The sequence below is a fragment of the Pseudomonas sp. Marseille-Q5117 genome, assembly GCF_946901175.1.
Lineage (GTDB): Bacteria > Pseudomonadota > Gammaproteobacteria > Pseudomonadales > Pseudomonadaceae > Aquipseudomonas > Aquipseudomonas iranensis.
Genome location: NZ_CAMPPP010000005.1, coordinates 57,672 through 173,014, shown reverse-complemented (window position 1 = coordinate 173,014; position 115,343 = coordinate 57,672). Strand labels below are relative to the sequence as shown.

At 59.5% G+C, this 115,343-nt stretch carries 74 protein-coding genes and 4 pseudogenes (2 of these 78 cut by a window edge); 49 read left to right on the top strand and 29 right to left on the bottom strand.

The annotated features are described in order from the left end of the window. The 4 genes from OC605_RS10870 to OC605_RS10855 form a co-directional block, all read right to left on the bottom strand. A protein-coding gene (locus OC605_RS10870) for an efflux transporter outer membrane subunit (RefSeq protein ID WP_016774854.1) crosses the window boundary here: on the bottom strand, window positions 1-260 show its beginning. The gene continues 1,162 nt to the left of window position 1, outside the view; the window shows 260 of its 1,422 coding nt (coding positions 1-260); its start codon is at window positions 258-260; its stop codon lies beyond the left edge, outside the window. Next, window positions 257-3,448, bottom strand: a complete 3,192-nt coding sequence (locus tag OC605_RS10865; RefSeq protein ID WP_262137043.1) for an efflux RND transporter permease subunit — start codon at window positions 3,446-3,448, stop codon at window positions 257-259. The genes OC605_RS10870 and OC605_RS10865 overlap by 4 nt, the downstream gene beginning before the upstream one ends. A gap of 15 nt (window positions 3,449-3,463) precedes the next feature. Then, window positions 3,464-4,717, bottom strand: a complete 1,254-nt coding sequence (gene mexE / locus OC605_RS10860; RefSeq protein WP_039761553.1) for a multidrug efflux RND transporter periplasmic adaptor subunit MexE — start codon at window positions 4,715-4,717, stop codon at window positions 3,464-3,466. 274 nt (window positions 4,718-4,991) lie between these two features. Further along, window positions 4,992-5,444, bottom strand: coding sequence for a DUF805 domain-containing protein (locus tag OC605_RS10855; protein ID WP_071172551.1), 453 nt, complete (start codon window positions 5,442-5,444; stop codon window positions 4,992-4,994). 309 nt (window positions 5,445-5,753) lie between these two features. On the opposite strand from OC605_RS10855, the gene gcvA reads away from it, so the two are divergent. The 3 genes from gcvA to OC605_RS10840 all read left to right on the top strand — a co-directional run bounded on the left by gcvA (window position 5,754) and on the right by OC605_RS10840 (window position 8,353). Beyond that, window positions 5,754-6,659 (top strand): transcriptional regulator GcvA, encoded by a 906-nt coding sequence (gene gcvA / locus OC605_RS10850; RefSeq protein ID WP_262137039.1) that lies wholly within the window; start codon window positions 5,754-5,756, stop codon window positions 6,657-6,659. Between the two features lie 75 nt (window positions 6,660-6,734). Continuing rightward, window positions 6,735-7,562 carry a DMT family transporter gene (locus OC605_RS10845; RefSeq protein WP_262137037.1) on the top strand — a complete coding sequence of 276 codons (828 nt, stop codon included), beginning with the start codon at window positions 6,735-6,737 and terminating at the stop codon, window positions 7,560-7,562. A gap of 29 nt (window positions 7,563-7,591) precedes the next feature. After that, window positions 7,592-8,353 (top strand): SDR family oxidoreductase, encoded by a 762-nt coding sequence (locus OC605_RS10840; RefSeq protein ID WP_262137035.1) that lies wholly within the window; start codon window positions 7,592-7,594, stop codon window positions 8,351-8,353. Window positions 8,354-8,603: 250 nt separating this feature from the next. Here OC605_RS10840 and OC605_RS10835 read toward each other — a convergent pair whose 3' ends face one another. Both OC605_RS10835 and OC605_RS10830 read right to left on the bottom strand, forming a co-directional pair. Continuing rightward, window positions 8,604-8,978, bottom strand: coding sequence for a hypothetical protein (locus OC605_RS10835; RefSeq protein WP_262137034.1), 375 nt, complete (start codon window positions 8,976-8,978; stop codon window positions 8,604-8,606). Between the two features lie 99 nt (window positions 8,979-9,077). Next, window positions 9,078-10,046 (bottom strand): toll/interleukin-1 receptor domain-containing protein, encoded by a 969-nt coding sequence (locus OC605_RS10830; RefSeq protein ID WP_156858411.1) that lies wholly within the window; start codon window positions 10,044-10,046, stop codon window positions 9,078-9,080. Window positions 10,047-11,319: 1,273 nt separating this feature from the next. Here OC605_RS10830 and OC605_RS10825 point away from each other — a divergent pair. Genes OC605_RS10825 through OC605_RS10815 form a run of 3 tightly spaced genes read left to right on the top strand, consistent with a single transcriptional unit; the run spans window position 11,320 to window position 18,214 of the window. Further along, window positions 11,320-13,149 (top strand): trypsin-like peptidase domain-containing protein, encoded by a 1,830-nt coding sequence (locus OC605_RS10825; RefSeq protein ID WP_262137032.1) that lies wholly within the window; start codon window positions 11,320-11,322, stop codon window positions 13,147-13,149. Further along, window positions 13,146-16,208 carry an ATP-binding protein gene (locus OC605_RS10820; RefSeq protein ID WP_262137031.1) on the top strand — a complete coding sequence of 1,021 codons (3,063 nt, stop codon included), beginning with the start codon at window positions 13,146-13,148 and terminating at the stop codon, window positions 16,206-16,208. Before OC605_RS10825 ends, OC605_RS10820 begins: the two co-directional genes overlap by 4 nt. A 14-nt stretch (window positions 16,209-16,222) precedes the next feature. Continuing rightward, window positions 16,223-18,214, top strand: a complete 1,992-nt coding sequence (locus OC605_RS10815) for a DNA/RNA non-specific endonuclease (protein WP_262137030.1) — start codon at window positions 16,223-16,225, stop codon at window positions 18,212-18,214. 120 nt (window positions 18,215-18,334) lie between these two features. On the opposite strand, the gene OC605_RS10810 is transcribed toward OC605_RS10815, so the two are convergent. After that, window positions 18,335-18,466: a hypothetical protein gene (locus OC605_RS10810; RefSeq protein WP_262137028.1), complete on the bottom strand. Its 132-nt coding sequence runs from the start codon at window positions 18,464-18,466 to the stop codon at window positions 18,335-18,337. Window positions 18,467-19,447: 981 nt separating this feature from the next. Here OC605_RS10810 and OC605_RS10805 point away from each other — a divergent pair. Continuing rightward, window positions 19,448-19,570, top strand: a pseudogene (locus OC605_RS10805) (DUF4113 domain-containing protein); the annotation flags it as partial. 161 nt (window positions 19,571-19,731) lie between these two features. On the opposite strand, the gene OC605_RS10800 reads toward OC605_RS10805, so the two are convergent. Further along, the gene (locus OC605_RS10800; RefSeq protein WP_262137026.1) at window positions 19,732-20,952 is read right to left on the bottom strand and encodes a HEAT repeat domain-containing protein; all 1,221 of its coding nucleotides are present in this window, start codon (window positions 20,950-20,952) and stop codon (window positions 19,732-19,734) included. 490 nt (window positions 20,953-21,442) lie between these two features. Here OC605_RS10800 and OC605_RS10795 point away from each other — a divergent pair, with 490 nt between their 5' ends. The 4 genes from OC605_RS10795 to OC605_RS10780 all read left to right on the top strand — a co-directional run bounded on the left by OC605_RS10795 (window position 21,443) and on the right by OC605_RS10780 (window position 29,028). Beyond that, the gene (locus tag OC605_RS10795) at window positions 21,443-22,567 is read left to right on the top strand and encodes a DUF4062 domain-containing protein (protein ID WP_262137025.1); all 1,125 of its coding nucleotides are present in this window, start codon (window positions 21,443-21,445) and stop codon (window positions 22,565-22,567) included. Between the two features lie 5 nt (window positions 22,568-22,572). Continuing rightward, the gene (locus OC605_RS10790; protein WP_262137023.1) at window positions 22,573-24,342 is read left to right on the top strand and encodes an alkaline phosphatase family protein; all 1,770 of its coding nucleotides are present in this window, start codon (window positions 22,573-22,575) and stop codon (window positions 24,340-24,342) included. Window positions 24,343-24,802: 460 nt separating this feature from the next. After that, the gene (locus OC605_RS10785; RefSeq protein ID WP_262137021.1) at window positions 24,803-27,124 is read left to right on the top strand and encodes an ATP-dependent nuclease; all 2,322 of its coding nucleotides are present in this window, start codon (window positions 24,803-24,805) and stop codon (window positions 27,122-27,124) included. Further along, on the top strand, window positions 27,121-29,028 hold the full coding sequence (locus tag OC605_RS10780; protein WP_262137020.1) for a UvrD-helicase domain-containing protein: 1,908 nt from the start codon (window positions 27,121-27,123) through the stop codon (window positions 29,026-29,028). The genes OC605_RS10785 and OC605_RS10780 overlap by 4 nt, the downstream gene beginning before the upstream one ends. Before the next feature lie 348 nt (window positions 29,029-29,376). Here OC605_RS10780 and OC605_RS10775 read toward each other — a convergent pair whose 3' ends face one another. Beyond that, window positions 29,377-29,709, bottom strand: coding sequence for a hypothetical protein (locus OC605_RS10775; RefSeq protein WP_262137018.1), 333 nt, complete (start codon window positions 29,707-29,709; stop codon window positions 29,377-29,379). Window positions 29,710-30,584: 875 nt separating this feature from the next. Between OC605_RS10775 and OC605_RS10770 the strand changes: the two are divergent. Continuing rightward, window positions 30,585-30,803 (top strand): annotated as a pseudogene (locus tag OC605_RS10770) (hypothetical protein); the annotation flags it as partial. After that, window positions 30,803-31,396, top strand: a complete 594-nt coding sequence (locus tag OC605_RS10765) for a hypothetical protein (RefSeq protein WP_262137016.1) — start codon at window positions 30,803-30,805, stop codon at window positions 31,394-31,396. The pseudogene OC605_RS10770 and the gene OC605_RS10765, both read left to right, overlap by 1 nt. On the opposite strand, the gene OC605_RS10760 is transcribed toward OC605_RS10765, so the two are convergent. The 3 genes and pseudogenes from OC605_RS10760 to OC605_RS10750 form a co-directional block, all read right to left on the bottom strand. Then, the gene (locus OC605_RS10760; RefSeq protein ID WP_071488379.1) at window positions 31,386-31,988 is read right to left on the bottom strand and encodes a cysteine hydrolase; all 603 of its coding nucleotides are present in this window, start codon (window positions 31,986-31,988) and stop codon (window positions 31,386-31,388) included. The genes OC605_RS10765 and OC605_RS10760 overlap by 11 nt on opposite strands. Window positions 31,989-32,488: 500 nt before the next feature. Continuing rightward, window positions 32,489-33,591, bottom strand: a pseudogene (locus OC605_RS10755) (IS110 family transposase). A 296-nt stretch (window positions 33,592-33,887) separates the two neighbouring features. Next, window positions 33,888-34,205, bottom strand: a complete 318-nt coding sequence (locus OC605_RS10750) for a hypothetical protein (protein WP_057010989.1) — start codon at window positions 34,203-34,205, stop codon at window positions 33,888-33,890. Between the two features lie 233 nt (window positions 34,206-34,438). Here OC605_RS10750 and OC605_RS10745 point away from each other — a divergent pair, with 233 nt between their 5' ends. The 3 genes from OC605_RS10745 to OC605_RS10735 are packed head-to-tail and all read left to right on the top strand — an operon-like array spanning window position 34,439 to window position 41,629. Next, a complete protein-coding gene (locus tag OC605_RS10745) occupies window positions 34,439-39,595 on the top strand; it encodes an AAA domain-containing protein (protein WP_262137012.1) in 5,157 nt (1,718 codons plus the stop codon). Further along, window positions 39,588-40,610 carry a hypothetical protein gene (locus OC605_RS10740; protein ID WP_262137010.1) on the top strand — a complete coding sequence of 341 codons (1,023 nt, stop codon included), beginning with the start codon at window positions 39,588-39,590 and terminating at the stop codon, window positions 40,608-40,610. The genes OC605_RS10745 and OC605_RS10740 overlap by 8 nt, the downstream gene beginning before the upstream one ends. Further along, entirely contained in the window at window positions 40,607-41,629 is a 1,023-nt protein-coding gene (locus tag OC605_RS10735) for a hypothetical protein (protein ID WP_262137008.1), read from the top strand. The genes OC605_RS10740 and OC605_RS10735 overlap by 4 nt, the downstream gene beginning before the upstream one ends. An 86-nt stretch (window positions 41,630-41,715) precedes the next feature. Here OC605_RS10735 and OC605_RS10730 read toward each other — a convergent pair whose 3' ends face one another. Next, window positions 41,716-41,922 carry a sigma-70 region 4 domain-containing protein gene (locus OC605_RS10730; protein WP_057010985.1) on the bottom strand — a complete coding sequence of 69 codons (207 nt, stop codon included), beginning with the start codon at window positions 41,920-41,922 and terminating at the stop codon, window positions 41,716-41,718. A 191-nt stretch (window positions 41,923-42,113) separates the two neighbouring features. On the opposite strand from OC605_RS10730, the gene OC605_RS10725 reads away from it, so the two are divergent. After that, entirely contained in the window at window positions 42,114-43,202 is a 1,089-nt protein-coding gene (locus tag OC605_RS10725; RefSeq protein WP_262137006.1) for a hypothetical protein, read from the top strand. Window positions 43,203-43,234: 32 nt separating this feature from the next. Here the strand turns inward: OC605_RS10725 and OC605_RS10720 are convergent, their stop codons facing one another. The 4 genes from OC605_RS10720 to OC605_RS10705 are packed head-to-tail and all read right to left on the bottom strand — an operon-like array spanning window position 43,235 to window position 45,022. Then, window positions 43,235-43,645 (bottom strand): GntR family transcriptional regulator, encoded by a 411-nt coding sequence (locus OC605_RS10720; protein WP_262137004.1) that lies wholly within the window; start codon window positions 43,643-43,645, stop codon window positions 43,235-43,237. 33 nt (window positions 43,646-43,678) lie between these two features. Continuing rightward, on the bottom strand, window positions 43,679-44,593 hold the full coding sequence (locus OC605_RS10715) for a thioesterase domain-containing protein (protein ID WP_262137002.1): 915 nt from the start codon (window positions 44,591-44,593) through the stop codon (window positions 43,679-43,681). Further along, entirely contained in the window at window positions 44,593-44,745 is a 153-nt protein-coding gene (locus OC605_RS10710; protein WP_262137000.1) for a hypothetical protein, read from the bottom strand. Before OC605_RS10710 ends, OC605_RS10715 begins: the two co-directional genes overlap by 1 nt. After that, the gene (locus OC605_RS10705) at window positions 44,729-45,022 is read right to left on the bottom strand and encodes a GPW/gp25 family protein (RefSeq protein WP_262136998.1); all 294 of its coding nucleotides are present in this window, start codon (window positions 45,020-45,022) and stop codon (window positions 44,729-44,731) included. The genes OC605_RS10710 and OC605_RS10705 overlap by 17 nt, the downstream gene beginning before the upstream one ends. Window positions 45,023-45,196: 174 nt before the next feature. Here OC605_RS10705 and OC605_RS10700 point away from each other — a divergent pair, with 174 nt between their 5' ends. Further along, window positions 45,197-45,901, top strand: coding sequence for a lytic transglycosylase domain-containing protein (locus OC605_RS10700; RefSeq protein ID WP_262136996.1), 705 nt, complete (start codon window positions 45,197-45,199; stop codon window positions 45,899-45,901). Window positions 45,902-45,936: 35 nt separating this feature from the next. On the opposite strand, the gene OC605_RS10695 is transcribed toward OC605_RS10700, so the two are convergent. Further along, complete coding sequence (locus OC605_RS10695; protein ID WP_262136994.1) at window positions 45,937-48,786, bottom strand: hypothetical protein; 2,850 nt, start codon at window positions 48,784-48,786, stop codon at window positions 45,937-45,939. Window positions 48,787-49,047: 261 nt separating this feature from the next. Between OC605_RS10695 and OC605_RS10690 the strand changes: the two genes are divergently transcribed. From OC605_RS10690 to OC605_RS10675, 4 genes are all read left to right on the top strand, one after another. Then, window positions 49,048-50,022, top strand: coding sequence for a hypothetical protein (locus OC605_RS10690; protein ID WP_262136992.1), 975 nt, complete (start codon window positions 49,048-49,050; stop codon window positions 50,020-50,022). A 49-nt stretch (window positions 50,023-50,071) separates the two neighbouring features. Then, on the top strand, window positions 50,072-55,342 hold the full coding sequence (locus tag OC605_RS10685) for a hypothetical protein (RefSeq protein ID WP_262136991.1): 5,271 nt from the start codon (window positions 50,072-50,074) through the stop codon (window positions 55,340-55,342). Between the two features lie 12 nt (window positions 55,343-55,354). Continuing rightward, a complete protein-coding gene (locus OC605_RS10680) occupies window positions 55,355-60,874 on the top strand; it encodes a hypothetical protein (RefSeq protein ID WP_262136989.1) in 5,520 nt (1,839 codons plus the stop codon). 67 nt (window positions 60,875-60,941) lie between these two features. Then, complete coding sequence (locus OC605_RS10675) at window positions 60,942-61,265, top strand: hypothetical protein (protein WP_262136987.1); 324 nt, start codon at window positions 60,942-60,944, stop codon at window positions 61,263-61,265. Here OC605_RS10675 and OC605_RS10670 read toward each other — a convergent pair. The 3 genes and pseudogenes from OC605_RS10670 to OC605_RS10660 form a co-directional block, all read right to left on the bottom strand. After that, window positions 61,256-62,182 (bottom strand): annotated as a pseudogene (locus OC605_RS10670) (IS3 family transposase); the annotation flags it as partial. The gene OC605_RS10675 and the pseudogene OC605_RS10670 sit on opposite strands and share 10 nt — an antisense overlap. A gap of 42 nt (window positions 62,183-62,224) precedes the next feature. After that, window positions 62,225-62,557, bottom strand: a complete 333-nt coding sequence (locus tag OC605_RS10665; protein WP_262136984.1) for a transposase — start codon at window positions 62,555-62,557, stop codon at window positions 62,225-62,227. Between the two features lie 490 nt (window positions 62,558-63,047). Beyond that, complete coding sequence (locus OC605_RS10660) at window positions 63,048-63,962, bottom strand: LysR family transcriptional regulator (RefSeq protein ID WP_262136982.1); 915 nt, start codon at window positions 63,960-63,962, stop codon at window positions 63,048-63,050. A 270-nt stretch (window positions 63,963-64,232) separates the two neighbouring features. Between OC605_RS10660 and OC605_RS10655 the strand changes: the two genes are divergently transcribed. From OC605_RS10655 to pgm, 4 genes are all read left to right on the top strand, one after another. Continuing rightward, window positions 64,233-65,255, top strand: coding sequence for a zinc-dependent alcohol dehydrogenase family protein (locus OC605_RS10655; protein WP_041480274.1), 1,023 nt, complete (start codon window positions 64,233-64,235; stop codon window positions 65,253-65,255). Window positions 65,256-65,805: 550 nt separating this feature from the next. Continuing rightward, window positions 65,806-67,272, top strand: a complete 1,467-nt coding sequence (locus OC605_RS10650) for a hypothetical protein (protein WP_262136979.1) — start codon at window positions 65,806-65,808, stop codon at window positions 67,270-67,272. A 49-nt stretch (window positions 67,273-67,321) separates the two neighbouring features. Next, a complete protein-coding gene (locus tag OC605_RS10645; RefSeq protein ID WP_056789812.1) occupies window positions 67,322-68,722 on the top strand; it encodes a PLP-dependent aminotransferase family protein in 1,401 nt (466 codons plus the stop codon). A 108-nt stretch (window positions 68,723-68,830) separates the two neighbouring features. Then, window positions 68,831-70,477, top strand: coding sequence for a phosphoglucomutase (alpha-D-glucose-1,6-bisphosphate-dependent) (gene pgm / locus OC605_RS10640; RefSeq protein ID WP_262136977.1), 1,647 nt, complete (start codon window positions 68,831-68,833; stop codon window positions 70,475-70,477). Between the two features lie 54 nt (window positions 70,478-70,531). On the opposite strand, the gene OC605_RS10635 is transcribed toward pgm, so the two are convergent. Further along, the gene (locus tag OC605_RS10635; protein WP_186569074.1) at window positions 70,532-71,227 is read right to left on the bottom strand and encodes a pirin family protein; all 696 of its coding nucleotides are present in this window, start codon (window positions 71,225-71,227) and stop codon (window positions 70,532-70,534) included. Between the two features lie 257 nt (window positions 71,228-71,484). On the opposite strand from OC605_RS10635, the gene OC605_RS10630 reads away from it, so the two are divergent. Continuing rightward, window positions 71,485-73,959, top strand: a complete 2,475-nt coding sequence (locus OC605_RS10630) for a UvrD-helicase domain-containing protein (protein ID WP_262136976.1) — start codon at window positions 71,485-71,487, stop codon at window positions 73,957-73,959. Between the two features lie 49 nt (window positions 73,960-74,008). Here OC605_RS10630 and OC605_RS10625 read toward each other — a convergent pair whose 3' ends face one another. Continuing rightward, on the bottom strand, window positions 74,009-74,281 hold the full coding sequence (locus OC605_RS10625) for a DUF1652 domain-containing protein (RefSeq protein WP_039761582.1): 273 nt from the start codon (window positions 74,279-74,281) through the stop codon (window positions 74,009-74,011). A gap of 265 nt (window positions 74,282-74,546) precedes the next feature. Here OC605_RS10625 and OC605_RS10620 point away from each other — a divergent pair, with 265 nt between their 5' ends. The 12 genes from OC605_RS10620 to OC605_RS10565 all read left to right on the top strand — a co-directional run bounded on the left by OC605_RS10620 (window position 74,547) and on the right by OC605_RS10565 (window position 94,183). Then, window positions 74,547-75,362 carry a helix-turn-helix domain-containing protein gene (locus tag OC605_RS10620; RefSeq protein WP_262136974.1) on the top strand — a complete coding sequence of 272 codons (816 nt, stop codon included), beginning with the start codon at window positions 74,547-74,549 and terminating at the stop codon, window positions 75,360-75,362. Between the two features lie 52 nt (window positions 75,363-75,414). Further along, window positions 75,415-76,821, top strand: a complete 1,407-nt coding sequence (locus tag OC605_RS10615; RefSeq protein ID WP_262136972.1) for an NAD(P)/FAD-dependent oxidoreductase — start codon at window positions 75,415-75,417, stop codon at window positions 76,819-76,821. 31 nt (window positions 76,822-76,852) lie between these two features. Beyond that, on the top strand, window positions 76,853-77,197 hold the full coding sequence (locus tag OC605_RS10610) for a cupin domain-containing protein (RefSeq protein ID WP_262136970.1): 345 nt from the start codon (window positions 76,853-76,855) through the stop codon (window positions 77,195-77,197). A 55-nt stretch (window positions 77,198-77,252) separates the two neighbouring features. Continuing rightward, entirely contained in the window at window positions 77,253-78,338 is a 1,086-nt protein-coding gene (locus OC605_RS10605) for a polyamine ABC transporter substrate-binding protein (RefSeq protein WP_262136968.1), read from the top strand. Window positions 78,339-78,801: 463 nt separating this feature from the next. After that, a complete protein-coding gene (locus tag OC605_RS10600) occupies window positions 78,802-80,247 on the top strand; it encodes a serralysin family metalloprotease (RefSeq protein WP_122746144.1) in 1,446 nt (481 codons plus the stop codon). Between the two features lie 91 nt (window positions 80,248-80,338). Next, window positions 80,339-80,767, top strand: coding sequence for an AprI/Inh family metalloprotease inhibitor (locus OC605_RS10595; RefSeq protein ID WP_186569070.1), 429 nt, complete (start codon window positions 80,339-80,341; stop codon window positions 80,765-80,767). 201 nt (window positions 80,768-80,968) lie between these two features. After that, the gene (locus OC605_RS10590) at window positions 80,969-82,744 is read left to right on the top strand and encodes a type I secretion system permease/ATPase (RefSeq protein ID WP_133336196.1); all 1,776 of its coding nucleotides are present in this window, start codon (window positions 80,969-80,971) and stop codon (window positions 82,742-82,744) included. Then, the gene (locus OC605_RS10585) at window positions 82,741-84,090 is read left to right on the top strand and encodes an HlyD family type I secretion periplasmic adaptor subunit (RefSeq protein WP_262136964.1); all 1,350 of its coding nucleotides are present in this window, start codon (window positions 82,741-82,743) and stop codon (window positions 84,088-84,090) included. Before OC605_RS10590 ends, OC605_RS10585 begins: the two co-directional genes overlap by 4 nt. A 2-nt stretch (window positions 84,091-84,092) precedes the next feature. Continuing rightward, window positions 84,093-85,463, top strand: a complete 1,371-nt coding sequence (locus OC605_RS10580) for a TolC family outer membrane protein (RefSeq protein WP_262136962.1) — start codon at window positions 84,093-84,095, stop codon at window positions 85,461-85,463. A gap of 222 nt (window positions 85,464-85,685) precedes the next feature. Further along, the gene (locus OC605_RS10575) at window positions 85,686-88,637 is read left to right on the top strand and encodes an autotransporter serine protease (RefSeq protein WP_262136961.1); all 2,952 of its coding nucleotides are present in this window, start codon (window positions 85,686-85,688) and stop codon (window positions 88,635-88,637) included. Window positions 88,638-88,869: 232 nt separating this feature from the next. Then, window positions 88,870-91,947, top strand: coding sequence for an autotransporter serine protease (locus OC605_RS10570; protein WP_262136959.1), 3,078 nt, complete (start codon window positions 88,870-88,872; stop codon window positions 91,945-91,947). 382 nt (window positions 91,948-92,329) lie between these two features. Next, window positions 92,330-94,183 carry a polyurethanase gene (locus OC605_RS10565; RefSeq protein ID WP_262137234.1) on the top strand — a complete coding sequence of 618 codons (1,854 nt, stop codon included), beginning with the start codon at window positions 92,330-92,332 and terminating at the stop codon, window positions 94,181-94,183. Between the two features lie 121 nt (window positions 94,184-94,304). Here OC605_RS10565 and OC605_RS10560 read toward each other — a convergent pair whose 3' ends face one another. Then, window positions 94,305-94,529, bottom strand: coding sequence for a YgdI/YgdR family lipoprotein (locus tag OC605_RS10560; protein ID WP_016774830.1), 225 nt, complete (start codon window positions 94,527-94,529; stop codon window positions 94,305-94,307). A 195-nt stretch (window positions 94,530-94,724) separates the two neighbouring features. On the opposite strand from OC605_RS10560, the gene OC605_RS10555 reads away from it, so the two are divergent. The 4 genes from OC605_RS10555 (at window position 94,725) to OC605_RS10540 (ending at window position 101,228) form a co-directional block, all read left to right on the top strand. Continuing rightward, window positions 94,725-96,377: a VRR-NUC domain-containing protein gene (locus OC605_RS10555; protein ID WP_262136957.1), complete on the top strand. Its 1,653-nt coding sequence runs from the start codon at window positions 94,725-94,727 to the stop codon at window positions 96,375-96,377. Then, a complete protein-coding gene (locus OC605_RS10550) occupies window positions 96,374-98,704 on the top strand; it encodes an ATP-dependent DNA helicase (RefSeq protein WP_262136956.1) in 2,331 nt (776 codons plus the stop codon). Before OC605_RS10555 ends, OC605_RS10550 begins: the two co-directional genes overlap by 4 nt. Next, on the top strand, window positions 98,697-100,616 hold the full coding sequence (locus tag OC605_RS10545; protein ID WP_262136955.1) for a PAS domain-containing sensor histidine kinase: 1,920 nt from the start codon (window positions 98,697-98,699) through the stop codon (window positions 100,614-100,616). Before OC605_RS10550 ends, OC605_RS10545 begins: the two co-directional genes overlap by 8 nt. A 78-nt stretch (window positions 100,617-100,694) precedes the next feature. Next, the gene (locus tag OC605_RS10540) at window positions 100,695-101,228 is read left to right on the top strand and encodes a hypothetical protein (protein ID WP_016774826.1); all 534 of its coding nucleotides are present in this window, start codon (window positions 100,695-100,697) and stop codon (window positions 101,226-101,228) included. A 248-nt stretch (window positions 101,229-101,476) separates the two neighbouring features. Here the strand turns inward: OC605_RS10540 and OC605_RS10535 are convergent, their stop codons facing one another. From OC605_RS10535 to OC605_RS10515, 5 genes are all read right to left on the bottom strand, one after another. Continuing rightward, on the bottom strand, window positions 101,477-101,770 hold the full coding sequence (locus OC605_RS10535; RefSeq protein WP_016774825.1) for a hypothetical protein: 294 nt from the start codon (window positions 101,768-101,770) through the stop codon (window positions 101,477-101,479). Window positions 101,771-101,954: 184 nt separating this feature from the next. Continuing rightward, window positions 101,955-103,298 carry a cation:proton antiporter gene (locus OC605_RS10530; protein ID WP_262136952.1) on the bottom strand — a complete coding sequence of 448 codons (1,344 nt, stop codon included), beginning with the start codon at window positions 103,296-103,298 and terminating at the stop codon, window positions 101,955-101,957. Between the two features lie 42 nt (window positions 103,299-103,340). After that, window positions 103,341-103,952: a Yip1 family protein gene (locus tag OC605_RS10525; protein WP_262136950.1), complete on the bottom strand. Its 612-nt coding sequence runs from the start codon at window positions 103,950-103,952 to the stop codon at window positions 103,341-103,343. A gap of 87 nt (window positions 103,953-104,039) precedes the next feature. Continuing rightward, window positions 104,040-104,897 (bottom strand): glucose 1-dehydrogenase, encoded by an 858-nt coding sequence (locus tag OC605_RS10520; protein WP_016774822.1) that lies wholly within the window; start codon window positions 104,895-104,897, stop codon window positions 104,040-104,042. A gap of 207 nt (window positions 104,898-105,104) precedes the next feature. Next, complete coding sequence (locus OC605_RS10515; RefSeq protein ID WP_262136948.1) at window positions 105,105-106,259, bottom strand: MalY/PatB family protein; 1,155 nt, start codon at window positions 106,257-106,259, stop codon at window positions 105,105-105,107. 320 nt (window positions 106,260-106,579) lie between these two features. Here OC605_RS10515 and fdnG point away from each other — a divergent pair, with 320 nt between their 5' ends. From fdnG to selB, 6 genes are all read left to right on the top strand, one after another. Then, the gene (gene fdnG, locus OC605_RS10510; protein ID WP_262136946.1) at window positions 106,580-109,645 is read left to right on the top strand and encodes a formate dehydrogenase-N subunit alpha; all 3,066 of its coding nucleotides are present in this window, start codon (window positions 106,580-106,582) and stop codon (window positions 109,643-109,645) included. Beyond that, a complete protein-coding gene (gene fdxH, locus OC605_RS10505; protein WP_137213660.1) occupies window positions 109,646-110,581 on the top strand; it encodes a formate dehydrogenase subunit beta in 936 nt (311 codons plus the stop codon). Then, a complete protein-coding gene (locus tag OC605_RS10500; protein WP_122706304.1) occupies window positions 110,578-111,243 on the top strand; it encodes a formate dehydrogenase subunit gamma in 666 nt (221 codons plus the stop codon). The genes fdxH and OC605_RS10500 overlap by 4 nt, the downstream gene beginning before the upstream one ends. Before the next feature lie 3 nt (window positions 111,244-111,246). Further along, a complete protein-coding gene (gene fdhE / locus OC605_RS10495; RefSeq protein WP_262136941.1) occupies window positions 111,247-112,173 on the top strand; it encodes a formate dehydrogenase accessory protein FdhE in 927 nt (308 codons plus the stop codon). A 385-nt stretch (window positions 112,174-112,558) separates the two neighbouring features. Then, window positions 112,559-113,971 (top strand): L-seryl-tRNA(Sec) selenium transferase, encoded by a 1,413-nt coding sequence (gene selA / locus OC605_RS10490; RefSeq protein ID WP_262136939.1) that lies wholly within the window; start codon window positions 112,559-112,561, stop codon window positions 113,969-113,971. Continuing rightward, window positions 113,968-115,343: the 5' portion of a selenocysteine-specific translation elongation factor gene (gene selB, locus OC605_RS10485; RefSeq protein ID WP_262137232.1), read on the top strand. It continues 541 nt past the right edge of the window; the window shows 1,376 of its 1,917 coding nt (coding positions 1-1,376); it begins with the start codon at window positions 113,968-113,970; its stop codon lies beyond the right edge, outside the window. Before selA ends, selB begins: the two co-directional genes overlap by 4 nt.

Sequence of the window (115,343 nt, the reverse complement as noted above, 5' to 3'; positions counted from 1 at the left end):
TTCCAGCGGGCGAACGCCACGCGCAGTTCACGGTTGCCTTGCAGCGACTGGCTCACCAACTGGTTCAGGGTCGGATCGTCGAATTGCTGCCACCAGATGCCCTCGAATTTCGAACGGTCGAAGTTCTTTTGCCCGGCGGCGCCATCGGTGGCGGTCGTGATGTTGGCCGCCTCCGTGGCCGGGGTCTTGTAGTCGGGGCCGACGGCGCAGGCGCTGAGGGCCAGCACCAGCAGACTCGGCAGGAAGACTTTCAGACTCATTGTTGCGCCTCCAGTGGCTTTTGAAGAGTGTGCGCCTTGGCTGCTTTGCGCTGCTCGCCGCGTTCGACAAAGTTACGGATCAGTACGTAGAACACTGGCGTCAGCAGCAGACCGAAGAAGGTCACCCCGAGCATCCCGGAGAACACCGCCACACCCATGGCGTGACGCATTTCGGCACCGGCGCCGCTGGAGAACACCAGTGGCACCACACCCATGATGAACGCGAACGAGGTCATCAGGATCGGCCGCAGACGCAGGCGGCAGGCTTCCAGCACCGCTGCGAGCGGGTCGAGGCCTTCTTCCTGTTTATCCTTGGCGAACTCGACGATCAGAATCGCGTTTTTACAGGCAAGTCCCACCAGTACGATCAAGCCGATCTGGGTGAAGATGTTGTTGTCACCGCCGGAGATGATCACACCGGTAATGGCCGACAGCAGGGTCATCGGTACGATCAGGATCACCGCCAGTGGCAGGCTCCAGCTTTCGTATTGTGCGGCGAGCACCAGGAACGCCAGCAGTACGCAGAGCGGGAACACGAACAGCGCGGTGTTGCCGGACAGAATCTGCTGGTAGGTCAGGTCGGTCCACTCGTAGGTCATGCCGTTCGGAAGTTCTTCCTTGAGCAGTTTCTCGATGGCTTTTTCTGCCTGGCCAGAGCTGTAGCCCGGGGCTGCGGCACCGTTGATTTCAGCGGTGATGAAGCCGTTGTAGTGCATCACGCGGTCCGGCCCCGAGGTGTCGCTGACCTTGATGAAGGTCGCCAGCGGGATCATTTCGCCTTTGTTGTTGCGTACTTTCAGCTGACCGATCTGATCGGATTCAAGGCGGAACTGCTGTTCGGCCTGAACGTTGACCTGATAGGTGCGCCCGAAGCGGTTGAAGTCGTTGGCATACAGCGAACCCAGATAGATCTGCAGGGTGTCGAAGATGTCGCTGACGGCCACGCCATGGGTCTTGGCTTTTTCGCGGTCGATGGCGGCATCGACCTGCGGCACGTTCACCGTGTAGCTGGTGAACAGGCCGGCCAGTTCCGGCACGTTGTGGCTCTTGTTGATGATGTTCATGGTTTCTTTGTACAGCTCGTCGTAGCCGAGGTTGCCCCGGTCTTCGATCTGCAGGCGGAAACCACCAATGGTGCCCAGGCCTTGTACCGGCGGTGGCGGGGAGATCGCCATGTACGCTTCCTGAATGTTCGCGTACTGGCCGTTCAAGGCGCCGGCAATCGCACCGGCGGACATGCTCGGGTCTTTACGCTCGTCGAACGGTTTCAGCGTCACGAAGACGATGCCGGCGTTCGGGCTGTTGGTGAAACCGTTGATCGACAGGCCCGGGAACGCTACGGCGCTTTCCACGCCCGGCTGTTTCAGCGCGAGGTCGGACATGCGCTTGATCACGTCTTCGGTGCGATCCAGGCTCGCGGCGTCCGGCAATTGCGCGAAGGCCACCAGGTATTGCTTGTCCTGGCCGGGTACGAAACCGGTCGGCGTGCTGGAGAAACCGAAGAAGGTCAGCACCATCAGGCCTGCATACACCAGCAGGGCAATGCCGCTGCTACGGATGACCCGGCGCACGGTGCCGACGTAGCCATGACTGGCACGGTCGAAGAAACGGTTGAACGGACGGAACAGCCAGCCACCGAAGATTCTGTCGAGCACTTTCGAGAAGCGGTCTTTCGGCGCGTCGTGACTTTTCAGCAGCACAGCAGCCAGCGCTGGCGACAGGGTCAGCGAGTTGAACGCCGAGATCACTGTAGAGATCGCGATAGTCAGTGCGAACTGTTTGTAGAACTGCCCGGTGAGGCCGGAAATGAATGCCGCCGGAATGAACACGGCACACAGCACCAGTGCCGTGGCCACGATCGGCCCGGTCACTTCACGCATGGCGCGCTTGGTCGCTTCGACCGGCGTCAGTCCGAGTTCGATGTTCCGTTCGACGTTCTCCACCACGACGATGGCGTCGTCCACCACGATACCGATGGCCAGCACCAGGCCGAACAGCGATAGGGCGTTGAGCGAGAAGCCGAACAGGTGCATGACCGCAAACGTACCGATCAATGATACCGGTACCGCCACCAACGGAATGATCGAGGCGCGCCAGGTCTGCAGGAACAGAATCACCACCAGCACCACGAGGATCAGCGCTTCGAACAGGGTGTGCACCACCGCCTCGATCGAGCCACGAACGAAGATCGTCGGGTCATACACGATGCTGTAATCCATGCCCTGCGGGAAGCCTTTCTTCAGCTCTTCCATCTTGCCGCGCACTTCGTTGGAAATGTCGATGGCGTTGGAGCCGGGACGCTGGAAGATCGGGATTGCCACCGCCGGCTGATTGTTCAGCAGCGAGCGCAAGGCGTATTGGCTGGAACCCAGTTCAATGCGCGCGATGTCCTTCAGGCGAGTGATCTCACCGTCGTCGCCTGCACGAATGACGATGTTCTCGAACTCTTCCTCGGAAACCAGACGGCCTTGGGTGTTGACCGACAGCTGGAAGCTTTGCGCGGTCGGGGCAGGGGGCGCACCCAGTTGACCGGCGGCGACCTGACGGTTCTGCTCGCGAATCGCGGTCACCACATCGGTGGCGGTCAGATTGCGCGAAGCGGTCTTGTTCGGGTCGAGCCAGACACGCAACGAGTAGTCGCCCATACCGAACAACTGCACGTCACCGACACCACCCAGGCGAGCCAGCTCATCCTTGATATTGAGGATCGCGTAGTTGGACAGGTAGAGCATGTCGTAGCGCTTGTCCGGTGAGGTCAAGTGCACAACCATGGTCAGGTCTGGCGAAGCCTTGTCGACGGTGATACCGATGCGCGTCACTTCCTCGGGAAGCTTCGGCTCGGTCCGGGTCACCCGGTTCTGCACCTGCACCTGCGCGTTGTCCAGGTCAGTGCCCAGGGCGAAGGTGATGGTCAGGGTGATCTTGCCGTCAGCGGTCGACTGCGAGGACATGTACAGCATGTTCTCGACGCCAGTGATGGCCTGCTCCAGCGGAGCGGCCACGGTTTCACCGATGACTTTGGGGTTGGCGCCGGGGAAGTTGGCGCGCACGACCACGGTCGGCGGCACGACTTCCGGGTATTCGCTGATCGGCAACTGGAACAGCGAGATCGCACCGGCGATCAGGATCAACAGCGACAGCACCGCTGCGAAGATCGGCCGGGAAATGAAGAATTGGGAAAAATTCATCGGAGTTGTCGTCCCTTAACCGCGTGGGGTCGTAGCAGCCAGCTTCGCAGCCGAACCCGATGCGCCCTTGGCAGGGGCAACTTTGGGCAGGTTGCTGGCTTCCAGCGCTTGACGTTGTTGAGCGAGGGCGGCGAGGGTCTGCTCGCTGGCCATCGGAATCACTTCAGGGGTGACCGGTGAGCCAGGACGAACCCGTTGCAGACCCTTGACGATGATGGTGTCGTCCTTGTTCAGACCGTTGCGGACGATGCGCAGGCCTTCGATTTTCGGACCGAGTTCAACGGCGCGGTAGGCGGTCTTGTTGTCGCCATCCATCACCAGCACGAACTTCTTGCCCAAGTCAGTGCCCACGGCTTCGTCATTGATCAGCATGGCGTTGTAGGTGCCGCTGCCGACCAGTTTCAAGCGAGCGTAGAGGCCAGGGGTGTAGGTGCCGTCAGCGTTGTCGAAGACTGCGCGACCACGGATGGTGCCGGTTTTCGGATTGACCTGGTTGTCGACGAAGTTCATCTGGCCGAGGTGCGGGTTGCCGTCTTCGTTGGACAGGCCCATGTACACCGGCGTGGTGGCGCCGCGCTGGCCGTTGCGGGCCAGTTGGGTGTATTTGAGGAACACGCGTTCGTCGGCGTCGAAGTAGGCGTAGACCTTGTCGGTGGAGACGACGCTGGTCAGCGCGGTGGTGTCGGCGGTCACCAGGTTGCCGGCAGTGATTTCGGCGCGGCTGACGCGGCCGCTGATCGGTGCGGTCACGCGGGTGAAGCTCAGGTTCAGTTTGGCCAGGTCCAGTTGTGCCTGCAGGGCACCAACCGCGGCGCGGGCCTCTTGGGCAGCGCTGGTGCGCGAGTCGGCCAGTTCAGCGGAAATGGCGTTGCTGGTACGCAGGCGTTCGCCGCGAGCGGCTTCGTTTTCGCTGCGAGTGGCGGTGGCGCGGGCTTGAGCAACCAGAGCTTCGAGGCGGCGCACCTCGGCCTGGAACGGACGCGGGTCGATCTGGAACAGCAGGTCGCCTTTCTTGACCAGCGCGCCTTCGGTGAACGCGACCTGATCGATCTGGCCCGAAACCCGTGGGCGGATTTCAACGGTTTCCGGCGCTTCGAGGCGCCCGGTAAATTCGTCCCACTCGTTGACCGGTTGTTCCAGCACCTTGGCTACGCTGACTTTGGCAGCGGGCGGGGCGCCGGCAGTCTCCGGAGTTTTGCCGCAGGCGCTCATCACCAGTACGGCCAGCATGGCCAACGGGAAGCGCAAATGTTTGAGTGATTGTTCCATGGATGCAATCCGCCGAAGTATTGAAGATGGGCGGATGATGCTCGGCGCGGGTGTGATGGCACGAATCGAATGAAGCAAAGGTAACTATCATTCGGAATGATATAAGCGCCGAGGCAGCCCTCTAGGATGCACCTTTCGTTAGGGGGCTAACAATGTGTTTTCTTGCAAATCTGTCTTGCGTGACGAGCAATGATCGAGCAAGGCTTTTACGAGAGGGAAGTCCTGTAAAGAAACGGCCATGAAGGCCGTTTCGATCCGCGATTGCGGCTATTGATCAGTTGAAGCCTTTGCGGTTGGCACCGAAGCGATTCGGGCCAGGCTGGCTGTCTTGCGCCAGAAACACGATGTTGACGATGGGCAGCAGAATCCACCAGCCGCTGCGGTCAGTGTCGTGCATGCGCCGTACGCCAACAGCGAGGCTCGGCAACAGCATTGCCAGGTTGTACAGGCTCTGCAAGGCGCCACCGGTTTTGAGCATGGCGTCAAAAACGCTCATGACAATAGCGATGCCCATGTTGATCAGAAAGAACATCCAGTATTCACGGCGCGTGGCGCGTCCGGTGAACACGGCATATTTCTTCAGTGCTTCCACGTATGGGTTGCCGCTCGCCATGACGGGGCCACTGGCAATGGAATGCAGTGGCGCTTGAGGTGCGCCGCACTGGGGGCATGCCAATGCCAGAGTACTTATTTCCTTGGCGCAACCACGGCAGAAAACCAGGCTCATGTTTTTTTCCCTAAAAAATGGTCAGTCGAAAGACGGGACAGATACATCCCGGTGTTTTCGTTGGTGCAGATGTCGTCGCCAACGAGAGCAGAGACTGAATACCCGACTCTCCATTGGCGGGGCGGCGGTAATCTAATCGTTACCATAAGGTTTGTCATCGGCTCTCGGCTTTCGATTTGTGGGTCTGCGGCTAAACCCCAACCCGATCGTCACCATATCCACTTGGTGCGAGAGGCATGCCAAAGCATTTCGCTCTAACATGAGCTGATATTCATGCCGTCAGCTCTGCCAATCCCGGAACTTTCATATATGCGCGACCTGCCCCCGACCGCGACCCTGCGGGCTTTCGAAGTGGCCACTCGGCACCCGACGTTCACGGCTGCCGCTCAAGAACTGCACGTGACCCAAAGCGCCGTCAGTCATCAGCTCCGGCACCTGGAAGAACTTTGGGGATTGCAATTGTTCGAGCGCGGCAAGGCGTTACGCCTTACAACAGCGGGGGCGACGCTGGCGCCGATCGTGCGCGAGTTTTTCATGAGCCTTGAAGCAACGCTGGAGGATCTGCGCGAGCAAAAGGACAGGGTTCGCCTGACCGTCAGCACCACTTATTCGTTTGCCTTGAAGTGGCTGCTCCCGCGCTTGCCGAATCTGTCGCGCCTGCACCCGGAGCTGTTGGTGTCGCTGGATACCACGGACACGATCATCCATTTCTCCAGCGGCGAAGCTGATGTCGCCATTCGTTTGGGCAAGGGCAATTATCCCGGTCTGTATTCGGAGTTCCTGTTCGGTGAGCAGGTGTTTCCCGTGGCCAGTCCCGAGATGCTGCAGCGTGTCGGCATGCCGGGCAGTCCCGCCGATTTGCTGCAGTTGCCGTTGCTGATTCGCGACGGCGCCGAGCTGGCGCCAAAATGGGAAGCGTGGTTTGAGTCCGTCGGGCTGGCATTTTCGCCGCTGCGCGAAAGCGTAAGGTTTGGCGACACCAACATGACTGTCGAAGCTGCATTGCTCGGCCAGGGTGTGGCGCTGGTGCGCAGCGGCCATGTCGAAAATGAAATCGGCGACGGCCGCTTGGTAAGGCTGTTCGATGTGCCGTTCACATCGCCGCTTGCCTATTATTTCGTCTGTCCCAAAGGTATCGAAGCCCAGCCGCATATCCTCAACTTTCGCGAGTGGTTGCTCAGTGAGGCGTTGAAAGTGCAGGGCGCGCAGCACTGAGTCATGAGGTATTGCTCATGACTGGATGAAGAGACTTCTCTGTAATGTGGGCTGCGGCGATGACTAAAATGCCGCATGCCAATCCATCTCGTACTCCTCGTTCTGTTCGCCGCGCTCCTGCACGCCAGCTGGAACGCGCTGCTGCGCGGCGGTGCCGATCGGCTCTGGTCGATGACGATAATGTGCGTGGCCATCGCCATCGTCTGCCTCATCGCCACCTTTTTCATGGCCGCGCCTGCACCTGAGAGCTGGGGGTATGCGCTGCTCTCGGCACTGGTGCATGTCGGCTACAACCTGTTTCTGGTGCGCAGCTATCGGGTCGGCGATCTAGGGCAGATCTATCCGATTTCCCGCGGCTCGTCACCGGCGCTGATCACCCTCGGCGCCGCGCTGTTTGCCGGCGAAACCATTACTCCCGCTGAGCTGCTCGGCATCGGTCTGGTATCCGGCGGAATCATTTCCCTGGCCTTTCGCGGGCGCAGCCTGTCGGTGCCGAGCCTGCCGTATGCGCTGGGCACCGGTTGTTTCATCGCTGCCTACAGCGTGGTCGATGGCATTGGCGCCAGACTGTCGGGGGCGCCGCTGGCTTACACGGTGTGGATGAGCGCCCTGTGGGGCGTGCTGATGCCGCTGGTGTATATCGGCCTGCGCGATGCTCGCAGTCTGTTTTCCGTGCGGCCCGGCATGCTCGCCGCAGTGGGCGGCGGACTGGTCTCGTTGCTGGCCTACGCAATCGTTATCTACGCCATGAACGAAGCGCCACTGGGCGCGGTGTCGGCCTTGCGCGAAACCAGCGTGTTGTTTGCCGCATTGCTCGGCTATTTGTTCCTCGGTGAAAAGCTCACCGTCCGCAGGATGCTGGCCTGCGTGGTCATCGCCAGCGGCGCCATCATCATCGGCTGACATAGGCCACCTGCTCAGGAGAACGTCGCATGGATAAAGTCTCGCAGGCCCCGCTGATTCTGATCACCGGCGGCAGTCGCGGAGTCGGCGCCGCCACCGCCCGATTCGCTGCCGCGCAAGGCTACGACGTTGCCATCAGCTACGTTGCCAACGAGTCCGCCGCTCTTGAGGTGGTGGCGGATATCGAAGCGTTGGGGCGCAAGGGCCTCGCGCTGCGTGCTGACAGTGCTGACCCCGAGCAGGTTGCTGAATTGTTCTTGGCTATCGATCGTTTATTCGGGCGTATCGACGTTCTGGTCAATAACGCTGGCGTTCTGGCGAAACAGTCGCGCATGGAAGACCTTGGCTTTGCACGCATGCAGCGCATCTTCGCGGTCAATTCGATTGGGCCGATCCTGTGCGCGCAGCAGGCGGTGAAGCGCATGTCTCTGCGCCACGGCGGAACGGGTGGCGTGGTGATCAATATTTCGTCTGCCTCGGCGCGCTTGGGCAGCCCGAATGAATACGTCGACTACGCAGCGTCGAAAGGCGCGCTGGAAACCTTCACCATCGGCTTTGCCAAGGAAGTCGCGCGCGAGGGTATTCGGGTCAACTGCATTCGCCCGGGGCACATCTATACCGACATGCACGCCAGCGGCGGCGAGCCGGGGCGGGTGGATCGCGTGAAGGAGTCGATCCCGATGGGCCGGGGCGGTCAGCCGGAAGAGGTGGCGCGGGCCATCTTGTGGCTGGCCAGCGCGGAGGCCTCCTTTGTCACGGGTACTTTTCTGGATGTGACGGGTGGCAAGTAGGTCCGGCTACAGACTATCCGGATCGCCGAAAAACATTTTGACTTGGCTCTAGGGCAGTAGTTACAGCCTGAAAAAATAGAATTGTGCCCCCAGTTTTGCCCCCATTTGCACCGGGTGTGCGAGTGATCGCGAATGGCGATTTCTGAAGCGGGGCGGGGTGGACGTGACTGGTATTCAGTGCGCCTCCGTATACTGAATGACCAACCAGAATCCGGCAAATCCCTGGTGGTTCGATGAGTCGATATGCGAACTACTTAGCCCGCCGAGATGAGACATATGGTGTGACGTCTCTGTCTTCTACCGCCTGAAGCTTGAAGTACTGCCCTTTGGCTTTCAGCGCATGGATGATGCGACATTGGGCATAAGCGGTGCCGTATGAGGTGCTCGGGCCTTGGATGTTGAGTACCAATTCCCCTCCGTAGCTTCGCTCGTACCTCAATTCTCTCAAGGCTCCCGCCGCTTCACCATTTGCCTCGGCGATCTCGATCACCAATTCCCTTAAGGCCGATTGGTCGGTGTCTGGTAGCTCAGCGGAAAACTTGACCTGGCGTTGGCTTTGAAAGCCTCCGCCACTGGCCGAGCCTATTCGGTTAAGTGTGATGTGGGCGAGCAGGACTACTTCCATGGTCTGAACCTTCTATGTGAGTCTTACTCCTTTGTCGTAGGGGGCAGCGTCAAGGCCAAGTGTCCCCTGGGTTCTTTTTAATTCGCACCCAACAATGATTTACCGATTGCGTTGTAGCGGTGCGATGAGAAGGCCCCAAAGCGTCTCGGCGCCGCCTTCTTGGGAAAGCTTCTGGTCTTGCCGAGTCTGGAACGCCATGCCGAAGGTCTTCAGGTACATGGATTGGTCGTCCGTATTTACGGTGAGCGCCTCGTTGTACGAGCCGCCGCCAAACGAGTCTCCATGGCTGTAGTAGATACCGGCGCCCATCTGGCCGCCGGTGAACACTGCCGCTTTTGCAACGTCGTGGCCGTCCTTGTAGATATTCGCAGAAAAGCGATTTGCATCTATCCGACGGAAGACCCCTTCATACCCTGAGTTGCGCGCTTGGAGCTCCAGCAACGAGTTCTCAAAATAGCGGGCGATGTACTCGAAGCTGTCGAGCAAGAAGCGGTCTTTGTCCAGCTGGGTGAAGCTCTTAGCCATTCGAAGGTTACTCGACCTAGGGCCAGCCGGGGCGATAAGGGAGGGCGCTGAACCTCCATTGAAATCGTTGCGTTCGGCTCGCGGAGCAGTGTTCGGTTGGCCACGGCTGCGTCGCTCGGCGGCCTTCCGAACCTCCTTCGCAACCTGCAAGAATGCTTCGTCCCGATCAGGCCAAAGGGTCACTGGCTTACCATCTTGGGGCGTACCAAGCAGCTTGCCGAAGGGGGCATGATGCCAATCGCATGGGCGAAGAATCACAGGAATGACAGTCGCTTCTTTAGCGGCATGGCGCTCCATCGCGCGAGCCATCTCGATGTTGTAGCAATAGTCGGAAGCGATGAAATCCGGGCTTACCAGCAACAGGATAATTTCGTCGCTGTTGATGTGATCATCAATGGCAGCATCGATCTCTTGGCCTGCTCCGATTCTGCGGTCGTGCCAAGTCTCAATGACGCCTTGGCGCTTGAGCATCGAAAGCTGCTTTTCCAACTGGTCGCGCAGCGCCTCGTCAGCATGGCAATAAGAAAAGAACACGTTCGGCAAAAGGGTCACTCCTACTCGGATAGGTGCGATGTCGATCTTACGGGCAGCTTGGCTGCGAAGTACAGACGTGGGCTGGCTTGACTGCTGATTGGATCCCCTTCAGTTGAACCTGTCAGCCAAAAAACAACGGTGCTCGAGTCGTAACATGGTGGTAGATCATTTGGGCTCGCTCGTAATGAATGATGTGCTTGCCGTGAGGCGTTGGCCACACGAACTGACGGATCTCAAGTGGCGCAAATGTAAAGGAAGGTGGAAGGCCTAGGCGTCTCTTAACCGCGCCGTCAGCACTGTTGCATTGCTCGCAGATGATAGCGGGAGCAAATGTGGTGATCCGATGAGGTTCTCCAAGAAGCGTTTTTCGTACGTAAAGGTCGGTTCCATGGTCATGGTGAGTATGGAGACCTACAGCCCACCCTTCTCGCCTATGCGGTTTGTTCGGGTGAAGCATCGTCCAACGTAGCAATTGGTATCGTGTCCGTTCGCAGCACGGGCATCGCCAATGATCATCAAGCTTCGCCCATAGCTGGTGGCAATGGGCGCCATCAAAGCTCAAGTATTCCTCCCAGCTAGGAATGCGCCGGAGCAGATTGCTATTCAGCGTTTTCTCTCTGTTAGCATTCTTGATTTTGGTACCGTCGCAGGCCAAACAGTAGCCATTGTCCGAAAACTCGGGCTTGCAGGGACAGAGGTTTTTGGTCATCAGAGCTTCTCAGTCTGTCGTTGGGTTAACCCCCGTGATGACCGCGCGCCAGGCATTTGTGCCGGAGTTGCTGGCAGCCACCATCATTTGTAGCTGCTAACGGTATGCGGGTCTCTGAGGGTCTCATCTGTCCACGCAAGGCCAATGCAGAACTTCAGAGTCAAGGAGGCGTAGCTGATCACTCGCCCCGCATTATCCACGCCCACCGTCTCGCGGAACCATCCGGCAAGCATTTCGCCGTCGGTGGTCAGGCGCTGAACAGCAACTCGATGCCGTCCGGCCCCGGTTACCCGGCCTACCTAGTTGTCGATACGAATCCGGACGCCGTAGTCGAGGCTGAGTTTGAGTCTGGGCAGCTCAGGGCCTGAACACTTTGTGTGCAGGCCAATGGCTGGCGGTATTTAGCGTGCGTTTAATTGCATTATGCTATTAGCTTGTGGCTTCATCTATGGGGCCCACGATCACCGGGCTTCGCTGATGCTCTATTAATGGGGAAACACTTTGTGGATTGCGGCGAACGTCGCGCTCCGCACTGTCGCGATAACGGCCGTAAAGCAGGAGGCTTGGCGTTAGATGCCTGATACAGGTGATGTCGTCGTACAGACGATGCCTACCGACGATGAGATAGTGAGCGTGCTTCGCGAACCGCAGGGTTTCTCCCATGCGGTCGAGGTGTTCACTCAACTGCGGGTCGGTCGGGAACAGGAACTCCCCAGCGCCATTGGCCTGAATATAGAAGCCCAGACCCAAATGCGGGAGCGCGCCAGTCACTGGCTGGAAAAGCTCAAGGCGTATGGTTGCCTGGAAACTTTCATCTACGGCATGCGTACACGCAATCTGCTGCTCCAACCCAGCCCTCTGCCCGCAGCCGAAGCAAGCGGTAACCTGGGCACTTTCGACGATAAGCAACTGAGAGACTTCATGTCGCGGCAGGAAGCGTTCCGCTGTGTGATTCAGGTCGCGGGGGAAGCCAAGGGCTCGGGCATTCTGGTCGGCCCTAACTCGGTATTGACGGCGTGGCATGTCATCGCTACGGGCGGACCGGAGGTCGAGCCCGAGGAGCTGCCGGACATCCATGTCGTGCTGGCCGACGGTCGCAGAATCGGAGTCGTCAAGCTAGCGGTCTCGTCGCCCTGCGCTGACGTCGAGTGGCCACCTCACGGTGGGCGCGTGCCGAACAACGACCATGAAGCCCTGGACCGCCACGACATAGCGCTGTTGCATCTGTACAAGCCTGCCGGCATCCATCTGGGTTATGCGGCGCTGGCCTCCCGGCCTGGCTACTTCGCCGATCAGGCGAGCACCGTGTTGGTCAGTTACCCCGCAGGCGCGTGGTGTGGCGTGGAGTTCGCCAGGATGCAGCGCTTGCAGCAACTCACTGCCCGCTGGTGTTCCACCGTCACCGACAATCGTCCGGGGTCCTCGGGGGGCGGTTATTTCGACAACAGCTTTTCCTTGGTGGGTATTCATCAAGGGCGCTGGCAGGACTTCGGCCGGCTGGTACCCCTGGTCCGCTTCTACGATCAGATACGTCAGGCCATCAACGACGACGAAGTCCCGCCGCTGCTGTGGTCGCTCGATGGCTCCCCAGACAGCGAACTGATCGTTGCCCGCGATAAATTCTTCATCGGTTACCAAGCGGCCATGAGTGGCCCTGCACGTGCCCGCGGACTCTGGGTCTGGCGGCTCGACCCGGGCAACGATGTGGCCGGCTTGCCGTTTTCGTACCAGATACTTGCCCGACTGGTAGCGCGCAGCCCTAACACCCGCCTGATGCGGGTCAGCTTCGACACCATCGTCCATGACCTGCCACAGGAGATCGCCCGCCGCGCGGGCGAGGTCGATCTGCCAGTGGCGGTCCTGCAGGACATGGCTGGGGCGGGCCTCGACCAGACCGAGCCGGAAGCGAGGATCGCCGACCGTGCCCGGCGCATCGCCCTCTCGCTCAACGAGCAGGCCCATGCGCAGGGTGTCCGGCTTTGGGTGTTTTTCGATCATCCAGCCGCCGCATTCGGCGATGAACCGCGCTGGGCGCTGAGCGCTTTCGTCGAGCAGGCGCTGAAGCTGGACAATTTGCGCATCGCCCTGGCCGGCTTTGAACTCGTGCAGATGCCTTGCGCGCGCTTCAATGACCCCGGCGATGCCTTCGACTCGGGCCCTCCGGGACTGATGGTCGAATATCTGGGCGATCTCGAGGAAGAGGATGTGCGTCGCTTCATCAGAACCGCGTCCGACGACTTGAAACGCCCGGTCAGCCCGGAGCGGGTCGATGAGTGGACCGAGGAAGCCTTGGACGATCTGGCTCGCGTCAATGGTCGCTACGACAGTAGGGTGCGCAGCACGGTCGCCGAGCGGCTGCAAAAAAACCTGCAGAAGTTGTGCAAGAAGAAGGTGACGGTATGAACGACCGGAAAATCGGAGACGCTACGCTATTTGCCGCGCTGTCCGGTCCGTTCGAGCCAGGTCAGGCGCTGTCCGCCTTGAGCGTGGCGCCCGACACCATCGATCTGGCAATGGTAGCCACCCGCCTGGCCGACTTGTGCGATGTCCGTCCGGCCGATGCCGAGAACCTGTGGTTGCTTCGTACCTCGGTGCGCCACAGCGTGCTGGCCGCCCTCAAGGAGCAGAATCGGCTCGACACCGAGGTGGCAAGGCGGTTACGTCTCAATCCCGATGCGGCTACCCGTGACTTGCTCGCGGTGCTGGTCGACGAGGCGCCGTTGAGCCGCGCACATATTAGCCGAAACCTGGACGAAGCCTCCGGACGGGCCGAACTGGAGCGCATCATTCTGGCGCTCGATCGGGCCGGCGAGTCCGCGCCGAGTTACGACCTTTTGCCCCGTGCCCGCGCGGCCCTGGCCCGGTTCCACCGTGCGGAAAAAATGGCGCGACTGGCCGAACGCGGCTTTTTCGGTCGCGAATCAGAATGGGCGCGGATCTCCGAATGGCTGGAAAAACCGGACATGTCCTCGCCGGTGGGCTGCTTGTTCCTTAGCGGTGTGCCAGGTATCGGCAAGTCGACCCTGTTGGGGGAGGCGGTCCGGCGTATTACCGAGGTGGATCAGCCCTTGATCCTGCGCCTGGATTTCGACCGTGCCGGCCTCGATGTGCAGGATCAGCTAGGGCTGACCATGGAAGCCGCGCGGCAATTGGCGGAACAACTGGAGGGCAGCCTCATGGAACTGCTGGAGGCCCGGGTCGCGGCGGGGTTTGTCGACAAGCGGGTGAAGGACACGCGGGGTTCACGGCAGAGGTTGCCAGAGGCGCTGGCAAGCAGCCTGGGACGCGCCGTGGAACGTTCGGGGCGGCTGTTGCTGGTGGTGCTCGATACCCTCGAAGTGCTGCGCGGCCGCGGCGAAAGCCAGCCAGGCCAATTGCTGCAATGGCTCGATCGCCTGGTCGAGGTGGGTGTAGTCCCCATCCGTGTGCTGGCCGCCGGACGTGGTGATGCGCTCGACAGCCTGAGCGTGCGCTCTAGACGCCGCCTGAAGCAGCCGGCACGGCATATCGAGCGGATCGACTTGGGTGGACTGGAGGACCCCGCAGCTATTGATCTGCTGAACAGGCTTGGCGCGCCAGCGCGATATCACCGTGACCTGCTCGAACTGGCCCAGGGTAATCCGCTCAAGCTGCGTCTGGGCGCGGAACTCGCCAAGAACGGCGCGCCCTTGCCGAAGGGGCAGCGCAGCAAGGAGGTCAGTTCGGCTTTTCTCTACCGCCTGCTGCTGTCGCGGATCGACGATCCGTTGCTGAAGACGCTGGCTCATCCGGGCTTGATCGTCCGGCGTATCAATACCGAGGTGATTCGCCAGGTGCTGGGGCCGGTCCTCGGCCTGGCGCCCTTGAGCGTCGAGCGGGCCGAGGAACTACGCACCCAGTTGGCGAGCCATCACTGGCTGGTCGAGGCCGATCCCGATGCCCCGGGGTATCTCAAGCACCGCAGCGATATGCGCGCCTTGCTTCTGCCATTGTTGTACAGCGGCGATGCGGCAACGGCGGCGCGGGTGGACAGGGCGGCCATGCGCTGGTTCGCCAGCCTGGAGCCATGGTGGGCTCGCCTGGAGTCGCTGTATCACCGCTTGCAATTGAGTCGCCGGGGTGTCGAGTTGCCGGACCTGACTAGCCAGGACGCCGCGCAGTTCGATAACGAGACGCTAGAGGAACTGCCCGTCAGGGTCGCGGATCACTTGCGCAGCCTGCGTGGCGAACGCAGCAGCGAACTGCGTGGCGACTGGGCACGCAACAATGCGGCGCAGGACGCGTCGATCGTGAATGAGTGCCTGACGGTGCTCGGGCGCCAGGACTGGGTCGAGGCCGGCTATCTGGTGCGTAGCATCATTGACGGGCGCAGGCTTCGCATGCACTCGACAGCGGCGGATGCCGTACGCATGCTGCTCTGGCGTTCCGGGCAGTGGGCCGAGGCGCGGCGCTGGTTGCGCGAGCGTGATCGCTTCAACGACAGCGACGATGACCTGGCCGGGCTGCCCGAAAAGGTGGCGTTGGTTCGCCTGGAAATGCGTGCCGAGTTCAGTCCTGACCGACTGCGCCGCCAGTGGTGGGCATGGCGTCCGCAGATAGATCGCCTGGAGCGTACGGCGGGCAACGCCAGCGACGATTGTGCTCGCTACGGCGCGTTGGGGTTGTTGCTCGGCAGCTTGCCGGAGCCGTACCGCTTCCCTCTGGTCCGTGACGGTGATAGGGATTTTGTCGAGGCGGCGCATGACCTCTGGCTCGGCGAAACAGGCAACGAGGCTTGGCACGTTCTCGAAGCCGGTCGTCGTCAACTGGCCCATTACAGGGCAAGCGCTCAGGCTCAACAAGATGTCGAACCCGGACGGTTGCTGGCGATGTTCACACCCTACACGAACGTTGTCCGCCACTTGCTGCTGCTACCGGAGAACCGTGCCCTGAACGCGTCGGTCGAGCGCTTCCTCGGTGCCGTTGTGGCGGCGGGCGGGTTGTTCGGGACTGAGCGTTCGCTGCCGATGCGACTGTCTCGGGAGGACCCGCTGACGGTACTGAGCGATCTCGGGCTGTTCGCCGATTGGGCGCAGTCCTGTGCCTTCATCGAGGGCAACCAGGACCTGTCGCGGATCGGCCGTAGCGCCGAGCGCTGGCGTAGAACCATGGCCGGCAACTGGTCGATTGGTCGACGCCTGGGGCGCTGGGCGCAGCAGCCACCTCTCGACCAGACCAGCGAGAACCGACTGAGCACGTTGTTGATGGCGTCGAATGGCGTGCAGCAGGCGCAGTGGCAGTTGCAGGTGTGGGGCGAGGCCGTAGCCGATGGAGAGCTGCGCTCAACCCTGCGCCGACGTCTGAAACATGTCGCTCACACGACGCCGAACGGACTATCGAAACTCGATGTCCCGCGCAGCCTTACCCGCCAACTGCTGATCCGCGGAGTTCCCGCCGTATTCGCACCAGCGGTGGCTTTATTGATCATGAACGCTGAACTGTAAACAGGGGAATCGAGATGGCAGGCCTATCCAGAGAAGAGCGTATCAGCGGTCTGAAGCGGCGGTTGACGCCGGAAATGGAAAAGGCGGTGCAGGACGCACTGTTAAAGCACCGTCTGCCGGTATCGGCACTGACCGCGTTGTCCGTCGCGTCTATTGAAGCGCTCAAAAATGGCTCCGGCCTTGAGTCCATGCTCAACGACAGCACCTTGTCTGGCTTTGAGGCGATCGTCCAACTGACCGGCCGTCCTCCCTTGTTGATCGATAACGACCAAGTGGTGATGGAGCCGCTGCCGGACTTTCCGCCGGAGACCCAGGGGCTGATCCTCAAGTCGCAGAAGTGGATTCCTTCCGTCGGTCGCATTGAGTTTCGCAACCACCAGATGGAGTGGGCCGGAACAGGCTGGGTGGTGCAGCACGCCGGCAAGGGGGCGCTGGTAGTCACCAACCGTCATGTGGCGAATATCGTGGCGACCCGCAAGGCTGATGGCAGTGCGGTGTTCGGCCGTTCTCATGCTGGGGCGCGCTACGGTGCCGTCATCGACTTTCGCGAAGAGTTGCATAGCAAACCGGGCGATACCGTTCGTACCGCCGAACTGACCAGGGTGAAATACCTGGCCGACGATGCTGGTGCCGACGTGGCCTTGCTACTGATCGAAACCGCAGGCTTCGAGTTGCCGACGCCGATGGAACTGATCGGCGACAAGGAATTGCCGGGTAGGGGCGATCTAGTTGCCCTGATCGGCTATCCCGCCTATGACTCGCGAAACGATGCCGACGCCCAGGCGAAGTACTTCCGCGATTTCTACGATGTCAAACGCTTCGCGCCGGGCCGGGTCCTGCAGGCTGCCGACAACGGTCAGTACCTGACGTACGATTGCACCAGCTTGGGCGGCAACTCCGGTTCGCCGGTGATCCGCCTGAGTGACGGCAAGGTCGTCGGACTTCATTTCCAGGGCTCTCCCCTGAAGGCCAACGTCGCCGTGCCGGCGCTGACCCTCAGCCAGTTGATCAAGGGCGAGCTTCCCGTGTCGTCACGACTGGCCGGTGTTGGCGAGGAGGCCAAGGACGGCCGGCATGGAGCGGCGTGGTTCTCAGGCCGACAGGGCTTTGACCGCGAATTCCTGAAGGCCACCCACACTGCACAGGTCCTGAAAACGCCCTGGCCCGGTCTTCCCCCTGAACTCGCGGGCACCCTGGCCACGCCAAGCGATGCGCCCGTCGAACCCGATGAACTGCGCTATACCCACTTCGGCGTGAAGTATTCGAAAGAACTGAAGTTGCCGTTGATTACCGCAGTCAATATCGACGGACAGGCTGCCGTGCGGATCAAGCGCGGCACCGACCGCTGGTTCGTCGACGAGCGAATTCCGGCGTCGATCCAGTTGGGTGAGTCCAACTTCAAGGATCCGGAAATTGATCGCGGGCATATGGTACGCCGCGAAGACCCGAATTGGGGGACCGCGCAAGAGGCCGAACAGGCCAACTTCGACACCTTCCACTATGTCAACGCTTCCGCCCAGCATTCGACCCTGAACCGCGGCAAGGCGCTCTGGCAGGGCCTGGAGAACTATATTCTCGACAGCACCCGCACCCATGGTTTCAAGGCGTGCGTATTCACCGGACCGATCCTGCGCGACGTTGACAGCGAAGAGTCCGAACTGGTCATAGATGGTGCCGTCGCGCCGGTCGAGTTCTGGAAGCTGGTGGTGACCCTGGACGCTTCGGGCGATGCCTTGCATGCCACGGCGTACGTGCTGAGCCAGGGGCAGTTGCTGCGTAAGTTGGTGGAGAGTCGCTCGCGTCGTGAAACGCTGGAAGGTTTCCAGTTGGGGGCGTACCGCACCTTCCAGGTAGCCATCGCGGACCTGGCGGAGGCGACCAGCTATGACTTCAGGGACTACGCGGCCAGCGATGCACTGACCCGCGTCACTGCAGCGCAGGAGGCTCTAGCCGATGGTGAGCCGCTGTTCCTGCCGATTACCGGGTTGGAGCAGATCGTTCTTTAGTGCGAGTCCAGGCCTGAGGAACAGCGGCGACTCCTGCGCTTGGTTGCGCGATTCAGAGGCCGCGCCGAAGGTTAGCGCCTTCGAAGCGTCATCCACGGGGTAAGGTCGCAGTACGTCATCTCACTCAATGCGCATGATGTGGTGCTTGGCGTAGTAACGCGGTACGACATTGACCGGTGCGGCTTTGCCGGTTGTGTCAACCTTGATCGAATGCTTGAGGTTGCCGGCCGTGTTGGTCCAGCGGTTCCACATCGTATCCTTCCCCTCGTTGTTCGTGAGGCCTTGCCAACCACCGCCATTGGTGACGAAACCGCGATGATTGAATGCGGTGACATGATGATGCCGCCAGTCGTGTCTGACTCAGCGCTGTGTTCATGCGGTGGCAACTGATCGACGCTTGGAGGGAGTGTGCCATCGCCTGTCTGGCCCGCCTTGTAGGCTGTGCTGTTGCTGGTACCGACGACGAAGCGCTCGCGCAGGTCCGGCGTGCCGTTCTGTACGTCGCACAGGGCCCAGTCCTTCATGTCCGCTAACGGCGTGAACTGCCGTCAGGGTATAGGTCGCTGTGCTGTCCATCTCGATCTTGGCATAATCCTGGAAAACGGCGTCCCATACACTGTGGGCGTAGGTGGTGTTACTGATGCTGATGTAGCCGGCGTTCTTCACCGTGAAGTCCGAGGAGGCGCTCCTGGGTGCGATCGAGTTTGGATCTAGGTGGAAGTCAGTTACAAGCTATCGGGGCCCCGAAGAACATTTTGACTGGGCTCTAGGACGGTGTTTTCAGGAAGAAGAAATTCAAATGCGCCCCCAATTTCGCCCCCAGTACATCAGGTTCGCGAGTGGCGATTTCCGGCAGAGTCCAGATGAATTCAGTTGGCTTTCAGTAGTTCATAAGTAGGGGGTAGGGGGCTCACACTGCTTACCTCTCAGTCGGGAATGACCAGCGGTGTCGAATGGAGCTGTCTACAGTGCTGCGTATCTTTCAGTCCGACGCTGATTGACCTACGAACAATTGGATATTTATACAGCCATTACGCAGCCTCCGACGATTTGCACCAAAAATTGTCTCCGATCTTGTTTACCACTCCCCTCAATCACGCTAACTTGTGGTGATGCTGGCACAGTGCCGCTATCGGTCGTCCCCGACTAGATTTGACTCGCGCGCACAGTTGCTCAACTGGTGCCTACCAGAGGCGACCATTGTAATGGCTGTGTTGGATAAGATGAGCGGTGGGGAAGGGAACGCTACTTGCGGCAAGCGTGTCGAGCAATCCTGATTGGGCGATGCGGCGTGAGATGATGAGCCGTCGTTATACGACGCGGCTGGATCAACTGTGGACGGTAGGCCGGATATAGGAAATCCGGTAAGAAAAGGCTCTTTGCTGGCGTGAGGAGGTACGCCTCAAGCTTGCAAAGAGCCTGTGCCATGCCGCAACCTATTTTGCCGTTGCGCCTGCACCATGATGAGAGGTCGCTAATGGTACCGATACATTCTAACGGAAACTCCGATTAAGGGTTCACTCGGCCGCAGCCTGGATAGATTTAATCAGCACCGACGTAGCCTCATCTTTTGGTTCTATCGATGTAGCAATTTCAGCCGCGGATTGTTTCTGTTTCTCATCGGCAAGGGGAACCGTCTGACTAAGGACCACTAGCAGGTTACGTTGGCCGTCTTCGCTTGATTCTGGAAACTGTTGAATGACCAAAGGAATGGCACGCGGATCCTTTAAGTTGACTAGGACATTGGTTGCGTAGGATCGTACGGTACCGTCGTCACTTGCGGACGCTTTAGTCAGAGCCTTCAAATCGTCTTCTTCAACAACTGCTTTCAGTGCTCCGCTTTGGCCGGCATTTGATTGAGCAATTTCATTGAGGGAGACAAGCGCACCAAGCTTTGTTCGATAGGTACTGTCAGTGCTCTGTACTTTCGTCAACAGGGGTCTTGCAGCGGGCATTCCTTTTTTTCCGAGCTCAGAGCGAGCATCGCGTCTCACATAAGTGCTGTCGGAGTTCAAATTATTGATTAATTCATCAACCGTTGGAGTTTCCTCATCCGCATAAGCCGTTTGCAATAGCGACCAAGACGAACCATCAATAGCAGGCATTATGTCAACGACAGCGCCCGTACTGGTCCCACTGGGACATGGGCCAACCTTGGCAATTACTTTATTCGTCACGTCGCTTAGGCTTGCATCCTGGGAGTTGTAAACCCATTGAAGAGTATCTCCTGATCCTAGATGTGGACTTAACAACGCAGCATCAATGCAGCTAAATATTTGTTCTCTATCACCAATGTTGACGATGAGAGCCAACTTTTTTCGAACAATGTCCTTGTCGAAAACTACAAAGTCATAACTGGTTTTTAATCGGGACCCAAAAAAATCGTTGTCGCCCTCGAAAATCATCGTAGCCTCTCTAGTGTCCCCCTCTATTTTTATACGTAGGTAACGCCCGTCCATGCGGTCCAAAATTATAAAAAATATGCCGACTGCAAGTGCCGCACACCCAATGATCGTCATTGATTGGCCCGGTAGGGTGACGCTTGCCTTAGAGCCAAAAGCACCAAGAATTATTCCTAGCCCCGTACAGAACATGAAAATTTTCAACGTAAAGTTACCAAGGTGCATTGCTTCAAAAAAAGTGCCTATCCCGATCATAATCAACCCCATAACTAGGGCTGAGTAAAAAATAGGGCCTGTCTCGACTGACCGTTTATCGGGCTCTAACTTGTCGTTCATGGCTACTCCGGGATGCTGATTGCAAATGAGCGACCACTAGACTCAACAACCCAATGAGTGCATGTGCTTAAAGTGGTGGTTGGGTCAACGCTAGTCGGCACCTAGATACTTGTCCAGTAATGGCAGAATTGGGCTGTTGTACAGAAGATTTACATTTGTATAACATTTTTCCAGCAAATTGGTCGATGCTAGAAAAGGTGTTTGTTACTACTTTCTTCTTGAAAAGGCTGCAGGTTTTCAATTTATTTTTTTGCTGCCACCGCGAGGCTGTCCCTTACACAATTGGAACGCAAAGCGTCTAGATGGGTACTTTTGGCTCGTTTCGTTACAAATACAGAGGGTGGCGCTGGTAACGCGATGTCCAAATAATTGCATTTTGCTACTTCTGTGCTGTTCTAGGAGGACTGCACGCGCGGCTCAGCTTTGTCGCGCAAGGATCACCTTTGATCACAGAGCTGTTAGAGCCTCTGGTTGAGGTTTAGGAGCAAGGATGGCCCAGTCCAAAAAAATCAAGGTCATGCTTTCAAGTCGTTGCAACGACCGTTTCCCCATTGATAGCGATCACACCCTTAGCTCAATTCGAGAGCAGCTCAAGCGCGAGATTGAAGGTACAAAGCTGTTCGGCAGGCAGTTGTTTGAAGTCTGGATCAATGAAGACGCTCCCCCCGCCGATGCTATGGACGATAGCTGGGATACATGTCTACAGGCTGTTCGTGATTGCGATGTAATGCTTGTGTTATCCAATGGCAATGCAGGTTGGGCCAATCGTGCTGGCGACATTGGCATTTGCCATGCTGAATACATGGAAGGCCTGGCCACCACCCGCGGCAAGGTGCGCCTGATTGCTATGCCGAATATTCCGGTGGCTGAAGGGCAGGAAGCAGAGACTGCACGCAATAAACTGTTCCAGGATTTTGTCTCGCTGCAGACACCTTTTCGAGGCGGTACTGTTTCCACTGTCGAGCAATTGCGCACCCGGGTGCATGAAGCGCTTCTTGACGCGTTGGTTGTGCTAGCCCAGCGAGGTGTTACGGCAGCAGCCTCTACACGTTTTGACATGGGGCAGGCGCTCGACTGGACCCGTCTCGATTTCCGTCAGCGCAAACGAGCAATGGAAGCCGTTCTGTTGAGAGCGCTTACCGGGACAGATGCACCTTCTAGTGAGACTGCCGTCGTTGTTCCCATTGCCGGCGCGAAAGTCGCGGTTCTGGTCCACGCCATCCCGGCCGCATTCAGTGTTGCTGCTGCGCGCGAGCTTGTTGGCAAACCCTTTTTACGTGATCACCTTTATGCAGATGCTTTGAAAACTGCGGTTGGGCCATTGCATCTGATTGCCTGTCATCGAGGTGCTACTGAAACGCAGGCCACCGCGTTGCTAGGCTTCGCCGATGCGACGGTGGTCAGTGGTTCTTTCGGCATTTTCGTCGCAGACGATGTACAGAAAGTACAGTTTGCGTTCCTGGCATATTGTCGTGATGAATCACAAACCCGCCATGCCCTACAACGATTCATGGAGTGGCTGGGTCAAACCGGCGAGGCTGACATCTTGGCGAAAAGGGCCGCTTCGCGCGCCAAGATCGTCAGGGTGACCGCTGCTGAATATCAGGGGAGATAACAAGAATGGCCAAGTCGCTTTTCACCGTGGGGCCCGTGCTTTCGTTTCGAGGAATCAGTGCAGGGAAATGGAGGGTCACTGCGTTGATCGGCATCACCACCGGTTCGCCTGTACCCAAACTCTCTATCGAAGGAAAAGCGTGCCCAGTCCCTGTGGTTCTGTTGGCGGGGCCTAAGGAAACCATCCTTCGTTATGACCTAAGCTGCGCCCTCCAGAAGGAGGAGCGGGTCGTAGAGTTTGGTTTGGTGGGGGAAAACTTTAGATGGAAGTTCTCGGTGCCCGGGAAAGACTATGCGCCAAGGATGGCGTATGTCTCCTGCAATGGCTTTTCGGACCCTGCTGCAATGCGCAAGTTGGCCAAACCTCAAAATGCTGTTTGGGCAGATCTAATCGAAAATCATGACAGTGAACTGCGTCCCAATAGTTTCGAGCTGGACAAAGAACAGCTTTGGCACGAAAGCCGAATCCATGACAAACATCTGAAGCGCTTCCACTTGCTGCTAATGGGTGGGGATCAGATTTACTTCGACTCGATTTGGGAGGATGTCAAACCTCTCAAGCAATGGGTCGGGTTGTCGCGTAAGGACCAGTTGAAATTCAAGATGAATGCTGCACTGGAGCAGGAGATTGAGTCGTATTATTTCGATCTCTATGCCAAGCGCTGGTTACCTGACACGCGTCGCGACTGGGGCAAGGGTTTGCCGAACCTGGATGCGGCCGATGCCATGTCGCGTATACCAACGGTGATGATGTGGGATGACCATGACATCTTCGATGGTTGGGGTTCCTACAGTCCTGAGATGCAGCACTGCTCGGTGTTCCAAGTGTTGTTGCGTTGTGCTCGCCAGGCGTTTTGGGTCTTTCAGCTTCAGCACGCGCTTGAGGATTTGCCGCCTTTGTTGGCGCAGCAACAGCGGGTGAATATTTCAAAACAGGATCCGCAGTTTGAGCGGATCGAGTGGAGTGTGGAGCTAGCGGGCGATCCATTGGCGTTGCCGTTTCTCGATAATCAGCCGGGGTTCAGTTTTGCTCATCACATAGGACCAGTGTCCTTGTATGTGGGGGATTTACGTACTGAGCGCTCTCGCACTCAGGTGCTTGGTGAGAAAAGCTGGAAGGCGATGCAGGACTGGCTCGACACGCTTCGCGATGGCAAGCCGGCTCATCCTGGTAGCAAGTGTCAGCATTTGATTTTCATGTCATCTGTGCCTGTGGCACATCCTAAGTTGTCGTTGGCTGAGGGGTTGCTTGATACGTTTGGCCAGGATCACGTGCTCGACAGCAATGCCGATGATTTGAAGGATCATTGGTCACACGGAGATCACGAGGGGGAGCGTAAGCGGCTTCTGGAGACGCTAACACGCGTTGCTGAGAAAAAGCTGCTACGCGTGTCGATTGCCTCTGGGGATGTGCATGTGGCGGCTTGGGGGAGTTGCTATCGCCGGGATATTCCTCCGACCTCCAACTGGGCGCAGGTTCAACAGTTCACCTCTTCCGGTGTGGTTCATCCTTCGCTGATAGGGGTATCGGAATGGCTTTTCCTTCAGCTGTTGAACCAGACCGCCAGTAACGTTCAGTCGATTGATGTACAGCATTGCGTTGAGATGATGCTTTTTCCGGGATCTAACCGTTACATGATGCCCGCCAGGAACTGGCTGGCGTTCGAGTTGGATGTGGGGGAAGGGAAGGGGTGTAAGTTGTGGGCGACGTGGCGGTGTGAGACTGACTCGGGATTTTCGAATCATTTGCAGGCGGTGCAGCCGGTTCAGTTGTGAAGGGCGCAGCGGGGCTGATGGTTTGAAGTGGTCGGGGCGCTCTGGATGTCTGTCGCAGTTTTCTAGATTGGCCATTTCAGTTTTCTAGTGCACGCCTTAATAGTTTTCGACTTGGGTTCATAGGTGATAAGACGCTGTCGTTGCGTGCTGATAACCGCAGGTTTCGGCCGATTCTGTTGAAAAAGTCGGTCCGCCCAAACTGCCTGATCATTGACTGGTGTAAACGCCTTTTTTGCACGCTGCTACGTGAAATCTGAGTCCGGAAGCCTCTGCCTAAAGTAAAGATTTCAATCTCAGACGCGCACTTTTCTGCGGAGCAAACCATGGCCGACATTTTCAACAGAATCGGCCAGAAGCGGACATTGGGGGCCTGTGCGCCCAACTAAATTACCTGGTGCGTCTAAAAACAAGGAAGCGACTCATTCATTGTTAAAAAAGTATCTTCAGGGAGCGGAGTGATATGCATATTGAGACCGTTTGGGTGCGTAATTTCCGTCGTCTGAAGGATACTCGCATTGATTTGGCGTCCGATATTTCAATATTTGTTGGGGCCAACAACAGCGGTAAAACATCTGCGGCGCACGCTTTGCAGCTTTTTACCTCAGCTTCGAAGGATCGATTTACCCTCCATGATTTCAGCTCAGAATGCTGGGATTCCATCAACGCTTTCGGAGAAGGGGCGGCCGGAGTCGAACTGCCAACCATCTCCCTCGACATCTGGTTTCGCGTCACGCCAGCCGATCTGCATCGAGTTGTAGATCTGTTACCTAGCCTAGAGTGGCAAGGTGCCCGGGTTGGTATTCGAGTGGAACTCGCCGCAGCAGATGCCGGCCTCCTGAGAAGCAGTTTCCAAGAAGCACGGGCCGGCGCGCGGCGTGCTCAGTTGCAGCCAGCAGGGGAAGGCGTGGCACCAGCCGTTTCGCAAGACGGGTACAACCCGCGACCGCGTGACCTTTGTGACTTCATTGCAGACACCGTAGGTGACAGGCTAAGGCGTGATTTCGAATTGCGCTACTACATACTCGATAGCGCCGGATTTGATGCTGGTTTTAAACAGCTTGATGGTTACGTGCCTCTACGCCTGCTTCCTGATAAGGGGCGTAGCGGCAGGGATGTTCTGGGTAGTCTGGTAAAGGTCGACTGTTTGCATGCCCAGCGTCACTTGTCCGACTCCAATGCTGGATCTCGATCCGAAGATCTCTCCCGTTGTTTGAGTCGTTTCTATGAACGGAACCTTGAAAAGCGCGGGGAGGATTATGACGCTCAGCGCGCACTATACCAGTCCGAGAGTCTGCTGAATGACCACCTGGAGCGTGTCTTCGGTCCGACTTTGGAGCGTTTGGCAGATCTGGGCTATCCCGGGGTCAATAATCCTCGGCTGCTGATCAAGACTGCATTGAACCCTGCGACCATTCTGAGTAGCCATGAAGGGGCACGTGTTCACTACGCGCTCGGCGCTCTCGGAGCAGCAGAGGTCACTGCAACCTTGCCTGATAGGTACAACGGCCTCGGTTTCAAGAACCTGATTTATATGGTTGTTGAACTGCTCGATGTTCATGGTCGATGGTTGGACATTGAGGAAAACCGCCCACCACTCCACCTGATCTTCATAGAGGAACCGGAGGCGCATCTCCATGCTCAGTTGCAGCAGGTATTCATTCGGAAGGTGTTAGACATCCTTGCCGTGCCCGAAGAAGACGCCCCATATTGCACAAGTCAGCTTGTAGTCTCGACGCACTCGCCTCACGTCCTTTACGAGCGAGGCTTTAAACCTATTCGGTATTTTCGGCGAGTAGCGGATGCCGGCATACAGCAATCTCAAGTGCTCAGCATGACAGCTTTTTATGAGGCTACCGTAGATCCTAACGACCCAAATGACCGTACTAGGGATTTCCTTGAGCGATACCTTAGGCTAACTCACTGCGACCTGTTCTTCGCTGATGCGGCCATTTTGGTTGAAGGGAACGTCGAGCGGCTACTGATGCCGCAAATGATTGCTAAAGCTGCACCTCGACTTCAGTCGAACTATTTGAGCGTTTTAGAAGTGGGTGGCGCGTTCGGCCATCGATTCAAAGGCCTCATTGATTTCTTAGGGCTCACTTCTCTGATCGTGACCGACATTGACAGTGTTTCGCCGTCCACAGGGGGCGCTTTACCCGCAAACGGCGAGGTACCGGTTGATGAGGATCCAGCGGATGCAGAGCCTGACGACAATGAGGAAGCTGAAGAGGCCGAAGCGAGACGTACAGGGCGCAAGGCGTGCATGGTTCATGAAGCAGGAGCTCTTACTTCAAACCAGATGTTGATCAAGTGGCTGCCGGGGCACACCACGATTGACGATCTGCTGGCTGCGACTGCCGAACAGCGCACTCAACTCCGAGATGAAGAAGGCGGCGCCCTCGTGCGCGTTGCCTACCAGACACCTGTAGAGGTGGTGTGGAGCGGGGCAACTCAAGTGAGGACAGGTAGGACGTTGGAGGAAGCGTTCGCACTGCAAAATCTAACCTGGACGCAGCACCTGGACCGCAAGGATCTTGGCCTACGCATCAAGGGTTCCAACAATCTGGAAATCGAAGGTATTGCGGAGCGCCTCTACCGTAAGGTCAAAAGCTCAAGTTTTCGTAAAACTGATTTCGCTCTCGGTCTGCTGGCTCAAGAGCCGTCCGCATGGGCGGTGCCAAATTACATTTCGGACGGTCTTCGTTGGTTGGAGGATCTAGTCGCCCCACCACCGCCCGCAGTAACTGCGGTGGAAGAACCTCTCAACGGAGGCGACGTATGACTGCACGTATCGGTCAGCCGGATACTCAAGCAGATATTGAATTGCGAATGTGCTTGGACCAGCGTCCTCAACGCAGCTTTGTCATGGTTGCCGGCGCGGGTTCTGGGAAGACGACGTCGCTGGTAAAAGCCCTTGCGCACCTCGGCCAGACGCGAAGACTAAAACTCAACGTGCGTGGTCAGAGAGTCGCTTGCATTACCTACACTGAAGTAGCGGTCAAGGAAATCTGGGGTGACGTAGGTAACGATCCGCTGTTCCACGTGTCGACGATTCATAGTTTTCTCTGGACGGTAATTAGGCCATTCCAAGTAAATTTGAAGGCTTGGGTCATCGCAAGGATCCACGAGAAAATCGCCGAGGCGCAACAACATCACGACAAGCCTAGGACTCGGGCAGCAACTCGTGAGCGGCTCGTGAAAGATATCGCGCGTTACCAGCGTCACCTTGAGGCCGTAAGGCATTTGACTCATTTTAACTACGGCGCGGGAAGCGATTTCGGACGAGGTGTACTCGGGCACTTCGACGTTATTTCGGCAGCGGTCGAGCTAATCGAGCAGAGCCAGTTGCTTCGTGATGTCATCGCCAGCAGGTATCCAGTCCTCTTCATTGATGAAAGCCAAGACACGCGTCCGGAAGTAGTGGCTGCATTTAGAAGGATTGCCGAGACGACTCCTGTGGAGTTCTGCCTTGGATTTTTTGGCGATCCTATGCAAAAAATCTACCTTGACGGTGTTGGAGTCATCGAGACAGCCGCAGGCTGGGAGCAAATCACCAAGCCCGAAAACTTCAGGTGTCCGCAACGAGTGCTCCAAGTAGTGAATGCTATCCGGGAGCCCGATGACGGTTTGTGTCAAACACGAGGCCGGATGAACTGGGTTGACGGCAATCCTGAACCTGTCATGGGATCTGCACGCTTCTTCCTACTGAGAGCGGATGACCATCGCTCAGTGAAGCTAGACAAAGTTCGTGAATGGATGCGGCGTGCGAACGAAGACGATCATTGGGTGAGTGATGACTCTGCCGCTGACTTCCGGGTGTTGGTGGTCGTGCATCGGATGGCAGCGACGAGGCTAGGCTTTCCTAATCTTTACGCTGCTTTGAATGACAACGAAGCACCACCGTCCATCAAGGAGGGTCTCAAGGACGGCACCGCATGGCCACTGCGGCCGTTTCTGAGTTACTTGCTACCCTTGGCAATTGCGGTTTCAGAAAACCGAAAGCTCGACGTCATGACTTTCCTGCGTTCGGAATGTCCGTTACTACAGCCAACGGCTCTTGTCGGTGGCGATCCGGTAGCGGTGCTTCGGGCATTGCAAGTATCCACAACAGAGTTGGCCAGACTCATTTTTTCGAGCGATGCATTAATGCAGGACGTCCTCGTTCACTCCCAGGCAGCAGGTCTGCTGCAGTTGGACGAAGCGTGGGAAAAATACTTGGGCCCAGACCGCGCAGCCGACGATGATGATCCGGAGATCCCTGCAGTGTCGGCTTTCCTACGTTGCGGTGCCGGTGAATTGGCTGGCTATCGTCACTACCTCGAAGACCTTTCACCGTTTGCGACCCAGCAGGGAGTGAAAGGGGCGGAATTTGAACGAGTTTTGGTGCTCATAGATGACGAAGAAGGCAGGGGGCAAAGGCAGTTCTCCTACGAAAAGTACTTCGGCATTGTGGAGCCCTCAGATACTGATATGGAAAACTTTTTGCAGGGCAAGGATAGCGTGATGGATCGCACCAGAAGGCTTTTCTACGTGTGTTGTTCCCGAGCGACTAGGGATCTCGCTGTCGTCATGTTCGTGCAGGACATCGAAAATGCTCGAGAAAAAATCGCCGAGACCGGAATCTTCGAGCCTGGCGACATCGTGGATGAGTATGCTTTGGAAGCCGCTCTGATCCGGAGGGCCTAAGGTGCGCGACGCTTACATCCAAGGTGTTACTTGACGGTTTAAGGTTTACTCTGGCTAGGGTAGGTTTCGCATAAGATGTCGCAAGTTTGTCACTGAATAGAAGAGGGAAAGTTATTTTGTAAGGAGTTACTTCTCGCTCCTCCACAAAGCAACTATCCCTCCTTTATCTTTATTTTTTCATTGGGCAGTTACGGGCATCATGACTGCGCCCACTGCAAATACTGCAACGTCTGGCATCCGGGCACGTTTGAGCGTTATGCCCGGGTTTGCTGCATACAGAGCATCGATTAACGTTAGGGCAATTCCGCAGTGTGTGATTACCAGCTCCGCATTGACTACACGACATATCTATACCTCTTGATCAGTTCCTTGGCGGTTTTTTAAAACGGCGTTGGCTGCCATTTTCTCTTCGAGCCTGCCTGTGTCGCGCAGTTTCTGTAACTGTGCATCCGGCAAGTCTTGATATGTTTCTTTCAGTCCATTTGCTTCACGTACTTTCTTTACTGCCGAAGTACCTGCGTATAGAACGGAGTTGAATAGCCCCTTGCCGAAAAGCTTGGCTCCAGCCAAAGCAGTGTCTTTGGCACCTATCGCTCCAGACACTTCTTGATAAGCATCCTTGAGATCGAAATAGGGAGATTTCGATTTTTTTTCCTGTTGTGAAGCCTCGTCGCTATCCATTGCTAGCTATCCTGCGAGCTACTAAAAGGAGGCGATTTTAACCATTTTGAAATCATTATGCCACTGCCTTGGATTGCAACCCACATCCAATAATCGGTGGATGTTGAAGGCGACACTGGTCGATCTCAAAGGCTATCCGGAACCCCCACCTTTATCTGATGGGCTTGGAATACTCACCATGATGTCCTTGTATCGATAATGAGGGTTGGCGGCTGGGCTTTGTAAATAGCAAGCGCAAGCTTACGGACACATCCATTGATGGCTCCAAGCTACCATCATTGTCGATCACTCGATTATCCTCACTTTTTCTTGTACGGAGGTTCAGCCATTAACTGAGGTGATCGGATAGCGCTCTACGGCGGCAGGGAACAGCAGCGAGTGATTTTTCGCGAAGGGAGTGTTGGACCTTGAGCTGGGGGCATCCTTTTCAAACCATCCAAAGTATACCCTCAGATGTGCCCCCAATGTAGCAATCCACTGGAAGTGAATGGAGCTCCATGGTTTGTGGAAAGGCAAAAATGATCAGATGAACAGCCTGCCCGACGACGCCTAGAGACTCTCAGGGTCGCCAAAAAACATTTTGACTTGGCTCTAGGACGGTTATTTCAGGTCGAAAAAAAAGAGTTGTGCCCCCATTTGTGCCCCCACTGGCATCGGCTGTGCTAGCGATCGTGAATGGCGATTCCTGATAAACACCAGTGTGGCTTTGGCTAGCTTCCAGTGTACGCCCTGAAGTCAGTATTTAATGTTCTTGTGACAGTCCTCATCCTGCCTCGGCGTTGCGTTGCAGTATTTTTATGCTGCAATGCGTCGGCAGCAGCCTTCCATCTGCGTGCAATCGATTTGTTTCTTGTTTCGGATTTGTACCAGGTCATGCGGGGCTGCCACCGTTTGTGCTGACGCTGGACAACGCCGAGGGCTACTTCAACCCGTCCTCGGTTATTCGCAACTCCGCCAAGCATGGTGTGAAGGCTTTGTACGAATTGCCCAAGATCAAGAAAAAATATGCAGCGTTCCTGGAAGATAACGCCCCTGATCCGGCGCAATTTTTCCTCAGGGACACACCGGCGCCCGTGTACCAGGGTGGCCAATGATGGGAAGGAATCCAGCGCTCGACACCGTAAAGAACGTGCTCAACCAACAGCGCGTGCGTATTTCGTTTGATATTGATGACACCCTGGCCTGCCAGCCGCACCACAGCGCCGCTGAAGACAGCAAGCTGCCGGAATGCGTGCACCGCTGGCTGGGTGAGCCGTTGCGCAATGGCACTCGCGCCCTGATCCGCGAGTTGCGTCGGCAAAATTGCAGTATCTGGGTCTATACCTCTTCTGGGCGTACACCGGCCTACATCCGCCGTTGGCTGTTGCTGTACGGCATCCACGTCGATGGCGTGGTCAACAGTGTACGCCATGGCCATGCGCTGGCTGCACGCGGGTTGTCGAACGCGCCTTCGAAACTGCCGACCGCCTTTGATATCGACCTGCACGTGGACGACTCCGAAGGCGTGCAAATCGAAGGTTACGACCACGGTTTCCGTGTGGTTGTCGTGCGTCCGGATGATGAGCAATGGGCGCACAAAGTCCTGGAAGCCGTCGCCCGGGTGCAAGCGCAACTTGCCTGGCAACAGCGACCGCGCCGGCACAAGGTGCCTGCGCCGGTCTATTCGGGAATCACCCTTAACGGCTGAGGGTTTCCAGGAACTGTGTGTGTTGCAGCACCTGGGAAAACATCGGCAGCGTGAATTGCTCGGCGGCCTGCTGCTGTTCGCTGGTGAAGGTTGCCGTGCAGTCGGACAAGGTGACCACGTTGTAGCCCTTCTCGTAGCCTGAACGCACCGTGCCTTCGACGCAGCAATTGGTCAGAAAACCTGCCACCACCAGGTTCTGGATGCCGTTGTTGCGCAGCACCAGGTCCAGCCCCGTCGTCGCAAAACCATCCAGCCCACGCTTGCCCTCCACCAGGATATCGCCGGCCTCGCGGCCCACAGCCTCGGTGATCTCGGCCCCCCAACTGCCGGTGCGAAAAGCACTGCCATCAGCCACACCCTTCAATATTCCATAGTCGCGCGTGGTCAGCTCCGGGTAACCCTCGGCGAACTGGATCGGCAAATGGATGATCTTCACGCCCAGCTTGCGCGCCTGCTGCACCGTGGTTGCAGTGTTGGCCAGTATGTCGCCAATACGCATGACGTCTTTGACCGCATCATGAAACACCCCGCCGGGTGTGGTGAAGTCGTTCTGGAACTCGATCAGGACAAGGGCGGTGCTGTGTGGGTTCATCGTGGACCTCCGATCAGTGGGTAGGTATACACAACTTTGAGTGTTACGCCGGACCTGTGGGAGCGGCGGTGCGACGATTCGACTTGCTCACGAAGGCGGCCCATCATGCTACTAGGTTTTCTTGGGTGTACATCGCTCTCATGTGGGAGCTGGCTTGCCTGCGATAGCTGTATGTATGGCGCTGGAGCTTTATGGTCGGAGTACATATCCGTTATTTAGGGGATGGCTGATATGGGTTCCGCCCTTATGTATGGACTCGCCCCCACTGTCTACTCGCTTTTCAAACACTGCTACCCGGTTGCATCTATGTATAAGGCCTGTTCGAGGAAGCTGTCTTCGGCTTCTGGCCAACATTGGTTGAGCTCGCGGCATGCCGATTACGTTCAGGCCTCGAAGGCCGGTAAGGGCGCAGGCGTCAATCCGCGACGGTCTGACCTGGGGTCAATGTTGTCTAGCAGGGGCTGGAGCGCCTTGGCGCCCCGGTGGCAGAACGCTGTCGATCAGTGACTTGGCGCAACTGGCCGGCCATCGGCCGGTTGGCTGCGATAAGTCTGGTCATTTTGTAGCAGTACCCAAACGATTCGCAGGTTGCGGTTCGCCAACCGTACCGCGGCTTCCTTGCGTCTCAGCCGACTCAGCCAGCGTTGCAACCGACGATCGTCGGGCTGCTCCGAATCAGGGCGCAAATGCCTCAATACCGCGTGCGCCCCTTGAACCATCAGACTGCGCACATAGCCATCGCCTCGTTTACTCATCTTGCCCAAGCGAACCTTCGGCCCACTGCTGTGCTGCTCAGGCACCATGCCGAAGTAGGCCGCGAACTGGCGTGCATTGGCAAAACGTTCAGGTTCGGTCTGCTTGGCCAAAAGCGCCGTGGCGATGATCGGGCCGATACCGCGCACGGTCATCAGTCGCCTGGCTGTTTTATCCTCGTTCGCGGCGCTCTCCAGGCGACCGGTCAGCACGTTGACCCGTTCGCCTAGCTGGCGCCATTCGCCCAGCAGTTCGTCGATCAGCTCGCGCAACATGTCTGGCAGCGGTTGGGTCGCATCTTCTAGCACCCGAGGCAGGGTCTGGTTGATCGCGACATCACCTTGCGCCAAGGTTATGCCGTGCTCCATCAGCAAGCCCCGCATCTGGTTACTCATGGCGGCGCGCCGCCGTACATAACCTTGTCGGGCACGGTGCAATGCCTGCATCGCCAGTGCCGTGGCACTTTTGATGGGCACCGCCGCAATCTTGCTGTCCCGCCCCTCGCGCAATATGGCCAGTGCATCATTGCGATCATTTTTTGCACCGCTGCGATGTTTAGCCACAAGCTGCGCCGGAAGAATTCGCGCCAAATTGCCCTGAGCTTGTAACTGCCGCGCCCACGCTTGAGCGCCAGGGCCCGTTTCCACCAGCACCACGACGTTTGGCGGCAGTTTGCGCAGGAAAGCGTGGAAGGCTTCACGCGACTTGATGCGTTCTTCGTAAAGCACGTGGCCAAGGGCATCTTCCCCGCGACCTGAAATACCTGCTTGGCAAGATCGACGGCCACTGTCGTGCAGGTCGATAGATCGGTTGAAGACAGGGACTGTTTAACCGTCGTATGCTTTTTCATGGACTCGCCCTCGCTGTCGTTGGCTTCTTAGACTGCCACCGTGGCGCATTGACGCCTCGGCGCGGGCGAGTCCATCCAATTACGGCGGCTCACTTTTGAGAAGCGCAAAAGTAAGCAAAACGCTCTTGCCCCACCACTCGGCACCTCGCCTAGCCTGCGTTCGGCCAGCGTGGTTAACGGGGCGCCTAAGATCAAAAGCCAGAGCCCAGGGCCAGGGCTTCGGGATTGGTCAGGTCCAATCGTTGTGTAGATACCTATGCCGATCAATGGGCCGATCAATGGGTTAAAACACGTGGCTACCAGCCACCGGGAAACCATTGCCGGGCGAGCTGCACCGTTACGCGCAAGGTGTGCTGGCTTTGTTCGCACGCAAGCGCCTGTTCTTCAGGCGACGCCGGTTTGCTCCACTTTGGCTGGGTTGCCAAGCGCTGTGCATAGCTAGCTTTAAACGCAGGGCTGGCCTCGCCAGTCAGCCGCATCGCTTTAGCATAGTCCGCCTCGAGATCTTCGGGCAGCGAACCACAGGCCAGTTTGGCTTGCTGATAGCGCACGGCGTACATGAAGCCATCAGTGGGGGCTTCGTCGTAGGTGTAGCGGGAGGGTTCTGCGGCCATGGCAGTACCGGTGAGGAATAGGGCGATGAGGAGGGGGCGTCCGTGCATGGGCGGGGAAAGTCTCGGGTGGTTGACGGTGCGTTTGACCTAAACACGAGTTGTATAGCATTGAACAGGTCACTCGTTAACTATACGTGCCCGGCTTGAATTGCAGCGACCAAGGCAATGGGCCATCATTGTTGGCCGCTACGAGCCATTCTTCGTATGCCGGTCGGATTTATAGGGTGTAAGAAATGTTTAGGCGTCTCATGGACTTGAGCAAGCGGTTGCGCAAGGATTTTGCTGCTGTAGCGGTTTCCAAGGAACAGGTTCTGCACTCGATGGAGGTGGACCCTCAGGCAGGACCCGTCGGGAGTTTGCCCGCGAATGTGCTGGACTACTGGCACAGAGCGCTGATTGCCGATGACTTGGGTGGCCTGCAAGCCACCGATGTCCGCATCCCGGTGACAAATTTCGCGGGGCTGGCCTGGCCCAACTTCAATCTCGGTTTCGGCAAGCGTCGGGCGCTGGCACTGGGCATTCTCACTGAGCGTGCCGCAGAGGACCGGCGAAAACAGCAAGCGCAGGCGCTTGAGGCCTCAGAGGACGATGCAGAGGGTGCGCAGGAGGCGGACGAGCCGGATGACGATCCGCGTATTCCCATGGCGCTGGTGTTCCATCAAACCACCTCATCAAGCGATGAGGTCCAGGTCACGTGGCCCGACCCGGATAAAAAGCCTGCGCCGGGCGCGAAAAAAAACCGCCTCAAGCCCGACCGGCTGAATATCGCGTTCTGGTTTCCTTTCGACCTGAACGACAAAAACCAAATATGCCTACCACGCGACCCCAACGATTGCCGGCCGCGTGTGGTCCGCCAATGGCTTGAACCGCAGCCATTGATGGCGGCCAACGACCTGCCGCCGGCCATTGGCCACTTCGATTGCTATCGCGACGAGCTCAAGCTATTTCTCGCGACGTTGAGCCAAAGCGCCAATTTGAGCGGTTATGTCGACGCCTGTTTTGCCTTGTTCGCCCGCGTTCAAGCGGATGGGGTTGAGACGGGAATGGCGCCGATCACGGGGCAATGGGTTGCGGTGCCGCGACAGCCTGGCTATGCAACACGTGCGCTCGCCAACATGTATGAAGCGATCCCCAATGCGCCGTCCATCGGCGCACTAGAGCAGCTCATAGGCGCCGGACGACACCGTTCGGCTGTCCAGGCAGGCGGCATGGCAGCGCCGCAGGTGACGATCCGGCACGTGGCCATGGTCGATAAGGCCACACACCTCGACAAGCCAGACGTCAATCGCGGCGCAGACCCCTTGAACGAATCGCAGCGCCGCGCATTGCACGCCCTCGGCCGGTTGGGTGAGCAGGTCGGGGTGGTTGCGGTCAGTGGGCCGCCGGGCACCGGGAAGACGGCCATGCTGCGTGCGATGATCGCCAACCAATGGGTGTTGGCGGCTTACGATAACCGCGAACATTGCCCCGTCACGTTTGTGTGCGGGGCGACCAACCAGAGTGTCGAGAATGTGATGGGTACGTTCAATGGTGCCGTAGGCAGGAAGCATGCCCTGGCACGTCGTTGGTTGGACCCTACGGGCAAGCCACTATTGGGTTTCACCGCCAGCGCACCGTCCAAGGCCAAGGGGAAAACCCATCGCAGCAAGTTCACCACGCTTGAAATCCGGCAAAAGCAGTTGCGCATCTTGGGCGTCGGGTCCTCCAGCCTCAAGCAATCGTACGAAGACGGTGTTGCGGCAGCCCTTGCTTTGGCGCGGCACTTTGAAGATGCCTTCCGCGAGCTGCCAGAGTTGTTCAATGCGTTGTTTAGCGTTGAGCAGAAACATCAGGTCAGTGATGCCACGCGTTTTATCTATCTCATGCAGAAGAGTGCTTCGACAACGCCTACGGCGTCGACCCTCTGCGAGCACTTGAACACGCTGACCCAGGTATTGCGCAGTGGGTTGGCCTCGGCAATCGAGCGCCAGGCTGACATCGACGCGTTGATCGAGCCCAGTGAACTGGCTGCGCGCTTTCCCAGTGAGGTATGGGCATCTTCCTGGGCCATCGACATCCTCGCGGATTTGCGTGTGGCCGCAACCCCCGAGGCGCGCCAGGCGCAGCAGCAGAAATTGTTGGACGTGGTGTGGCGGCCGATTATTTTCCAGTTGGCCGCGCGTTACTGGGAGACGCGTTGGCTGGCCAGTGTGATCGCAACCCCCGAGCCTGGCAGCCGAAAGAACGCACTCAGGCACGCAGCCATGCTGTTTCCGTGCATTGTCGCCACCTTGCATAGCGCCCCACGGTTACTGGGAGAGGGCCGTAGGCCGCTGTTCGCGTTCCTGGATTTGCTGATTATCGATGAGGCGGGGCAAGCTGCGCCGGAGCTGGGTGTGCCGGTGCTTAGCCTGGCTAAAAAAGCCGTGGTGGTCGGCGATATGAAGCAGCTCTCCCCCGTGTCTTCGGTAACACCCGAGGTCGATGCGCGCCAGGTGCAGGACCGTTGGGCCGATCCGTCGTCTTTGGGCGCCTTGCTCGCGCGTGGCGCGGACTCCGCCACAGGTTCAATCATGAAGCTTGCCGCAACCGGGGCATCGTTTGCCGAGGCCATGCCGGACGGACGGCTACGGGACGGGCTGCTCCTGCGGGAGCACTACCGTTGTGCAGAGTCGATCATCAATGTGTGTATCGATTTGCTGTACCACGATCACGACCGTGATGCCGAGGGCGGGTTGCTCAGCAAAGAGTTGGAACCCAAAGTGCCCAACCCGCTGGCAGGGCTGTTCGCGGATGCCGAGTTGCCCTTGCTCGAGGGCGAAGCTGAAATGCAGTTGCGCAAACGCATGAAGGCAACGTTCCCGCTACCGCCGCTCGGGTTCTATCAGACCGGTGGCCCGAACGATGAGCCCTGCAAAGGCGACTCATGGTCCAACCCTGGAGAAGCCAAGGCCATCGTGGACTGGCTTAAAGAGCACGGACCGCGCCTGGCGAAGTGGGTCGCCAGGGTCGAAGGCCACCCGGAGCAGCCGATAGGGTTGGAAAAACTTGTCGCGGTCGTCACGCCATTTCGAGGCCAGGTCGAAGCGATAAAGCGTCGGGTGCGCGAAGAACTCGACCCTGATGACGCTGACCTGAGTGAGCGTTTGACCATCGGTACGGTTCATACCCTTCAAGGGGCGGAGAAACCTGTGGTGTTGTTCAGTGCCGTGAATCGGGAAAGCCGCGCCAGCCGTCGAACCGATACCAATCATCGTGAGCGGGTGTTTATCGATCGTGACGATGGGCGCCTGCTCAACGTAGCGATCAGTCGTGCGCAGAAAAGCTTCATTATGTTTGGCCATTCCGATCTGTTTTTTTCCCAGCAGGCGATGGACCTGAACAATGATTTGCCTTCGGCTGTGGTAGGACGATGCTTGGCCGGTGTGCGTGAGCCAGAGCATGAGCGGTTCACCTGCGCCCCGCGGGTGCCAGCGTGCAAGCTCGGTCCCGCCACGCTGATGGTTGTCGAATCCTTGCACAAGGCGAAAATCATTCAAGAACTGGTACCTAGCGGTACTCAGGTGTTCGGCTGTGGCGGTCATATTCGTGACCTCCCAGGCCCCGGTGCGATCAGTTGGCGTGATGGGCTCAAACCGCACTGGCAATTGAGCGAGCGCGAGGGCAGTGACCTGGCGGCGTCCCTACGCAATACCGGCAGCCGTTTACTGCAATGCACTGAGCTGGTGTTGGGGACGGACGATGATGCCCAAGGCGAAGCGATCGCCTGGCACATGATCCAGGTACTCAAGGAAGCACCGTGGTTCATGCATATCCAGAGGGTGCGTCGGGTAAGGTTTCATGCATTGACCACCCCCGAAATGGCCCGATCATTTAAGGAGGGTCGGTGTGTACAGGTCGAGGGCGCTACCGCCGACGAGCGAGCTGGCAGCGCTTGCCGGGCCTTGAATATGGGCTTGGCATATGGAGCCATTGCCCAGCGGGTGCTGGACAACCTCATCGGCTCGGTCTACATGCGTCACGGTATTGTCGGGGGCGGACGGGTCAAGGGGCCCTTGCTCAGGGTACTGGCAGGCCATGGTGACTCCCCGGGGTTACCCGGTAAACGGTTGGGTGTCGCGATAAACCTGAAAGTGAACGATACCCTCGTGCCGGCTCGCTTGATGGTGCGGCGCGGCAGCGAAGCCTGGCGCGCGTGGGGCAGTGACCGCACAGAGAGCGTTCACACCTTGATCGACCAACTGAGCGACGCGGTGGTTTCACCGACACCTTGCCTGCTCGAGCATGAGGACTTGCTGCTGGCACCTGCTCAAAGCCTGGGCACTAACCTGGTCCTGCAAGAGGCGTTCAGGCGATTTGGCTGGATGCCGTCGAGCACCATGAGCACGTTGCAAAAACTGTATGAGATGCGCGAGGGGCAGGACGAGCCCGAGTCAGCACCGAACGACAATGGTTGGGCTGCATTGGATGCGCAGGGGCGCCTGTTCCTGACCGAGTCCGGACGGCGCCAGGCAGATAAGGTGCTGAACAACCCTTGGCTGAACACAATCAGCGCCAATGCGTTGTTGATGGCCTTCGACGATGCGCTGACCCACCTGTCCCAATTGCCGGATGCAGGGGAGGCGGACTACCTTGCGTTCGTGCACACCTGGGCGGCGCAGTTTGATGATCAGTGCGGCGCGCAGCCGGTTGCGGGCCCCCATGCACCAACGGTCGATGCGCAAGGCGCTGAGGTCGCGCTGTTTTCCCTGCAGCCCGCCGTCGAGCTGAATACGTGGGGCGCGCCTGCCGGTTCGCCTTCACCCGCTGAGGCCGAGCAGCACGACGATGATCCCGCGCCTGGCGCGCAAGCCCGCCCGGTTTCGGACGGCGGCCGCAGCGGTGCCCACGGAGCACTGGTGCCTCTGGACATCAGCCTGGAGGGCGACAGCCCCAAGATGGCCGCGCTTACCCCGAGGCAGCGGCAACTTTACGACCTGATGTCCAAACTGATGTTGGCCTCTTCCCTGCGAGATGGACAGTTTCAGACTGTACGCCGGATTTACCCCCTGACGTGGCCGGGTAAACCGGCTGTCCGGCAGGTTGAAATTGGTGTCGAGGTGATAACAGGCAAGCCGGGCAGCTACCCAGGTTGGTTTGCGCTGGACCCCGATGGCCTGCACCAGCACACGCGCAATTGGGCGTCGGCAGAGATGGAGGTAGTGCTCGATGAGCAAAGCCCTCGCTTGCAAGTGATAGTGCAAGACCACGGCATACGCACCCGCTCGCTGCTTGAGCCGACAGTCGATCATTTATTGGCGTGGATGCAAGCGCGTGGACACGGTAGGCCCTCGACATTCGGCAAGCATATCGATGATCTGGTACGTGGCAATACGTCGAACACGCGCGCGGAGGGCACTGCCGATGAATAGCAGTTTTGCCGCCATGACCCTGATGCGAAACGCCTATGAGGCCGCATTGCGCGACCCCTCGGACGCAGTTGCCCAGGCAGCGTTCGTCGCTGCGCACCAAGCGCAACAGCACACGTTCGTTGACTCATTCGACGTCGCGGGCATTACCTACCCGCGTACTGATGGGCACACACTGAGTGAGCGTGAAGCGCGCGAGGTGATTTCCAGAATCCTGTCCAACCCGGCGTACAGCGTATCGGACCTGCGGCCCAGCGTCATTGAAGCGGCCTATCCGCTACAGGCAGACGTGCTGCGTGCGGAAATCGAAGCCACGGTCGTGTTGGCCAATAAAATCAATGGGCTCGACTGGCGCACCGACGCGCTCGATGCCAGCACCAAGCAAGCGATGCGTGAACTGCTACGCATGCCCACCTTGGCGGGCGGCTACAAAATCATTTCCCAGGTCAAGTCCGCGGCCAACGCCCAGGTGTTGAATATCTACCGTGGCTACGATGCCGATCACTTGATCCCCGACAAGGCACTGCGAGGGTCACTGCACAGGGGGCAGTCTTTCAGCCTTGACCAGAGCTACGCGACGTTTATGCAGGATTCACAGAACAGAGGATCGCAGCATAAATTTGTGACGGACGCCCAGAAACACACACGCAAACGGCTGCGCGGCGATCCGACACTGCCCGCGAAAAACCCAACGACTGGCGAGTACCTGGAGCATGTGCTTGAGTGGATGACCCATGTCTATACCACCGCGGATCTGGGTGTGGATGTGGCCGTCAGGAACAGTGGCCTTGCCAACTCGGATGAATTCAAACGTTTCAACGTCAAAGGTTTTGCCTTGGCGCAGGCAGGGTTCATGACGTGGAATGAACGCAAAAGTGTCGGCCGCGCCGTCGCCATGGTGCTCCTGATTGAGGCGCGTGAGTTCTACACGGCGGCCGGCTGGCCCATGGATAGGGAGTTGCCTTTGTTCTACGACGTACCTTCTACAGTGACCCAACAACCGGTGCCTGTGACATGAGCGACAACATAAACCCATCAACACCCGCCCATGGCGCCCGGCGCTACCAGCTTGCCGACCTGACAATGGCCGCCGGGGTGCCCTGGTTTGCCGTGCACGTGTCGGACGAAAGCGGTCATACATCGTCCTGGATTATCAGGGGGGAACTGGACGGTGAGCATTTACGCCTGCAACCACAGGTTTGGGTGCCAGATGCCATCCAGGCCATCGTCAGTGATAGCGACGGCCAAGTCTGGGCGATCACTAGCGAAGATGAGCTGATCACCAACACCGACCTTGGACAGGTGGCTGGATGGCGGCAGGTTACGCCCCATCCACAGCTCAACGCGCGCGATGAGTGGTACTCCCGCACACTGGGTTATGTGGCCACGGATGGCCAGAACGTCGAGCTTGCTGAATGCCTGTGTTGGGCGAGCGATGGCTTGTTGATCGGTACGTTCAGCCGCCGGTTGTATCGTTGGACATCGGGCGATGTTGCTCGCCTTGAACACGACGATCACGTTGTCGGAACGCTGGGTGGTGTCAACAACATTGTCCAGACGCAAGACGCAATATACGCGCTGGGGTATGCGGGCCTGATCCTGCGTCGGCCGGTGGGCGGGACCTGGCAGCGAATTGATGGACCATGGCCGACTGAGGCCGGCGCGTTCATCAATATGATTGCCGGTGTCGAAGGTCCGAGAGGGGAATTGTGGGCCATTGCGGCGGGCGGTTCGGTCGTCAGCGTTGCGGGTGACGTGACCCGCACCATTGCACAAGTACCCGGTGAGCCTCTGGGCATCACCCGGTTCCAGCGCCAGTGGTTCGTGTCGACCCTCGACGGTTGCTACGAACTACCGGGGGATGGTGACACGGTCCTGATTAAACGCGATATTTTGATGGGTAAATCGATTGATGCCGGGAACTGCCTGATTGCCGTCGATGCCGAGCCACAACACGCCGATCACGCGCAGGTCCACCTGTGGTTGCGCACCAGAAACCGCGATGCTTGGCTGCGCCCAATCATTTGCCGGGCCTGATTGAGGCGTTAAGGCGCAAGCGCGCGGGGATACGGGCTTGCTTTCGAGGCGCAAGCCCGTGGTTTCACCTGGTCGGCCAGGCAGGCTCAATTGGTTTGTGGGCCGCGCCCGCGATGCGCGGTGATGCGGTTGTAAATGTTGGGTGCAGTGACCGCCATTTCTTTGCTGATCTCCGGGACTGAGTAGCCTTTGTCATAGAGATGTTGCAAGAAAGCGTCTTGGTCACGCCGGGCAAGCTGGCCGTAAAAGCCGCGATTTATTTCTTTCTGGATGCCTGAGAAAAAGCCAAACATAGGGACCTCTGTATTCGACTCGCGTCATGTTGATGGTGTGAGGAGAAGGCGTGGCTTGGGCCGCTCCTTCTGTATGCAAGCCCCTTGTAAAACCCGGATTTGGAGTCTGAGTGAGCTAGCCGGTTGCAGGTTATTCACTCTGCTGCTTATCGGCCATCCCAACCTGGGTAGCACCCAGCATGGTGTGATTTATGCGAACAGACGAATACACGGATGACGAAGTCGAGACAAAGGACAAGTGGGACAAACTGTTCTGGATTGAGCTCGCTAAGCGCAAAGAGCGCTTGGTAACCGGGGATGCACACCGGATGCTTGTTCAATTGCATGATCAAATAGCCCAGGCCATCGATACCCCCGGCCAAGTGATGGATGAGCCCATCGAAGGCATAAGGGGGGCTGCGATCCTTTTGGACGCGTTTCAGTGGCAGTACGACCCGGCTGATGAGGCTGATGATGAACACCAGGCTCAGTTGTTGCGGGACACGATGAATCGCTTCGAAAGCCAGATTGATGAAGTTTGGTCAAGGTTGCAGTTCACGCGGGGCTTCCGACTTGCCGACCTGGCCGTAGAAAACGAACTTGAGCTGATGTGGGATTGGTGGGTATTCATCAACTCTTCAGCCGGGCGTGAGGAAATGGGTATCACCACCGGAAAGTTCTCATACCATGGCAAGCAGAGCCGAATGGACGAGGACCATGAGCCGCCACGGATGATTGAGGTCCATACGTTCTATAACCGCCCCGGGCAGTCTCCCATCCCTGTTTCCAATCGCAGTGTCAGGAGCTTCACCACTGACGTGGATGAAGTGATCATCAACGGCAAACGGGTCACCGATAGTGTAATTGTGGTGTTTGACTCCGAAACTCCAGCGCCATCCAGAAGGGAAATCGTGAACGCCGCTTATTCCGGCAGAGGAATGATTCGTGCACGGCGTTTAGCGGATGCCAGTGCAAAAGGCGATTACGTCAGACTGCAACGCTTGCTCGACGAACCGTCGCCGGCCACGGATTTTGTCGACTTATTCGAGCCTGTACAGGCGCATAAATTGTTCAAGACACTCACCAGCGTTGCGCCGTTGATTCGAGGGCTATTCGCCTGGGATCTTCACCATGACCAGGGACTCAGCAAAGCGCAGGCCTGCCGAGTTACGGCGGAAAAACTACCTGGAATGGGCACTACCCCACGCAGCGTCAACAATGCGCTTATCTCGGTGGGAGAAAAGATCAACGGCTACCAACCTGAGCAATTGCCTTGGATTTTTCAACGCTTTGGCGATTGAGGGTTCCGTCGCCGGAACCCGGTCGCGTTGAGCTAGGCAGCGCCGTATTGGGCGATACGCCGTTGTGCCAGCGCCTCGCCCTCGGCCTGCGTCGCCGCGGTTTCATAACGAATGCCAAAGGCTTGTTCGCCCATCTTGCCCATGGCATCGAAATGCGCACGACGCGCCTCATCGGCAAGCACGCTGATCAAGCTGATACACAAATGGCCAAAGGCCTCCTTGTGCGTCTTCAACCACAGGCTGCGCAGCTTGCGGTCGGCGTGGGCTTCGTCGTCCCCAGGTTCCAGGTAGATCAACACAAAGGGTACGCCATGGGCCATGACGGCCTCGATTTCGGCTTGCCACTGTGCACCGTAGCCCGGTACGACCACATCGTTGCGCACGATGCAAAGTGGAAAGCGGCTGATGTCGTGAACGGTAAAAGGGTGAATATCCAACGGCATGGCTAATCTCGATCCAGGTAATTAAGGGCTTATTCAGCGCGGCGGGTGTTGCGGAGCTTCTGACAGCCAGCCCAATAGCTGCGTGCGTTGCTGACGCAGGAAAAAGTGCCCGCCGTATACCAGGCGCCAGTCGAAACCGGCTGCTGCGTGCCGTTTCCAGCGGCGCGCGGCTTCCACCGTGACCAGGTGATCATCGCTGGCGGCAATCATCGCCATCGGCACCGCCAGGGTCGTATCGGCTGCTACGCAGTAGCCTTCCGACAAGGCACTGTCGTTACGCAGGATGGGGGTGAGGGTACGCATCATCTGTTCATCAGCGAGGATCTGTTCCGGCGTGCCGCCCAGGTGTCGGACTTCGGCGGCGAAATCCTCCTCGCTGTAGTCCGACACTTTGCGCTGGATCGGCAAACTCGGCGCCGGACATGCCATCAGGAACAGCAACTGCGCGTGGCGCCCCTCGCTGGCCAAGGCCCGCGCCACTTCGAAGGCGGCTTTGCATCCCAGGCTGCAACCCAGCAATGCCCAGGGTTTGTCGGTGTAGGGCCGGATCGCATCGACGAGCTGGCGCACCAGTTGCGTCATGTCCTGAATGCTGGGCTCGGCCGGGTCCAGGTAGGTTTGCAGATGCAGCACAAACGGCACACCGGCAATGCGCCCTTGCAGCGAACGAAACGGCCACGGCTCTTGCCCCTCAGGCTCAGGCAGCGGCAAGGGTGCAGAACAACTAAACGCCCCGTGAGTACCCGGCCCACCGAGCGCACGCAGCACGATGTCCAGGCTCGAATACAGCGATTGCAGGCTGGTGGTGATTTCCACAAACGCCGGCCGACGTTGCCCCGCGCTTTGTCGGGCGTAATCAATAAAGCGCTGACCCGCTGGCAAGTGCGGGTAGAAGCTGTTGACGTGATAACGCCGGCCGTGCAGCGCGGCGATGCCTTGCAAAGACATCAGCCCGCGGTTGTGACCTGGTCGATGAACAGCCGCTCGACCTGAGCGGGATATATGGTTTTGCCGGACTTGAATTCGTATCGAGCGATCAAGTCAGCCTCGGTGGCAGCTGGATCGATCTTCACGAATTCGGGCTTAGGCAGCTCGCGCATACGGCACCTCGGTCATTTGCTCAAGGCCATCAGCCATGCGCCACAGTACTTTCAGGGTGAGATGAGACGCATCGATCTGCACCTGGACTTGGATCACCAACACTTGGGTCTCCCAGCGACGAATAGCTTCTATCGTTTCGCGGACCAGGTAAGGCGTGACGCGGTTATGCGGCCAGTCAATATAAAGGTGCAGGTCACTCCCGAATTCGGGCCGGTGCGCGTCGCTGCCCTTGGAGGTCGCCAGGATGATCCGGATGGACTGGTCGATATCGCGCAAGCCCTCTACCACGTCACCGGACGTACCGAGGGCGGGCTGCCAGTGGGCGGCGGCTCCTACTCAGCCCGTACGTCAACGTATGTTCCAAGGCCGGTTACAAGGGGTATAACTACCAGAGTACAAGGCGGGTGACCCGGAACATGCCTTCCAAAGGTAGCGGTGCGGAGCGATGTGATGAGTTCCAGAGCATGGCGATGGGTTCGCAAGAGCCTTTTTGGCTGCGTCGGGCTGGCCTTGATGGTCGCGCCACTGTGCGCCAGCGCCGATGCCAAGGCAGTGGGCCAGCCACAGCTCGTGCGAGCGGACAGCATAGGCGCGATGCGGATCCGGGTGTTCACTTTCGTCTACAAGGGGAAACGTCAATATGTGAGCCGGCGCCCCGAAGGCATCTCCGCACGGGTCGATGTCCTTGATCTCTATTACATCAAGGGCTGCTACCTGTGCATGGCACCGAAGGATTTTAAGGTCGCCTCACTGCGTTTGGACACCCAATCTTATCGGCGCGAAATCGAAGCCGCTGCGGGTTTATATGGTGTCGACAGGGCGCTGGTTCGCGCGGTGATACATGCCGAATCGGCGTTTCGCCCCAACGCCATTTCCGTCGCCGGTGCCCAGGGGCTGATGCAGTTGATGCCCGCCACCGCCGAGCGCTTCGCCGTGGATAACCCGTTTGATGCACGGCAGAACATCCGTGGCGGCGTGCGTTACCTGGCCTGGCTGCTCAAGCGCTTCAACGGCAACCAGATGCTGGCGTTGGCAGGTTACAACGCGGGTGAGGCGTCCGTGGTCGAGTACAACGGGGTGCCTCCTTACGCCGAGACGCAAACCTACGTCACCCGCGTGCAGTCGTTGGCCGAGCGCTATCGCAAACAGCCTTGAAACAGCGCGGGAAGCTTCAAATCAAGGCAAGAGCATCACGCCAATGGAGGATTTTGATCGGCGCTCCTATCAATTTTCTTTAGTCGTTCTTCAAGGTAGGCCCACAGCAGTGACTCGTAGCTTTCTCGTTTTTCATCAGGTTTCTTGTCTTGTGGTGGGTGCCCCGAACCAAAGAGTAATTGCCCGATGTTTAGCCCCAGTTGTCGGTAGCTTTCAAACTGAGCCTCGTTGAAGAACTGATCAATGGTGGGTTCATTTGGAAACGATGGGTGAGTGACCGAGTAGAAACGTACATCGTCACTCATGCGGGGAATTATATTGGGCTTGATGACCAGTAAAACGCACACCAGCTTCCTGGGTTTAGAGTCCTCGTCGCGATTGAACACATTGAAAAGTAACGCGCACTGATCATCAGCCAATTTTGAGTCGTTGGTTTTATCTTCTCGCACGGTTCCTGTTAAAAAATCTTCGTACTTGCCGAGTACATTGTTGAGTTCCTTGAAACGATAGTGATCGAGATAGCCTTTGTCGGCCTCAATCTCCAGGTTCAGGTCCAGGCGGGCCAAGCGAATAAGATTGGCCAAATCCTCAAAACGGTATTCCGGATCAGCCCCACAATCGCAGAGCACAATCAGATCCAGACGCCGTCCTGGACGGAGTAGTTCGTACGCAGCGGTGTTCTCAAAATGCCCACCATCGGAGAGGTACTGATAGTCCCGTTGCAGGCCATGAAAGGTGGCAGTGAGTTCATTGAACAGGTAATAGGGGGTAGGCAAGCATTTCGCCAACCAAGGACCTTTTCTGGAATCGCGTTTTCCCTCGGGGTCGTTCTTGTTCGCGAAATTTGCCGGCCACCAAGTGCCAAGCCTGACGTTGGCAAGCCCGCACACCAGAGATGTACCTAGCGATGTTGTACGCCCCAGACCGGTGCTGAATGCCGCTCCCGAAGTAGCAATCCAGTGACCGAGGGTCAAGGGCTGGTCGGCTTCGCTGAGCAGCTCCTTTTTCTCCACCCGATCCCGGGGTTCCCCGTCGAGGATAAAGCGGTACGAGACGGATTGCGACGCGCCCGTAGCGTATATGCCGGGGGCGATACACAATGGCAGCCCCTTACGGTCCCGCTGCACCAGTTGACCGACCGGGTCGGAGGTAAGGTTTACCGTGACATTGATCAGGTGCAGTGGCGCCAGGGAGTTAGCGCCGTAATAGTCCTCCAGTGAAAGGTCATCTCCTGGTAAGGGGTCGCTGACACTCAACTTATGCTTGCGGGTTTCCTCGTCCTTCGACCATGCGAAACGAAAGCCATTGGACGCGCCGAGGTACGCTCTGGTGAGGCGTGCGGAATAAAACGCCTGCAAGGAGGAAAGATTGAGAAAACCGATAAATAATCCACCGACAACGACAAGCACTGTGGCAATACCCAGGAGAATCCAGGAGCCCAGCTCATGAATAGCTGAGCATTGCCAATAGCATTGCTCCGTCAAAAGCCAGTGCAGCAGAATACCCCAGGACAACACCACTAAACTAAGCATTGCCCCTCCCAACACCATCGCCAACCAGGGTAAAGGAAGTTTCAGCAATGGATTTTTTTCAACCCGTTCGTCCAGCAGCCCAGCAACCGTCCGGGTAACCCAGACAATGCCGGCCAATACTGCTGCAGGGCTCAGCGACCACCACTGCGACGTTGACGAAAACCACTGGTAAAGCGCACGCGACAATTCGAACGCCGCCACCATCAAACCGACGACCAGCAGCAACTGGAGGGTTTTGGACAAGCGCTTGGTGATGTTCACCCTGAAAGCACGCAGAGTCGGCAGCTCGACGGGGGTACGGTAGGCCGTCCATATAGCCCACCCCATGGCGCAGGCCATCACCGGTATGGCCAGTTGCAGAGTCCCTAACAATTTGTCGGGCAATGCGTCCTTGTAGTGCCATACCAGGCCGCCAAAAATCGCCATTATGAACGCACACGATTTTAGCGCCGTGTTATTAATCACAGGCTTATCTGTTTCTGCATCTTTCTTCGAGTAGAACAGCCAGAATGCCAACACATTCGGAGTTAACCAAATCAGCGCTACCAACGCAGGCAATAACCAAAGCGAAGTTAGTAAGGCGGGTGTCTGCCGGTCAAAGATATCTTGCGGTATATACGCTTTCATCAACAGCTGAATCACATTCAGCAGCGCCAAGGTGAAAAGTATTGGCATGCCGATAACGAAGTGCAAGGAAATCCAGTTGCGGATGGCTAGTGCAATGCCATAGAACAGGTCGCCCGCACCTGAGGAAGTTAAATATCGACCGTTCTCTCGTAGCCAGGCTGTTGGGGCATCGCCGACGTCCTTCTTTTCATAATTGATACCGCTGTGGATTCTGCCCGGCGGCTCAAATCGCAAGACCTCGTATGCATTTATTGCGGCCATCCGGGCTGAATCTTTTTCAGCGGATTCCGCATCGGTTTGCTGTGTTCTGGTTTCGGTCTGACTTGGGCGGGGGATGTAGGGCCGCAACCGACCACTTTGGAACAGGCTGCAAAAGAACGCACCAATGTAGCCACCGCCACTGACCGTGGAGAGGTAGTCAAAGTGTGGGAGCAGATGCCCCTCTGTAGCATCTCCTGAATAGGCTGCTCGGGTTGCGGGTGGCTTGGCCCTGGCCATAGCCTGCAGTATACCCAGGCAAAACGTCGCGCTACGGATACCTCCGCCAGATAACGCAAGCCCCCAAAGTGTGCTTTGCTTGCTGCCAGTCCCTAGTGGAACGCGGGTCTCCAAGACTCGCCTACGGGCGCGGATACGAACTATCTCTGCCTTGTACTGCTCCTCGCCAGGGTCAACATCACTTTTGGTTAATGGATCCTCGTCACCGTCGACCCCGTCGCTTTTCATCGAGTGTCACTCCCTTATGCAGGTGCTCCTCTACAGCGGGAAGTAAAGCAGGGCCATACCAAACTGCAATCAAGTTGTCATTTAGTGCGAGCAAGTTGTATCACAAATGAAACAGTACGCCGTTACAAACTATTGAATTCTGAAAATTCCGCGAGCGTGTTCTTGCGTTTCCCAGCCTCTGAGCTAACGTGCTCAAAACAATCTAGATGTTATCAATGTTAGCGAAGGCTACCCGACCGGCGCGAGCGGAAAGGAATCATCATGTTTGGTTCATTTATTGTCGAACTGATGGTGGGGCTACTGGCAACGTTTGCCCTGCTTGGCTTATGTGCAACCACACTCACAGAAGTATTCCAGACGTATATAAAATCGATACGCGCCAAGAACTTGCAATTGTGTTTAGAACAATTGTTCATGCCCAGTGTCGGAGCAAGTACAGGCACCGATTCTTTCTACCGGCTTCTCGTTGATCACCCCCTGATCCAGTCAATGTCCCCTCCGGGCAAGCAACCCAGTTACCTACCCAGCACGCTGATTGCCGACGCTGTCATCGACCTGTTGCTGCGTGCCGACGGCGCGGCGCGGGACAAGCAGCAGGTAAATGAGTTGCTGGCCTATATCGAGCAGCAAGTCGAGCGTGTCGAGCCAGAAGCGCTGCGGTCGCTGTTGCGGTTTTACCTGACCAAGGCACAGATTCAGGCCGAAAACTCGGTGCAGTTGCTCACGCAGTTCAAGCTGGAGATCGCGCAATGGATTGATGCCGGCATGGAGCGTGCGGAAGGTTGGTCGAAGCGCTATGCCAAGGCCTTGTCGTTGATCATTTCCGTGGTTTTGTGCGCTTCGCTGAACATCAATGCTATTGAAGTCGCCCGTGCGCTGGCCATCGACCCTGAGCTGCGCCGAACGCTGTTCGATCAGGCCCACAAGTACGACGCGCAGTTGCCAAGCGAATGGGCCACGGCCTGTGAGCAGAACAAACTGCCCGCTCAGTGCCGTTTCGAGGAGGCGCGTGATTCGTTGGTCACCTCCCTGAACATCGGCTGGGAACATCCGCCAGCGTTCTTGAACCTGCCGCTTTCCTTAAAGGCGTTCGGGATGTTGCCGTACTGGATGACAGGTGTGGGGGTGTCGGCGTTGGCGGCGTCTATGGGTGGAGATTACTGGTACAAGCTGCTGTCTTCGGTCATCCGATTGACAGGGCCACCGCCGGCCAAGTCCGGGCCAGCCAAAGACTGACGGTAACGCTCTTACGTGGTGTTCATCCTATTGCCAGAGGATATCGGAGATGCCAGCAGATTTCGTGGCGCAATGGAACAAGCATGTCGAGCGCGTGGAGTCGGGGCTCTTGAATGTCCGCAGAAGCAGCGCAATCAGCCTGATGCCGATCGTGGAGAGGGTGGCGGGCAAGCCAACCGTATTGAATGTACACATGGACTTGAACAATACGGTGACATTGGTTTTGACGGCCGATTCGAATGCGGCCGTCAGAGAAGATACAGCCGTCCTGCAAACGCTGACACTAAAGAAGAACACGCCACCGGTTACGATTGACGGTGTCGAATTCACCTTTGCCGAAACCGGCCATGCGGCCTACCTGGAGATCTACGAGAAGACCGAGTACTTCTCCAGGATCAGGTTGAGCCTGAGCAGTTTTACCTTATCGCCGGTCTTTCCCAAGTTCCGTGAGTTGCACACGGCATTGAGAAACCTGTCCGGAAAGGAAGTGGACAAGGAGTGGGATACCTTCGTCGGGGTATCCAGCCGAATGGACAGCTACAAGCCCACTGTCGCCTCTCCCGATTTTTACCTGGAACTGGTCTATGAGAACCGCTCCATGGCACGCGATGCGGTCTGGCTCATGACCCTGGTTGCAGGGGCGCCGCCCGGCGCGCAGGCCGGTAACTTCCCCGTGCAGGTGACCCATTCGCCCTTTTCCATTTCCCGGTTCGGTAAGCCGGTCATCGACCCTGAGGCCGGAGAAATCCAGGCGCAGTGGTTGAGCAACGATCCCGAGGGTGCGCAATGGCGCTTTGCCGTAGAGACCGTGGCCTTGCAGTTCCCGCCCCAGGCCATTGGCGAAGCCATGGAGCGAGGGCAGCGATTCTGGGGTGCCGGGCAGGCTTCGCCAATCGATGATGCCAAGCCGGTGCAGCAACGCTTCTCGCGTTGCACCACGCTCACCGTCCGACCGTCGCGCTTGCCGCGTCGCTATACGGTACACCCCGTCGACCTGTTTTCTACCCTCAAGGATGCGCAGCTTGAGCGCATGACCACAGAAGTGGGCTACCCCCTGGAGCTGACCTACGCCCGCACCGAGCGCTCCACCCAGACGGTGGTGATCAGCGAAGTCGGCGCGATGATGGGCAGGCCGACAATCGCCCTGGCGCCCGTGGTCACGACTACTCAAAGCGTGCCCGGCTGGTTGTTCGATGCCTTGAGCGACGGGCTGGCACGCTGGTGCGCGGCCCAGATGAAACAGGGACTTGCGCTACGGGATACCTATGTCCTGCTGCGTCGCCAGCACCTGGCTAACCGGGCGACGTTCAGCAATCGCCTGGCCGTGTTCGTGCTCAAGGATGCTGCGCATGCGGATAAACCCTTGAACCTGATCGAAGACCTCAGTGCTCAGTTGCGCTCGACGAACGAAGGCGCCGGCCCGGTCTATCCGCTGGCAATCGACCGGCTGCCGGAGGGTTTCGACCAAGAGCCTTGGGTCAGTGCGTTCCTTGGCGCGCCCGGCAATGTCGACAACGCCAGACGGCTGCCTATCGGATTGCTGTACACCGTGGAATTTGCCTCGGAGCTGCGCGGCGTGTTGAGAAACCCCGTCACCGACTCAGTCGTTTTAACAGATCTGTCCCTTTCGGCACTGGGCGCCAGCGGCAACGTCAAGGCGTCGTTCGACAATGACCGCACCACCTTCGAAATCAGCAGCAGCGACGGGCAGGCGTGGCGAATCGTGAAAAGCCGGATCGGTCGCATCGCCGCAGCCTGGAACCGGGCACGGCATGTCGTGGTGTATGGCCGCAGCACCGTGCCGAGCCGTCAATTCCTCGACGAGCAGGGCAGCGCTGCGCACCAGGGGCGACCCTTGCTGCGCAAGATCGAGGAATACATCGAGATCATAGAACCCAACCGGATCTTCAGCGCCGAGGGCTCATCGGCAAGCAACAAGTGCGGCTGCCTGCACTCGTTCTGTTTTGCCACGCAGCGGATCTATGTCAATGGTGCCTGGGGGCGTGACCTGGATGACCACAGCGGCTACCAGATCCCCCTGTACAACCCGGACGATAGCAGTGGCTTCTATGTGAAGCCGTGGCTCGGGCCAGTGGCGTTCGATGCCAACGAGGCGCTGGTCAATCACTGGCATGAGCATCCGCAGGACGTTTACTTCTACTCCAACTCGGAAAAGGACACCCACAGCGACCCCGACCAGTGGCCGGCGGTAGCAGGGGTCGATTACCAGACTAAGCCCACATTCACCAATGCAGCGCCGGCGGTCTCCGCGAGTTTCCTGCTGGGGCGCAAGATCGTCCCGGACTACACGCTGGCAGTGGTGGAAGATCCGCGTTTCAGCATGCGCGTCACCCCCCAGGGGCAGGCCAACATCGCGCATGGGCGCAGTGACAAGGGGCTGCTCGCGGCTCTGCAAACCGTGCACATCGAACGCACCAGCGCAACCTCGCGGGTAGACCTCCAGTCGCCAGATTTTCCCCAGGCCGACGCGAACAATCTACGTCAGGCCGTGGGCGACGCCGCAGAGGCAAGAAGCATCGAGGCGGTGGTCAACTCGCTGCTCAAGGACATCCAGAGCCTACGGACATTCATTAATGCCGGTGACTGCGACACCTTCAAGGCGCGGCTCAAGGCACAGATCGACCTGGCCTTCGGCGACGCCGAGAAGTCGGTGACCCAGGTATCGGAACGTGCCGGTAAGTTGACGACGCAATCGGACGCACTGGCCGACGCGCAGATCAAGGGCTTCGAGCATTGGCTCGATCAGACGCTGAACGGGGCCGGTTTCAAGGCCGCTGTCAGAGACCTGGCCGACCAGCAATTGCAGACGCTGCGGCAACTGGTGGATCAGCTGGACCCGGCCAACCCTGCCAATTTCAAGGTCATGAAGGTTTTTCTGCGCCAGGAACTGGCGGCACTCAATGCATCCGTTCTGCGCCTGATCGATCCGCTGCGCGGCATCGGCCGCACATTGCATCGATATGCCTCGGTAGTCGACGACGCACTGGCAGGGCGCCCGTTGGTTAGCGCAATTGCGGATGCACGTACGACCATCGATACCTTTCTGAATGGAGTGCCAGCCGAGCAACGCCAGGCCATTGAGGGTTGGATTGCGCCCACCAGGCAAACGCTCGATGCCCTTGTACAACTGATCGGGCCAATCAAGCAGCAACTCGATGCAGTGCAGCGTCACAACAGCCAGGTAGTGCTGGGCGCATTGGCCATGTGTCTGCGTCAGTGGGTCGTCGAGGGTGAAACGACGCTGCACGATGCGAGCAAAGCCCTGGAAGATTTCGCGACCCAGATCAACGGCATCGAGGTGGACAAGTCGCTTCGCGGGGCCTACGAGCGATCACTCAAGCCCTTGCTGGAAACGCTCAGTCTGCGCGCGTCCGGGTTCGAGCAAGCCGCGAAAGAAACCTGCATGCCCCTGTATCACGCCGCAAAGGCTGTCGTGGGTTTGCGCCAGACCTTGATAAAACGGACTCCCGGCACGTGGGTAACCCTGAAACGGGTCAAGCAACAGCTCGATGTCATCGACCCGTCGGGCGCGGTAGCCGATATTCAACTGGCCGTTCGCGAGCTGGATAACCGGATTGGCAATTTGCAGGACTACTGCACCGGCAAAACCGACCCAAGCTTCCCTGGCCAGTACGACGCGGCCTTTTCTCAGCTCGACACGGTGATCCGCAGTACGGTCGCGGATTTGAAAGCCAGACTCGTCATCATCAAGACCGACGCGATGACAGCGATCGAGGGTGGCAAGACCGGTGTCATCAACGCGTTGACAAGCAAGAAAATAGAGTTGTACGCGCTGGTCGATGCGCTCGATTGCACGGCATTGGACGCATTCCAGGCGTTTTCCAAGTCCATGCAGGCCAGTATCGAGCAGACCGCAGCGAACCTGCGCGACCAGATGACCGCCAGTGCCGAGGCACTGATGAACGAGGTGACCCAGCACTATGCCGAGGCGGCAAGCAAGGTCGCCGAGGCGCTTCCGGGGGCGCTGGGGGGCGCCAGCGCAGCGCTCAAGTCGATCAGGATGCTGATCGAGCCCCCGCAGATTCCGCATTTCAGCATTAACACGCGTCAGATCGAATGCATCTTCGATGACATCAGCACTCAGATACAGACATCGCCGTTCGTGGCTCGCCTGCATGAACTGGAAGGGGGCATCCGCGATTTGGGCATGGCGCTGCCTGTGCAGGGGTTTCAGGACAGCCTGAAAATGCTGCAGCTCAAAGGCAATCGTTTCGGCGATGTGATCAAGCAGGCGGGCATCGATTTCGAGTCGTTGCTGAAGAAGTTCCAGTTACCCACGCTGCCGGAAAGCGCCATCCGTTTCTCCCACCAGGTCGATGCGCAGAAACGCACGGCCAGCGCACGGGTCGACATCGATCACACCTTCGCCAGCACTGAGCAGTTGTTCGACATCGCCGGGTTCAGCATGGACGTGCGCAAGCCGCGCCTGCAAGCCAACTCCCGGGTCGAGGCGAGCGAGAGCCAGACAGTGACGCGTACGCAGGCACGCTTCGGCGGCGACTGGATCATGAATTTTGGTGGTCAGCCGCTGGTGACCTTCCGTGACGCCAACGTGCAGTACAGCGACAGTGGTGGTTTCACCTTTGACCTGGACCCCAGGAACGTCCAGCCGCACCCGGCGCTACTGTTCATCACCCAGGTGTTCCAGGCCAAGATGCCCAAGCTGCCGGAAGGCGTAAAGATCGAGAAGGACAGCGCCGGGCAACCGATCGGCGTCAGCATGGCGCAGGAGAGCACTGTCGGTCCTTACGAGTTTGGCTCGCTGTCGATTGGTGAGGCGACGATCAAGTCTGCCTTCGCCGTGCGTGTCGTCAACGGGCAGATGTCGGTGGTCAGCGCCTTTGATCTGGGGACCTCGAAGTCGCCGGTGTTTATGCAGGTGGGGCCTTATGGCGGCGGAGGTTGGCTGAACGCCCGCGCGGGGCTTGAGCCGCAAGGCGCAAACAAGGAGCTGGCGGTCAACTATGTCGCGTCCATGGCGGTGTCGGTCGGCTCGACGCGCAGCTTCACCCTGGCCAGTGTCGCGACCGGATCCTATGCCATTCGACTTTACCTGGAGGCGACGCTGAGCTCCAACGGTGGCAGCCGGGTCGCCGTTGGCCTGATGGTCAATGGCTCGGCGCGCCTGTTGGGCTACTTGAACGCCTACCTGTCATTGGCGCTGGAGGTCGAGCACAGCGGGGGCTCGATGCAAGGACGGGGCAGGATCGATGTCGAGATCGAGATCTGCTGGTGCTACAGCGTTCGCATCAGCCGCTCGGTGAAACAGTCTATCTAGGGGGAAACCGACATGCCGGAATTGGCACACTTCAGGTGGTTGTTACACGGCAACGATGAAGGCCCGACGCTTGATGCAAGTGAGCATGCCTACTCAGTGAACTGGGTCATGCCGCATGGTGACTTCAACCCCCCGGCAGATCCCGTCAGCATCGGGGCGCAATTCTGGAACGAGCTGGGCCAACTGATCTGGCCCTGGGAAACAGAGCTGGTGGGCTGGCATGCGGTGGATGTCAACCGGGTCATTACCGCGCTTGCACCGTCGGCCATGAGCGCGGCGCCGACCGACCCGTCCGGTATTCAGGCGCGGATAAGGGAGCAGATACAGTCTCGCTGTGCCGGTTGCACGAAGCCGTTCGATCTACCGGATGACGACGACACGCATCAAGGCGCGCGGCCTGAACCGAACAGGCTACCAACCGAGTTCGCGCCATTGACCCATTTGCCAGCGGGCATTTCCGGGACGGTCCTGGGCATGACCAGAACACTGAGGGTTCCCGTGCCGCAGCAGGCGGGCATTCAATGGCTGGTGCCTGAACTCAAGGCGCATGTGGGGGGCGAGCTGTGGTCATTGCGGCCACAAACGGTAACAGGGCCTGCGGGAAGCAGCATCATCGACGTGGAATATGCATTCACCGCCGACGCCCCCGTCGCCGGCGCGCCCGCTGTCATCCCTGGCTTCGCCTTTTCGATCAGAACCAACCGCCTGGAGGCACCGGATATCAGGATCAAGGCGGCCCAGGCCCAGGGCGGCCTGCTGAATGAGGCGGCGCAGACTGGTGCGGTTGCGCCGTCGATCTGTCCGCTGGCCATCTTCGCCCAGCCGGGTCAGACAAAGGCGAGTGTGTGGGACGAATTTCTTGCGCTCTGGCAGGTGTTACCCACCATCGACATGGCGCAGCCCGCGTCAGACAACAACAGCTATCTAAAACTTCCGCTGGGTGCCTGCATGCAGCGAATGATGGGCGTAGGGGATCTGCGGCGTGGGGTCAGGTGTATCAACAACGTACCGCAATCCTATGTATCGAACTTATGGGAGCAATTATCGAAGCAGGATCTTACCGGCCTGACGATCGACGCCATTCGTGGGTATCAGCCCGTCAACGTACTCGCGGTGTTGGCAGAGACGTTCGCAAATGCGGGGGACCCGGTGCTGGTCGAGGCGGAAGGTGAGCAAGGGCGCAAGGCATTTGAAACCCTGAAGGCCTTGCACCAGGCATTGAAGCCTCTACTTGTGGCCATTGAGCAATTGAAGCCCCAAGGGGCGGAGACGCTCGGCACGCCGAATGCGTCCGCTGTGATCCGGGCGATCGGGCAGTGCATGGCCGACGCCCAGGCTGCACGCTTTCTGTTTGCCGCCTGGCTTTCGATGTGGGCCAAGGACTGTTTCAAGGTGAACGATCCGGCATTTTTCCATAGGCTGTGCCTGAAGCTCCTGGAACAGATGAGCGCACCGGAAGCCGGGCAGTTGATGCTTTTCCCCTTGCTGCAGAACATCGATTCGCCTAACCGGGTCACTACCGAGGCGCAGTTAACCGAGATAGAGACCTGGACGGCAAGCGGAAAGTGGGAAGATCTCGAGGCCCTGTATGCGAGCGAAGCGCTCAGGCTGCTCAGTGGCGCGCCTCAAGGGTATACGCCAACGCCTGAGGTGATCGTGCTGTTCACCAACGCCCTGCAAAAGGCCCGTCCGCCAAGCAAGCCGACACTGCCGGAGGACCTTGACCTTGCGATTCGGATCGAGGTCGACACCTTGGCTCCCGACAAGGTCAACAAGCAACTGCGGGGGTACGCTATTGCTCTGGGGGCAGGCTATGCCGGTGCTGCTTCGCTGGTTGACCGGGCGCTGGGCTGCGACTGGATCACCGATGTGGCCTGCCGGGTCAAGCAAGCCGATGGCAAGTGGAAGATCATTGGCGACGAAAAGACGCCCAATCGTTATCACGAGACAGTCGGTGCAACCCGTGAAGGAGGACGCGAGGTCGTCAGTTTCAACTACGAAGGGGTGCCCATTTGTGCGCGCCTTGACGAGGACTTGCCGGTAAACGGGCGATCCGCCGAGGATGACCCCGACGGCGTCCTTGCGCTGGACTTCTTCTGGTCCAGGGAACGTCGGCTTGAGTCCTCGTCCCCGGGCGGTTCCGACTGGCCGCCCCGGCTGGCTTATGGTGTGAACTACGTGGCGGCTGTTACACCGATTGGCAATGCCGGCAAAGTACTGGATGAGCACTGTGCCGACGAGCAGGACGACAGGCGGCTCAAGGTCGCCGAGGATGTGCTTGAGCACTATTCGCCCCAGCCGTTTCCCTTCCTGTGCAGGGTTGTTCCCGGTGTACCGTTGCTATCGCTGAAGAATCCCGCGGACCCGGGGCAATGCTTTCGCTATAGCAATGAAACCCGTGCGCACCTGCACCTGGGGCTGCAAGGGCGGTCCGCCCCCATAGCGTTGATCCGACCGAAGGAGCCCGGTGGTAATGCACTGTGGAAGGGAGGGCTGGACACAGTCGCCTTCAAGATACGTGGGCCCGACGCCACACCGAAAGTGATCGACCGCTGGCTGCAGGCGGATTGGTCAGCATTGACGGCTAACAGGAAGGACAAATGCGATGAGCTGAGTCGCTCCGAGGTCGCCGACAAGGTGCTGGAGCAGCAGAAAGCCCTGCTGAAGCCATTTGCCGAACAGTCCGGGATCACGGTGCGCCCACGACACCCAGCTGTCCGGGCCTTTGGGGTGGAGGTGCAATTCTTCGATGCCAAGGGCATCCAGCAGACGAAGTCAAAACATCGGTTGAGCCCATCGGTGGGCGTGAAGGATGGCTACATCGGTGATGCCAACCTCATCGTAACGTATGGGAGCATCAGCTCAGCGAGCGTCGCGGGCGGGAAAGACCTGACCATTACCCTGGCAGCAGGGTGGTTCGTGCAAGTGAAGTGCTCCAGCCTGGTGCTCCTGGACTTCTGCAAAGGACCGCTGCAACGCATGGATGACGTTGGCGATCCACAGGACTGGGTAGAGTCGTCACCCCCCAATGGCTTGAAGTTCCGCTATTACGGTACCTATGAACATTGGTTCGAGTGTGCCCGCAACCCTGACTGGAGTACTGCCGGGTCGATGTTCTCCGACTTGCTGGCGCAGACCCGCGTGAGCAAGGTCGACAACGAAATTCGTGCTGTCGTCACACCGGCCGCTGCGCCGACTCAAGGCGTGCTGGCAGAGCTGCTGTGCGGGCTGTACATCCAGCGCCACGAATGGCACTGGACGGGTTACCCGCTGGCCTTCGCGCGGGGGACTTTGGGTGATGGCACGTTGGAAGCGTGGAGCGGCCCCTTTATCGGCACCGAGTCATGGCGTGACGACGTGACCTGCCGCTTCGCCGAAGAGGTGAACCAGCAGGGCGACCTGTGCATTGCTTTAAACAAGCCGCAAACACTCTCCGGGTATCGGATCACCCCCGAGCATGGGGCCAAGTACGCCGCCTGCCTGATGCGTCCGATCTGGCGTTTTGAGGGCTGGAGGATCGTCGACAAACCCTTTATCGACCAGCAGTTGGGGCGGGGCGGGCTGATCCCGGCAAGGGTGCGCTGGGAGGATCCGGCGTTGCGCCTTCCGCCACCTCGGGTCAAGGTGGCGTTGCCCCTGACGCGTACCTTCAAGCCCGACCTGCGGTCAGGTGCAGTCAACTGGACGGCGACGGCCAATGGCAGTGTCCTGGTTCTGGAGGACGTGATCTATCGGACAGACCCCGGGGCACGCTTCGGTGGCGTCAGCGAAACCATCGAGGTTGAACTGGAGGCTACACATGTCAACGGGGTCTATGAAATAGGCGCCAACCCGATCTTCCACGCCGGCAACAAGAATGGCCCCCTGGGCTCGCCGACCTTGTTACCGTACCCCAGCACCTACGGCCTTGGCACGGGCACGAAGGGAGATGACAAGACACAGCCTTACCGTGTGCAAGACTGGGGTATCGAGGCAAGTGCTCCCTTCGGCCTGACCTATGATCTGGATCGCAATGCCAAGGTCGCGCAGACCGCCATCATTGTTCGTCCCACGGGCACGGATGTTTTCCAGTACTGGGTGATGGCCAAGGTCCGCCTGCGGCGGATGCTCGACCCGGCCACGCAATGGACCCAGCCGGAGGCATTGCCCATCCACTCGCAGTCCCCCAACGAATTCGAGTGGTCGATACGTCGACGGCCGGAAGGCACGCATTGGGTGCCTCACGATTGGTGCCTGGACCTGCCAATCGGCAGCAGCATTGATCAGCTCACAGTGGCGGGGCGGGGGCTGCTTGAGCAGATCGCCCCCGCCCCCCAACGCGATGACCAGCGACTGATCGGCAGCTGGCACATGGGGATGTGGTCAGGTAACGCCGAAAGCCTGTGGGGTTTGCAGATCCTGTTGCAGGCCTTGCAAGACGGCGCCTGGAAAACCGTGCGCATCCATTCGCCGCAGGAAACGGGTATCTACCTCCCGACCAGTGAATGCATAAGCGACACCCCTGTGCCAATCACACTAGTGCGTCAAGGGGCGCCAAATCTTGATCCCGCCCTGCGGCGGGTGCTGTTGAGTGACTACAGTGAATCGCACTGGCTGACGTTCATCGGCATGTCGTATCGCAGCCTGACCTTCGCCAACGAAAGCTACTGGCTTGAACTTTACCCGGATACGCAGCGCTTGAAGCTGAGCCGAACCAGCACCGCGAGAAGCAGCGACGCCGCCAAGCAGAAAGAAGACATTTCCCGGGACTTGATACTCAACCCGGTAGAGGCAAGTGACTTCAATGGCAGTGCCGAGGAGCGCGTGCAAGCAGAAGACAACAGCTTCCACTTGCTCCTGCTGTTCGAGCGCATCAAGGACGTTGCCGCACCGGATGGCGCGATACCCTTGGGGGCGCTGAAGGCAGTCTACAAACCCTCGCGTGCAAAGATCAGCGGCGCTGCCCCTTATCCACCGATAGTGTTCACGCCGTTCATGGAGTCGGTACCTGCCTGGAACATGAGCAATGCCAGCAACCTCGTCGGGTACATCTACCGATTCCACCGGGCGGTGGGTGATGACGGTGCATGGCCGGCCATTCGCCACTGGACTGACCTGGTCAAGTACATGTTTCCCGATCCGGCCGCACAAGTAGAAGCCCGTGTGCGTTGGACACCGGAGTTCATCGGGCCGATTGCAGTGCTCAAGGACTCGCAATGGCAGGACCTCGATCAGAGCTTCATCGCGTCCAGACCGATACGGATTAATGCGGATGGTGTCTTTCAGAGCGCCAAGGTGTTGGTCGACCCTGACTGCGGCTGGTGCCTGTCGAGTTCGGCCGCGTCCGTGCCGGCATTCTTCAAGGATCGAACCAGCGGGCCTTGCCGCCTGGTTCAAATACAGGGTCGGCCGGTGCTGGAGCTGCTGGCCGCAGGGAACTGCCTGTTGGCGCGTTTGTACGACTGGGCTGGGCGCTCTGCAGTGACCACGGCAACTGAAGGGCAGGTGTTTGATACCAATGGTAAGGACTGGGCTGCTACGTGGAAGGGATGAAGCGCTGGTACAGGTTTAGGTCAATGAGAGAAATGTTTCGCCAAACCAATGTATAGAAGGTGACGTCATGCCCCAGGATATTCGCTTGAACAAATTCGCCGGTGGCCCCTCGGACGCAGACCCCAAGGCCTATGTGGTCATCACGACGAAGGACAAGTGGTTGACGGGACCTTGGGCCCGAACGGCTGCGACCTTACAGGGGTTTCCATCATCGGGGCGATGGATCTACGTTCCCGATGCTGGCGGTGTGGTGCTGGAAGACGGCGACGGAAAACTCGTCTGTACCTTGGAAGGCCTCGTGCCGGGGAATACAGATCAGGTAGGCATGGTCGATGTTGTTCTCACGGATGCGCTTCCTTACGGCCACGCTCAATGGAATCTTCAGACGTAGGGGCGACGAAGTGGGTGTAGGAGCCGGCTTGCCGGCGATGACGTCCGCAAGGCCGATGTAACGTTCATTGGCCTCATCGCTGGCAAGCTGAACTGGTCAAGTAAAAGTGGACACCGTTTTAGGTTTGACGACGCCAGTTTCTCCATGGCTACAGGCGACCGATAGTCGTTGTAGCTGTGGAGCCTGACGTTGTTGTAACGCAGCACGTAGCGCTGCAAGTAAGCCATTGCTTCAGGCTCCGAGTCATAGCCGCCCTCGGGTACCCATTCCGACTTCAGACTTCCAAAGAATCGCTCCATGGGCGCATTGTCCCAGCACTCACCTTTACGGCTCATGCTCTGCTTGATGCCCAAGCTGGCCAGTTCTTCCCTGAATTCATGGCTGGTGTATTGGCAGCCTTGATCCGAGTGGAACATCACGCTAGCTGGCTTTCCTCTCAGCTCCGCCGCCATGCGAAGTGCCTTGCTTGCCAGCGTTGCATCGGCGATCAAGGAAAACGGCCACCCGACGATACGTCTGGCAAACAAATCCATGACCGCTGCGAAATACAGCCAGCGCTTGCCTAGCTGGATGTACGTCACATCTCCGCACCAGACCTGGTTCATCGCCGTTACGTCAAACTGCCGCTTTAGCTCATCCGGAGCCACCAAGGCCTCCACACCGGTGGATCGGTAGCGATGGCGCCGCCGTTGACGGCTCACGATCTGCGCTTCCTTCATCAAGTTGGCAGCCATGAAGCGGCCGACCTGATGGCCTTTATTCTGCCGCTCACGAGACAGAGTTCTGGCACCTGCGAAGCCTCGTGAAGCCTTGTGCAACTGAACCAAAGCCCCTTTAAGCGCCTCACGGTGTGGATCGACTTTTCCCTGCCGTTTACGCCAGGCATAAAAGCTGCTGCGGTTGACTTCGAACACCCGGGCAGCAGTCCGCTATGCCATAACGCTCGCCCAGCTCATCGATCAACGGGAATGGTCTTTGGCGTCCGAAAGCAGGAGAGCACTGGCCTTTTTTAGGATTTCGATGTCTCGATCTTTTTGCTTGAGCAATGCCTTGAGCGCCTGGGTTTGCTTCTGCTCAGGGGTGATGGCCTTGGCATTGACCGGTGTCACGCCCATCCGCTCCTGGCGCAGTTGCTCAACCCAGAGGTGCAGCGCTGTGGGGCCAATGCCCAGGCTGGCGCAGACCTCCGGCACAGGCTGGTCGTTGTCCAGAACCATACTGGCCGCTTCAAACTTGAACTCGTTCGAGTAAGAATTTCGCATCGGAACATCCTCTGGTATGGGCGCCATCATAGCGCCCGATCGAGGTGTCCAAAATCATTAGGCCAGTTCAGTGGTCTTCATCCTTTATAGCAGTGGAGATCTCGCTCGCTTACTGGACGAAGATCTTGATCCTCCTTTTCGGGCGGAGCTTGATCAGATCTGCGAGTCGCATGGCTTCTGGTTCGAGAACAATGATGGTTGCTCCTACTATTTCTTTCCCACGACCACTGCGGTTGGCGTTCCTGGACGGGGTTGTCAGGATCTCAGAGGCGCAAGAACATCGCTTCAAGACTACAAACTGAGGTGGTCGGATAGCGCTCGACGGCGGCTTGGGAGCTGCAGCGTGTGACTTTTTCGAGAAGGGGGCTGCTGGACCTCAGGCTGGGGGCATCCTTTTCAAACCATCTAAAGCATGCCCTCAAATATGCCCCCGGGGTGTCGCAGTCCTCTGGAAGTGGATGGATCTCCATGGACTATGAAAAGGCAGAAATGATCAGATTATCAGCCCGCTCGACAACAACTATAGACTCTCAGGGTCGCCAAAAAACATCTGAATCCGCGACCTCAACCACCGCTCTCCCGGGTCGTTATCCTGCGAGCCACGCCATGCCATGTGCAATTCGAAGGTCCGCGTCGGCAGCGGTGGATCTTCAGCCCGCAGACCGCCGGCTGCCGTCAGTGCCTCAGCCGTGTAATCCGGCACGGTCGCGACGATATCGGTGCCCGCCAGCAGCGTGCCCAGTCCGTTGAACTGTGGCACCGCGAGCACCACGTGCCGTTTGCGTCCGAGTTTCTCCAGTTCTTCATCGACAAAACCACTGAGGTCGCCAGCGAACGACACCAGTGCGTGCGGTCGGGCGCAATAGTCGTCGAGGCTCAACGGCCCCGGCACGGTGTCGGCGCCCAGCAGCTTCGGTGCGCTGCGGCGCAGGACCTTGCGCTTGGCGTTGGCCGGCAGGTCGGTGGTGTAGCTGACGCCAATCGAAATCTCGCCCGAGGCGAGCAGGCCCGGCATCAAGATGTAGTTGACCCGCCGCACCACGAGGACGATGCCTGGTGCTTCGGCGCGCAGGCGCTTGAGCAGCATCGGCAGCAGGGCGAATTCGACGTCGTCGGACAAACCGATGCGGAACACCGACGTGCTGGTCGCCGGATCGAAATCGGCGGCACGACTGACCGCAGTCGAGATCGAATCAAGGGCGGGCGAGAGCAGGGCGAAAATTTCCACCGCGCGGGCGGAAGGCTCCATGCTGCGGCCGGTGCGGACAAACAAGGGATCGTCAAACAGGCTGCGCAGGCGCGACAGCGCCGCACTGATAGCCGGTTGGCCGAGGAACAATTTTTCCGCGGCCCGAGTCACACTGCGTTCGTGCATCAATGTTTCGAACACGATCAGCAGGTTCAGGTCGACACGACGCAGGTCATTACGATTCATCTGGAGTCCTGGCAGAGTCATCAAACTTGACGAGGGCGGCCATATGAGAACAATGGCCGGCATGAATCTTACGGGGAAAGGCTGGTACTCTGCACCGGAAAATTCAGCTTTACTGCGACGGTGGCAGGCCTTTTTTCATGGATTTTGCCAATGCCGCCCTTGATGCGGAATCAATGACAGGCATGTCGACTATTAATAGCCACTGATGGTCTTGGGTCGAAAGCCCAGATAGAGTTCATGGCATTAGAGGTTACTTTGACGAGGTTTGCGATGTCCCGCACGATCCGTTTTCACAAGTTTGGTCCGGCCGAGGTGCTCAAATGCGAAGAGCATGCGGCTGCTCAGCCAGGTCCTGGCGAAGTGCAGGTGCGTGTCGAGGCAATCGGCATCAGTTGGTACGACACCCTGTGGCGCCAGAATCTGGCATCGTCCCAGGCACGTCTGCCTTCGGGCCTCGGTCATGAAATGGCTGGCGTGGTCACTGCGGTGGGCGCTGATGTCGACGACCTGTCCGTCGGCGACAAAGTGGCCAGTTTTCCAGCGGAAAGCCCGAACGACTATCCGGTTTACGGCGAGTCGATCGTTCTGCCGCGCACCGCGCTGACCCGTTATCCCGATGTGCTCAGCCCGATCGAAGCGAGCGTGCATTACACGCCGCTGCTGATCGCCTACTTCGCTTATGCCGATCTGGCGCGGGTCAAACCGGGTCAATTTGCCCTGGTGACTGACGCCAGCCACTGCGCCGGCCCGTCGTTTGTGCAATTGGGCAAAGCGCTGGGTGTGCGAGTGATCGCCGCGACCAAATCGGCGGAGGAGCGGGAGTACCTGCTGTCCCTCGGTGCGGAGAAGGTCATCGTCACCGAAGAGGAAGATCTGTTGATGCGCATCAACAAGATCACCGACAACCGCGGCGTCGATGTGGTGTTCGATGGTCTTGGCGGTCCGCAGATGTCGTTGCTTGGCGATGTGCTGGCGCCACGCGGCAGTCTGGTGCTGTACGGCCTGCAAGGTGGTAACCAGACCCCGTTCCCGGCGTGTGCGGCGTTTCAGAAGAACATCCAGTTCTTTGTGCACTGCATCGGCAACTTCACCGGCAAGCCGGAGCTGGGCATTGTCCAGGACCACGTCGCTCTGCAGCGTGCGCTGCGTGACATCAACCAGTTGACCGCTGACCGCGTGCTCCTGCCGCTCAAGACGCGTGTATTCCCGTTCAACGAGTTCGTCGAAGCGCATCGCTACATGGACGAATGCCCATGCCGCGAGCGAGTGGCCCTGCAAGTGGAAACCGCGTAAATCCGCTCATCAGAGTCCGTGGCCGCCACGGACTCTTTTCTGTTTAGATCCTCCGCTGACAGTAAACCCTTCCCGATATCGAAGCATCGGCCCTTCAGCAACTGAACTGGTTTTTGCCTTCGATCTGTATCTTCTAATCACACTATAAGCACTGATAATTGAATGATTACTTTCATCTCAAGGAATGAGCTATGGCTGTGCATTCAATTTGTCCAAGGCAATATCAAATGGCTGGCTCGGCTGGCTTCGCCAATTTCTGTTTAATTGCTGTAGGGCGTTTCGGAAGTTGCTTCTGCTTTTCTTGTAATGATTTGTCGTGGGACGTTGTGGGAAGTTTCCTCAGATCATTTGCGAATGGCGAAAGCCCAATGAATACGGGCGGTTGGGCGTGACGCTTGGCATCTGGATGGCTTTATTCAGGTGAAGTGTTTCAAATAACTACAACTTTGTAAGTGTTAGCATTTCAGCGTCTATTACTTATTGATCCAATTGCCGTGCGCCCATTGTCATGTCTGCGCGGCATGAAACTTTTGATACCGGGTAAATACCGATGAGCACGATCCATGATCAGGCAATGAACTATGTCTATCAGCAAGTATTGCAGCGTCTGCTGAGTTTCTTTTCCCGAGCCGAGCGCACGGCGTTGCAGTTGTTGATACAGCGCCTGGTGGTGGCCGCAGGCGGCATGGAAAACATTGGGCAATTCAAGGTGCTGGTGCCTCAGTCCGGCCTGCGTGACGGCTGCTACACCCTGGCCTTGCTCCGGGCCGCACAGCTGACCATCGCCGGACGTGCTCCGGCGACCTTCCAGTTGCGCGTGGCGTCCCTGCGCTGGAGTGGCGACAGCCCGCTCGCCCTGCAAAACCTGCATCGCAGCTACAGCGCACTGTTTCTTTATGACGATCCGCGGGTCGAGGTGCTGATGGTCGATAACCGCGAAGTGCTGCCGTTCGACCATCGCACGCCTGTGAGCAGCGAAGGGCGTGAGGCCAGCCGCGTCAATCTGCTGCTGGTCGGGCACTGTCGCACCTGGCTGGAAACGCCTGAATTATGGGATGACGCCTATCTGGCGACGGCCGAGTACTACAGCCAGATCGCCCGCTGGAACAATGGTGTCGACGCCATGATCAGCACTGAAACCAAAGGCAGTCAGCAGCATTTCCTCGAAGGCCTGAACCGTGCAATGCAGCGAGTGGCAATAACCGGTCCGGAACTGGTCAATGCCGGATTCGAAGCGCTTTTTCCGCTGCTCGACGGGCTCGGTGATGATTTTTACCGCGAGCTGCGCGCAGATGACGACCGGATAGCGTGGCGCCCGGAAGGTGAGTTCGAAGCCTGCCGGCGCACCAGTTTTATCGACATCAACGACATGATGGTCGGCAAAATCGAGGATCGCTGGCCGCTGCTGGGCGAATTTCTCGGTTATGAACCTGACGACCTGGCGCTGTACCAGGGCGAAGCGGTATTCGCTGACCCTCTGATCTCGGCGCACGTGCGAGGTTTGTACGCACGCTTCATCGAGGGGCGCGCCTATGAGGCGGGTATCGACGATTATGTTCGTCACACGCTGGCCGACATGCGGCGAAAACAGGTCGCCGAATCTGTCTGCGAGCACTTGCTGGCCAGCTATGACAACGCCGGCGGGCCAGAGCAGCTGCGGGCGCTTGCCGAGGATTACCTCATCAATGGTTTCGGATTGAGCGAAACGCAGTTGGTGTGCCTGCTGTTTGCGCCGTTCATCGACAACGGCAAAGGTCTCGAGCGGTTCCTGCGCAACTGTCATCCCGGCATGCTGGTCGCCATGCCTGACCTGCACCGCGCCATGCAAGGCTTGCACGCGCCGGAGCAGGTGTTGAAGTGGATAACGGAAGTGAGCGGGTTGCCGGTCAGGTTGGTGATCCGCCTCTATGCAACGGGCCCTGTGCAGATTCATGCGCCCGCGCAATTGGCCTCGGAGAGTTCGGGTTCGGATGAGGCGCGTTCGGCTGCGCCGTTCGAGCGGTCGACGGAACGCTGACGGTGAGCCGGAGCCTGGGTTGTGAACCGATATCTACGGAAATGAGGGTGTGAAAAGCGCGCGGGACAACGACTTTGTTTATCAGGCAGTTTATCGATATCTGACCACGCTGATTGATGACGCCGGAGGTGGTGCGGCGGTACGCATGCCTTCCTTGCGACAACTGGCGGATCGACTGAATGTCTCCATTTCAACGGTGCAGTACGCCTATTCGCTTCTGGAGAAGGAAGGTCGAGTCTATTCGATAGCCAAGTCAGGGTATTACGCGCAAGCGCTGTTCAGCATGGATGCGCCCGGCAACGGCAATGATCTGCTGGAGACCGTGTACGTCAACGCCAGACGTCCCGGAATGTGTGTGTTAAGCGCCGACGAACCGGCCTCGCTGCAACCGCTGGACAGTCCGTTGTTGACGCTGGAACGTGAGCTTCTGCGCCAATATCCGCGTCAGCTACAGACATTCGTGCAACCTTGCGGAGAGCTGGAATTGCGGGTTGCCCTGGCAGCGCGGTACACGAGTTCGACAGAGCATTTCTGGCATGCCGATGACATCTATATCGGTGCTGATCTGCGCGGGGTCCTGGAAATTCTGATTTCGGTGCTTGAATTGCGTCACGCCAGCGTAATTGTCGAATCACCGTGCGACTGGGTGATATTGCGTCTGCTCGAGTCGTGCGGGGTGCGCGTGATCGAATGGCCATTGCTGGCCGAAGGCGTGCTTGACCTGTCGGTCCTGCAATCGCTGCTGGAGAACGAGCCAGTACGTCTGGTTCTTTTGTCTTCAGTGTTGAGCATGCCCCACGGCAAGGGTTTCACCCATGAGCGTCAGCAGGCCGCCGCGCAGTTGCTCAATCAACATGGCGTCTGGGTGCTGGAAAACGACTGCTACAGCGAGCTTGACGAGCGCAATGATTCACAGCGTTTGCGCAGTTGGCTTGATCCTGAGCGTCTGCTGGTGTTTTCCACTTTCGAGAAATTCATCGGCGCTGAAGCGCCATTCGGCTTTGTCCTGTCGCGTCACTGGCGTGAGGCGCTGCAACGCCATTTTCTGCTGCGCGCATTTCGCTTGTCGCCGATCCGCCAAAAGGCGATTGCCCGGTTGTTGAATGGCGGGCGGCTTGATCAGCATTTATCTGTGCTGCGGCGGATGCTGGGTGAGCGGCGAGCCGTGTTGATCCAGGTTCTGCACGAACGTTTGGGCGATACGCTGCAGATAGTCGAGCCGCAGGGCGGGGCGACGGTGTGGGTGCGTTCGTTACGGCCGGTCGACATGGCGAATGTGTTCCGTCGCCTGCTCAAGCAACAGATCATCGTGGCCCCCGGCGAGCTGTTCAGCCTGCAAGGTCTGCATGCGGATCATCTGCGGATAAGCGCGTTGCACCACGGCGAGCGGGATCTGCCGAGTGTCATCGGCTTGCTCGGCGATGCCTTGCGCCTGTCACCCGGTCAATAACGTTAAAAAACATCGGGCGAGTTTCGGATACATCCCGTCGCACAGTGGTCAAACTGCCAGTAAACTGCGCTGCATTTCCTGAACCACTCCGATTTCAGAGGTTTTTGCATGACACTCAGTCCTTTTGCGGGCAAACCGGCACCGGCAGAACTGTTGGTCGATATCCCGCGACTGGTTACGGCCTATTACACCGGCCAGCCTGATGCATCGATTTCTACCCAGCAAGTGGCGTTCGGCACGTCCGGCCACCGCGGCAGCTCGTTCGATTTGAGTTTCAACGAGTGGCACGTTCTGGCCATCAGCCAGGCGATCTGCCTGTATCGCGAATCCCAGGGCATCACCGGACCGCTGTTTGTCGGCATCGACACCCATGCATTGTCGACCCCGGCCGGCGCCAGCGCACTGGAAGTCCTCGCCGCCAACGGCGTCACCGTGATGATCGCCGAAGGCGATGAGTACACGCCGACCCCGGCAGTTTCCCACGCCATTCTCTGCTACAACCGCGGCCGTACCTCTGGCCTGGCGGACGGTATCGTCATCACGCCGTCGCACAACCCGCCACAAAGCGGTGGCTACAAATACAACCCAACCAACGGTGGCCCGGCCGATACCCACATCACCAAGTGGATCGAAGCCAAGGCCAACGAACTGCTCGCCAACAAACTGGCCGGGGTCAAACGCATCAGCTACGAGCAAGCGCTCAAAGCCAGCACCACCCATCGTCACGATTACTTGAACACCTATGTCGCCGACCTGATCAACGTCATCGACTTCGATGCCATCCGCGACGCCAAGCTGCGTCTGGGTGTCGATCCGTTGGGCGGAGCAGGGGTGCGCTACTGGTCGGCCATCGCCGAACACTACCGTCTCGACCTGGAAGTGGTGAATAAACAGGTCGATTCAACGTTCCGTTTCATGACCGTCGATTGGGACGGCCAAATCCGTATGGACCCGTCGTCCAGCCACGCGATGCAGGGCCTGATTGGCCTGAAAGAGCGCTTCGACGTGGCGTTTGCCTGCGACCCGGATCATGACCGCCACGGCATCGTCACGCCGTCCGGTGGTTTGCTCGCGCCGAACAACTATCTGGCGGTATCCATCGACTACCTGTTCCAGAACCGTCCGCAATGGCGCGCCGATGCCGCTGTCGGCAAAACCGTGGTCAGCAGCGGTTTGATCGACCGCGTGGCCAAGCGCCTGGGCCGTCGCCTGTACGAAGTGCCGGTCGGTTTCAAATGGTTCGCCGATGGCCTGTTTGATGGCTCGCTGGGTTTTGGCGGTGAAGAAAGTGCTGGCGCCTCGTTCCTGCGAAAGGACGGCGGCGTGTGGAGCACTGACAAGGATGGCCTGATTCCAGCCTTGCTCGCCGCCGAAATGACCGCGCGCACCGGGCGCGATCCAAGCCAGGCCTACCGCGCGCTGACCGATGAACTGGGCGAGCCGTTCTCGGTACGTGTCGACGCCAAGGCCAACCCTGAGCAAAAGGCACTGCTGAGCAAGCTGGCGCCGGAACAGGTCACCTCGACCGAGCTGGCGGGTGAGAGGATCCAGAGCATCCTCAGCCATGCACCGGGCAACGATCAGGCCATTGGTGGTCTGAAAGTCATGACCGAGAACGGCTGGTTCGCCGCGCGTCCTTCGGGCACTGAAGACATCTACAAGATCTACGCCGAAAGCTTCCTTGGCGACGACCACCTCAAGCAACTGGTGGCCGAGGCGCAAACTCTGGTAGACGGCGCCATTTCCAGCAAATGATGCGCACATGAAAAAGGGCAACCGTAATGGTTGCCCTTTTTTATTGCCTGCAGATCAAGCCAGGTCGACCAGTACGATCTCGCTGTTCTCGATCGCCGTGACCGTCAGCACTTGCTCATGGGCTACCGCCACACCGTCACGCGCCTGCGCGCGCAGCCCGTTGACCTCGATTACGCCCGTGGCCGGAACCAGATAGGCGCGACGCCCTTCATCCAGTCGGTATTCGGCGGTTTCACCGGCCTTGATGTTTGCCGCCACCAGACGTGCATTGGCGCGAATGTGCAGGCTCTCATCGTCGCCGTCCTTGCCGCTGGCCAATGTGACAAAACCTTCACGCTCGCCTTTTGGAAACGGCTTGGCTCCCCACGACGGCGGCGCACCGGTTTCGGTCGGCAGAATCCAGATCTGGAAGATCTTGGTTTCCTTGTCTTCCAGGTTGTACTCGCTGTGAGCGATGCCGGTGCCGGCGCTCATCACTTGTACGTCGCCAGCTTCAGTGCGGCCCTTGTTGCCGAGGTTGTCCTGGTGCGTGATGGCACCTTCCCGCACGTAGGTGATGATTTCCATGTCGCGGTGCGGATGCTGCGGGAAGCCGGTACCTGCGGCGATGATGTCGTCGTTCCACACGCGCAGGTTGCCCCAGCTCATCCGCTGCGGATCGTAGTATTCGGCAAAGGAAAAGTGGTGATGCGCGTCCAGCCAGCCATGATGGGCGCCGCCCAGCGAACTGAAGGGTCTGAGTTCAAGCATGATCGTCTCCTAATAAGGGTCGTCAGGGGGCGGGCCCCGTGGTTGATGACGACGATCATCTATCAGGCAATCATCGAAAAAAAGCGCAAAAACTGCCGCATCATGATCAGGTTATTTGATGGGAATGCGCCTCGAAATCGTCTTATCCGACTTTCAATTCGTCGCCTAAACCGATGACCTGTAAGCATTTCGCTAGAACTGGACGGCAAATCCAGACACCATAGCCGCCACAGCCTCACACCCTGGAGTCCGTCAGCGTGGCGCAACACATTCCCGATTTTCCCCCTGAACTTCGTCCACTGGCCGAGATGCCTTGGTTCAAACGTCTGGCCGCGCGATTCTTTGGTCACGGGTTGACCAAGCTGCGCGCCCAGCACCGGGCGTCGTGGCTGCACGGGCAAGCCGACGGATTTCGCAGTGGCCACACCGCGGGCGTCGAATACGGTTTCAAGGAGGGCAAGCTTGAGGGTTTGGAGGAAGGCCGCCAGGTGCTGCTGATTCGCGACAGCCGCAACACTGAGCATCGGCCGCCCAGCGTCGATAACCACCTGTTCGATGACTGGCGCCTGCCGCTGACGGCGGAACTGAAGAAGCGCATCAAGGCTGACGTCGCCCGTTTGCTTCCGGCCCACGCCCAGCCCAGCGCCGCGCAGTGGAAGATGATCTTCAGCGATACGCCGTCCACCTCGGTGGTGGCCGGTGCCGGCGCCGGCAAATCGACCACGCTGGTGCTGCGCATTCTCTTGCTCAGCCATTATCTGGGTTTTGAGCTGGATTCGATGACTGTGGTGACCTTCACCCGCGAATCGCGCAAGGACTTCATCAACAAACTCATCGAAATCTTCACGCTGTGGGGGCAGCCGCTGAACCTCAAGCAGGCCCGCGAGCTGGTCAGAACCTTCCACTCACGCATCCTGCCGATGGTCCGCAGCCTGCCGGGTTTCGAGCGTTTGCAGGCCTTCGAGAACCTCAGCGATCGCCCGCAAAGCGGCGCAGAGGAGGTCCACAGCAATCCGTTTGACCTGCGTATCAATGACGCGCAGCGCCAGCAACTTAATGCTTGTTATCACCGGCTGTTCAACGACGATGAGCGTTTCCGCCAGTTGATCCAGCCGCTGTCCCGCGCGGGTTTGCAATTAAAGGAACTGGAACGCGATCACCCCGATGTGCAGAAACGCATGGCGGTCACCGAACTGGCAGCAAAGCGCGATGAAGAACTCTGCGATGTGATTGAAGATTTATGGTTTCGTGCAGGGGCGTGGCCCATCAAAGGCATCGAGTCGAATCGGCAGGCCTTCGAAATCAATGGTTCGAAGTTCCACGCTCACGGCTATATTCCCGGTCTCGATGCCTGGGTGGTGCTCGGCTTTGATCCCAGGGAAAACGCCCAGCTGACCCGTCCCAACGCCAAGCTGAGTGTCCGTGCAGAGTGGGCGGTCAAGCGCACGCTGTTTCAAGCTTTCTGTCGTAAGCCATTGATATGGCTGGATAGTTACGAGTCATCCAGGCGCGTTCTTGCGACGTTGGCCGGAGATGCCAGCGCTGGTCCAGGCTTCGATTACAAGGTCAAAGGCGAGCTGGCATCGGCGCCATTGCTGGATTGTTTTGTCGCCGCAGCAGGCTTTATCGAAAACCTCGGCCTGGATGTACCGGACGCGGTCAGTCGGATGAGCTTCGCGAAGGACGATCCCGATCGCTTTTTCTTTGAGGCCCTGAGCCTGTTCTGGCGCGCATTTGAAGATCACCTGCTGGATCAGAAACCGCCAGTGATGACCTACAACCGCATGTTCGCGCTGTTCAGCGAGCACTCGCCGGAAAACCTCAAGCTGCTCAGCGATGAGTTGCTGCGGCCTATGGCGCATTTGATGATCGATGAGTTCCAGGACGTATCGCCGCAGATCGTTTCGTGGATTCGCGCCAGCCTCAATGAAATCCGCAGCCGTGGCCCGGCCATGCACGTTGGGCGAGGGGCGCAGCGGTCGTCGCTGTTGTGTGTCGGTGATGACTGGCAATCGATTTACGGTTGGCGCGGCAGTTCGCCGAGCTACTTCATGGGGTTCAATAAGGAATTTCCTTCACCGAGCACCACGAGAGTGATGCTCAGTGACAACTATCGCAGCCATCAGCACATCATCGACGCCGCCGAACACATCGTCCGTGCAGCGCCGGCAATCGCAGGCAAGAAGGCCAAGGCCAGTGGTGAGCCCAAGCCGCTTCACCCGGTCAACGTGCTTGAGCGGGATGATGAAGCATTGAGTCTGCGCCTGGCCGAGCATTACCGGCGCGGCGATTCAATCTTGATGCTTTATCGAAAAAGCAGCGATAAGTTACTGATAGAGAAGCATATTCAGCCGCTACTTAATGTAGATTCGAGCTTGCCCTACAACGCGCGGCGGCTGAAACAACTGACCTATCACAGCGCCAAAGGCTTGCAGGCTGATGCGGTATTCCTGCTGGGTGATTGCCAGCATCTGACCAGTTCTCCGTACAAGAATCAGGTCTATCGCATGGCGGGATTGGGTAAAACCGGCGACAGCGAGCCGTACGACACTGCGCAAAAGGACGAAATCCTGCGCCTTGCCTACGTCGGTATCACACGCGCCGTCAGTCATTGCTACTGGTATGTCGAAACGCAGGAAACCCAAGCGGTAAACATGCCGAGGGCGTCGGATCGAGTCGCCAAGGGCAAACCCTTCTTCGTCGACCATCGATGCGAAAAGGTCAGCGCCTGACCAATAAAAAGCCCGCATCGCTGCGGGCTTTTTGTTTTAAATCAGGTGGTTATGCGTAGTTCTTGAGAGATTCCGGAGGAGTGAAGGCTTCCAGCTCATCTTCGATGGCTTCGATGATGCGCTCGACGTCCGCCGCGTTCATCACCGTTGCGCACGGAATGCCGGCGATGGCGATCATGGTTTCGCCGCTGGCACGGTCGAACAGACGGGCGATCATGCTGCCCGGCGCATCCATCGTCGCCTCGAAACCCATGGGATGAAAATGCCAGCGCATCAGCTGGCAAGCGTTTGGAAAGGTGACTTTGCTGAACCCTTTATTCATGGTGTTGCCCGCCTGCTTCATCGAGCGCTTCCTTTTGCTCATGTTAGGTGGGAAGAGCCTTCATTGGCTCAACCAGTGCTTGAGCTTTAAAAGTAGCATCCGTGTGTGAAAAAACTGTGAGTTTTTTCAGTCCGTTTAGCGATTGATTCGCATTTTTTGATGTAAGTCACTGGCTCATCGATTATCGCCAAAACGCCACCATGGATTTTTCATTGAAGCGGCAGACGAAGTTGGGCAAGCTCGGTTCTTTTTCGCCGAGCCGCTTATGCACGCCGATGACGACGGCCCAGAACAGACCCAGGCCACGGCCGCCACGGTCATGCGCTATCACCTGAGCTGGAAACACCGGGATCTGGACAGCGTCATGGCGCTTTATCACGCCGCTATCCAGTACAACGATTTCTTTCAGAACCGGGTGCTCGGTCTGGATGAGTTACGCGACTACGTGCGCGTGAGCATGCCGCGAGAATCCGACGAACTGCTCGAGCATTGCGACCGAATCCGGGTGGATGGCAACACCGCGTTCATTCAGTACGAGGTGACCTTGCGCGGCGGCGATGGCCTGGTGTCGTTTCGCTCCAGCGAAGCGATCACGGTCAAGGACGGCTTGATCTGGCGCGTCAACGAGTACGCCTCGCTGGTGCGTACCCAAGCCGATGGCAGTTCGGCACAGAGTCAGCGCCCGGCGGTCAGTCGGCTAGGTCTGTCACCGCGCCAACTGAGTTTCATGGCCGAAGACCTGCAGCAGTATTTCGAAAAGCAGCAGCCTTATCTTGACCCTGAGCTTGACCTGCAACGGGTGGCGAAGGAGTGCGGGTACAGCCGCAATCAGATTTCCTATCTGCTCAATCAGGTGCTCGGGCGAAGCTTCTATCGCTACGTCAATCAGGCGCGCCTGCAGCATTTGCTGCGTGCGCTGGACAGCGCCACGCCGCCGTTGCGTGTCGACGAGCTGGCGTTTGCCGCCGGCTTCAATTCGCTGTCAGCGTTCTACAAATGCTTTCGCGAACACACCGGCCAGTCGCCCAAGGCCTACGCCAAACAAATTTCTCTGCGGGCACGCGCGCAAGACATGCACTGAAGGCAGCCACTAGGATCGACGCCATCGAAAGTTTTCAATGGCGGAGTCTGGCATGTCGGCGTGGCGCACGATCAGTTTGTGGATGGATCAGCTCGATGAGCCGCTGCTGGCACGGCCTGCGCTTGAGCGGGACCTGGACGTCGACGTGGCAATCATCGGCGCCGGTTACACCGGACTGTGGACAGCGTACTACCTGAAAAAACAGGCGCCCGGCCTGGATATCGCCATCGTCGAGGCGCAAACCGCCGGGTTCGGTGCGTCCGGTCGCAATGGCGGCTGGCTGATGGGTAATTTGCTGGGCGAGGATCGTTTGCTCGCAGGCTTATCGCCGCAGCAGCGCCGGGCGTCGTTCGATCTGCTGCACAGCATCCCCGATGAAGTGGAGATCGTCCTCGAACGCGAAGGCATCGACTGCGATTACCGTAAGGGCGGGGTGCTTTATTGTGCGGCGCGCTACCCAGAGCAGGAAGCCGTTCTGCGCGATTACCTGAGCAAGCTCCACGCCCAGGGGCTGACCGACGACGATTATCGCTGGCTCAGCCCCGAGCAACTGGCCCAGCAGATCCGCGTGGCCAAGCCCTACGGCGGCATCTTCGCCCCTCATGTCGCGACCATTCACCCGGCGAAGCTGGTCCGTGGTCTGGCGCGGACCGTGCAGAAAATGGGCGTGAAAATCTACGAAAACAGCCCGGTCACCCACTGGCAACCCGGCAGCCTGCGTACCGCCAAGGCCAGCGTGCGCAGCCGCTGGATCGTCCCGGCGGTAGAAGGGTATTCGGTGACGCTGCCGCCACTTGGCCGCTATCAGCTGCCGGTGCAAAGCCTGATTGTCGCCACCGAGCCGCTGTCCGCTGCGACCTGGGACGAAATCGGCCTCAATCGCGGCCAGGCGTTCAGTGAATTCAGCCGCCAGGTCACCTACGGCCAGCGCAGTGCCGACAATCGTCTGATCTTTGGCGCCCGTGGCGGGTATCAGTTCGCCGGCAAGCTGCGCCACGACTTCAACCTGACCCGCGATGAGGTCGAGCTGCGCCGCTATCTGTTCGGCGAACTGTTCCCGCAGCTGAAAAATGTGCAGATCACCCACGCCTGGGGCGGCAACCTTGGCATGTCGCGGCATTTCAAGCCGCACATGCTCTGCGACCGCGCCAACGGCATCGCGTTGTCTGGTGGTTATGGCGGCGAGGGCGTCGGTGCCAGCAATCTCGGCGGCCGGACGCTGGCCGATCTGATTCTTGAGCGCGACAGCGAGCTGACCCAACAACCGTGGGTCCTGCCCGACGGTGGCATTCATGCGCTGCGTGCCTGGGAGCCAGAGCCATGCCGCTGGCTCGGCTACAACGCGATCATCAAAAGTTTCGTGCACGAAGACCAGACCCTGGCCAATCCCGCGACCGCGCCCTGGCGGCGCAAGCTCGCCAGCCGGGTTGCCGGGTTCATGGAAGGTTTCATGCACTGAACGTCGTTTCCCTCAATAAACAGGTCACGCCATGAGCATCACCCAATTCAAGAACACCGCCACGCTTGAGCTCGAGGAATCCAACCTGGTCGCCGTGCCCCTCGGCGAACCCGTCGCAATTGCCTCGACCACCAGTGTCGAGCGCGACGACGGTGTCGAAACCGGCGTCTGGGAATGCACCCCGGGCCGCTGGCGGCGGCAGATCACCGCGCAGGAGTTCTGCCATTTCATTTCCGGGCGGTGCACCTTCACCCCCGACGGTGGCGGCGAAACCCTGCACATACAAGGCGGCGACGCACTGATGTTGCCAGCCAACACGCTCGGGATCTGGGATATCCAGGAAACCGTGCGCAAGAGCTACGTGCTGATTTTCTGATTGTTTGATCCTTTGATTGCCTGCCAACAAAAAAAGCCCATACAGGAATCGCCCCATGATCCAGAAAACCCTCGCATTGGCGCCGCTGCTGCTGGCCGCTTCCGTCAGTCATGCAGCCGAGACGGTCAAGGTCTACAACTGGTCCGACTACATCGCCCCGGACACCACGAAGAATTTCCAGAAAGACACGGGCATCGGCGTCACCTATGACGTCTACGACAGCAACGAAACCCTCGACGGCAGGTTGATGACCGGCAAATCCGGTTACGACGTGGTTTTTCCGTCGAACCACTTCATGGCGCGGCAGATTCAGGGTGGGGCGCTGAAGAAACTCGACAAGAGTCAGTTGCCGAACTGGAAGAACCTCAATCCAGCGCTGCTTAAGGCCCTGCAAACCAATGACCCTGACAACGAGCACGGTTTCCCTTATCTGTGGGGCAGCACCGGTATCGGCTACAACATTGCCAAGGTCAAAGCGGTGCTGGGCGACAACGCGCCGGTGGATTCCTGGGATCTGATCTTCAAGCCCGAATACATGGAAAAACTGCAGAAGTGCGGCGTGGCGATCCTCGACAACGGCCCGGAACTGCTCCCGGCGGCGCTCAACTATCTGGGCCTGCCGCACCACAGCAAAAATCCCGAAGACTACAAGAAAGCCGAAGCTTTGCTGATGAAAGTGCGGCCCTACGTCAGTTACTTCCATTCTTCGAAGTACACCAGTGATTTGGCCAACGGCGACATCTGCGTAGCGGTGGGCTTTTCCGGCGACATACTGCAAGCGGAGAATCGCGCCAAGGAAGCCAAGAACGGCGTCGAGATCGGTTATGCGATTCCCAAGGAAGGCGCGGCGATCTGGTTCGACATGGTCGCCATGCCCGTCGACGCACCGGACGAGAAGGCCGGCTACGCCTTCATGAACTACCTGCTGCGCCCCGATGTCATGGCCGGCATCACCAATTATGTGCATTACGCCAATGGCAACGAACAAGCCGACAAACTGATCGACCCGGCGATCAAGAACGACACCAAGGTTTACCCGAGCGCGGAAATGATGGGCAAGCTATTTGCGCTGGAGGCGATGCCGTTGAATATCGACCGGATTCGTACGAGGGTGTGGAACAAGATTCGCACCGGTAGCTGAGTTTTTTCAGGCCAACATACAAGACCCCTGTGGGAGCGAGCCTGCTCGCGAAGCGGTTTGTCATTCGACACTTATGTTGACTGGCTTGGCGCCTTCGCGAGCAGGCTCGCTCCCACATTCGTTATTCAATGAATCAGGATAGTTGATATCAAAGCACTGGCACCGCTGACTGAAAGTGTGACTTGCCCAACAAATCCAAACTTACCGATATTTAATATTTAAATAGAAAATCGTCAGACAATTTGCAGCCTTGCTACAACTAAAAACAATCTTTCCTCCCCGCACGCTTTGTTTACGGCAGTTTCCTGATACAGCCAAATTGGATCGCAAAAAAACTCTTTACGACAGATTTCAAATTGTGTCAGGTTCGTTACGCCTTCATTGGGCGAGTGATAGGACGATCTCGCCAAAGATCGTCCTGTCGGACAAAAACTGTTCCATTGCTAAACAAGGAAGTGTGTTTATGTCGAAAGTTAAAACCAACGCTGTTGATTCCGCCGAACAGGCTTTCCAGCTGGCCGCGTTCAGCTCGGCGTACAACCAGATCAATAGCTTTAGCCATCAGTATGATCGTGGCGGCAACCTCACGGTCAATGGCAAACCCTCGTACACCGTCGACCAGGCGGCTACGCAATTGCTGCGTGACGGCGCTGCCTACCAGGACAAGGACGGCAGCGGCAAGATCGAACTCACCTATACGTTCCTGACCTCGGCCTCGAACAGCACGATGAACAAGCACGGCATCAGCGGGTTCAGTCAGTTCAGCGCGCAGCAGCAGGCGCAGGCCAAGCTCGCCATGCAGTCCTGGGCCGACGTGGCCAATGTCACCTTCACCGAGAGAGCCTCGGGCGGCGACGGGCACATGACCTTCGGTAACTACAGCGGTGGCCAGGATGGCGCTGCGGCGTTTGCCTATCTGCCGGGGACCGGCGCTGGTTATGACGGTACTTCGTGGTACCTGATCAACAGCGGTTACACGCAGAACAAGAACCCGGATCTGAACAACTACGGTCGTCAGACCCTGACCCACGAAATCGGCCACACCCTTGGCCTTGCGCACCCCGGTGACTACAACGCCGGCAATGGCAACCCGACCTACAACGATGCGACTTATGGCCAGGACACCCGTGGCTACAGCGTCATGAGTTACTGGAGCGAGAGCAACACCAACCAGAACTTCAGCAAGGGCGGCGTCGAAGCCTATTCGTCCGGCCCGCTGATGGACGACATCGCAGCCATCCAGAAACTCTACGGCGCCAACACCACGACCCGCACCGGCGACACCACCTACGGCTTCAACTCCAATACCGGCCGCGATTTCCTCAGCGCGTCGTCGTCGAGCGACAAAGTGGTGTTCTCGGTGTGGGATGCCGGCGGCAAGGACACCCTGGACTTTTCCGGGTTTACCCAGAATCAGAAAATCAACCTCAACAGCGCTTCGTTCTCCGACGTTGGCGGCATGGTCGGCAACGTGTCGATTGCCAAGGGTGCGGTCATCGAGAACGCGATTGGTGGTTCGGGCAGCGATCTGTTGATCGGCAACAGCGTGGCCAACGAACTGAAGGGCGGTGCCGGCAACGACATCCTGTACGGCGCTGGTGGTGCTGACAAACTGTGGGGCGGTTCTGGATCGGACACTTTCGTGTTCGCCGCCAGCTCGGACTCCAAGCCGGGTGCGATCGATCAGATTCTCGATTTCGTCAGTGGTCTGGACAAGATCGACCTGACCGGCATCACCAACGGCGCGGGCCTGCACTTCGTCAACAGCTTCACCGGTTCGGCCGGCGATGCCGTGTTGACCTCGTCGGGCGGCAACAGCCTGTTGTCGGTGGATTTCTCCGGGCATGGCGTGGCTGATTTCATCGTCAGCACCGTGGGCCAGGCTGCGACCAGCGACATCGTGGCGTGATGTGAAAGGAAAGCGGCGCCTCGTGCGTCGCTTTCTTCGCTTGCATCGGACTGATCGCCGAGCAAGGCTACGAGCGGGAGTGAAGTTTCCTATGACTCGATACGTTTTAACTGACACGACGATGGCATGGCTGATGGCAGTCACGCTGATGATGACCGGAGCGACAAGCATGGCAAGCAGCCTCAGACTCGAAGAACCCTCCGTGTTTGCCGGAAAGTGGCAGGCAACACTGTCCAGCACAGTCGATGACCTGCGAGCGCAAAAGCTCCAGGACAAGCCCTCGAATACTTGTAGCGTCGAACTGCTCGCCAACAAGACCGTTGGCCAGGGCGCAGACTGTCTGGGTGCATGGCTCGAGCAAGCTCCGATCGGCTGGTTTCCTGATCCTGACGGCTTGTCGATCACCGGTCACGAAGGCTCAAGAATCCAGTTCTTCAGCCGCCAACGTGATGGGTTATATCTGGCGACTTTGAAGTCCGGGCTGATCGTCACGCTGGAACGTACGGCGCCCGATAACTGATCTGCCTTTTACAAACCGATATAGCTATAGCGATTCGTCGCATGGTTATAAGCAAGGTAAACAAATCAACTGCGCTGCATCAATCAGCGCTAGTTGTCATGAAAATTTAAATGGGCGCCACGGAAGTGTATTCCGGGATGGTCGCTTAATTAATTGAAGTCTCGCCCCGCAGGCGCGATGAATACTGTTCAGGAAGAATCAATGAAGATGGCGAAGGCCCCAGCCACCGCTCCGTTAATCAAGGCATTGGGTGACTATAAAAGCATCTTGATCAGCGTCGGTTGTTTCACCGCGCTGATCAACGTGTTGATGCTGGTGCCGTCCATCTACATGCTGCAAGTCTATGACCGGGTGCTGTCGTCACAGAACGAAACCACCCTGGCAATGCTGTCGTTGATGGTGGTCGGTTTCTTCGCCTTTATCGGGCTGCTGGAAGTGATCCGCAGCTTTATCGTCATCCGCATCGGCAGCCAGTTGGAGCGCCGCTTCAATCTGCGCGTCTATCAAGCCGCGTTCGAACGCAACCTGTTCAAAGGCGAAGGCAACGCCGGGCAGTCGCTGGGTGACTTGACCCACATCCGCCAGTTCGTCACCGGCCCGGCGTTGTTCGCCTTCTTCGATGCGCCGTGGTTCCCGGTTTATCTGTTTGTCATCTATTTGTTCAATGTCTGGCTCGGCGTGCTGGCGACGGCGGGCGCGCTGTTGTTGATCGCGCTGGCGTGCCTCAACGAATACATGACCAAGAAGCCGCTGGGCGAGGCTGCCGGGTTTTCCCAGCAGTCCAGCCAGTTGGCCACCAGCCACTTGCACAACGCCGAAACCATTCAGGCGATGGGCATGCTCGGCTCCCTGCGCAAACGCTGGTTCGGCGTGCATTCGCGCTTTCTCGGCTTGCAGAACCAGGCCAGCGACACCGGCGCGGTGATCAGTTCGCTGAGCAAGACCCTGCGCCTGTGCCTGCAATCTCTGGTGCTGGGCCTGGGCGCGTTGCTGGTGATCAAGGGCGACATGACTGCGGGGATGATGATCGCCGGTTCGATCCTGATGGGCCGCGTGCTGAGCCCGATCGATCAGCTGATCGCCGTATGGAAGCAGTGGAGCGGGGCGAAGCTGGCTTATCGCCGTCTCGATGCGCTGTTGCAGGCGTTTCCGCCCAGCGACGAGGCGATGGCACTGCCGGCACCGAAAGGCCAGATTACTTTCGAACAAGTCAGCGCCGGCCCGCCCGGGCAGCGTGCAGCCACTTTGCACATGGTCAATTTCAATCTGAGTGCTGGTGAAGTGCTGGGTGTGCTCGGCGCTTCCGGTTCTGGCAAATCGACGCTGGCTCGGGTGCTGGTCGGTGTGTGGCCGGTTCTGGGCGGCACCGTGCGCCTCGACGGCGCTGATATTCATCGCTGGAACCGCGATCAGCTTGGTCCTTACATCGGTTACCTGCCGCAAGACATCGAATTGTTCAGCGGCAGCATCGCCGAGAACATTGCGCGATTCAGCGAAGCCGATCCGCAAAAAGTCGTAGCCGCCGCGCAACAGGCCGGCGTTCACGAAATGATCCTGCGCTTGCCGCAAGGTTATGACACGCAACTGGGCGAGGACGGCAGCGGCTTGTCCGGCGGCCAGAAGCAACGCGTGGCCCTGGCCCGCGCGCTGTACGGCACGCCGAGTCTGGTGGTGCTTGATGAACCCAATTCCAATCTCGACACCGTCGGCGAAGCCGCATTGGCCAGCGCCATTGCGCAACTCAAGGCGCAGGGCACCACGGTGATTCTGGTGACGCATCGTTCTTCGGTATTGGCTCAGGCTGACAAACTGCTCGTGCTCAACGATGGTCGTTTGCAGGCGTTCGGCCCAAGTCAGGATGTGCTCAAAGCACTTTCCGGCCAGCAGGAACAGCAACGCGAAAAAGCCGCACAAGCACCGGGCGGGCTCAGCATGAGCCGGCAGTATCAGCCCACGACAAGGAATTCGGGTGTATGAGCAGCGCCAGCATGAACACTGAAAACGAAGCGAGCATGGAACACGCCTACCTCACCGAGCGCCCGGAACGCGATGCGAAATTCTTCGCGCGCCTGGGCTGGATTCTGGCCATCGTCGGCGCTGGCAGCTTCTTCACTTGGGCCGCACTGGCGCCGCTGGATCAGGGCATTCCAGTGCAGGGCACCGTGGTGGTGTCGGGCAAACGCAAGGCTGTGCAGTCGATGAGCAGCGGCGTGGTCAGCCGGATTCTGGTGCGCGAAGGCCAGATCGTGAAGCAGGGCCAGCCGTTGTTTCGCCTCGATCAGACGCAAGTGGCTGCCGACGTGCAATCGCTGCAGGCGCAGTACCGCATGGCCTGGGCCAGCCTCGCGCGCTGGCAGGCCGAGCGCGACAACCTCAAACAAGTGACCTTCCCGCCTGAATTGAGCAACGACCCGGACCCGCGCCTGGCGCTGGTGCTGGAAGGCCAGCGGCAACTGTTCAGCAGCCGCCGCGAAGCGTTCTCCCGGGAGCAAGCGGCACTGCGCGCCAACATCGAAGGCGCCACCGCACAACTGGCCGGTATGCGCCGCGCGCGCAGCGACCTCAATGCCCAGGCCAGCTCACTGCAGCAACAGTTGAGCAATCTGCAACCGCTGGCCGACAACGGCTATATCCCGCGCAACCGCTTGATGGACTACCAGCGGCAACTGTCGCAAGTGCAGCAACAACTGGCAGAAAACACCGGCGAAAGCGGCCGCGTGGAGCAGGGCATCCTTGAATCGCGCCTGAAGTTGCAGCAGCACGGCGAGGAATACCAGAAGGAAGTGCGCACGCAACTGGCCGATGCGCAGCTGAAAAGCGTGACGCTGTCCGAGCAGCTGACCTCCGCCGGTTTCGACCTGCAACACAGCGAGATCCTCGCCACCGCCGATGGCGTGGCAGTCAACCTCGGTGTGCACACCGAAGGCGCCGTGGTGCGTCAGGGCGAAACCCTGCTGGAGATCGTTCCCCAAGGCACCACCCTGGAAGTGGAAGGGCACTTGCCGATCAACCTGATCGACAAGGTCGGCACGCATTTGCCGGTGGACATTCTGTTTACCGCGTTCAACCAGAGCAAAACCCCGCGCGTGCCCGGCGAAGTCAGCCTGATCTCCGCCGACCAGATGGTCGATGAGAAAACCGGCGTGCCGTATTACGTGTTGCGCAGCAGCGTCAGTGATCAGGCGATGGAAAAGCTCAACGGTCTGGTGATCAAGCCCGGCATGCCGGCGGAAATGTTCGTGCGCACCGGTGAGCGTTCACTCCTCAACTACCTGTTCAAACCGCTGCTTGATCGCGCCGGTTCTGCGTTGACCGAGGAATAAGGATGTTCGGCTGTATGAAAAAGCTTTGCATGCTGGGGGCCGCAATGACGCTGCTCGCGAGTCACGCGGCAGTCGCGGCCATGGGGCCATTCGAGATTTACGAACAGGCGTTGCGCAACGATCCGGTGTTCCTCGGTGCAATCAAGGAACGCGATGCCGGCTTGGAAAACCGCGTGATTGGCCGCGCCGGGCTGCTGCCACGGATCGGTTACACCTACAACAAGGGCCGCAACTCTTCCAAGGCGACGTCTCTGGATGATCGTGCGCGCAACCGCACCGATGAGCGCAACTACAACAGTTACGGCTCGGCGCTCACGGTGCAGCAACCGCTGCTCGATTACGAGGCTTATGCGGCATATCGCAAAGGTGTCGCCCAGTCGTTGTTCGCCGACGAAGCGTTTCGCGGCAAGAGTCAGGAACTGTTGGTGCGCGTGCTGGATAACTACACCAAAGCCTTGTTCGCCCAGGACCAGATCGACATCGCCCAGGCGAAGAAGAAGGCCTACGAACAGCAGTTCCAGCAGAACGAACACATGTTCAAGCAGGGCGAGGGCACGCGCACCGATATTCTCGAAGCCGAGTCGCGCTATGAGCTGGCGACTGCCGAGGAGATCGAAGCGCGCAACGAGCAGGATGCCGCTTTGCGCGAGCTGGGCGCGCTGGTGGGCGTGTCGGCGGTGGACATCGGCGATCTGGCGCCGCTTGGTCAGCAATTCCAGACCTTCACCCTGCAACCGGCCAACTTCGACACCTGGCATGAACTGGCGATCAGCAACAACCCGAACCTCGCTTCGCAGCGGCAGGCCGTGGAAGTGGCGCGCGACGAAGTCGAGCGCAGCCGCGCCGGGCATCTGCCGAAAGGCAGTGCTTATGCCTCGATGCGCGACAACGAGTCCGAAAGCGGCAACGCCTATAACCAGCGCTACGAAACCAACACCATCGGCCTGGAAGTCAGCGTGCCGCTGTACGCCGGCGGCGGGGTATCGGCCTCCACACGGCAGGCCAGCCGCACCATGGAACAGGCTGAATACGAACTGGATGGCAAAACCCGAGAAACCTTGATCGAACTGCGCCGCCAGTTCAGCGCGTGCCTGTCCGGGGTGAGCAAATTGCGCGCTTATCAGAAGGCCCTGAAGTCGGCCGAGGCGCTGGTGGTCTCGACCCGACAAAGCATTCTGGGCGGCGAACGCACCAATCTCGATGCGTTGAATGCCGAGCAGCAACTGTTCACCACCCGCCGGGATTTGGCCCAGGCGCGCTACGACTACCTGATGGCCTGGACCAAATTGCATTACTACGCCGGGACGCTGAATGAGCAGGATCTGGCGCGGGTGGACGAAGCATTTGTGGTCGCGCAACAGCCCTCACCCTAACCCTCTCCCAGAGGGAGAGGGAACCGACCCGGGGAGATTGGCGAGATGCACCGACTTGAACGAGCTGTGCTGAATCCGTAATCGACTGGTTTTCTCGGGTCGCTGAATAACAGAAGACAACACGGTCGGCCCCCTCTCCCTTTGGGAGAGGGCTGGGGTGAGGGGAACAGGCGACACCGCAATTCAGCCCTGAACAAAACAACAAAAACGAGAATGATGACCATGGACGTACACATCAAGCCGATTTCGCTCGGTACCCTGTTGCTTGTGATTTCTGCAAACCAGGCTCAGGCCCAATACCTGGAATCCGGCCAGCCCGGCAATCCTGCCAGTTGGCGCAGTGCCGAGTTCCTGCGCGACTGGGGCCTGCAACGCATGCAGGCCGATCAAGCCTACGCAGCCGGTATCACCGGCAAGGGCGTGAAGATCGGCGCGCTCGATTCCGGTTTCGATGCCGCCCACCCGGAATTCTCCGCCGACCGTTATCACCCGGTAACGGCCAGCGGCAGCTACGTCGATGGCTCAGCGTTCAACGTCGACGGCACGCTCAACCCGAACAATGATTCCCATGGCACCCACGTCGTCGGGACCATGGGCGCAACCCGTGACGGCAGCGGCATGCACGGCGTGGCGTACAACGCGCAGATCTACGTCGGCAACACCAACAAGAACGACAGTTTCCTCTTCGGTCCAAGCCCTGATCCGCGTTATTTCAAAGCGGTCTACGACAGCCTTGCCGACGCCGGCGTGCGGGCGATCAATAACAGTTGGGGCAGTCAGCCGCCGGATGTCAGCTATCGCACCCTGGCGGATCTGCACGCCGCCTACGCGCAGCACTGGAACAAGGGCACCTGGCTCGACGCCGCTGCCGACGTTTCGCGGCGCGGTGTGATCAATGTGTTCAGCGCCGGCAACAGCGGTTACCCGAACGCCAGCGTACGCTCGGCGCTGCCGTACTTTCAGCCGGATCTGGAAGGTCACTGGCTGGCGGTGTCCGGGCTCGATCAGAGCAATCAGCAGAAGTACAACCAGTGCGGCATCGCCAAATACTGGTGCATCACCACGCCGGGGGCGAAGATCGACAGCACCATTCCCGGCGGCGGTTATGCGATCAAGTCCGGCACCTCGATGGCGGCGCCGCACGCGACCGGCGCCTTGGCGCTGGTGATGGAACGCTATCCGTACATGAACAGCCAGCAGGCGCTCGAGGTGCTTCTGACCACCGCCACCCAGCTCGATGGCTCGATCACCGACGCACCGAACGAGCGCGTCGGTTGGGGCGTCGCCAACCTCGACCGGGCGATGCGCGGGCCGGGGCAATTGCTCGGTGCGTTCGATGCCAATCTGGGGGCAGGGCAGCGCGATGTCTGGAGCAACGACATCTCCGACAACGCGCTGCTCCAGCGCCAGCGCGAAGACGTCGCCGAGCACAGCGCCTGGCAGCAAACCCTGCAGGACAAAGGCTGGCAGAACGGTGTGCCGGCCGGCGCCAGTCAGCAGGACCAGACCGATTACGCCGTCGGCATGCTGCGTGATGCGGCAGCGGCGAACCGGGTGTACGAGGGCAGCCTGATCAAGTCCGGCGCCGGGCAATTGCTGCTCAGCGGCGCCAACACCTATCGCGGCCCGACCACGGTCAACGGCGGTCTGCTGACGGTCAACGGTTCGCTGACTTCAGCGGTCACCGTCAATAACAGCGGCACCCTCGGCGGCTCCGGACGCATAGGTGCGTTGACCGCCAACAGCGGCGGCCGGGTTGCACCGGGCAATTCCATCGGCACCTTGAACGTCGCCGGCGACGTGACACTCAACTCGGGCTCGACTTACGCCGTCGAGCTATCGCCCACCAGCAGCGACCGCATCGTTGCCGGCGGCACGGCAACCGTCAGCGGCGCCAGCGTCAGCCTGGCGCTGGAAAACAGCCCGACCTTGCTCAGCAGCGCCGAAGCGCAAAGCCTGCTCGGCCGCCAGTACAACATCCTGCAAGCGGCCGGAGGCATACAGGGACAGTTCAGCGAGGTACTGCCGAACTACCTGTTCATCGGCGGCGCCCTCGACTACGCCGCAACCGGCATTCAGCTGAATATCCAGCGCAACGCGACAAGCTTCGCCAGCGTCGGGCAAACGCCGAACCAGCGTTCGGTGGCCGCGGCAGTCGAAGGGCTGGGCGCTGGCAATTCGGTTTACGAAAGCGTGCTTCGTGCACCGACTCAAGCCTCGGCGCAGCAAGCCTTCCAGCAACTGAGCGGCGAGATTTATCCAGCGCTGGGGACAATGCTGATCAACGACAGCCGCCAGTTGCGTGATGCGGTTGGCGAGCGGCTGCACGATGAATCGGCGACTCGCAGCAACGGCTGGATCAAAGCCCTCGGCGCTTGGGGCAGCACCGATTCGGGCCACGACACGGCCGGCTACAACACCTCGATCGGCGGGCTGCTGGCGGGTGTCGACGGCGCGCTGGACGAGCAGACCCGCATCGGTCTGGTCACCGGCTACAGCGACAGCTCCTTGAGCATGGGCTCGGGCACGCATTCTTCGGCAGAAGTCGACAGCTATCACCTCGGTGCTTACGCCGGGCACGATCTGGGTGCCTGGCGCTTGAGCAGCGGTGCGGCGTACAGCTGGCATCGCGGCGATGTGAAGCGCGATCTGCAATACGACGAGGTCAGCGCCAAGCAGAAAGCCAAGCTTGATGCGACCACCACTCAGGTTTTCGCCGAAGCGGCGTATCGCTTGCAGCTGCAACCGTTGGCGCTGGAACCGTTCGCCAACCTGACCTACCTGCATCTGGACACCGAAGGCTTCACCGAAAAGGGCGATGCCGCTGCGCTGAAAAGCTCGGGCGATCAGCGCGATGTGGTGTTGAGCACCTTGGGCGTGCGGGCGAGCAAAACCTTCCACCTTTCCAGCCAGCAAGCGCTGGACGTCAGCGCCCGTCTCGGCTGGCAGCACAGCCTCAGCGATATCGAATCAGAGCAGCATTTGCGTTTTGCCAGCGGCGGCACGCCGTACTCAGTGGAGAGCTCGGCGCTGGTGCGTGATGCCGCGCTGCTCGGCGTGCAGGCCAGTCTGGCGTTGAGCAAGGACGTTCGGGTCAACCTCGATTACAACGGCCAACTGGCCAGCCGCGAGAAGCTGCATGGCGTAGGGCTGAGCCTGAACTGGCAGTTCTGATTACATGGGTTTGAGCCACTGTGGCGAGGGGATTTATCCCCGCTCGACTGCGCAGCAGTCGCAAAACCTGTGTTGATCGTTCCCACGCGCAGCAAAGGAATGCAGCCCGGGACGGTCTGCGTCCCATTGGAACGCGGAGCGTCCCTAGAGGCATTCCCACGCAGAGCGTGGGAACGATCAACGGCAGCACAGGCAACCGGATTTTTCGCAACATCACTAAGGAAGGTCGTGGATGGATAACAACAATACCCCCGCGCAAACGGGTGGCCGCTTTGCCCTGAAAACCCTGACAGTCGCCATGCTCTGTGCCAGTGCGATGGCGCAGGCAGCGCCTTACGTTGAGAACGGCCGCAGCGGCGATCCGTCGAGCTGGCGCAGCAATGAATTCAAGGCTGACTGGGGCCTGGGCGCGATCGGCGCGGATTATGCCTACGCCGCCGGCTACACCGGCAAAGGCGTGAAACTGGGCATCTTCGATCAGCCGGTCTACGCCGCGCATCCGGAGTTCTCTGGCAGTAACAAAGTCGTCACCCTGGTCACCAGCGGTATCCGCGAATACACCGACCCGTATATCCCGGTGAAAGCCGGCGATGCGTTCCGCTATGACGGTTCGCCCTCGGTCGGCTCCGACGGCAAGCTCGGCGCCCACGGCACCCACGTCGGCGGTATCGCGGCGGGCAGTCGCGACGGCGGGGTGATGCACGGCGTCGCGTTCGGGGCGCAGATCATCAGCGCCGACAACGGCGACCCGGGGCCTGAAGACGGCATCGTGCGTGGCAACGACGGCGCGGTGTACAAGGCCGGTTGGGATGCGCTGATCGCCAGCGGTGCGCGGATCATCAACAACAGCTGGGGCATCGGCATCACCGACCGCTTCGACCTCGGCGGCCGCGATCCGGCGTATCCGCACTTCACCGTCAACGACGCGCAGTTGCAGTTCAACGAAATCCGCACGCTGCTCGGCACCAAACCCGGCGGCGCCTACGACGGCGCGATTGCCGCCGCACGCAGCGGCATCGTCACCATTTTCGCCGCCGGCAACGACTACAACCTGAACAACCCGGATGCCATTGCCGGCCTCGGCTACTTCGTTCCGGACATCGCGCCGAACTGGATCACCGTCGCCGCATTGCAGCAGAACCCGGACACCGCCAGCGCCAATCCGTACGTGATCAGCACGTTCTCCTCGCGTTGCGGCTACACCGCGAGTTACTGCGTGTCGGCGCCAGGCACCAAGATCTACAGCTCGATCATCGAAGGCACCAACGCCGACAACTTGACCACCGGCTACAAGAATTACAACGGCACCTCGATGGCCGCGCCGCACGTGGCCGGTTCCATCGCGGTGTTGATGGAGCGCTTCCCGTATATGTCCGGCGATCAGGTCGCCAGCGTGTTGCGCACCACTGCGACCGACCTCGGCGCACCGGGCATCGACGCCTTGTACGGCTGGGGCATGATCACCCTGCGCAAGGCCATCGACGGCCCGGCGATGTTCGCCACCGAGCAGGACATTCCCGCGGAATTCCGCGTGCAGGGCGCTTACGGCTCCGGCCAGTTCGTTGCTGACTTGCCGGGCATCGGCGCGATCATCGACCAGGGCAAACCGACCGAGCGGGTGTGCAGCGACATCACGTGCGGCCTCGACACCTGGCGCAACGACATCGGCGGCCACGGCGGTCTGACCAAGCAAGGCATCGGCACCTTGGTGCTGACCGGCAACAGCACTTACAGCGGCCCGACCCTGGTCAACCAGGGCCGTCTGGCCATCAACGGTTCGCTGCAATCGGCGGTCACCGTCAACAACGGCGGCATCCTCGGCGGCAATGGCCGCATTGGCGCACTGGCTGTGAGCAGCGGCGGTACGGTGGCACCGGGCAATTCCATTGGCACCCTGAATGTGGCGGGGGACGTGACCTTCGCGCCGGGCTCAACCTACGCTGTAGAGCTGTCGCCAACCAGCAGCGATCAGATCGTCGCTGGCGGCAAAGCCGTCATCGACGGCGCCACGGTGAGCCTGTCGCTGGAAAACAGCCCGACCCTGCTCAGCACCGGCGAAGTGCAAAGCCTGCTCGGCACCCGCTACAACATTCTGCAAGCGGCGGGTGGCATTGAGGGGCGCTTCGGGCAGGTCTTGCCGAATTACGCCTTCCTTGGCGGCACTCTGGATTACTCGGCGGGCGGCATTCAGCTGGCGGTCGGGCGCAATGAGGCATCGTTCGCCAGCGTCGGCCTGACGCCGAACCAGCGCGCCGTCGGTGCGGCGGCCGAGCGTTTGGGTGCGGGCAATGCGCTGTTCGAAACCCTGTTGCTGTCGCCCAACGCGGCGTCGGCGCAGCAGGCCTTTCAACAGCTGTCCGGCGAGATTCACCCGGCCATCGGCACGCTGCTGATCAACGACAGCCGCTACCTGCGCGAAGCCGCCGACGAGCGCCTGCGTGAGCGTGATCTGTTCAATGCCGATGCGCCGACTGATGAGCGCAGCAACGTCTGGGTCAAGGTGCTGGGATCGTGGGGTGAAAGCGATGGCGGCCATGACAATGCCGATTCCAATAGCTCCATCGGCGGGCTGCTGGCTGGCGTCGACGGGCTGATCGCTGAAGATACCCGTCTCGGTTTCGTCACCGGTTACAGCGACAGCTCGTTGAGCATGGGCAGCGGCACGCATTCCCAGGCGTCGGTCGAGAGCTACCACTTGGGTGCGTATCTGGGCCATGAAATCGACGCGTTGCGCCTGACCGTCGGCGGCGCCTACAGCTGGCATCGCATCGACGTCAAACGTGATCTGCAGTTCGGCGACGTCAGCGGCAAACAGAAAACCAAGCGTGACGCGACAACCGCGCAACTGTTCACCGAGGCCGCTTACGACCTGGGCCTGCAACCGATGAACCTGGAGCCGTTCGCCAATCTGTCCTACGTGCACCTCAACACCGACAGCTTCACCGAGAAGGGTGACGCTGCCGCGCTCAAAGGTGGTGAAGACACCCGCGACGTGGTGCTGTCGACCCTCGGCGTGCGCGCCAAGCGCAGCTTCGCCTTGTCGGATAAGCATCAGCTGGAACTCGGCGCCAGCCTCGGCTGGCAACACAACCTGAGCAGCGTCGATGCCGACAGCCATCTGGCCTTCGCCAACGGCAACAGCGCGTTCACCGTGCAGAGCGTGTCGATGGATCGTGACGCTGCCGTGGTCGGCGTGCGCGCCGGGCTGGCGCTCAATCGCGACGTGCGGGTCAACCTCGACTACAACGGCCTGATCGGCTCGAACGAGAAGGATCACGGCGTCGGTCTGACGCTCGACTGGCAGTTCTGAGGCGTAACCGGCAGCGCCTCGCGGGCTGCCGGTTTTTCAAGAAAAGGAGCGCTGCACATGGGATTGTTCGAGTACAAAAATCCAAATGTGCAGAAGATCCAAATGTGGGAGCGAGCCTGCTCGCGAAAGCGCTGGTTCAGGCGATTGTGATGTTGCATGTGCTGCCGCCTTCGCGAGCAGGCTCGCTCCCACAGGTACGGCGTACACATGATCGTTCCCACGCTCTGCGTGGGAATGCAGCCGGGGACGCTCTGCGTCCCACAAGATCGCAGCCTTCGGCAGTTCCTGCAGAGGATGTGCAAGATGTAATGAATGCTCCAGAGCCCCGCGCTCTGGCTGTGAGCTATCTCTGACAATTCCAACAACAAGAGAGGCAATGGCAATGGGTGTATACGACTACAAGAACTTCGGCACAGCCGATTCCGCGGCGCTGTTCAGCGATGCCATGGCGATCACGCTGTATTCCTATCACAACCTCGATAACGGTTTCGCCGCTGGCTACCAGCACAACGGCTTCGGCCTCGGTCTGCCGGCGACGCTGGTTACCGCGCTGATTGGCGGCACCGATTCGCAAGGGGTGATCCCCGGTATCCCGTGGAATCCCGATTCGGAAAAACTCGCCCTCGAGGCCCTGCAAAAGGCCGGCTGGACGCCGATCAGCGCCGCGCAATTGGGCTACGACGGCAAGACCGATGCACGCGGGACGTTCTTCGGCGAGAAGGCCGGCTACACCAGCGCGCAAGTGGAAATCCTCGGCAAGTACGACGCTCAGGGTCACCTCACTGAACTGGGCATCGCTTTTCGCGGCACCAGCGGCCCGCGCGAAATCCTCATCGGTGATTCGATTGGCGACGTGATCAACGATCTGCTCGCCGCGTTCGGCCCGGCCGATTACGCAAAAAACTATGTCGGCGAAGCCTTCGGCAATCTGCTCAACGATGTCGTCGCATTCGCCCGGGCCAACGGCCTCAGCGGCAAGGACGTGCTGGTCAGCGGTCATAGCCTGGGCGGCCTGGCGGTGAACAGCATGGCTGACTTGAGCGCTGGCAAGTGGGGCGGTTTCTTCGCCGACTCCAACTACATCGCCTACGCCTCGCCGACGCAAAGCAGCGGCGACAAGGTGCTGAATATCGGCTACGAAAACGACCCGGTGTTTCGGGCCCTCGACGGTTCGACCTTCAGCAGCGCTTCGGTGGGCGTGCACGACGCGCCGCATGCCTCGACCACCGACAACATCGTCAGCTTCAACGACCACTACGCCTCGAACGCCTGGAACGTGCTGCCGTATTCGATCCTGAATATCCCGACGTGGATTTCGCACCTGCCCACTGGCTACGGCGACGGCATGACCCGAGTGCTGGAGTCGAAGTTCTACGACCTGACCAGCCGCGGCTCGACGATCATCGTCGCCAACCTGTCCGACCCGGCGCGGGCCAACACGTGGGTGCAGGACCTCAACCGCAATGCCGAACCCCACAAGGGCAGCACGTTCATCATCGGCAGTGACGGCAACGACCTGATCCAGGGCGGCAGCGGTAACGACTATCTGGAGGGGCGCGCCGGCAATGACAGCTTCCGCGACAGCGGCGGCTACAACGTCATTCTGGGTGGGCAGGGCAGCAACACCCTCGACTTGCAGCAGACGGTGAAGCACTTCGATTTCGCCAACGACGGCGCTGGCAACCTGTACATCCGCGATGCCAACGGCGGGATCAGCATCACCCGTGACATTGGCAGCATCGTAACCAAAGAACCGGGGTTCCTCTGGGGCGTGTTCAAGGACGACGTGCTGCACAGCGTCACGGCCACGGGGTTGAAAGTCGGCAGTAACCTCACCGCTTATGAATCAAGTATTAGAGGAACGGGCGGCGCTGACATGCTCAAGGCGCATACCGGCGGCGATTGGCTGTTTGGCCTTGAGGGCAACGATCATTTTCTCGGCGGTGCGGGCAATGACGTATTTGTCGGTGGTGCGGGCAATGACCTGCTGGAATCGGGCGGCGGGGCGGATACGTTTTTGTTCAATGGCGCGTTTGGCCAGGACCGTGTGGTTGGCTACACGGCCGATGACAAACTGGTGTTTCTTGGCGTGCAGGGGGTGTTGCCGGGGGATGATTTCCGTGCCCATGCATCGGCGGTCGGGCAGGATACTGTGCTGACGTTTGGTGGGGATTCGGTGACGTTGGTGGGGGTGGCGCTGGGGAGTTTGAGTGCCGACGGGGTTGTTATAGCCTGATGTTGGTGCGGGGCCTGTGCCGGCCCCTTCGCGAGCAGGCTCGCTCCCACAGGGGATTGTGAACGACGTAGATCCCGTGTGGGAGCGAGCCTGCTCGCGAAAAACGATCATTCAGGCCAAGTCAGTCTTCCTTGCGCACGGTCGCGACTTCATCGGCGCGAACCTTGACCTTGGCCCCGGAAATATCTTCGAACTCATAGAAACCATCTTCGGTCTCGGTCTTCGGCATGTCCTCGGTCAGGTACTGGGTGCCGTTCTGCAACGTCACCACGGTCTGGGTCGAACAGCCGCCCAGCGCCAACAGGGCTGCGACCGCTACAGGAATGCCCAGCATCTTGATTTTCATACCCACCTCTGACTCCTTGCTTGAATGTGATTGCGGGCATTGTCGGCCCTGTAACGCGGTTGGTGCCAGCAGCGGCGGAAAAGTTCGATGGCGGCGCGAAAAAATGCCATTGATCTTTTTCCGTTTGCGCCGGGCGGGGCTGAGCTGTTATCTGTACGCATAACCAGTGTTCGCTTGCCGTGGCTTTGAATTCCCGTGACCTCCAACCCTTTAGACGATCCGTTCTATTACCTTAATAACTTCCGGCAAGTGCTTGATTGGCTTGGGCTTCGCTATGCCGATGTGATGAGCGCAAGCGAACACGGCTTCATCCGCGACTTCAATACGCTGCCGCAAGCCTCGCAGGGATTGCTGGTGCGCATGGTCATGCGCAAGGGCATTCACTTTCGCGCAAGCAAACTCAATTATCTGGAAATCGGCGACATTGCCGAGGCGGCGCGGCCGTTGCTCGATCACGGCTGGCTCGATGAACACGCGGATTTGACACTGGCAGAACTGTTCGACGTCTTGCTCAAGGCCGAGCTCTTGCAAGCGTTCGGCGCCTTTATCGAACAGCCGAAAGGGCGCAAGGACGAGTGGCTGCCGGTGCTGGCCGAACAGTTCAGCGAGGCGCAGACCCTGCGTGTCTGGGCGCCGCAACTGGCTGAGCGGCTGTTCAGCCTGACCCTGATGGACCTGTGCGATCGCCTGCGCCTGATGTTCTTCGGCAATCTGTATCAGGACTGGTCGGAGTTCGTGCTGGCCGACCTGGGTATCTTCACCTATGAAAAAGTCGAGTTTTGCGCCGATTCCCGAGGCCTGCGCAGCCGCGAAGACGTCGACGCCTGCCTGTTCCTGCATCAGTGCCAGTTGCGCTTCGAGGCCGGCGAACCGCTGGAAGAGATCGTCGAACAGATCAACGCCGTGCAATTCGACAACCCGTGGCTGCGCCGCCGGCAAGCCAAGGCGTTGTTCCAGATCGGCCAGTACGCCGAGCGCATCGGCGACTTTGCGCTGGCTTTGAGTGTTTACCGCGACTGCGTCTACCCGGGCGCACGACTGCGGATGATCCGTGTGCTCGAACGCTGCGGCGAATATGCATTGGCGCTGGAACTCGGCACGCTGGCCGAACAGGCGCCGCAAAGCGCGGCCGAGCAGCAAGGTCTGCAGCGCATCGTCCCACGTCTGCGGCGCAAGCTCGGTGGCCCGCCGCTCAAGCGCGTCAAGGCCAGAGAGGTCGAGCGTCTGGACTTGCACCTGCCGCGCACCGATCCGGCGCGGTCAGTGGAATTTCATGTACAAGCGCACCTGCATGACGAAGACGGCCCGGTGCATTACGTCGAAAACAGCCTGATCAACTCGCTGTTCGGGCTGTTGTGCTGGCCGGCAATCTTCGCGCCGTTGCCGGGTGCGTTTTTCCACCCGTTCCAGCGCGGTCCTGTGGATCTGCTCAGCGAAGACTTTCTCGAACGCCGCACTGAACTGTTCCAGGCCTGCCTGGGCGAACTCGATGACGGTCGCTACGCCGAGACCATCCGCCAGCGCTTCGTCGAAAAGTGGGGCATTCAGTCGCCGTTCGTGTTCTGGGGCGCGCTCAATGAAGACCTGCTCGAGCAGGCGCTGGCCTGTCTGCCCGCCGAACACCTGAAACACTGGTTCTACCGCCTGTTGCTCGATATCAAGGCCAACCGTGCCGGCATGCCGGACCTGATCCAGTTCTGGCCGCAGCACAAGACCTACCGCATGATAGAAGTCAAAGGCCCCGGCGACCGCTTGCAGGACAATCAGCTGCGCTGGCTGGAGTTCTGCCACGAGCATCAAATGCCGGTGGCCGTGTGTTACGTGCAATGGGCGGAGCAGAGCGCTTGAGTTACAGCGTTGCCGTGCGTGCACTGTGCGAGTTCACCGCCAAGACCGGCGACCTCGACCTGCGCTTCACCCCGTCACCGACCGCGCTGGAAGGCATCGTCGGCCATCGCACCGTGGCCTCGCGGCGCAGCGAGCAGTACCAGAGCGAAGTGGCGCTGCAAGGCGAATTCGGCGAACTGAAGGTCAAGGGCAGGGCGGATGGCTACGATCCGGCGCAAAACTGCCTGGAAGAAGTCAAAACCTATCGCGGCGACCTGAGCAAGCAACCGGCCAATCACCGCCAGTTGCACTGGGCGCAGGCGAAAATCTACGGCTGGCTGATGTGCCAGAAACTGCAATTGCAGCAGATCAATCTGGCGCTGGTGTATTTCGACGTCGTCAGCGAAAAGGAAACCTGCCTGGTCGAATCCCATAGCGCCGAGTCGCTCCAGGTTTTTTTTGCGCAGCAGTGCGCTTTGTTCCTGCAATGGGCCGAGCAGGAAATGGCCCATCGCGAAGCGCGCAATCTGGCCGCGCAGCAACTGGCGTTCCCGCACGCGGATTTTCGTCCCGGCCAACGGCATCTGGCCGAATCAGTGTTCAAAGCCGTCAGCACCGGCCGCTGCCTCATGGCCCAGGCGCCGACCGGCATCGGCAAAACCCTTGGCACGCTGTTTCCGATGCTCAAGGCCTTGGCGCCGCAGCAACTGGACAAGGTGTTCTTTCTCACCGCCAAGACTCCCGGACGCAAGCTGGCGCTGGATGCCAGCCAGGTGTTGTTCAGGCAAGCGCCGGACTTGCCGCTGCGGGTGATGGAAATGGTTGCTCGCGACAAGGCCTGCGAACATCCGGACAAGGCCTGCCATGGCGAATCCTGCCCGCTGGCCCAGGGTTTTTATGATCGCTTGCCGGCCGCCCGCGAAGCCGCCAGCCGCATCAACCTGCTCGATCAGGCGGCGATGCGTGAAGTCGCCGCGCAGCACAGCGTGTGCCCGTACTACCTGAGTCAGGAAATGGCTCGCTGGGCGGATGTGGTGGTTGCCGACTACAACTATTACTTCGACTTCAGCGCGCTGCTGTTCGGTCTGGCCCAGCTCAATCAGTGGAAAGTCGCGGTGCTCGCCGACGAGGCGCACAACCTGGTCGAGCGCGGCCGGCAGATGTACAGCGCCAGCCTCGACCAGTTCACCCTCGCCAGCGTGCGCAAAATCGCGCCCGCCGCGCTGAAGAATGCGCTGCAACGGGTCAACCGAGAATGGAACGCGCTGCATGCGCCGCAACTGGCGGCGTATCAGGCCTACGACAAGGCGCCGGACAAGCTCCTGCAAGCCATCTCGCTGTGTTGCTCGGCCATTGGCGATTACCTCAACGAACATCCGCAAGGCCTCGACAGCGGCCTGCAGAATTTCTATTTCGACTTGCTGCAATTCGCCCGGGTCGCCGAGCTGTACGACGAGCATTACCTGTTCGATATCAGCAAACGCGACCTCGACCGCAAGCGTCCACTGTCGCAACTTTGCCTGCGCAACGTGGTGCCGGCCGCGTTCATCGGCCCGCGCCTGAGCGCGGCGCGCAGCAGCGTGCTGTTCTCGGCCACGCTGAGCCCGCGCAACTATTACGCCGACCTGCTCGGCACGCCCGCCGATACGGTGTGCATCGACGTTGAATCGCCGTTCAGCGCCGAGCAATTGCAGGTGCACATCGTCAGCCAGATTTCCACGCGTTTTAACCATCGCCAGGCCTCGCTGGAGCCCATCGTCGAACTGATCGCGCGCCAGTTCAGCGAGCGCCCGGGCAACTATCTGGCGTTCTTCAGCAGCTTTGATTACCTGCAACAGGTCGCGACCTTATTGGCCGAGCGCCATCCGCACATCACCCAGTGGCTGCAATCGCGGGGCATGGCCGAGGGCGCGCGGCAGGCGTTTCTCGACCAGTTCAGCGCCGACAGCCAGGGTGTGGGGTTTGCGGTGTTGGGCGGCGCGTTTGGCGAGGGCATCGATTTGCCCGGCGCGCGGCTGATCGGCGCGTTCATCGCCACGCTGGGGCTGGCGCAGCTCAACCCGGTCAACGAGCAGATGAAGCGGCGCATGGCGGCGATTTTTGGCGCCGGCTACGACTACACCTATTTGTACCCGGGCATGCAAAAAGTCGTACAAGCCGCCGGGCGGGTGATCCGCACCCGTGAGGATCGCGGCACGGTCATGCTCATTGATGACCGCTTTGCCGAAAGCCGCATCCAGCAACTGCTGCCACGCTGGTGGGCGATCAAAAGCGAACCGGCGCTTTTCAAATCGACGGATTCACGCATACTTCAGCCCATGACAGTGGCTGGTGAGTGTGATGAGTGAGAACAACAGAACCACAGCGATCGAAGACAGCCGTTTCCGGCTGCTGATCGACGCGGTTGTCGACTATGCGATCTACATGATCGACCCCGACGGTACCATCACCAGTTGGAACTCCGGCGCCAAACGTTTCAAAGGTTATGAAGAAGCGGAAATCATCGGCGAGCACTTCTCGCGCTTCTATACCCCTGAAGACCGCGCCAACGGCATGCCGCAACGGGCGCTCGACACGGCGATCCGTGAAGGTCGCTTCGAAGGCGAGGGCTGGCGCGTGCGCAAGGACGGCACGCACTTCTGGTCGCACGTGGTGATCGACCCGATCATCGACCCCAACGGCGAGTTGCTCGGTTTCGCCAAGATCACCCGCGACCTCACCGACCGCAAAATGGCCGAGGAAACCCTCAAGCAAAGCGAACAGCAGTTCCGCCTGCTGGTGCAGGGCGTCACCGACTACGCGATCTACATGCTCAGCCCCGAAGGCTGCGTCAGCAACTGGAACCAGGGCGCGCAGCGCATCAAGGGTTACCTGCCGGAAGAGATCATCGGCCAGCATTTTTCGATTTTCTACACCCCCGAAGACCGTGAACTCGGCGAGCCGCAGCGTTCGCTGGAGATTGCCACCCGCGAAGGTCGCTTTGAGAACCGCAGCTGGCGGATGCGCAAGGACGGCACGCGCTTTCTTGCCCACGTAGTGGTCGATGCGATTCGCGGCGACACCGGCGCGTTGCTCGGCTTCGCCAAGATCACCCGCGATGTCACCGAGGCCCACGAAGCGCAGCAGGCTCTGGAAAAGACCCGCGAGGCGTTGTTCCAGGCGCAGAAGATGCAGGCGATCGGCCAACTTAGCGGCGGTATCGCCCATGACTTCAACAACCTGCTGACGGTGATTCTCGGCAACCTCGAGATCGTGCAGAAACGCATCGGCGACGCGCCGAAAATCGCTCGACTGCTGGAGAACGCCACCCAAGGCGCCTTGCGCGGTGTGTCGCTGACCCAGCGCATGCTGGCCTTCGCCCGGCGTCAGGAACTGAAGACCGAATCGGTGGATATCCCGCAACTGGTGCAAGGCATCACCGGGTTGCTGCGCAGTTCGCTCGGACCGGGCATTCGCATCGAAACGCGCTTTGCCGACGACCTGCAGCCAGTGCTGGCCGATAGCAATCAGCTGGAACTGGCGATCCTCAATCTCGCCACCAATGCCCGCGATGCCATGCCCGACGGCGGCACGGTGATCATTCAGGCGCAAGCCGAAGTGGTGCTGGAACAAACTCATTCGACCCTGGCGGCGGGGCGTTACGTATGCCTGAGCCTGATCGACAGCGGCGAAGGCATGGACGAAGCCACGCTGGCCTGTGCCCGTGATCCGTTCTTCACCACCAAAGGCCTGGGCAAAGGCACCGGGCTGGGCTTGTCGATGGTGCACGGCTTCATCGAGCAGTTGGGCGGGCGCTTTATTCTCAAGAGCGAGAAGGGCCAGGGCACGGCAGCCGAGTTGTGGATTCCGGTAGCGCTTGAGCGTCCGGCCAGTCGCCCGGCGTACAGCGACGCCGCGCCCATTGCGGTGCCGAGGCTCAGCGTGCTGGTGGTCGATGACGATTCGCTGGTGCTGACCAGCACCAGCCTGCTGCTGGAAGACCTCGGCCACCGCGTCATCGGCGCGAACTCCGGCGCCCAGGCGCTGGCGCTGTTCGATCAGGGCGAAGTGATCGATCTGGTGATAACCGACATGGCCATGCCGCACATGAGTGGCGCGCAACTGGCCCACGCCGTGCGCCTGCTCAAACCGGATCTGCCGATCATTCTCGCCACCGGTTACGCCGAACGCCTGGAAGGCTTCGCCGCCGAACTGCCGCGCCTGCCGAAACCGTTCACCCAATTGAATCTGGTGCAGATCATCGCTCAATCGATGAAGTGACGCGCTGGTCGATCCGGCTGAACTAGTGCTGACGCGTGCCTTTCCAAAAGTCTTGTTCACTTTCGGAGGGCGCGTCTCTTGTCTCGAATATTGACCCAGCCAAGCGCTGTAGAAGAAGCCTTGGCCGAACACGACGCCAAGATGTTTGGCTCACCCAAGGAGCGCCTGGATTTCTATCGCCGGGAAATCCAGTACGAAACCAGCATCCTCGCCAACCGCACCGACGCCTACCTGGCGGCGCAGTCGTTTCTGGTGATCGCATTTGCCTCGTGCATGGCTAACCTCAATCCGGAGTGGGGCAAGATGTTCACCCTCGTCGTGCCGCCGTTTCTCGCGCTGCTCGGGGTGCTCAGTTCATTGAATGCCTGGCCGGGGATTCGCGCTGCATACGACATCATCGATCATTGGCACTTCAAACAGAGCCAGTTACTGCACAGCGAGCCGGTAATGGGCGCGGCGTATGACGAGTCGCCACTGTTCAGTGAGATGGAATCGAGCCACAAGGGTTATCGCAAGTCGCTGCTGTTCTCGGTGCGCACGCCTTGGATTTTTGCCACGTTCTGGGTGATGTTGGGGGTGTATGCGGTGTTTATTCAGGTGACCAATCCTTGAGGTGGATTGGTCAGGGGGCAGGGGACAGGCGCTGGATTTTGTGGTGTCTGTGAGATCTTACCCTCACCCCAGCCCTCCCGAAACGTCGGACCGCCCCCAAGGGGGCGAGGGGGAAAGGGAGCCGATCTTCATGCTTTTCAAAATCTACATTCGGCGCGGTATGCCAGGTCGGTGTAGCACGTGAGAACACCTCGGTCAGTCCCCTCTCCCTCCGGGAGAGGGCTAGGGTGAGGGGCTTTTGACTTTTATTACGCAGTTTCCAGCTCACGCCGCGCAGTTACAGCATTCTGCACCGCCGCCGGAATCGGCGGAAAATCCTCATTCAGCACACACAGATGGTCAATCGCATCTTCAAATTTCGCATCGGCTTTCTTGCGCAGTGCCCGGTATTGCTCAAAGCGTTCGAAGTCGGTCGGCGTCTGTTCCAGCAGCGCGTTGGCCGCTCGGTTCAGTTCGTGGGCTTCTTCGAACAGTTGACGATTGCGTTCCAGAGCCAGTGCTCTGCAAGCCTTGATTTGCGCAGGAGTCGAGCATTCGTTCATGACCGTGACCTTGTTTGTGTCGGGGTTCCGTTTAATAGGCTGTTCACCGCAGGGGAACCGAACCTGCCGGGCCGCGCTGGATGATTGGCGCGGTTAAAGTTGTGACCCTTGGGTCGCGCCCGGCGATCCATTTTTTTGCAGAAAAATCTTCGATGATTTCCAGCCAAGCGCAGCGGTCAACGAATCAGATTTTTCGTTGCTTCAGGCTTTCATAGCGCGCCAGCATCGGTTGTGTGCTGATGCCATGCAGCAGAATGCTCAGTGCCACCACCGACAAAGTGATATCGGTACAGACCTTGGCCACATCGGAATCGAGGCCATGGTTCAGGGCGAAGAACAGATAGAACAGGCTGCCGATGCCACGAATGCCAAACCAGCCGATCAACAAACGCTGCGGCCCGCTGAGCAGATTGCCCCACGGCATCAGCGCCACGCTCAGGGGACGAATCAGACAGAACAGCACGGCGCCGATCCACAATGCTCGCCAGTCCCAATGCGCTATCAGGACGACGCCAAGCAGGGTTACCAGAAATACTTCCATCGCCCGTTCGACCAGACTGCCGAATGCGAGCATGTCACCCATCATGACTCCTGCCGCGACCTGGCTGTCTTCCAGTTGCTCGGTGTCGCCATGCACAGCGTTTTCAGGTTCGATGTTCTGATGGCCGACCACCGGCTGCACCAGGTGCTCGGCAGGCACTTGGGTAATGCCGGTGGATTTGACTTCCTCTTGGCGCAGACCAAGGCCGGCGGCGAACACCGCGAGAAAGCCGTAGCCGCCAATCGCATCTGCCACCACGTAGGACAGCGCGATCAGCGCGAGAGTGAGGTAATCGTTGGGGCCGAGGGTGCTGTCCTCGTTGTGAATGCGTAGCGACAGGGCGATCCGGCCGATGCCGCGCCCCATCCAGTAACCGGTGAGCAGCCCGGCCGGCACCGCCCACAACAGACTGCGAATCACCCAGTGCTGCCACTCGCCGGCGCTACCGTCACCGTGCAGCAACAGCAAACCGAGAATCACGAAAGGGAAGGCCACGCCGTCGTTGAGCCCGGCTTCACCGGAGAGGCCGAAGCGCACGCGGTCGATGTCCTGCGCATCATTGACCTGCACCAGCGCGGCCAGCACCGGGTCGGTCGGCGCCAGCATCGCGCCGATCAGCAGCGAAGGCCCCCACGCCAGTTGCAGGCCCCAGTGCAGCAGCAGACACACGCCGATGATGGTCAGGATCATCACCGGCCCCGCCAGCCCAAAAGCAATGCGCCAGGTCTTGTTGCCCAGCGGCAGGCGCAACTTCAAACCGCAGACAAACAAAGAAAACAGCACCGCGACTTCAGTCAGGTGCTCCATCCACAACGATGATTCTTCCAACGACAGTTTCAGCAGATCGAGGCCGCTGGGGCCGATGGCGATGCCCAGCAGCAGGCACACCGCCGAGGTGGTGACCGGCATCCAGCGCAACCATGACGACGTCAGGGCCAGCGTCAGCAGCACGGCGCCGAGCACCGCGACCCATACGCCAAAACTCATGACCGCTCACTGCTGCGGATTTTCAAGGACAGGCGCACCGGGTCAGCTCACGGTCGTGCGCAGGTACTCGGGGATGAGCACGTTGAACCACAGTAGAATCATCGATACCAGCATGGTCACCAGCACCAGCAGGCCAACGCCCCACACGCACGCCGAATACAGCAGGCCTTGTTCCTTGCGCTCATGCATGAAGGTCGGCAAGCCGACGAACAGCAGAAACGTCGAATAGATCGATGCCGCGCCGAGCACCAGAATTGCTAGCCAGCGGCTCGGGTACAGCCCGGCAATGCCGGCGAGGAAAAATGGCGTCACCGTGTAGGCGGCAAACCCGATGCATTGATTGAGCGTTGGCCGCGCATCAAATGACCGCGACATCCAGCGAATGACCCCGCCCATGACCGCAACACCCGCGACGATCGTCAGGTACAGCAGCACGCTCAATTGCAAGGCGCTGGCCGTGCTCAATCGCACGTTTTCACCCACGGCGAGGCTCCAGCCGACCTGGGTGGTGCCGATGAACAGGCACACGGCTGGAATCAGCGCGAGCAGCAGAAGATGCGCGATGTAGTGGCGGGGATGGGTTTCCTCTTCGCGGCGGATATCGGTCCAGGCGAAGTTGGGTTGGGTGAAGAGTCTGACGAGGGGGGCGGACATGACAACCTCCTGTTCCTGTTGGCCCGTAGGCGCTTACAGGTATGGAGAGATGCCATGCCGCTCGGGTTCAGTTTTTCTGCTGCACGGTTACAGCATCGGTTTGCCGCCGGTCACGCCGTAGCGCTGGCCTGTGATATAGCTGGCTTCGTCGGAGGCCAGCAGCACGTAAATCGGCGCGACTTCCACCGGTTGGCCGGGACGGCCGAGCGGGGTGCTGCCGCCGAAGTTCTGCACTTCTTCATCGGGCATGGTCGAGACGATCAGCGGCGTCCATATCGGGCCAGGGGCGACGCTGTTGACGCGAATTTCCTTCGGCCCGAGCATCTGCGCCAGACCACCGGTGAAGTTGGCGATTGCGCCTTTGGTGGTGGCGTAGGCCAGCAAGGTCGGCTTGGGCATGTCCGAGTTGACCGAGCTGGTGTTGATGATCGACGAGCCGGGGCGCATGTGTTTGATCGCCGCCTGACAGATCCTGAACATCGCAGTGATATTCACATCGAAGGTCATCACCCATTCGTCATCGGGAATTTCTTCGAAGTTTTCGTGGGTCATCTGGAACGCGGCGTTATTGACCAGAATGTCGATGCGGCCAAAGCGCTCGACGGTCTTGTCGACCAGCGCTTGGCACTGCGCTTTCTCGGCGATATCGCCCGGCAGCAGGATGCACTGACGCCCGGCCTGCTCGACCCAGCGTGCGGTTTCCTTGGCATCTTCATGTTCATTCAAGTACGCCACGGCGACGTCGGCGCCTTCACGGGCGAAGGCAATCGCCACTGCGCGACCGATGCCGCTGTCGGCACCGGTGATCAGCGCGATCTTACCGGCGAGGCGGCCGGAACCGACGTAACTTTGCTCGCCGCAGTCTGGATACGGCTCCATCTTGCGTTGCGAGCCGGGAACCGGTTGGGCTTGTTTCGGGAAGGGTGGTTTTGGATAGTCAGTCATCGCAGGGTCTCCTGATTTCAAGGCCAGTGTTTCGGGTTGACCCGGTGGGTTTGCCTTGAGTTCGATCGGATTTGCGCTGGATTGACAGACTGAATGGAACAACTGTGGGAGCTGGCTTGCCAGCGATTGCGGTGCCACAGACAACATCTATGTTGCATGTGAGCCCGTCATCGCTGGCAAGCCAGCTCCCACAAGGGCATGTTGTTCTCAGGCGTTGCGGCTGGCCAGCGCCCGCTCCATCCGCGCAATCCCTTCTTCCAGCAATGCCCTCGGGCAACCGAAGTTCAAGCGCACGAACTGCTGATGCCGGTCACCAAAATCGAGCCCGGCACTCAGCCCGACCTTGCCCTTTTCGAGGAAGAACCGCTGCGGATCCGGCAGGTCCAGCGCCGTGCAATCGAGCCACGCCAGATACGTGCCCTGCGGCACATTGATGGTCACGCCCGGCAGGCGCGTGCGCACCGCGTCTACCAGCCAGTCGCGGTTGGCCTGCAGGTAGATTTTCAATTCCGCGAGCCACGGCGCGGCTTCGCTGTAGGCGACGCGGGTGGCTTCCATGCCCAGCGGGTTGACGCTGTCGACCATGCCGCAGCGGGCGTGGTTGACGCCTTCGCGCAGGGCGGCGTCCTGGATGATCATGAACGAGGTCTTCAGACCGGCGATATTGTAGGCCTTGCTCGCCGACATCAGGGTGATCGTGCGTTTCGATATTTCCGGGCTCAGCGATGCGGTGGGAATGTGCACGCGGCCGTCTAAGCACAGTTCGGCGTGAATCTCGTCGGAGATGATCCACGCGTCCTGCGCTGCGCAGATATCCGCGACTGCCTGCAATTCTTCGCGGGCGAAGACCTTGCCGATCGGGTTGTGCGGGTTGCTCAACAGCAGGGCGCCGCCGCCTTTCAGCGACTCGCGCAGTGCGTCCAGTGGCGTGGCGTAGGTGCCATCGGCCTGGGCGTTGAATTCCAGCTCGACCTTGTTCAGGCCCCAATGCCCTGGTGCATGGCGCAGCGGCGGGTAGTTCGGCACTTGCACGACGACATTCTGCTGCGCCTGGACCAAAGCCTTGAGCGCCATGTTGAAGCCCGATTCCACGCCCGGCAGGAAAATCAGCTCCTGCGGTTTGACCTGCCATGAATACTTGTTCCACAGGTCGGCGACGATGGCTTCACGCAGGTTGTCCTGGGCCACGCTGTAACCGAGCAGCGGGTGCAGCAGGCGCTGTTGCAAGGCTTCGATGATGACCGGCGGCGCGGCGAAATCCATGTCAGCGACCCACATCGGCAACACATCGGCCGGGTAGCGGCTCCACTTGGTGCTGCCAGTGTGGTGGCGGTCGAACAACTGATCAAAATCGAAAGTCATGCGCGGTCTCGTCAAGGCGGAGTTGGTTCTGCCGGACATTCTATGCGCAACGCCATCTGTGTGGGAGCGAGCCTGCTCGCGAATACGTCGGGTCAGGCAGCATCGAGTTGAATGTCCCAGCGCTTTCGCGAGCAGGCTCGCTCCCATAGGGGGGTGGGTGTATTGGCTGGAAATCCGGGCCAGACACCCGACGGTCGGTTTTCACACAATCGGCAAGGTCTTTGTCTACAGTGAAAAAGTCGGCGCCAAGGCGTCGCAACCGTGATTGTCCAGATAAAGCCCGGCGCAAGTACCGGGTTCCACCTGATCAGGAGTGCACGATGGATCTCAGCCGTCGTCAGTTCTTCAAGGTCGCCGGTATCGGCCTTGCAGGCTCAAGCCTGGGCGCGTTGGGCATGGCCCCGACGGCGGCCTTCGCCGAGCAGGTGCGTCACTTCAAGCTCGCCCACACCCGTGAAACCCGCAACACCTGCCCGTATTGCTCGGTCGGTTGCGGTTTGATCATGTACAGCCAGGGCGATGCCGGCAAGAACGTGGCGCAAAACATCATTCATATCGAAGGCGATTCCGATCACCCGGTCAATCGCGGCACGCTGTGCCCGAAAGGCGCCGGCCTGCTCGACTTCATTCACAGCCCAGGCCGCTTGCAGTACCCGCAGGTGCGCAAGCCCGGCAGCAATGAATGGACGCGCATCGGCTGGGACGAAGCCCTCGATCGCATCGCCGACCTGATGAAGGCCGACCGCGACGCCAACTTCATCGAGAAAAATGCCAACGGGCAAACGGTGAATCGCTGGCTGACCACCGGTTTTCTCGCGGCATCGGCGGCATCCAACGAAGCCGGATACATCACTCAGAAGGTGATTCGCAGCCTCGGTCTGCTGGGGTTCGATAATCAGGCGCGTGTCTGACACGGCCCGACGGTGGCAAGTCTTGCCCCGACGTACGGCCGTGGTGCCATGACCAATACCTGGACCGATATCGCCAACGCGAATCTGATCCTGGTAATGGGCGGCAACGCAGCAGAAGCGCATCCGTGCGGCTTCAAATGGGTGACCGAGGCCAAGGCGCATAACGCTGCGCGGCTGATCGTGGTCGATCCGCGTTTTACCCGGACCGCTTCGGTGGCCGACTATTACGCGCCGATCCGCACCGGCACCGACATCGCCTTCATGGGCGGGCTGATCAATTACCTGCTGACCGAGGACAAGATCCAGCACGAATACGTGCGCAACTACACCGACGTGTCGTTCATCGTCAAAGCCGGTTATGGCTTCGAAGACGGCCTGTTCAGCGGCTATGACGCGGAAAAACGCAGCTATACCGACAAGTCCGGCTGGGGTTACGAATTCGCCGAGGATGGTTTCGTCCGCGTCGACCCGACCCTGCAAGACCCGCGCTGCGTTTATCAACTGATGAAGCAGCATTACAGCCGCTACAACATCGACCTGGCCAGCCAGATCTGCGGCATGCCGGTCGATGCCATGCAGAAAATCTGGGAGGAGATCGCCACCTGCTCGACACCGGGCAAGACCATGACGATTCTCTACGCGCTTGGCTGGACGCAGCACTCGATCGGCGCGCAGATCATTCGCAGCGCGGCGATGGTGCAATTGCTGCTGGGCAATGTCGGCATGCCCGGCGGTGGCGTCAATGCGCTGCGCGGGCACTCGAACATCCAGGGTCTGACCGACCTTGGCCTGCTGTCCAACGCCTTGCCCGGCTATCTCACGCTGCCCAGCGACAGCGAGCAGGATTACGGCCAGTTCATCTTCAAACGCACGCAGGTGCCGCTCAGACCGGGGCAGCTTTCGTACTGGCAGAACTACAGCAAATTCCACGTCAGCCTGATGAAATCCTGGTACGGCGCCAACGCCACCGCCGAGAACAACTGGCTGTTCGACCATTTGCCGAAGCTCGACATCCCCAACTACGACGTGCTGAAGATGTTCGACCTGATGAGCCAGGGCAAGGTCAACGGCTACTTCTGCCAAGGCTTCAATCCGATCGCTGCGTTGCCGGACAAGAACCGCGTGATGGGCGCATTGGCCAAGCTCAAGTGGCTGGTGGTGATGGACCCGCTTGCCACCGAAACCTCGGAGTTCTGGCAGAACGTCGGACCGTACAACGATGTGAAAACCGCCGAAATCCAGACCGAAGTCATTCGCCTGCCGACCACCTGTTTTGCCGAGGAAGACGGCTCGCTGGTCAACAGCAGCCGCTGGCTGCAATGGCACTGGAAAGGCGCCGATGGCCCCGGTGAAGCGCAGACCGACATTCGCATCATGAGCGAACTGTTCCTGCGTCTGCGCCAGCGTTATCAGACCGAGGGTGGCAAGTTTCCTGATCCGCTGCTGAAACTGTCGTGGCCTTACAAGATCCCCGACGAGCCATCGCCGGAAGAACTGGCGCGGGAAATCAACGGCACCGCTGTCAACGATTTCACCGATGCCAGCGGTGTCACGGTCAAGGCCGGCACGCAACTGGCCGGTTTCGGTTTGCTCAAGGATGACGGCAGCACCGCGTCCGGTTGCTGGATTTTCGCCGGCAGCTGGACCGAGGCCGGTAACCAGATGGCCCGGCGCGATAACGCCGACCCGTTCGGCATGCACCAGCATCAGGGCTGGGCCTGGGCGTGGCCGGCCAATCGGCGAATTCTCTACAACCGCGCTTCGGCGGACCCGGCGGGCAAACCGTGGGATCCGAAAAAGCGGCTGGTGTGGTGGAACGGCAAGACCTGGACCGGCACCGATGTGCCGGACTACAAGGCCGACGTGCCGCCGGAAGCCGGGATGAACCCATTCATCATGAACCCCGAAGGCGTCGCGCGGTTCTTCGCCGTCGACAAGATGAACGAAGGCCCATTCCCTGAGCACTACGAGCCGTTCGAAACGCCGATCGGCATCAACCCGCTGCACCCGCAGAACAAGAAGGCCACCAGTAACCCGGCGGCGCGGATCTTCGATTCGGTCTGGGAAACCCTCGGCGAAGCCAAGGACTTCCCGTACGCCGGCACTAGCTACCGGCTTACCGAGCATTTCCACTTCTGGAGCAAGCACTGCAAGTTGAACGCGATCGCTCAGCCCGAGCAATTCGTCGAAATCGGCGAGGTGCTGGCGAACGAGAAGGGCATCGCTGCCGGTGATCGCGTGCGGGTCAGCTGCAAGCGCGGGTTTATCGAGGCGGTGGCGGTAGTGACGAAAAGGATCCGGCCGCTGCAGGTCAACGGCCAGGTCGTGCATCAGATCGGCATCCCGCTGCACTGGGGTTTCACCGGCCTGACGCGCCACGGTTACCTGACCAACACCCTGGTGCCGTTCCTCGGCGATGGCAACACTCAGACCCCGGAATCCAAGTCATTCCTGGTCAACGTGGAGAAACTGTAAATGGCCAGCCAAGACATCATTGCCCGCTCGGCCACCACCACTGTGCCGCCGTCGGTGAGGACTCAGCAGGGCGTTGCCAAGCTGATCGACACGACCAAGTGCATCGGTTGCAAGGCCTGCCAGGTCGCCTGCTCGGAATGGAACGAGCTGCGCGATGAGGTCGGCCACAACCACGGCACCTACGACAATCCGCAGGACCTGACGGCGGATTCGTGGACGCTGATGCGCTTCACCGAGCACGAAACCGACGCCGGCAACCTCGAATGGCTGATCCGCAAGGACGGCTGCATGCACTGCGCCGAACCCGGTTGCCTGGCCGCGTGCCCGAGCCCCGGGGCGATCATTCAGCATGCCAACGGCATCGTCGATTTCGATCAGGACCACTGCATTGGTTGTGGCTATTGCATCACCGGTTGCCCGTTTAACATCCCGCGCATTTCGCAGAAGGATCACAAGGCCTACAAATGCACGCTGTGTTCCGATCGGGTCGCGGTAGGGCTGGAGCCGGCCTGCGTGAAAACCTGCCCGACCGGCGCGATCGTCTTCGGCACCAAGGAAGACATGAAGGAACACGCCGCTGAACGCATCGTCGACCTGAAAAGCCGTGGCTTTGAAAACGCTGGTTTGTACGACCCGGCAGGCGTTGGTGGCACCCACGTGATGTACGTGCTGCACCACGCCGACACGCCAAAAATCTACGCCGGCTTGCCGGATCACCCGGCCATCAGTCCGCTGGTGGGTTTGTGGAAAGGCATCAGCAAACCCCTCGGCTTGTTGGCGATGGGTGCGGCGGTGCTGGCCGGGTTCTTCCACTACGTGCGCATCGGCCCGAATCGTGTCGAGGAGGATGAAGTTCCGCCAGCGCCCGACACCTCGGTGCACGTGATCGACCCGGCGGTGCACACCTTCGATCCACGCGGGGAGGAGCGGCCATGAGCAACAAGACGATCCTGCGTTACAGCGCCAACCAGCGGACCAATCACTGGCTGGTGGCGATCCTGTTTTTCATGGCCGGGTTGTCCGGGCTGGCGTTGTTTCATCCGTCGCTGTTCTGGTTGAGTAACCTGTTTGGCGGCGGCACTTGGACGCGGATCCTGCACCCGTACATGGGCATCGCCATGTTCGTGCTGTTCCTCGGCCTGGTGTTCAGCTTCTGGCGCACCAACTTCTTCATCGCCAATGACCGCCAGTGGCTACGGCGGATCAATCGGGTGATGGTCAACGACGAGGAAAGCGTGCCGCCGGTGGGCAAATACAACGCCGGGCAGAAGTTGCTGTTCTGGACTTTACTGCTGTGCATGCTCGCGTTGCTGTTCACCGGGCTGGTGATCTGGCGCGCGTGGTTCAGCGCGTATTTCGGCATCACCACGATCCGCTGGGCCATGCTGTTGCATGCACTGGCCGGGTTCGTGCTGGTGCTGAGCATCATCGTGCACATCTACGCCGGTTTGTGGATCAAGGGTTCGGTCGACGCCATGCTGCATGGCTGGGTCAGCCGGCCGTGGGCGAAGAAACACCATGCACTGTGGTACCGCGAGGTGACCCGCGACGAACAGCCTCGGGACGTGCCCGAGCGACCGCTGACGAAAAAGGGCTGACTTTTGCCAAGCATTCTTGAACCTGGGGAAATCGAGGCCGCGGCCAGTTCGCCGCCGTTTCTGTATCTGCCGCCGCGTGACCTGTTTGCCCTGCGTGCAGAGCGGCTTGAGCGTCTGGCCGAGGGCAATGGGTTGGCGGATTATCTGCGGCTGATGGCCGGATTGTGCCGGGCGCAGCAGCAGGTCTTCGCCGATCCGCCGCTCACCGCGCCGTTTGACGCGCAGCGTTTCGAAGCCTGTCAGCAGCACGGTCTGCCGCCGTTCGCCGCAGACACCTTGGTGCGCGAGGATGCCTGGCAGCCGTGGCTCGACGCTTTGCTGCAGCGCTATGCGCCAGCGGATCAACCTGCGGTGATCGACGCGCTGGACACGCTGCGCACCGCCAGTCCCGGCCAGTTGCGGGCGTGGGCGGTGGCGTTGGTCAGCGGTCAGTATTCGCTGGTGCCGGCGGCGCTGGTGCCGTTTCTTGGCGCCGCCCTCCAAACCGCCTGGAGCCACTGGCTGCTCAGCGTGCCGCAACTGCAACTCAAGCCCGGCGACAGCCTCAGCCAATGCCCGGCCTGTGGTTCACCGGCCATGGCCGGGGTGATTCGCCATCGCGGCAAGCACAACGGTTTGCGCTATCTGGTGTGTTCGCTGTGCGCCTGCGAATGGCATGTGGTGCGGGTCAAGTGCGTGTATTGCGAACAGAGCAAGGGCCTCGAGTACCTGAGCCAGGAAGACGACCGGCACAGCGCCGAACAGGCCCCGCTGCGCGCCGAAGTCTGCCCCAGCTGCAACAGCTACCTGAAATTGCTCTACCTGGAGAACGACGCCGAAGCCGAAGCGTTGTCGGCGGATCTCGGCAGTTTGCTGCTGGACATGCGTCTGGCCCAGGACGGCTATCAGCGTCTGGCCCCCAATCTGCTGCTGGCGCCGGGAGACGACTGACCGGAGCAAAATTGTGGGAGAGGGGTGTGCTCCCACAGGTTTTTGTGGTGACCAACAATGTTCATTCCACCCCGAATCCCTGTGGGAGCTGGCTTGCCAGCGATTCGGTCGGCACATCCACCACCTTCTTTGACGGACCCACCGCAATCGCTGGCAAGCCAGCTCCCACAGATTTGTGTGCCGACTCACAAAGCCCGGTCAGCCCCGGATTTCTCAGTGGGAGCGAGCCTGCTCGCGAAGGCGTCAGGTCAGCCACATCCACATTGACTGACACACCGCATTCGCGAGCAAGCTAGCTCCGGCAGTGCGTCTACACTTCTGAAACCCTTTTGGAAGCAAGCTTGCTCCCAAAAGGGATTGTTTTTAGTGAAATCAGGAGTGGCTGATGTCTTCCAGCGTTGCCCTGCGGTTGCCGTCCATTGATGGCTTGTTGCGTCACCCGGCGTGCGCGCCGTTGGCCGAGCGCTACGGCCGGGATTCTTTGCTGACGGGCCTGCGTCAGTTGCTCGATGAGCTGCGGCCCGGCGTGTTGAGCGGGCAATTGGCAGCGGTGGAGATCGGCGCCGAAGTGCTCGCCGGGCGCGTCGGCGAACGCTTGGCGCAGCAACAACGCAGCCAGGTTCGGCGGGTATTCAACCTGACCGGCACGGTGCTGCACACCAATCTCGGCCGCGCCTTGCTGCCCGAGGAAGCCATCGAAGCGGTGCAAATGGCCGCACGTTATCCGCTCAATCTCGAGTTCGACCTGGCCAGCGGCAAGCGCGGTGATCGTGACGATCTGATCGAAGGCCTGATCCGCGAACTGACCGGCGCCGAAGCGGTGACTGTGGTCAATAACAATGCCGCTGCCGTGCTGCTGACCCTCAACAGCCTCGGCGCGCGCAAGGAAGGCATCATCTCGCGTGGTGAGCTGATCGAGATCGGCGGCGCCTTCCGCATCCCCGACATCATGGCCCGCGCCGGCGTGCGGCTGCATGAAGTCGGCACCACCAATCGCACCCATGCTCGCGACTACGAAGCGGCGATCAGCCCACGCAGCGGTTTGATCATGCGTGTGCATGCGAGCAACTACAGCATCGAAGGCTTCACCGCGCGGGTGCCGACTGCGGAACTGGCCGAGTTGGCGCACGCCCATGGCTTGCCGTTGCTGGAAGATCTGGGCAGCGGCAGTCTGCTCGACCTGACGCGCTGGGGCCTGCCGGCGGAACCGACGGTGCGTCAGGCCTTGCTCGAAGGCGCCGACATCGTCACCTTCAGCGGCGACAAATTGCTCGGCGGGCCGCAGGCCGGGTTGATCGTCGGGCGCAAAGAGCTGATCGCGAAGATCAAGAAAAATCCACTGAAACGCGCGCTGCGGGTCGACAAGTTGACCTTGGCAGCGCTAGAGGCGGTGCTCGGTCTGTACCGCGACCCTGATCGCCTCGCCGAACGACTGCCGAGCCTGCGCCTGCTGACTCGGCCGCAAGCCGAGATCTTCGCCCAAGCGGCGCGTTTGCAACCGTTGCTCGCCGATGTGTTGGGCGAGGTCTGGCAGGTCAGTGCAGTCGAGGCGTTGGGCATGATCGGCAGTGGCAGCCAACCGGTGGCGCGTCTGCCGAGCGCTGCGCTGTGTTGTCGCCCGCAAGTGTCCAAGCGCTGGCGCGGGCGTTATCTGCTCAATCTCGAAGCGGCGTTGCGCGGTTTGCCGGTCCCGGTACTCGGCCGGATCGGCGACGATGCGCTGTGGCTGGATCTACGCCAGCTCGACGATGAGCCAGCGTGGCTGGCGCAGCTGGCGCAATTGCAGGTCGACCGGTGATCGTCGGCACGGCGGGGCACATCGACCACGGCAAGACCTCGCTGTTGCAGGCGCTGACCGGGCAAACCGGCGACCGCCGCCCGCAGGAGCGCGAACGCGGCATGACCATCGACCTCGGTTATCTCTACGCCGAGCTAAAAGCGGGCGCCGGGCTGACCGGCTTCATCGACGTGCCGGGGCACGAAAAATTCACCCACAACATGCTCGCCGGCGCGCAGGGCATCGATTTGGTATTGCTGGTGGTCGCGGCCGATGACGGGGTGATGCCGCAGACGCGAGAACATCTGGCGATCGTCGAACTGCTCGGCATCCCGCGCGCGCTGGTGGCGATCACCAAGTGCGACCGCGCTGGAACGGGCAGGGTGGAAGAGGTGCAGCGTCAGGTGCTCGACCTGCTCGCGCCCGGACCATTTGCTGATGCGCCGATTTTTACCGTGTCGAGCATGAACGGGCAGGGCGTCGATGAGTTGCGCGCGGCGTTATTGCAGGCGCACAACGAGGTGCAGGCGCGCGGTTGTGAGGGCGGCTTTCGTCTGGCGATCGATCGGGCATTCAGCGTCGCGGGCGCGGGGATTGTGGTCACGGGCACGGCGCTGTCCGGCACGGTTGCGGTTGGCGACAAACTTGTCTTGGGGGCTGCCGGCAAATCGGTGCGCATCCGTGGTCTGCACGCGCAAAACCAGGCCGCTGAACGAGCCTTCGCTGGCCAACGCGTGGCATTGAACCTCAGCGGCGATCGTCTGGAACTGGCGCAGATCCACCGTGGTCACTGGCTGCTGGCCGATTGGCTGCATGCCCCGACCCAGCGCATCGATATCGACTTTCAGCTGTTGCCCGGCGAGCGCACCTTCGAACACTTCCACCCGGTGCATCTGCACCTTGGCACCCAGGATGTCATTGCCCGGGTCGCCTTGCTGCAAGGCCCGCGCCTGATTCCCGGCGAGCGCATGTTCGCGCAACTGCTGATCAACGCGCCGGTGCACGCGGTGAAGGGTGATCGGCTGATCCTGCGCGACTCCAGTGCCCAGCGGACCCTCGGCGGCGGCACAGTGCTCGACCCGTTCGCCCCGGCGCGCCAACGCCGCAGCCCGGAACGCCTCGCGCAACTGCAAACCCTCGCTCTGAGTGTCAGCCTCGAACAAGCCTTGCCAGCGCTGCTCAACCACAGCCCCGGCGGCCTCGACCCGCAACGCCTCGAACGCCAGTTCAACCGTCCGCGCGCGCAGTGGTCGCTGGCCGAGAACATCCGCCTGGTCGATACCCGTCAAGGCGCGCTGCTGTTCAACGTCCAGCGCTGGGGCCAGTTGAAATTCACCTTGCTCGAACAACTGGCGCGATTCCACGAACAGGAACCCGACCAGATGGGCCCTGA

What these genes read in the sequence shown, in the direction of transcription:
- OC605_RS10865 (WP_262137043.1), bottom strand. Translation starts at nt 3,448, where the DNA reads ATGAATTTTTCCCAATTCTTCATTTCCCGGCCGATCTTCGCAGCGGTG.
- mexE (WP_039761553.1), bottom strand. Translation starts at nt 4,717, where the DNA reads ATGGAACAATCACTCAAACATTTGCGCTTCCCGTTGGCCATGCTGGCC.
- OC605_RS10855 (WP_071172551.1), bottom strand. Translation starts at nt 5,444, where the DNA reads ATGAGCCTGGTTTTCTGCCGTGGTTGCGCCAAGGAAATAAGTACTCTG.
- gcvA (WP_262137039.1), top strand. Translation starts at nt 5,754, where the DNA reads ATGCGCGACCTGCCCCCGACCGCGACCCTGCGGGCTTTCGAAGTGGCC.
- OC605_RS10845 (WP_262137037.1), top strand. Translation starts at nt 6,735, where the DNA reads ATGCCAATCCATCTCGTACTCCTCGTTCTGTTCGCCGCGCTCCTGCAC.
- OC605_RS10840 (WP_262137035.1), top strand. Translation starts at nt 7,592, where the DNA reads ATGGATAAAGTCTCGCAGGCCCCGCTGATTCTGATCACCGGCGGCAGT.
- OC605_RS10835 (WP_262137034.1), bottom strand. Translation starts at nt 8,978, where the DNA reads ATGGAAGTAGTCCTGCTCGCCCACATCACACTTAACCGAATAGGCTCG.
- OC605_RS10825 (WP_262137032.1), top strand. Translation starts at nt 11,320, where the DNA reads ATGCCTGATACAGGTGATGTCGTCGTACAGACGATGCCTACCGACGAT.
- OC605_RS10820 (WP_262137031.1), top strand. Translation starts at nt 13,146, where the DNA reads ATGAACGACCGGAAAATCGGAGACGCTACGCTATTTGCCGCGCTGTCC.
- OC605_RS10815 (WP_262137030.1), top strand. Translation starts at nt 16,223, where the DNA reads ATGGCAGGCCTATCCAGAGAAGAGCGTATCAGCGGTCTGAAGCGGCGG.
- OC605_RS10810 (WP_262137028.1), bottom strand. Translation starts at nt 18,466, where the DNA reads ATGTGGAACCGCTGGACCAACACGGCCGGCAACCTCAAGCATTCGATC.
- OC605_RS10800 (WP_262137026.1), bottom strand. Translation starts at nt 20,952, where the DNA reads ATGAACGACAAGTTAGAGCCCGATAAACGGTCAGTCGAGACAGGCCCT.
- OC605_RS10795 (WP_262137025.1), top strand. Translation starts at nt 21,443, where the DNA reads ATGGCCCAGTCCAAAAAAATCAAGGTCATGCTTTCAAGTCGTTGCAAC.
- OC605_RS10790 (WP_262137023.1), top strand. Translation starts at nt 22,573, where the DNA reads ATGGCCAAGTCGCTTTTCACCGTGGGGCCCGTGCTTTCGTTTCGAGGA.
- OC605_RS10785 (WP_262137021.1), top strand. Translation starts at nt 24,803, where the DNA reads ATGCATATTGAGACCGTTTGGGTGCGTAATTTCCGTCGTCTGAAGGAT.
- OC605_RS10780 (WP_262137020.1), top strand. Translation starts at nt 27,121, where the DNA reads ATGACTGCACGTATCGGTCAGCCGGATACTCAAGCAGATATTGAATTG.
- OC605_RS10775 (WP_262137018.1), bottom strand. Translation starts at nt 29,709, where the DNA reads ATGGATAGCGACGAGGCTTCACAACAGGAAAAAAAATCGAAATCTCCC.
- OC605_RS10765 (WP_262137016.1), top strand. Translation starts at nt 30,803, where the DNA reads ATGGGAAGGAATCCAGCGCTCGACACCGTAAAGAACGTGCTCAACCAA.
- OC605_RS10760 (WP_071488379.1), bottom strand. Translation starts at nt 31,988, where the DNA reads ATGAACCCACACAGCACCGCCCTTGTCCTGATCGAGTTCCAGAACGAC.
- OC605_RS10750 (WP_057010989.1), bottom strand. Translation starts at nt 34,205, where the DNA reads ATGGCCGCAGAACCCTCCCGCTACACCTACGACGAAGCCCCCACTGAT.
- OC605_RS10745 (WP_262137012.1), top strand. Translation starts at nt 34,439, where the DNA reads ATGTTTAGGCGTCTCATGGACTTGAGCAAGCGGTTGCGCAAGGATTTT.
- OC605_RS10740 (WP_262137010.1), top strand. Translation starts at nt 39,588, where the DNA reads ATGAATAGCAGTTTTGCCGCCATGACCCTGATGCGAAACGCCTATGAG.
- OC605_RS10735 (WP_262137008.1), top strand. Translation starts at nt 40,607, where the DNA reads ATGAGCGACAACATAAACCCATCAACACCCGCCCATGGCGCCCGGCGC.
- OC605_RS10730 (WP_057010985.1), bottom strand. Translation starts at nt 41,922, where the DNA reads ATGTTTGGCTTTTTCTCAGGCATCCAGAAAGAAATAAATCGCGGCTTT.
- OC605_RS10725 (WP_262137006.1), top strand. Translation starts at nt 42,114, where the DNA reads ATGCGAACAGACGAATACACGGATGACGAAGTCGAGACAAAGGACAAG.
- OC605_RS10720 (WP_262137004.1), bottom strand. Translation starts at nt 43,645, where the DNA reads ATGCCGTTGGATATTCACCCTTTTACCGTTCACGACATCAGCCGCTTT.
- OC605_RS10715 (WP_262137002.1), bottom strand. Translation starts at nt 44,593, where the DNA reads ATGTCTTTGCAAGGCATCGCCGCGCTGCACGGCCGGCGTTATCACGTC.
- OC605_RS10710 (WP_262137000.1), bottom strand. Translation starts at nt 44,745, where the DNA reads ATGCGCGAGCTGCCTAAGCCCGAATTCGTGAAGATCGATCCAGCTGCC.
- OC605_RS10700 (WP_262136996.1), top strand. Translation starts at nt 45,197, where the DNA reads ATGAGTTCCAGAGCATGGCGATGGGTTCGCAAGAGCCTTTTTGGCTGC.
- OC605_RS10695 (WP_262136994.1), bottom strand. Translation starts at nt 48,786, where the DNA reads ATGAAAAGCGACGGGGTCGACGGTGACGAGGATCCATTAACCAAAAGT.
- OC605_RS10690 (WP_262136992.1), top strand. Translation starts at nt 49,048, where the DNA reads ATGTTTGGTTCATTTATTGTCGAACTGATGGTGGGGCTACTGGCAACG.
- OC605_RS10685 (WP_262136991.1), top strand. Translation starts at nt 50,072, where the DNA reads ATGCCAGCAGATTTCGTGGCGCAATGGAACAAGCATGTCGAGCGCGTG.
- OC605_RS10680 (WP_262136989.1), top strand. Translation starts at nt 55,355, where the DNA reads ATGCCGGAATTGGCACACTTCAGGTGGTTGTTACACGGCAACGATGAA.
- OC605_RS10675 (WP_262136987.1), top strand. Translation starts at nt 60,942, where the DNA reads ATGCCCCAGGATATTCGCTTGAACAAATTCGCCGGTGGCCCCTCGGAC.
- OC605_RS10665 (WP_262136984.1), bottom strand. Translation starts at nt 62,557, where the DNA reads ATGATGGCGCCCATACCAGAGGATGTTCCGATGCGAAATTCTTACTCG.
- OC605_RS10660 (WP_262136982.1), bottom strand. Translation starts at nt 63,962, where the DNA reads ATGAATCGTAATGACCTGCGTCGTGTCGACCTGAACCTGCTGATCGTG.
- OC605_RS10655 (WP_041480274.1), top strand. Translation starts at nt 64,233, where the DNA reads ATGTCCCGCACGATCCGTTTTCACAAGTTTGGTCCGGCCGAGGTGCTC.
- OC605_RS10650 (WP_262136979.1), top strand. Translation starts at nt 65,806, where the DNA reads ATGAGCACGATCCATGATCAGGCAATGAACTATGTCTATCAGCAAGTA.
- pgm (WP_262136977.1), top strand. Translation starts at nt 68,831, where the DNA reads ATGACACTCAGTCCTTTTGCGGGCAAACCGGCACCGGCAGAACTGTTG.
- OC605_RS10635 (WP_186569074.1), bottom strand. Translation starts at nt 71,227, where the DNA reads ATGCTTGAACTCAGACCCTTCAGTTCGCTGGGCGGCGCCCATCATGGC.
- OC605_RS10625 (WP_039761582.1), bottom strand. Translation starts at nt 74,281, where the DNA reads ATGAATAAAGGGTTCAGCAAAGTCACCTTTCCAAACGCTTGCCAGCTG.
- OC605_RS10620 (WP_262136974.1), top strand. Translation starts at nt 74,547, where the DNA reads ATGCACGCCGATGACGACGGCCCAGAACAGACCCAGGCCACGGCCGCC.
- OC605_RS10615 (WP_262136972.1), top strand. Translation starts at nt 75,415, where the DNA reads ATGTCGGCGTGGCGCACGATCAGTTTGTGGATGGATCAGCTCGATGAG.
- OC605_RS10610 (WP_262136970.1), top strand. Translation starts at nt 76,853, where the DNA reads ATGAGCATCACCCAATTCAAGAACACCGCCACGCTTGAGCTCGAGGAA.
- OC605_RS10605 (WP_262136968.1), top strand. Translation starts at nt 77,253, where the DNA reads ATGATCCAGAAAACCCTCGCATTGGCGCCGCTGCTGCTGGCCGCTTCC.
- OC605_RS10600 (WP_122746144.1), top strand. Translation starts at nt 78,802, where the DNA reads ATGTCGAAAGTTAAAACCAACGCTGTTGATTCCGCCGAACAGGCTTTC.
- OC605_RS10595 (WP_186569070.1), top strand. Translation starts at nt 80,339, where the DNA reads ATGACTCGATACGTTTTAACTGACACGACGATGGCATGGCTGATGGCA.
- OC605_RS10590 (WP_133336196.1), top strand. Translation starts at nt 80,969, where the DNA reads ATGAAGATGGCGAAGGCCCCAGCCACCGCTCCGTTAATCAAGGCATTG.
- OC605_RS10585 (WP_262136964.1), top strand. Translation starts at nt 82,741, where the DNA reads ATGAGCAGCGCCAGCATGAACACTGAAAACGAAGCGAGCATGGAACAC.
- OC605_RS10580 (WP_262136962.1), top strand. Translation starts at nt 84,093, where the DNA reads ATGTTCGGCTGTATGAAAAAGCTTTGCATGCTGGGGGCCGCAATGACG.
- OC605_RS10575 (WP_262136961.1), top strand. Translation starts at nt 85,686, where the DNA reads ATGGACGTACACATCAAGCCGATTTCGCTCGGTACCCTGTTGCTTGTG.
- OC605_RS10570 (WP_262136959.1), top strand. Translation starts at nt 88,870, where the DNA reads ATGGATAACAACAATACCCCCGCGCAAACGGGTGGCCGCTTTGCCCTG.
- OC605_RS10565 (WP_262137234.1), top strand. Translation starts at nt 92,330, where the DNA reads ATGGGTGTATACGACTACAAGAACTTCGGCACAGCCGATTCCGCGGCG.
- OC605_RS10560 (WP_016774830.1), bottom strand. Translation starts at nt 94,529, where the DNA reads ATGAAAATCAAGATGCTGGGCATTCCTGTAGCGGTCGCAGCCCTGTTG.
- OC605_RS10545 (WP_262136955.1), top strand. Translation starts at nt 98,697, where the DNA reads ATGAGTGAGAACAACAGAACCACAGCGATCGAAGACAGCCGTTTCCGG.
- OC605_RS10535 (WP_016774825.1), bottom strand. Translation starts at nt 101,770, where the DNA reads ATGAACGAATGCTCGACTCCTGCGCAAATCAAGGCTTGCAGAGCACTG.
- OC605_RS10530 (WP_262136952.1), bottom strand. Translation starts at nt 103,298, where the DNA reads ATGAGTTTTGGCGTATGGGTCGCGGTGCTCGGCGCCGTGCTGCTGACG.
- OC605_RS10525 (WP_262136950.1), bottom strand. Translation starts at nt 103,952, where the DNA reads ATGTCCGCCCCCCTCGTCAGACTCTTCACCCAACCCAACTTCGCCTGG.
- OC605_RS10520 (WP_016774822.1), bottom strand. Translation starts at nt 104,897, where the DNA reads ATGACTGACTATCCAAAACCACCCTTCCCGAAACAAGCCCAACCGGTT.
- OC605_RS10515 (WP_262136948.1), bottom strand. Translation starts at nt 106,259, where the DNA reads ATGACTTTCGATTTTGATCAGTTGTTCGACCGCCACCACACTGGCAGC.
- fdxH (WP_137213660.1), top strand. Translation starts at nt 109,646, where the DNA reads ATGGCCAGCCAAGACATCATTGCCCGCTCGGCCACCACCACTGTGCCG.
- OC605_RS10500 (WP_122706304.1), top strand. Translation starts at nt 110,578, where the DNA reads ATGAGCAACAAGACGATCCTGCGTTACAGCGCCAACCAGCGGACCAAT.
- selA (WP_262136939.1), top strand. Translation starts at nt 112,559, where the DNA reads ATGTCTTCCAGCGTTGCCCTGCGGTTGCCGTCCATTGATGGCTTGTTG.